Below are 115343 nucleotides of genomic sequence, written 5' to 3'. Positions count from 1 at the left end.
CAACGGCGCAGCCTTGCGCGGCAACTATGAAAAAGCCGATGATCATTATGTCGTAGCACAAGACTGGGCTGCCTATACAGAAGAAGAACACGCACTTTGGCGCAAGCTTTATCAGCGCCAGATGGAACTCTTGCCTGGCCGTGCCTGCGACGAGTTCATAGAAGCACTGCACAAGATGGATGCCTCGAGTGGCATACCAAAATTTGAGCGCACTTCAGAGGAATTGTTTGCCGCTACTGGCTGGCGCATTGTGGCCGTGCCCGGGTTGATTCCTGAACTGACTTTCTTCGAGCACCTGGCCAACCGCCGCTTTCCCATCACGGTATGGTTGCGCAAGCCTGAAGAGTTCAATTACATTGTAGAACCTGACGTTTTCCACGACTATTTCGGCCACGTACCACTGCTGTTCAATCCGGTCTTTGCTGACTATATGCAGTTGTATGGCAAGGGTGGTTTGAAGGCGATGAAACTCGGTGGTCTGGATTTTCTGGCCCGCCTTTACTGGTACACAGTGGAGTTTGGCCTGATCAAGACGGACAAGGGTTTGCGCATCTATGGCGCGGGCATCCTGTCATCAGGCGGTGAAGTCGAATACTGCCTGAAACCGGGTACGCCTTCACGCCATATCCATCTTGACATAGAACGCTGCCTGCAAACCCTGTACAAGATAGACAGCTTCCAGGAAACTTATTTTGTCATCGACAATTTCCAGCAGTTGTTTGATGGCACGGCACCGGATTTCACGCCTTATTATCAGCGTCTGAAACAGTTCGATGCATTGCCAGCCAATACTCTATTGCCGGGTGAAGTTGAATTGCTGCCATAAGCCAGCACAGATATTAAAAACTGAAATGGGAGCATCAGACGATGCTCCCATTTTTATTTTTGCGCCGTGATGATGTTGGAGACGCGCGTCCACACCTGGGTACGGCCATTTTCTGGCTTGTCCTTGTAGGCCGTGACTTCCAGTTCAGTCGGGCTCAGCATGCGCATCTGGCAAGCATAGGTCTGGCCATCGGCGCGGTTAAAAATCTTGCCTGACCAGGCGGCAGCTCCGTTTGGCGTAAAGCCCTCCATTATGGTCTTGCCCAATACCGGCGCCGCGGATGCAGGCGTTGCGGCACTACCCATCGCAGTCATGTTGCTCAAATTCGCCGCATCATTGACCTTGCTGACGTTGCCGCACAAAGCCTCACCACAGTGACTGATTTGTACTTCCAGACTACCACTTTGCGTGAGCCAGGTACCGACGACTGCGCCAGCCTTGCCACTGGCAAGATTGTTGGCCTGAATTTGAGCTTCCACAGGTGCCAGGTAGTAATCAGACAATCCAGCCTGCTGCGCCTGGGCAGACCAGGCACTCATCAATACAGTGGCGAAAGTGCTGATAACGATCATTTGCTTTTTCATGTCAGTTCTCCTTGAGTTGTCGAAGTGATGTCATTCATCACGGCCATGTCATTAGACAGGCGCAAGGTATCTGGCAGATGTCAGGAAATGCCATATTTGCATCTGCATATGTTTCTACAGCACTCAGATACATTGGGATACAAAAGATTTTGTCTCTGCCGCGATTTAAGCTATAAAGCCCTATGAGCGTAGCGAATAGATGAGCACAAAGCCCGACACATGGAAAACACAGAATCCCCGGATCACATCCTCATCGTTGATGATGATGCAGAAATACGCGAACTGACTGCCCTGTATCTGCGCAAGAATGGCAACAAGGTCAGCACGGCTGCTGGCGGCAAGCAAATGCGCGCCCTGCTGGAAGGCAGTGCCATCGACCTCATCGTGCTCGATATCATGATGCCGGGTGAAGATGGTTTGAGCCTGTGCCGTGAATTGCGCTCTGGTCCGCACAAAGTCATTCCGATATTTTTTCTGACAGCACGCGCTGAAGAGACAGACCGCATCGTTGGCCTGGAAATGGGTGCCGATGATTACCTGACCAAACCTTTCGCTGCACGGGAGTTGCTGGCACGCATCAAGGCGGTCTTGCGCCGTACACGCATGCTGCCACCTAAATTGCGCGAACAAAAGCCACCTGCCAGGCTGCAATTTGGTGACTGGCAACTTGATACCCTGGCACGCCATCTGCTCGATAAAGACGGTGTCATGGTCACACTCAGCGGGGCCGAATATCGCTTGCTGCAAGTCTTTGTCGAACACCCGCAGCGCGTGCTGAACCGTGACCAGTTGCTGAACCTGACACAGGGGCGCGATGCCGACCTGTTCGAGCGCTCCATCGATTTGCTGGTCAGCCGCCTGCGCCAGCATTTATGCGATGATGCGCGCGAGCCGCGTTATATCAAAACCGTACGCAGTGAAGGTTATGTATTTTGCGCACAGGTCACAGCACCCGAGGAGGCCTGATGCACATCATAGAAAGCCCGCACTGGCCGCACACCCTGTTTGGCCGCCTGTGCCTGATTTTACTCAGTGCCCTGCTGATGGCCTATGCACTCTCGTTTGCCTCATCACAATGGGACAAGATGCAGGTCAGGAAAAATCATATGGTTTACTCAGTTGGCAAGGATGTCGCCAATGCGATTTCATTTCTTGACCGGCTGCCAGTCAGCGAACGTCAGGCCTGGCTGGACAAACTTGCCCGCAATAACTATGAATATACTTTGCAGGCCGCCCCCGCTGATGCCAAGGACAACATCGACCTGGACATTGCCAACGAGGCGATAGAGGCCATAAAAAATAATCTGGAGCATCCGGCAAAAATCAGGATCAGCGTACGTACTGAAAACGATAAAAAAATCCTGCAGTTGCATCTGGCCCTGAGCGATGGCGCGCCGCTCACCGTGCGCCTGGCTGCAACGCCATACACCATACAATGGAACATGTTCTCGCTACTCTGCGTACAGCTTGCCATCATCATGTTGGCAACCTGGCTGGCCGTCAGGACAGCGACGCGCCCACTGGCCATGCTGGCCGACGCTGCCGATGCGATGGTCAAGCCAGGCGCCAGGCCACAGTTCCCTGCCCGCGCGCCACGAGAAGTATTCCGTGCAGCGACTGCCTTCCAGAATATGCAGGAACGTATAGACACTTACCTGGCCGAACGCATGCAAATCCTGGCCTCCATCACCCACGACCTGCAAACCCCCATTACCCGCCTGCGCCTGCGTACCGAACTCATGGAAGACGATACCCATAGGGACAAAATGCAAGCCGACCTGCACGCCATGCAAAAACTGGTGGAACAGGGTCTGGCCTATGCCAAGGTGCAAAATCAACTGCAAGCCGACCAGGAAGCCAGCAGCAAGATCAATCTCGACGCTTTGGCTGGTAGCCTTGCACAGGACTATTGCGACACCGGCCAGCAAGTCAGCTTGCGTGGCAATAGCAGCCAGATCATACAAACCCGCCCCCTGGCCCTGTCCCGCCTGCTTGGCAACCTCATCGACAATGCCCTGAAGTTTGGCGGCGAAGTAGAACTTATTTTAATTGGCGATACACAGCATGCTGTTATCACGGTGCAGGACAGAGGCCCAGGTATTCCGGAAGACCAATGGGACGCCGTCATGCAACCTTTCGTGCGACTCGAATCTTCCCGCAACCGAGATACTGGTGGCGCAGGCCTTGGACTTGCGATCGTGGCGCAACTGGCGATACAACTGCATGCGGAAGTAAGGTTTGCCAATCGTGAAGGTGGCGGCCTGGCGGTGAGTGTCCGGTTGCCTTTGCAGGTTGGGGTGGAGTAGGACAATCAATGAACCAATGATCAAAAAAATATGGATCGAGGTCGTCGTGACGTTGCTTTTGACTTTTCGCAGTTCCCATGTGTCGACGCCGTTTGTGCAGTACAGAAAATGGATCAAGAAATGAACGTGTTTGAGCGAAGCGAGTTTCGGGCATTTCCCATTTTTTGTACTGCACAAACGGGTACCCCGAAGGGGCGACGACGCCTGGGTCGCCTTTCTTTGAATTCTTTCTTTGGCGACGCAAAGAAAGAATTTCGGCTGCCGGGCCGAGACCCGGCTTGTTTCTACGAAGGGCTATTGTTTTAGGCAAAGTAAGCATCTAACAAGCGACACGGCATACTAAGAACGCCGCTGGATTCCAGCCAAAAGCATGCTGGAATGACGTTAACTATATTAGAGTCAATTTGAAAGTCTAGCAGCTAGGTAAGTATGAGAAAGTCATCAAGCCCATCCGCATTAAATCGCAGACTTCGCTCACACCCTCCAATACTCCCCCTCCGCCCTCTCCATCAATCCATTCATAATAAACTCCCGCCGCAACGTCGCAAAATCAGAATGAAACTGCAACAGGAAACTATTGATATCCGCCTCTACATAACGCCGTTCAAACTGTAATTGCTCCACCAGCCAGCGCAAGATCACCAGCCGCTTTTTACGCTGTTCAGGAATACTCACCAGACGCCCATCCTTGACGAAAGACTTCATCACCCGCTCAGCCTCAACTTCGGTCGATTGCAAATCCAGCATGATCTGGGAGGCATCCCAGTTCGCCTTGAAACGCTCGGTGCGGCTGGCTTGCAGGCGTTGCTGCGCCAAGTTCAGCCAGCTTGCACTACCGTAACCCTGTACCAGATCACGACCGATAGCGTCCCAATATTCAGCAGCAGCGCTAACGCCCAGCGCCTGCAAATAATCACTGGTGACGACGAGGTATTGCTTGCGGTAAGGTAGCAAATAGCCAGCGTCACTCGCCTGCAATTGCGACTGCGCTTCGGCATAGCTGGCATACCAGTGATTGATAAAGACCGACACCTCGGGACCATGCCAAAAGTCCCCCATGTCCTCACCAGGTTTGGCTTCGCCACCGAGGACGATGCGGGCATGTTCCCAGTTCTGAAAACCGGCATCAGCTGCGGCCAGGTTCATGCAATGCTTGAGTTGCCAATTCTCGGGGATTTCCCACTGGCGCTGGCGGCTCAAGATCAGGGCGCGTTTACTGGCTGCAGTATTACGCGTCTCCAGCAGTTTTTGCAATAAACGGGCGCGGGTTTTGATTTCTGTAGTCAATGCGTTCATGCTGCAGCTCCAGACGATATGGGCTGTTGTGTGATGAACAATGAGGGGTAATACGACGATAACATGATGAGCTCCAGTTCGCTTATCGACGACCCGCTGACGTCAAACGAAACATGGCAATTATCACATTAATTTGGATGTGCATTTGCAGGGTGAGAGCCTCTTGTGCGGGTAGGCGCCCCTTAGCACCTGCCGCAATTCTAGGCGCGCATCCGGATTTCGTCAACCATGTCACGAATGCAAGGCCGGCAAACTGGCAAGTGATACGCCTAGAATGACCAACACAGCACCGATGAAACGATTCAATATCACTTGCTGTCTGAGCATGCCTGCACGCAGGCGATGATCTGAAAAGAACAGGGCAACCAAGCTGAACCATATCCAATGTGCGACAGACATGAACAAGCCATAGCCAAATTGCGCCAGCAGGCTGGTATCAACTTGCACGACTTGCGTGTAAGTGCTCAGAACAAATAAAGTGGTTTTGGGATTAAAGGCATTGGTCATGAAACCTGCACGCAAGGCCGCCAGATTATTAATTGACTGCCCCGCCCCGGCTTCTCCACTGACGACAGCGCGGGCATAAAAAGTCTGGTAACCGATATAAATCAAATAAATCGCACCGATGATCTTGATGGCGAAATACAGGCTGGGGGATTTGGCAATCAACAAGCCCACACCCAGCATGGTGTACATCACATGCACTTGCACACCGAGTGCTATGCCACTGGCAGCCAGCAGGCCGGTACGGCGACCGTACAGGTAACTGTTCCTGGTGACCATGGCAAAATCAGCACCGGGGCTGATGACGGCCAGGATGGTGATGATGGCGACGGCAATGAGTTCTGTCATTTCTTCCTCTAAATTAATTATGCATTTGTGATTCTATTTGTGACCCATGATCACGTATGCATTGATTCTGAAGCCACACAAGAATTATGAAAATCGATATATACTCAGAAATATCATTGAGAAAATCTCACAGATGCCAAATCACCTCCCCTCTCTGAATGCGATACGCGTATTTGAAGTCGCCGCACGCCATCTGAGCCTGGTCAGGGCGGCAGAAGAACTGCATGTGACCCATGGCGCGGTCAGCCGCCAGATCAAGCAACTGGAAGAAAACCTGGGCGTGGAATTGTTCGAACGCCGCAACCGCGCCATTTTTTTGACACGCGCAGGCTTGAGCCTGCAAGGCACTTGCACTGACATCATGCGGCAACTGGAAGCAGGTTTGCGTCAGCTCAGGCAGACGGATGATCAGCCACTGGTGGTGTCGTGTGAACCGACGATAGCCATGCGCTGGTTGATACCGCGCCTTGGTAAGTTCAGAGAACTACACCCTGAGCTGGAGATTCATTTATTTGCCGCTGGTGGGCCAGTCGATTTACGGCATGGGCATATAGACCTAGCTTTGCGGCGCAATGATTTTGCCTGGGATGCGAACTATCATGTAGCCACAGTTACCCGTGAACTGATCGCTCCGGTTTGCACACCAGGCTTGCTGAAACAAGGCAAACTAGCACTGAACCAGCAATGTCTGCTGCACACGGCAACCCGGCCCGATGCCTGGCCGCAATGGCAAAAACTCAGCAGGCAAACCGCACACGGCAAAAACCGGGCGACGTATGAACATTTTTATCTGAGCCTGCAGGCAGCTTGCGCTGGCCTGGGTGTCGCGATGGCATCAGCGTATATGGTGGAAGATGAAATCCACAGCGGACAACTCATTGCGCCTCATGCTTTCATGGAAGACGGCACAGACTATGTCTTGCTGTCAGCTCTGCCCTTCGGCGAGGACCAGCGCCGCCTGAGGTTTCTGGAATGGTTGCAGCAAGAACTGGAAGTGACGGCGCAAACCGTCATTCCCGCATGCTTTTAGCGGGAATCCATCGTTGATCAGCTACCCAGGCATTAAGGCCGATGGGGCCGATCAGGCATGGATACCCGCCTGCGCGCATTGCTGTCCGGAATAATTATCTTGACTTGTTCTGAAATCAAGATATAGCCGACGTCCTGGCATTTTTTTCTGTGTCGGAGACTTGATTTTGCATTTGAATATCTTCTGCCAGCGGTCATGCTCAAAGCTCCTTCCCCTTCAAGGGGAAGGCTGGGATGGGGATGGGTTTCTGACGCAAATTCATTTACCGTTATTCGACCGAAACCCATCCCCACCCTATCCCTCCCCTTGAAAGGGAGGGGATCTGCGCGTCAGTTTTTGTCAAGCACATTATTCCGGACAGCAGTGCGCCTGCGCGGGTGTGACGAATTGGGAAGTACGGTAGGCTGCAAGCTTGCGGCGCTTTTTCGTAAGTCCTATGTATCAATAAACGCTGGGTTCACCTGGAGGACGTGTTTTGAAACGCTTGTGCGCCCAGAAATATTCGGCTGGCGCTTTCAAAATCTCTTGCTCAATGAAGGCATTCATGTAGCGCGTAGCCGCGACGATGTCGTCGCCTGGATAGTTTTGCCAAGGCTGGTGGAAAGTCACTTTCCAACCCTTGTAACCAGGCAAAATAGTCGCGATGACAGGAATGACCTTGGCGCCTGTGGTTGCGGCAATTCTTGGCACTGCAGTCAATGTCGCTGCGGGCACGCCAAAGAAAGGTACGAACTCGGCATCCTTGGCACCGAAGTCCATATCCGGCAGCATAAAGAAAGGCAGTTTTTCACGCATGGCGCGGATGATGGGTTTGACGCCTTCCGCCCGTGAAAACAGTTTTACAGGGCGAAAGCGCGAGCGCCCTTTGCGCAGCGCTGCATCAAACACCTTGCTGCGCTGGCGGGTGTAAATGGAACACAGCGATGACTCCAGCATCACTGCCACGCCTGCCACATCAAGACTGACAAAATGCGGACACATCAATATGGTAGGGCTCTCTGCCATTGCCGCCATGGGTACGGCAGGGTGTATCTGTATGAGCCGCTTCAAACGCGCTTCTGATGCCCACCAGAGTATGCCGCGTTCCAGCACGCTGCGGGCATAGACCTGGAAGTGGCGTTTGGCGATGGCCTGCCTCTCGGCTTCGCTCAAATGCGGCAGGCAGAGCGCAAGGTTAGTCAGCGTGATGTGTCTGCGCTTGCGTATCAGCATAAATAATATACTTCCCACACCTTCACCCAGGCGACCAAGCAGCGGCAACGGCAACCAGTGCAATATCCACATCAGGACCAGCACTGCCCTCATGCTGGCTCCCTGTCCGTGCCGGTTTCCGGCCCATCAACGCCATCCGGTTTCTTGTAGCGGTTATAACTCCAGAAGTATTGTGCGGGGGATAGTGCAATCAGTTTTTCCATGCCGCGGTTGATGGCCGTTGCCTGTGCCACCGGGTCTGTACCCAGCTCTTCTTCAAAAGGCACGAAGCGGATCACATAGCCGCGCCCGCCGGGCAGGCGCTCTGCAAAAGTCAGGATAATCGGTGCATCTGTCATGCCATGCAATTTGGCAGACAGGGTCATGGTGTAGGCGCGCTTGCCAAAGAACTTGGCCCAGACGCCCTCTCCTTCCTGCGGCACCTGGTCGGGCAGCAGGCCTATGGCCTCACCTTTTTTGAGGGCCTTGGCCATGATCCTGACACCAGAAAAATTTGCAGGTGCCAGCAAAAGATTGTCACGGGCTCGCGCACCTTCTATCAGCGGTTTTAAAGCAGCCTTGCGTGGCGGGCGGTATAAAACGGTTAGGCGAGTGCGCACAGCAATGCTTTGGGCGACAATTTCAAAACAACCCAGATGTGGTGTCAAAAATATCACCCCCTTCTTGGCATCCAGCGCGGCCTGTACCAGTTCCCAATTCTCTATCGTCGCCGTCTTCAATACCCTGTCAGGCTTGGCGCACCAGATAAAGGGCAGCTCCAGGATATTCTTGCCCGCCTCACGCACGGCAACATGCAAATGCTCAGGAAAACCGGCACGGGTGATATTTTGTTTCAGACGGCGGCGATACGACCCCGACAGCAAATAGACGAACCAACCCAGCGCGGCTCCGGAAAAATGCAAGACCGACAATGGAAAAATGGAAAGGAAACGAAACAAAGTGACAAGCATGATGCTGCTCAATTATCAGTATAATAATAAGGGTATATTCGACAGACTATGCAGAACGAGCGTAAAATATCACATATTGGCTAGCTCTGACCTGCTTTAGGGCAGGATAAACACAGAAGGCAAGCCACCGCCGAGTTAATGACAACTTGCGAGGCGGTTAATAAAATTCGCTAAAGCGTCGCAGGACTCTTCCGACTGCGGCATAATTTTTACGGTCAATTTTTTATAGGAGCCTGCGATGGCTAATGATTTTCTTTTCACCTCTGAATCGGTATCCGAGGGACACCCAGACAAAGTCGCCGACCAGATTTCCGATGCGATTCTGGATGCGATCTTTGAACAGGATCCCCGTTCCCGCGTTGCTGCCGAAACCCTGACCAACACTGGCCTGGTGGTTCTGGCTGGTGAAATCACCACCAATGCTCACGTTGATTACATACAGGTAGCACGCGACACCATCAAGCGTATCGGCTACGACAATACCGATTATGGTATCGATTACAAGGGTTGCGCGGTACTGGTTGCGTACGACAAGCAATCCAATGATATCGCCCAGGGTGTTGATCAGGCATCGGATGATCACCTCAACACCGGTGCTGGTGACCAGGGCCTGATGTTTGGCTATGCCTGCGATGAAACACCAGAACTGATGCCTGCGCCAATTTACTATGCGCACCGTCTGGTAGAACGCCAGGCACAATTGCGCAAGGATGGCCGCCTGCCTTTCCTGCGTCCGGATGCCAAGAGCCAGGTCACCATGCGCTATGTCGATGGCAAACCGCACAGTATCGATACTGTCGTGCTTTCTACCCAGCATCACCCTGACCAAAGCGAAACCTCGACCAAGATGAAGCAGTCTTTCATTGACGCTGTCATTGAAGAAATCATCAAACCAGTCTTGCCTAAAGAATGGTTGCTGGACACTAAATTCCTGATCAACCCGACTGGCCGTTTCGTTATCGGCGGCCCGCAAGGTGATTGTGGCCTGACTGGCCGCAAGATCATCGTTGATACCTACGGCGGTGCCTGCCCTCATGGCGGCGGTGCTTTCTCCGGTAAAGATCCTACCAAGGTAGATCGTTCTGCTGCGTATGCTGCACGTTACGTCGCCAAGAATATCGTCGCTGCCGGCATCGCCCGTCAATGCCAGATACAGGTAGCTTATGCGATTGGCGTAGCACGTCCTATGAACGTGACTGTTTACACTGAAGGCACAGGCGTCATTCCTGATGACCAGATCGCCGCATTGGTGAACGAGCATTTTGACCTGCGTCCAAAAGGCATTATCCAGATGCTGGACTTGCTGCGCCCGATCTATTCCAAGACAGCCGCTTACGGCCACTTTGGTCGTGAAGAGCCAGAATTCACCTGGGAACGTACCGACAAGGCAGCAATTCTGCGTGCCGCTGCCGGGCTGTAATTTGTCTGAGTTGTTTTAAGTAATAGGTAGCACTGGGAGTAGAAGCGAGAATGCCGGTCAGTTTTATCAGAAGTAAGTTCTGCGCATCTCGCTGCAAAAACCTCAGTGCTTTGTTTGCGGTGGCTGGCCTGCTGGTCATGCCATCTGCAAACAGCCTGTCTGCTACTCCTGCTGCATCAGTTCCACCAGCAGCATCTACGCCATCAGCAGCGTCAGCACCATCCACGCAAACCAAACCCCCTGTCAAACCAAAAATCGTCAGCGACTGGTGCACGCCACTGGTAGCACGACTGCCCAAGGTTAGCCTGGCTGACTGCAAGAACAGCAAACTGAGTCCCACTGGTGCCAATTCTCTCAATGGTTTCCCGGTACTATTCCGCGACATCAAGGCAGATGTCAAGCATCCGCAAGCGATACGGGTACTACTGCTGGGTGGCATTCATGGCGATGAACAGACGGCATCTTCCGTTGTATTCAAATGGATGGAGGTCATGCAAAAAAGCCCGCTGGAATTTAACTGGCGCGTGGCACCGGTAGTTAATCCTGATGGCTTGCTGGCCCCCAAGCCACGCCGCGTCAATGCGCGCGGCATAGACCTGAACCGCAACTTCCCCACCCCCAACTGGCAAAAAGAAGCGCCAAGCTACTGGGCCCGCGTCACCCGTAGCGACCCGCGCCGCTATCCAGGCAAAGCACCGATCTCAGAACCGGAAAGCCGCTGGGTATATGAGACGATAGAGAAATACAAGCCCGACGTCATCATCTCCGTCCACGCCCCTTTTGGCGTACTCGACTTTGACGGCCCGACCACACCACCGAACCGCTTCGGCCGCCTGATCTATAACCGTGTTGGCGTCTATCCCGGCTCACTCGGCAATTACAGCGGCCTGCACAAGGACATCCCGGTGGTCACTATCGAGCTGCCAAACGCCACGCAAATGCCGCCAGACGCTGAAGTACAGCGCATCTGGCAAGACATGCAGACGTGGATACGGCAGAACGTGGCAACCCCGTTGAAGACGGCACGTAATCCTTGAATTTGCATCTACATTAACTACATCGTTAATCCTGTGGACTTACTGTGCAGTCTCATCTTCGATTAAGAAAGCCATGGTCCGGTTTTTGTCCAGCATCCATTGCTGCGCCAGACTTTGCACTTTGCTCAGGGATATCTTCTCTGCATTATCCCTGACTGTGAAATACCAGCTCATGTCATTGGCAACCAGGTAAAGCGGCAATGCTACGGCATAACGCTCTGCGTCATTCTTGCGGGACTGAAAACCCTTGAGCCACTCTGCCTTGGCACGATCAAGTTCAGCCTGAGTAAAAGGATGTTCCAGAATGTCTTTTTCCAGACTCAAGAGTCTGGCTTTGGCATCGGGCAGTAAATTACCCGAGCCATATGGCAATAAAGACCTGACAAACAGGATGCTGTCATCCAGATAAGGCGTCACATAAACGCCGATTTTTTCTGTCATCGTGGGATCTGCAGATTTTCTTTCCTGGAACCGCTCTTTGAGTATGCTGGCAATCAAATGAACGGCAACAAAATCTGGATCACCAACAGGCACAACACGATAGGCACTGATCATGCCCGGCGCAGTGCGCCTATAGCTCAGGCTGATTTCTTGCGCGGCAAGCTGGGTAATCTTTTCAAATCGCCTGTGCTGAAGAACAGATTCAGGTTTGGGTATGCTGGCAAAGCGGGCTTGAATTAGCTCCAACATTTCTGCATTGTCAAAATTACCGGCGACAATCAGGCTGGCATTGTCGGGCCGGTAATAGCTTTGCCAGAATATTTTAAGCTTATCCAGATTGGTGTTCGCCAGATCACTTTTATCACCCAGGATATTGCGCCCGCTTGCCTGGCTTGGCCGCATGGCAATCACAGTTTTTCGCAATAAACTTGCATCATGTTTGCTGATCGTGTTGTCTATCTCTTCATAGACTTCCTGCAATGCGGTCTTCAAACTGTCTTCACTATAATTGAACTGGCTCATGCGTTCGGCATCCAGCGCGAGTATCCATTCCAGCTCTTTGCGGCTGCTGATGTTTTTTGTTCTGTAATAGGTATAGTCGCTGGTAGTAATACCCAGACGACTGATGTGTTTTTCTTTTAAATCATCTTCCAGTCTCGGATAGAGCAAAGAACTACGCTGCGCGACAAAATGCTCAAACATATGCGCCAGTCCCGATTGCCCTTCCAGCTCACCTGCACTGCCTGTGCGGTACACCAGATTCACGACATAAAGGTTGGATTTGGCATCAGGCATAAGCAGTATCTGCAAACCATTCTTCAACTGATACTCATGTACGCCCTCAATACTGCGGACAAAGCGCACTTGCGCGTCATTACTTACTGTAGTTACTACTTTTTCTAAGTCTGCGGCAAAGCTGCCTGCCTGCACTTGCCAAAAAAGGCTGAGTAACAATATTCTTGAAAAAATATGAGGAGTCATAAATATGCAGGCGCTTTAAAAATTAATATGATTTTAAAAAATTTTACTTAGGGTTTCCCTTGTCAGTGGCCTGAAAAAATATCGGGAAATTCTCATCAACTGCTTTTGCTTAAAAAATGCCGTCAAGAATGAATTGATTTTAAGCAAACTCTAATAATATCCTTGTGTTACTATTTACTCAACATCAATCCGGTGTTGACGCGTTGTGATGAACTCAAGGACCCGAAGGAACTTATGAAATCCACTCAATTGGTATTGGCATGCCTGCTCTGCGCCACAGCAACTGTCAGCCACGCTGAAATATTGTGTACAACAGCAAAAAATACGCAGGAAGAAGCCCAGTGCATGGCTGCTGAAGTGAACAAGGCAGACCAGAAGCTGCAAACCTATCTGCAAGCTGCCAAAAGCCGGATTGACAAGACTCCTGACGTCAAGCTCAACCTCGATACCGCGCAAAAAGTCTGGGAACAATACCGCGCCGCCCATTGTGGCGATGTCTATACTTATTGGGCACAAGGCAGCGTGCGCTATCGCCAGTCTGCCCAGTGCCAGCTGGACCTGACACAAAGCCGTACCCATGATGTGTGGCAAGCCTACCTGACCTATGCAGACAGCACGCCACCTGTACTGCCCCGTCCCTGAGGCCAAAACCTTAAACAAGCGGGGCTGACAGGTAGGTTTTGGTAATCGGTTGTACAATGCAATGCTGTTTTATCCGGCGTTTCATACATAACCCACGAAGAAACCTTACAGGAGAACACCATGCAGCTTCGCGAAGACTTTAATAGCCTGGTTGGTAGCACTGAAGATAGTACGGCAGTCAACCGCCGCAGTTTCATGCAAACAGCAGTTGGTGTCGGCTTTGCCGCAGCAGTTGCTCCAGTGAGCGCGCAAACCATGATCAAGACTGACCGTGCCGGTCTGACCGATGGCGTGGCAAAACTGACTGTCGCCGGTGCAGAAGTACCTTTGTACTTTGCCAAGCCTGAAGGCAAGAGCAATTTGCCAGTGATATTGGTGATCTCTGAAATTTTTGGTGTGCATGAACATATTGCCGATGTCGCCCGCCGCTTTGCCAAGCAGGGTTATCTGGCAATTGCGCCTGAATTGTTTGTGCGCCAGGGTGATGCAAAAAATGCTGCCAGCGTGGCCGAACTGATCAAGGAAATTATTTCCAAAGTGCCTGATGCGCAAGTCATGGGTGATCTTGATGCTTCAGTTGCATGGGCAGCCAATAATGGTGGCGACACCAAGCGCCTGGGCATCACCGGCTTTTGCTGGGGTGGCCGCATCACCTGGATGTATTCTGCCTACAACCCGAATGTCAAAGCCGGGGTGGCATGGTATGGCAAGCTGGTCGGCGATGCGTCGGCATTGACGCCCAAGCACCCTATCGATATCGCCGCCAACCTGAAAACACCGGTTCTGGGCCTGTATGGTGCCAAGGACCAGGGGATACCGGTAGAGTCTGTCTTCAAGATGGAAGTGGAACTCAAAAAAGGCAATAGCAAATCAGAATTTAAGGTCTATGAAAATTCTGGTCATGCCTTCAATGCTGACTACCGCCCCAGCTATAACGAAGCCGATGCCAAGGATGGCTGGAGCCGCGCGCTCGCCTGGTTCAAGGCCAATGGCGTAGTGTAATCATCTTCTTCTCTGTATCACGAGCAGATCTGGCGCAAGCGATTTGCCAGATCTGTCTCTTTCATCTTATCCCGGGACCACTACCATGCACACTTACGACTATGACTTATTCACGATAGGCGGCGGTTCTGGTGGTGTGCGGGCCAGCCGCTTTGCGGCGCAATATGGTGCCCGGGTTGCCCTGGCAGAATCGGGCCCGCTGGGTGGCACATGCGTGAATGCAGGTTGTATCCCTAAAAAACTGATGTCGTATGCGGCGCATTACCATAATGACTTTGAAGAAGCCGCGGGCTTTGGCTGGAGCCTGGGTGAGCAACGCTTTGACTGGGCTACCCTGATCGCCAATAAGGATAAGGAAATCGCCAGGCTGAATGGCATCTACAGCCAGATATTGACGAATGCAAATGTGGATGTCATCGCCGGTCATGCACAGATAGTGGATGCGCATACGGTGGTGGTGAACGGTAAAAGCTATAGCGCACATCATATCCTGATCGCTACTGGCGGCCATCCCGTCAAACCAGAATTGCCTGGCAGTGAGCTGGGCATCACATCTGATGAATTTTTTCACCTGCCTGCCCTGCCGCGCCATGTCATCGTTAAGGGTGGTGGGTACATCGCAGTGGAACTGGCATCCATCTTGAACGGCCTGGGTTGCAAGGTCACACTGGTACAACGCGGGATGCAAATCTTGCGCAGCATGGATGCTGACCTGGGGCATTTCCTGATTGCTGATATGCGCAAGAAAGGCGTGGATATTGCGCTCGACACCAGCATTGTTTCCATAACAGCACAAGGTGACAGCAAACAGGTAGTGATGAGCGATGGCCGCACGCTGGAAAGTGATTGCATCCTGTTTGCTACAGGCCGCAAGCCTAATGTCAGAGGGCTAGGGCTGGAGAACGCCGGCGTGCTGGTGCGCGAGAATGGCGCCATCAGCGTGGATGAACACTTCGCCACCAATGTCCCGCATATCTATGCCATAGGCGATGTCATCGACCGCGTGGCACTGACCCCGGTAGCACTGGCAGAGGGCATGGTTGTTGCAGCCAACCTGTTCCAGCATGGCCGCAAGCTGATGTCATATGAAAATATTCCCACTGCCGTGTTCAGCCACCCGAATGTCGCCACGCTGGGCATGACTGAAGCCAAGGCACGTGAAAAACATGCGCATGTCAGAATTTTCAAAAGCGAATTCAAGGCACTCAAGCACACGCTGTCGGGTTCCAGCGAACGCTGCCTCATGAAAATGATCGTCGATGCTGATACCGACCGCGTACTCGGCATGCACATGGTAGGGCCGGACGCTGGCGAAATCATCCAGGGCTTTGCCGTCGCCATGCAATGCGGCGTGACCAAGGCACAAGTAGATGCGACCATAGGTGTGCATCCTACGATAGCCGAGGAATTTGTGACGATGAGGACGGCGGTGGTGTAGCTTAAGGAAACTGTTCCGGTAAATAGATAGTGCCGGTGTTTCGTAGTTTTTAATATTTTTCTTGAACTTACTTCTTCTGACACGACTTTGCATAAATTTCATCTCCCGTTTTTCCTCGCCATCATGCTTGGCCTGTTCTCAAACAACTCCCATGCTGCATGCACCGATGACTTACTGGGTGATTTTGCCAGCGAAAAAAATGGCTCTGCCATCATCAGGATAGAGAAAATACAGGGTGAACTTACCTACCGCATGTCAACTGAGAACCTGCAGTGGGACGCCAATGTTCACAAAAGTGCGTTGGTCGCGCAGGACAAATTGTTGCAGTTGCTAAAAGAGCAGAGCCTGCTCAAGACTTCATGCGCGATATGGGTGGACAGCGGTGTGCTGATGAAACTGCCCGTGGGAACAGCCGTGCAAGTCAGTTCACCCACACAAAAATCTTATATAGACAGGGAGGTGACGACAGGCTATGTCTATTACATCATGCAAGGCTTCATGCTGGAAGCAATTGATTTGTACCCGGTTGCCGCCAAAGGTATTTCCCCAGTCACACCTGAACCTTTGAAGAAAAGGCCTGATGGCAAAGAAGTCGCTGATGCTGCGGTAATTTGCCCGGGTAAAAGACGGCCAGACATGAAACAGGTGGCTTTTAATAATTTGCGTGCCAGCACCAAAGACTGGTTCAGGAAACGTTCGCCACAAATGCAGCTGGAATTTATCTGTGGCCAGTTGCTGCATGCAGAAATGCTCAAATTTCCTGGCATGGCAACAAAGGATGAAAAGGAAAGAACTGTCATCCTGGAGAATTTGCGTGAGCTACTGCGGGCAGGCCAGATACCGCGTGATGAAAATGGCGACGCGCAATGGCTGAATGCAGGCATTGCACTTCTGAGAGGAAATCATGACTGGAACATGGTCGTGGCTTTGCAAAAAGAATTTTATGATTTGTTCGATCAAGCTGTCTTCCCGCGTCTGACTGTACCTGCTCCCTATGAAAACGGCTACGCCAATACCGAGTTGCTGAAACTGACACGGTTCATGCCAGCAGCGCAAGCGCTGCGTGTATTAAAAAAATTCAATAAAAAAGGCTTCTTGAGCAGCTCTCGTGAAAGGCCAGAGACAAAACGCTATGCCTTGTCGCCAGTAGCGATGGAATTATTGCAGCAGTATCCTGATCTGGGCACAGTGCCTGCAACTACCCTGGATTTTCTGTTTTCGCAGGCAGGTTCTGACGCAGTCAATGACAGGGAATTGATGCGTAATGCTGTAGCCACTAAAAACGCAGATGCTGTACTTCAGCTACTGAAACATGGCGCAGATCCACTGCACAGCGAAGTTTTATCGCGCGCCTGGGATACACCAGCCTATCCCAGCTTGCTGGCAGCAGCGCTGGCGCAGCATGCGTCCACAAAAGCAAAAAACCTCTTGCCACAGATTGAGGCCGAAGCCGTTCTTAGCCGCATACTTGCCACCCGCGATTATGAAAAGAAAATTGACTGGCAAGAAGTGGATTTTTTAGTCAGTGCCGGTGCAGATATCAATCATATGTTTGGGCAGAACATCCCAGAGAACATCGGTGTATATGCACACATGCGTCCTGAAAGTACGATGCAATTGATAGCGCACGGCTTGCAACTAGACAAAAATCACGCGTACGATGACGGCAAGAACAAGACCTCAGGCGAATTACTGCCTTTGTATTTGCGGTTTGAGGGCTATGAGCCACATCATGAAGACCTGATACGTGCCATGCTCACAAAATACAATAATGTGAATATTGCCTCGGTTTGTACGACCTGTGGCCTAAATTATCCCCTGGACTATGCACTCAAATCCGGGCGGGCAGATCTGGTGAAAACCTTTCTGGAATTTGGTGCCAATCCAAATAATGTGAACAGGGATGGTTCATTAAGTTTTTGGCAGGCGATCATCAAAAACCAGCCTGATATGCTGGACATGATGGCAACTTCAGAATTCAGACTCAATTTGAATGCTGTTGATAAAAATGGCATATCAATACTGGCCTGGGCCAATTGCATCAAGGCCGATGCGGCTGCAGCATGGTTGAGAGAACATGGCGCGCTGGAAATTGGTCGCGAGATTTGCGCCAAAGTTAAATAGCTATATTTTAAATTCGCTACACGATAGCCAACTCTTCACTACCTGTTGGCAGTGCATCGAAAAGCCTCTAGGTACCACTCTTACATCCTCAAAGCGGATGCAAGCTTAACTAGGAATACCACACTGCCAATTGAAATGATCACCGACTTCGGCCAGCGCCGTCAATCACTCCGGCCCTCAGCCCATCAAGATAAGCAGCCAGGTAAGGTGAGTTTCAACGCACCGTCTGTGATGGCCGTCATGGTATAACTAGAACAGTGGCAATGTAAAATCGGTGCGTTAAAACGCGCCCTGCAGGCGGCTTGTTTGTAACATTTATAGTGTTCGCAGCATTCCTGCTTTGCTCAATCAAGGTAGCCCAGCGTCTGTGCCAACGGATCTATTTTTTCCCATTGCTCTTGCCTGAGGAATGCTTTCGCCCGCAACATCAGGGCATCAGCTTCGGCAATCTGGCCTTTGCGCCGGCTCAGTTCAGCCAGCCTGGTCAGCACCAGCGGCAACTTCTTGCCAGACTTTTTTTCCGGCACCAATAAAGATGCGCGCAACAGCGGTTCAGCTTCAGCGTCGCGCCCCAGCTTCAGGTAAATCGCTGCCTGATCATCCAGCAAGGCGGTTGGCTCTCCGAGCGTAGCCCAATATCCTCCAGGCATAGGCTCCTCAGGCATTTGTGAAATGGTCTCAGTGCGCTTCTGCTCCATGCTTTGCAGCAGGGCCAGGGCTTTTTCGTGCTTCCCATCCCGGATGAAGTGGGCAGCAATACGGCGACCTGCCTCATAGGGATTGAGTGGCTCCAGCACCAGCATCAGTGGACTCGCTTCCCAAGGAGCCTGCCCTGAAAAATTGAGTTTCTTCAGCAATTGCTCAAGCAAGATTTCAGCTTCGCTACCACGCTGCATGCCTATCAAGGCGGCGCAGCGCATCAACACAAGCTCGTCGGGCTCGCCATCAGGTTTGCTCAATTTTTCCCAGATGAAGGAATACTGGTCCAGATAGCCCAACGCCTCTGCATACTCATGCTTGCTCAGGGCAAGATTCGCCAGATTGATATTGATCATGGCGCCAAACAAACTGGCGCTCATATCGGCATCTCTTACTGCGAATTTTGTTTGTTTGCTAAACTTTAGTGCAAGCAGGTTAAATTTTTTCGCGTCAGAAAAATCTCTCGCCCAATATGCCAGTTTTGCCAACGTAACATAAGCGACTAGCTGATCGCCAAATTCTCGCTCACTTGCGGGTGGCTTTGCTTTTTGCAGATAGTCGCCAAAACGCTTCCAGCATTTGGATACAGGTACTGGTTCACAAACTGGTGAATCATCGAATTGTGTTTTCTGATTATTCTTTGTATTTTCTGCTGCCTGAGCCCGGTCAAAAGCGAGTAACAACACCAGAGAATATACTATCCATTTTTTCATTGATATGTCTTTGGTGAAGGCAATAGCAGGGCAAAAGTATATAGTTCAAAGAAATATCGCTGGCATTTCGCAGCATTCCTGTTTGAACCGATTACCAGCAATGCTGCAATATTTTTTTTATTTCTGACGATGCGGTACATTTCAGTTGCGCAGGAAAGCTCCCTTTACCTGCACCTGCCATCAATTCGATGGCTTGATCTTCTGATATACCCGTCCAGTGCCCTGATCAAACACCCAAATTTGCTCCAGCTGGAATACCAGCGCATTACCGGCATAAGTTCCTTCTGTCATCCGGGAAGCAGAAGGGCTTCGGACATGCAGGTAGCTCTGTAAGAATTGCGGTACCAGGTGCCCAACATACAGAATCCTTAATCTGCTTTTAGCGAGACGTGCCTCATCTGCCGTTATGTTGAATTCGGGCCTGACTCGCTGCCAAGCGCGGGTATTGGCGATATTCAAAGCGCAAACACGGTACTGGAAAAGATCGACATAAACTTCAATACCAGAGGCACTTCTTGTTCGACCTTTGCTGGCACCTTCGTACATTTGATTAAGCGTCCTGCTACTTAATATCTCAGTTTTCGCGCTACTCAACTGACTGTAGTCTCCAATCTCAAATGAACCACTCATCTGGGCTTTGTCTGCATCATAATTAAATTCCAGCACGTTTCTTGGTACGACAAAAGCCATCGTGTCGGACAAGCGCAATTGACCACGTAAACCGGCATTTGCCATTTGTCCAACCCTGCTCTGGTAATCAGCTGTTGCTTCAAATTCGTCTTTGGTCAAACGGAGTTTTTTGACATCTCCGACGATGTCTCCACATACTTGCCCGGTATAAGCAGGACTCAAAGCTTCAAGCTTGTCATCAAAAGGCATCAGTGCAGGAGAGTTTTCATTTCCAGAAGCCCCGACACCGCTGGTCTGGGCGCAGGCAGATAACATCAGTAATAAGACTGCGGAAAAAATACTCTGTATTGTTTTCATCTTCTGGATTGGTAGTGGTGAGATAGATTGTGAATTGACAACAGCATTCATTATAGCCAAGGAACCATAGGATTCGGCGAATAATGCATATCCCGATGTTGACAAGATAACCAACTTGATTTGCAGAAAACCCCGCAATATGTTTTAATTTGCAACCTGGTTGCAAATTCCCGAGGCTTAAAATTCACTCCACGCTGTTATCCATCCTGTTTGCTACCACGATTGCTGGTGTATTAAGCATCACTGCGGCTGCCATTTTTTCGTTTTCGCTGTTATCCAAAGTTGTAGAACGCATGGTCAGCCTGTCGGTGGGCATCATGTTGTCGACTTCTTTGCTGCATGCCCTGCCTGAGGCTTTTGAGTCTGGGGCGGACACACGTACGCTGTTTGCTTGTTTGCTGGGCGGCTTGCTGGCTTTCTTCTTGCTGGAAAAATTCGCCATCCTGCGCCATTCACATCATCATGAGGGTGACGGTCATCACCATGAGCATGGCCATGATGCGCATGAAGCGGGCAAGGCTGGCTGGATGATACTGGTGGGTGATGGCCTGCATAATTTCACTGATGGTATTCTGATCGCTGCTGCTTTTCTGGCCAACCCAAAACTTGGCCTGGTGACCGGCCTGGCGATTATCGCGCATGAAATCCCGCAAGAGATAGGTGATTTTATCGTTTTGCTGAACGCTGGCTTCAGCCGCATGCGTGCGTATATGTATAACCTGATCTGCAGCATGATGGGTGTGGTTGGCGGAGTGCTTGGCTACTACACGCTGGAAAGCGCGAGCGGCATGATCCCGTATGTGCTGGTGTTTGCGTCTTCCGGGTTTATCTATATCGCAGTCAGTGATCTGATGCCGCAGATGCAGAGACGGGCGACGATTAAAGAAACGATACCGCAGATTATCCTGATATCACTGGGAGTGGTGCTGGTGTTGTTTGTGACTAGTCACAGGTAAGTATTGGAAATATGCGTGCTCTCGTAGGTTGGGCCGGGCCTCGCTAGGCTACGGGGTATCAGCCCAACAATGGGCCTCAATGAACGCATACGTTATTTAAACGCCGAGTGTTGGGCTGGTGAAGCGCAGCCCAACCTACGAATTCATCTACTCAACGCTCCACTGGCCTGGAAACATCCGCACACCATTCACTCCATGACCCCGGATACAGGGCTGCACCATGCAGGCCAGCGACTTCCAGTGCCAGCAGGTTGTGGCAGGCGGTAACACCAGAGCCGCATTGCATGATGGCCCTGCTGGCATCGCCAACAATAGGGCCCCATTCCTGCTGTAACTGCTCTGCCGGTTTGAAGCGGCCATCGGCTTGCAGATTGTCTTTAAAGAAGCGGTTTTTGGCACCAGGGATGTGGCCACCTACCGGGTCTATGGTTTCATTCTCGCCACGGAAACGGTCAGCAGCGCGGGCATCGACCAGGGTTTTGGCTGCGCTGCTGATATTGCCCAATACGTCAATGACACCAACGGTCAGCGCCAGTGCATGCTTGTCTGTGATACTACCGCTGCGTGCAGGTGGCACTTCTGTCGTGACTGGCTGGCCTGCCGCAGTCCAGGCTGGCAAGCCACCATCCAGCACGGCAGCCGCCCTGTGCCCTACCCAGCGCAACATCCACCACAGGCGTGCGGCGAACATGCCACCATGCGCGTCATAGACGATGACCTGACTGTCATCATTGATGCCCAGCGCCTGCAAAGTAGCGATGAAATCCGCTTTCTCAGGCAGGGGATGGCGGCCACGGAAAACACCATCAGCATCGACCTTGGCAGCCGACAGGCGCTGGTCCAGATGGACGAATTGCGCACCGGGGATATGTCCCTGATCATACGCAGCCTGGCCTGCATTGGTATCCATCAAATCATGGCGGCAATCCAGCACGACCCAGTTGGTGTCGGCGATGTGGGATGCCAGCTCTGTTGCATTGATCAATGTGGTGTACATCTTGGTCCCCTGAAAAAAGATGATGATTATTCTGAACTGATGGCATCGCCGGGTATGGATTTGCGATTGGTTTTGGCATTATAGAATGTTGCGATCAGGCCGCTGCATAAAATAACGGCGATACCTACCCAGCTCAACCAGGCCAGGCTGACCTTCCAAATCAGCAGATCCCAGACACTGGAAAACACAATGCCTACATATTGCAGGTTGGCTGTGACCAGGGTATTACCGAGACGATAAGCACGTGTCATGGCCATTTGCGCGCTGGCGGCTGTCACACCTATCGCCAGCAAGAGCATGATGCCCCTGCTGTCCAGATGATGCCAGGTGACGTCACCGGCTGCGGCATACACTGATTTGCCTATCAGGGCACCCAATAATCCAGCCACAGCACAGGTCAGCGAGAAATAAAACACCACGCGGTATTCAGGCTCGCCCAGCAAACCCATTTGCCTGACTTGCATATATGCCCAGGCCGCTAGCATGCCGGACAACAGGGCCAGCATGCCTCCCATGACCTGGTCAGTATGTATGCTGGGCCGCAGCAGCAAAACCACACCAGCAAAGCCCATGAGGATCGCGGCAACCGGCTGCCAGGTTATGCTGCGCTGCTTGCCCCACCAAGCACCAATGAGCAAGATGGCGGCGATCCAGATGGGTGACATGTAATTCAGTGTGACGGCCATTGCCAGCGGCAATTTGCCCAGGGCATAAAACCATAACCACAGTGAGATGACGCCCACACCGCCACGTACCAGGTGGTGGTAGGGCATACCTGTTCTTAAAGTACCACCCTGGAACCTGACCAGCACGGCAATCATCAGCATACCTATGGCACCGCGATAGGCGACGATTTCAGCGGTAGAATAATCAACCGATGCCAGCTTGACGCAGACACCCATGATGGAAAACAGAAAGCTGGCAACCAGCATCCATAAAGACTGCATAAAAACTCAACTCCAAAAGATAAGGGAGGCACGGGCCTCCCTTAAAATTCTACATTACACTGCAATTTTTCTTCGGTACCATTCATGGAAGTGCTGCATGCCATCTTCCATCGGCGATTGATAGGGGCCGACTTCATTGACGCCACGGTCAAACAAAATCTTGCGCCCGGCATCCATGCGCTGGCCTATCTCATCATCCTCGACGCAGGTTTCCATATAGGCTGCACGTTCAGCCGCGATGAATTCGCGCTCAAACAGCACGATTTCTTCAGGATAATAAAACTCAACCACATTACGGGTCTTGCCTGTGGCAGTTGGCCACAGGGTAGAGACCACCAGCACATGCGGATACCATTCAACCATGATGTTCGGGTACAGGGTTAGCCAGATCGCGCCGTACTTGGGTGCTTCGCCATTGCGGAACTTCAGCACCTGTTCCTGCCAGCGCTGGTAAGTGGGCGAACCGGACTTTTGTAAGCCCTTGTGTACGCCCACAGTTTGCACGCTGTAGTCTTCACCGAATTCCCATTTGAGGTCATCGCATGAAACAAAGCTGCCCAGACCAGGATGGAAAGGCTCGACGTGATAATCTTCCAGATAGACTTCGATAAAAGTCTTCCAGTTGTAATCACATTCATGCACTTCAACATGGTCCAGCATATAGTCAGTGAAATCCAGATCCTCGGTGACGCTGAGTTTGGACATGCGTTCCATGACGTTGTAGCCGTTTTGCTCGAACAGCAGGCCATTCCAGTTTTGCAGCGGTGTACGCTGCAAATTCAGGCAAGGCGTGTCGGCAAAATGCGGCGCACCGATGAGTTCACCCTTGAGGTCATACGTCCAGCGATGCAGCGGGCAAACAATATTATTGGTATTGCCGCGCCCATTGAACATCAATGCCTGGCGGTGACGGCAGACATTCGACATCAGTTCTATGCCTTGTGCACTGCGCACCAGCATGCGGCCTTCATTTTCGGCAGCAAGCGTGGCAAAGTCGCCGACATTGGGCACCATGAGTTCATGGCCGACATAACGCGGACCAGAATGGAATAACTCTTTGATTTCGCGCTGCAACAGCGTTTCATCAAAATACACGTAAACCGGAAGTTGCGCGTCAGAACGCGCGAGTGTAGACAAAGAAGCCAGATCGGACATCCCCACCCCCCAAATTAATTTGCACCAACCTAAGAGAGAAAGAATCCACAAAAACCTGTTCCGTAAGGATTTTCAATCCCAACGAAAATTCAAACGATCAAACGACTTGAAGAGGAAATTTTGGACAGAACCGGGGATTATACCCGAACCTGAAAAAAATGGTCTGAAAGGATAATGAAATGATATAAAAAGTTCAGGATTTGCCGGATTTACAGGGTATGGCGCTCTCAAGGCTGGGCTGGCGAACTGCTTTTCCCTCCGGAGCAAACCAGGCAAGCAGGGCGAGCCTGGCTTGTCCACACCACGCTCAGCTTGCCTGCAAGACAGTCTGTAACTGGCGCAAAGACAGGGCCGATTCGTCTTCAATGCGACGGCGCAAGACCAGAAAGTTAAGGATTTTCAGCAAGGGAGTGGGCAAGTCATAATGCAGATATCTTTCAAACAAGGTTCCCGCTGAGGTTTCTGATAATTGATAACTGACTGTCAGGCGGGCACCATTATCGACTGTTGCCTGCCCGGTCCAGCGGCGCTGATCCAGATATTCTGTCACTGTCCAGACCAGATGCCCGGTGCGGCCACCAGCACGTACATCTTCTTCAAAGCGGGTGCCGTTGGTGGCGATGCCGGCATGCTCCATATACAGCTTCAGGGATGAGGGATGCCAGTCCGGCCAGTGCGTGGGCGTGCAGGTGTAGTCAAATACCTGCTGGATCGGGCGCTGTATTTCTATGGCATAGTAAATATGTGTAGTCATGGTGCTCTTTCAGCTGCGGTCCAGCGCAGCACGGGTATAGGCTTCGACATGGTCGAGCAGCTTTTCTGTAGCGGCAACGGCGCCATCTGCATCGCCACTGGCGATGGCGTCGGCCAGGTCAGCATGGGTCATGGCGGTGACATGCAGGATGTCTTCAAACTGTGCCTGTATCTTCCAGAAACGGCGTGTCAGGGCATGCATACGCTGCAAGGCCGAGACCAGGAATTCATTGCCTGCCACCGCGAACACAAGCTGGTTAAAAGCTGCGTCCGTTTCGCTCAGGATAAGTTCATCTGCCTTGCTGGCTGCCTGGCGAAAGCCTTCTGCCAGGCCACGGAACTGTGCGCGCTCACCCTTGCTCGCCTTGCGGGTGGCGATGCGTATCAGGCTGGACTCCATCGCACGGCGCGCTTCTATCAAACGCATCTGGCATTGCAAATCAACTTCACTGACTATCATGCCACGCCTGGGCAAGACCTTGACCAGCCATTCCTGCGCCAGTCTTTGCAAGGCTTCACGCACGGGAGTACGGCCAAGATCAAGATATTCACAGAGTTCACTTTCAGTAATCGCCTGGCCGGGTTTGAGGTCCAGCGAGACGATACGCAATTCCAGCAGGCGATAAGCGCGCGCGGCTTGCGACTCGTTTTTGATAACAGGAAAAAGCTTGCTGAATTCTGTTTTATCCATGGTCTGTTGATGAGCGTAATGGCCGTTGTTTCATAGGGTTTTATTTGGCATCAGAGGACAACACCGCCACGTTCACTGGCTGCAGCGGCGCTTGCACATGCGGCACCGGGGGAGGCATACCCAGCTCCTGATAACGCCTGGCTACTTCCGGCTTCAGGTGTTGCGAAGCATAGCCATTGAAGATGGTGCCCAGCAAACTGCGCTGCAAGTCTGATGTACCCAGCAGCCAGTCAGCAAAAGGAAAAGTCAGGTTCATATTGTAGTCGGTCATCAACGCCTGGGTATGGTGCACCATGTGATTCCTGCGCATGGTATTCACTAGTGGCAGATGCCTGACCACGCTGTTTTCATCGACATGGCAAAGAAAATGCATGGCTTCATACAAAAGATAAAAAGCGATGGCAGTGGCAAATACGATGTAGCCAAGATTGCGTCCCGCCACCAGCGCGCAGACCAGACCCAGCAAAATGCTTTGGATAGCGATCAACACAAAAGCATAGGCCGGGAAAAATACGATGCGGTATTCACGGGTGCTGGCTACCCGCATTTCTTCATGGGTGAAGTAATGATGATGCTCCTTGGTGTGGCGATGCCAGATCAATTGTGACAAGCGGTTCTTGCCACGCTTGTGCAAGCGGTTCTTGTGCACATACCACTCGTTCAGATTGGCAAACAGCAAGGTCGCTGGCACACCCAGCCAGGCCCAACTGGCGGCCTGCACCTGAATGAACGCTGCCACGATGAGGGCAATACCCAGGCCAAATACAAACAGGCCGTGCAAGACGCCATTGTAATAAGGGCTGGTCGCAGCCTGATACTGACTGCGGAACAGGCGCTGCTTTTCATCCATGCTGCCATCTCCGGATAATTTTATTTTGAAGTTCATCTGATATATCACATGTTCATCGTATACCAGTTTTAAAAAATTAAAAGCATTCATGTATGATTTTTTGTTCAGGCTGGTTTAACACACACGGTAGTTGCAGCTGGCGCTCCAGGCTGCGCGCCCGGATCAGGACTACTCTCATTTGGCTACACTCGGAAGCAGATGGCTCAGGCAAAATTGAGGACTGGTTCTGCAATACACACATGAGATGAAGACGCGGCAGACACCGCAAGAGAGAAGTGGCAGCAGAGAGCCTGTTGTGGTGAACCGACAAACTTGCCCGCCAAAAACGCAAGACTGCATTTTAGTGAATTTCATCTAAAACCCCGCAACTGCATGCCTTGCTCAGGGAACTACAGAGTGCATATAAATGATTTAACTATTTATATGGCCGCTTGTGCCGTCACAAATTCCCAACACTCTTCAATTTCCAGGCTGTTTTATGTTGCATAGCAACTTGCTAATCAAGCCTGACGAACCTAGCCTGAGCTTGCCATATCAAGACCTGCTCACAGAAGCAGGCACATAGGCACCGCTGCGTTTCATTTCAACGATAACAATGAAAGAGACAAAATGAAAAAACAAATGGTAAAAAGTGTAGTGATGTTCGTCATGGCCATGATGGTGTTACCAGCACCGTCGTGGGCAGCAGGTTATACGGAGACAAAATATCCCATCGTGCTGGTGCACGGCCTGTTCGGCTTCGATAACATCGGCCCGGTAGATTACTGGTACGGAATCCCCTCGGCCTTGCGCAGTGACGGTGCCAAGGTCTATGTCACCCAGGTTGCGGCTGCCAACAGCACCGAAGTCCGGGGCGAACAATTGCTGACCCAGGTCAAACAAATCCTGGCAGTCACAGGCGCAAGCAAAGTCAACCTGATAGGACATAGCCACGGTGGCCCCACCATACGCTATGTGGCTTCTGTCAGGCCTGACCTGGTGGCGTCAGCTACCTCGGTAGGCGGTGTCAACCGTGGCTCCAAGGTGGCAGACGTCTTGCTTGGTGTAGCACCGGCAGGTTCCTTGTCGAACACCGTACTGGTCTCGATCACGAATGGCCTGGCACAAGTCATCAGCTTCCTGTCAGGCAAACCCACCATGTCGCAAGACTCTCTGGCCGCAGCCAATTCGCTGAGCACGGCTGGTTCACTGAAGTTCAACGCCAAATACCCTGAAGGCGTACCAACGACAGCTTGCGGTGAAGGTGCCTACACGGCACGAGGTGTTGCATATTTTTCCTGGAGTGGTGCCAAGCCCTATACCAATGTGCTCGACATCATAGACCCAGCACTGGCACTGACTTCACTGGCTTTCTCAGGTGAAAAAAATGATGGCCTGGTCGCCAGTTGCTCCACCCATCTGGGCAAGGTAATACGTGATGACTATGCAATGAACCACCTGGACGAAGTGAATCAGACCATAGGCCTGATCAATATCTTTGAAACCAATCCGGTTACCCTGTATCGTCAACATGCGAATCGCCTGAAAAATCAGGGCCTGTAATTTTGCAATACAGCCTCTGAATGCAGTCCCCGCAACAAGATGCAAATTTGAACAAGGAGCGGTAGTCTATGAGAACAGCCAATCTGGCATTTGCTGGCGCGACGGCCCTGGTCGTCGCGGTTTTTTTCGTTTTTACTTCCCTCAAATCAGAGAGCAATAGCGAACCCATCAAGCAGCGCAAGAGCGATCAAAGCTTTGACTTTGTCCGCTCATTTGAAGGCACTACCCGCGATGGCAATATCAGCCAGAGCGACATGAATCAATTACAGGTCAGTGCAGAATTGCGCCTGCTGTTTGATTACTACCTGGCAGCGACTGGTGAGAAAAAACTGCCCGAGATACGCACCGAAATTGAAAAAGTACTGGATCAAAAACTCAGCGGCAATGCAGCTCTGCAAGCCAAGAACCTGCTGGCCCGCTACATCCAGTATAAAGAAGCCCTGGTCAGCGTAGAGGCCAATGCACAAAACATCAGCGCGGGTAAAACCAGCATGGCCTCAGCAGCCAGACAGCGCTGGTCTGCCATGCAGCAAACCCGCCAGCGCTTCTTCAGTGAAAAAGAAAACCAGGCCATGTTTGGCTTTGATGATGCCTACGACATCGATGCCCTGAACCGCCTTGATGTCGCCGAAAACGCCAGCCTCACCACTGAGCAAAAGCAGGCACAACTCAAAGCCCTTGACGACGCCCTGCCCGCTGCCTTGCGCGAAGAAAAAAATGCCCCCTACCAGGTCATACGCCTTGAAGAACAAGCCGCCAATCTGCGCGCGACCGGTGCCAGTGAGGATGACATCTATAAAATGCGCGCCGCCGCCACTTCACCAGAAGCCGCCAGCAGACTAGCAGAAGTCGATAGAGAAGAAAGTATATGGAAAGCCCGCATACAACAATACCTGGAGCAAAAGAATAAACTGAATACCGAAATGGCCTTCCACAGCGCAACCGAAAAACAGGCGGCACTAGACCAGGTACGCAAGCAGTATTTCAATGCGGATGAACAGCGCAGGTTGCCTGCGTATGAGTGACGCTGAATCAGAGAGAAACAAGCATCTCCCTCAAGCATTGAGCGAGATGCTCATTACGTGACGATAGGTAAATATATGACGGCAAAGCCTCTATGGACCCATTCCAATTTTGTATGTCGGTTTTTTCTCATTGGTCACATAAACCGTGACGTCAGAATCAACTGCCTTAAGACTCCCAGCCGGAGCAAAAGACACGCTCCATTCGCCATTGAAATTCTTTTCTGCATCCATTCAGAATAATAAATAAATGAAAGATGGGTGAGTACAAATTTTTTCATATCCAGCCGTCTCTCTTTCGCCAGAAAACTCTTTGCAGATTCAATGACTGCACTCGCTTGCAGAAGTGGAACTCTATTATTCAGAGCCTGCTCACTGACAGGCGGTGCCGCCGTCGCACCATTCAGATGGAACAACTGCACCAACACTATTGCAGACAAAAAAAGATTTCACCGACCAGCCTTTCAAAAAAATAAACAAAAGATCTTTTCATGTCAGACGCTATCAGTCCAACAGCAAGCTCGAGCAACTACACATGCTGATCAACCAGCAAAGGATTCCCATCAGAATCTATCACCATGAAAAAGGCAGGCCCGATCGTTGATTCATCGGCTTCTCTCAGCAATTGCACACCTTGCTTTTCAACTTGCGCTGCAATTCACGCACATCAGTAAAACCGCCCAGCTTGTTCGCATTGCTGTCCTGGCCGCGATTAAAGGTCAGCTTATTCTTTTCAAACACGCCCTGAAACAAGCCTATGACATGCTCGCCATTCTTGAGTATCAACCAGTTTCACGCGCCATCATCAGCACTACCGAATCTATCACGCATCGGCATACGCTCTCAATATTGCATCATCATTTCTGCACGCAGAAATATGCAGCAGTACTGTATGCCTGAGCTCTACTGTAGGATGTGCTACATGGACTTTAGCAAACTCAAAGACTTCTTCCAGTGTGTAATCTTCGAACCAGCAGGAAGGTAAAAAACTATCCTCGGGATAATCTCCGAAATCATATTTCTCCAGTTGACACCAATCCACGACATCATCCCACAGTGCGCATTCCTGCCCCCAGGCAATCATATACAGACATCCCGTATCCACCAGCCAGCGGCTGATCGTCGCACGCCATTCAGGGGTAACATCGTCCTCTATCATGACGATGGCGACATAAGGGGAACATGCTGAAATGTCGGTTGGGTCAGCACCTGGCTTGAGATGCAGATAAATGGGCTCATTTGTCATGGCAGAACTTGCAAGAATAGAGTCTTAACAGGCCGAAGGCAAAAACCAGCGTGGAGAGGCTTTACCTACGTGCAAGCTCAATTTCCCTTTGACAGTATCTGCACAACTCAAATCCGCTTCGAGTACATCCTCATCACGCCAGGAAGGATTAACAAATTGAGCAATCACTGTTACGTATTCATTCTTCTTAGGCGTGCTCAGGATACCAGCGTATCCTTGCCACAATTTTTTTCCGTACAGTTTGTAGACTGCCCAGTCTTCGCCATCTAGGCCATTTTGCTGTTCGATAGCGAGAAATTTCTTCCCGGCTGGTGACATCAATATCGTATGGCCGGCCTTGAAAGTCTTGCCGTCACTATGGCGCAAGATGTCGCCACTAAACAATGAATCTACCTTATGACCTATCAGATGCAGATTTTGCGCTGCATTGTAGCCACAGTAAAACCAGTGTGTACCGCCAATATCCACATGCGGTGGTTTATCGATAAAACGTTTTGTGCCATTTGCATACTTCACTTCCAGCAAATGTTCACTGGGTCTCCGTGCATGTGTTGAATGCTGCTGGATCAGCTTGCTTTCTGCATCACGGGTAAGAAATGCGTCCATGCAGCTCAGTTGCTGATCTGCCGCGTGGGCGTTTGTCGCCCAAACTGTGGCGATTAAGAAGCAGAATAATCTCATTGCGTGAAAATAAAGAAGGTGCCGGCATTTAAGTATCGCCATACATGCAAGAGGCAAGAAAATGCCAGGCCAGTGTTCTTTAAGAGAAATAGTGATGGGACAGTGAGTGTGCCATTTTAATCAAACTTTGACACGACTTGCAGGGGCTTTATTTCAGATGCTTTCGCCTGGACGCTTAGTACTATTTACCACCTATTACTATTTTCCAGCGAAAATCAAACCAGACTCATCTCTTCTTCAGCCTCTTGCTCATCTGGCGTATTTTCCAGAGCTTCGGTCAGGGCGCGATCGACGACACGGTCGAGTTCGAGTATCTTCGCGCGTTTTTCGCGGAAGGTTTGTTCGAGTTCTTCGGCAGTGACCTGGAAGGTTTTTTCCTTGTCACCGGTTGTGAAGATGTACAAGCTGCGCATGGGGCTGACCCAGGCGAGTTTGACCTTGGTGGTGCCACCGGTTTTTTTGGTGAATTCCAGCCAGACGCCACGCTCGAGTTCAGTGACGGTATCAACATGTTCATCTGGTGGCGGTGCAGGTTCGGCTTCTGCCTTGCCTTCTGCTTCTGCGCGTTTTGCTATCCTGCGTTCGGCTGCTTGCTGTGCGACTTCGACAGCGATTTCTATCTGACGCTCTGGCGACAGGTCCAGTGGTGCACGGACGATGGACGCATGGCATTCTGCCAGGTCGGCAAAGAATTGCACACGATCGGCATCTTCCCATTTGATCAGGCTCAGCCATTTGTTCAGGCGGGCCAAAATCGCAGGCAGGCGGTTAAGTAATTCCTGACGCTGTTGCAGGGTGATCTTGGGCTTGACGCTCCAGATCAGGTCATCCATGGTCTTGATGGCGTCTTCAACAGCATAAGGTTTTTCTTCCTTGACGCTATAGGCCAGGGTAAGCACCTTGGTCCAGCGGTCTTCAAGGAAGGTTTCAACAAAGGCGACGACTTCACCAGTACCTACGCGCAAGGACACCTCGTGGGTGGCGGCGATATTGGCCTGTTTGACTTTTTCTTTTTTGAGCGCTGTCTTGATCGGCAGTTGCAATGCCTCTGCCGCTTCTTTCTCTTCTTTCTGGATGAAAGATTCGAGATCGTTGACGACTTCATCAAACAAAGCGACTTCCTGGTCAAACTCTTGCTGCACACGATGAACGTTGCGCTGCATGGTCTGGAACAGCGGATCTTGCTGACCTTTTTTCTGATCCCAGGCCAGGCTGTAACGCGATAGCAAATCAACCAAGCGACGAGCCGGGTGATTTTCCTGGAAGAAGAATTCCTTGTCCATCAAGGCGGCCTTGAGGACAGGTATCTGCAGGACTGAAATCAATTCCTTGATCTGGGTAGGAATTGCCTGATTACGGAACACACTGTCAAATACTTGTGACAGCAAGTCCAGGGTATTTTTTTCTATGCCGGTGTTGGCGATGTTGGCAATTTCCGGCATTTGCTCGCGCATTTGCGAGAGGCGCAATACGTCTTGCGCGCCGGCCATCATCTGCTGCAGCTTGACACTCTTTTGCAGCTCAGCGAGTTTCTGGAACAGCTCGGCACGTGCCACTGTCTGTGATTCACCCGACTGGGCGAAACCGGAATAAGGGGTAGAGCCGCCAGCGCCTTCTGATGCACCACCCATCTGGCCTGCACCACCTTGGTGACCGCCGAAATTACCTGAGTTGCCTGAGCCGCCACCAGCGAAACCACCTGCTGATCCACCGCCTGCACCCATACCACCAGCGCCGCCATGTCCGCCGCCAGCATGGCCACCTGCTTCATTCGCGGCACCAGCCTGGGCATTGCCAGACAAGAGGTTTCTGAGTTTTTGCGAGATATCGCCAGGAACTGCTTCTTTGCGCTTTTCTGAATTACGGCTACGGCGTATGCGGAAGGACTCGTGCAAATCAGGCAAAATGCCTTTGGCGATCAGCGCTTCATTAAGCGAATTTAAAATTGGTTCAAGGTCAAACAATATGTCGGCGCGCAACAGTGGCAACACCAGCTCATGGGTGTTTACCTCTGGATCAAATTCACACCAGGCAGAATAAATCGTGTGCAGGAAGATCTCTGGGCGGAAAGGATTTTGCGCAATGCTCAGTGCATCATGCTCCATCAAGTGGGCAAAACGCATATTCAATGCGGCATACTGCTCGGCACTATCGAGTTCCAGTGTGCGGCCAGCCCTGCTCAGGGCCAGTTTTTTGTCCATCTCTTCGTAAGTGACCAGGGTCAGGGCGACGTCGGCATTGCTGGCGACGATTTTGACACCTTGCAGGAGAGCCTCGATTTCCTTGCGGAAAGCAGCTTCAAATCCAGCCGATGTCAGGTAGAAAAAGGCATAGCCATTTTTTTTGAGCAATTGCCCGGCGTTAAAGCTCAGGTTTGCTTCGCGCGCATCCATGCTTTGCTCAGACAAGGCGAGGAAGGCATTTGCCAGGCGGGCAGAGAATGCATCTAACTGGGATGCCACCAAATGATTCGCCAGCGGAATCAGACCGCGCAAGACGGCATCGCGGGACTGTAGAACAGTACCGGTAGGCTTGGGCAGGTTGGCTGGCGTGGACATGGTGACAAGAGAATCAGGTTATTTTGTTCAAACTGAAATTAGAACAATAAAAGTAAGAAAATTTATCCAAGTAATACTATAGTGCAAATCGCACATTACAATTGCAAAGAATTAAGACAAAGTCATGACACAATTACAGTTTCTTTTGCGGTGTATGCTCTTTGCTCTAAGATAGTTGGAAAACAGCTAATCTGCACAAGAATTAATCAAACTGGATGAACGAACTATATACCGTTAATTTCCACATGGAAATGTTTGAAACGCAATTTCTACAAAATTTAAGCATAGCTTCAGAACAAATTTCAAAACAGCAACAGCTTCGAGCACATCCCTTAAAATTGATTGCCATCATTGCAATAAACAGTAAATTTCTCGGGATTGTTCTAAAATAGCAGGTTGAACTCTGTTTACCTTGCTTTTCACGCCGATTTTTACGTTTGGTTTCACTTTTTTTTGTTAACGGCGCGAAACAAACATTTCTTTATGACAAAAAAACAATCAACTGCAAATCTAGCTGTTCCCGCCCATCTGGAGGGTCTGTCCTTTGAAGATGCGATGGCTGAACTCAATAAGCTCGTCAACAGCATGGAAGCAGGCGAGCTGCCGCTTGAAGCCTCTGTAAGTGCTTACCAACGCGGTTCTGAACTGGTGAAATATTGTGCATCCCAGCTGGAAAAAGTAGAGCAACAAGTTAAGGTTCTGGAAGCTGGCATGCTCAAACCTTTTGCCGACTCTGGCAATCAGGGCGGCAATCAAGGCAATGAGGAATGAGCATGAGTGAACAATTTGGTAACTGGATGCGACAAACCCAGGCAGAGTGCGAAACCAGCCTGAAACAGTTTTTGCCGGACGAAAATACAGTTCCGCAACAATTGCATGCCGCCATGCGTTATGCAACCCTGGATGGCGGCAAACGGGTACGTCCTCTATTAGTATATGCAGCAGGCCAGTTGTTTGATGCGCCTGCCGCCTTGCTGAGCCGGGCTGCTGCTGCAGTAGAAATGATCCATGCGTATTCGCTGGTACACGACGACATGCCCTGCATGGACGACGATGCCCTGCGCCGTGGCAAACCTACAGTGCACGTCAAATATGATGAGGCAACCGCACTGCTGGTCGGCGATGCCTTGCAGGCACAGGCCTTTTTGGTCTTGTCTGAAGGTGAAGGTGATGCCAGCGCCAAACTGGCCATGCTGCAATTGCTGGCACGTGCTGCCGGCTCGGTCGGCATGTGTGGCGGACAGGCGATTGATCTGGCCAGCGTCGGTGTCGCCCTGAACCGTGAACAACTGGAGCAGATGCACAGGCTGAAAACCGGTGCCCTGCTGCGCGCTTCTGTATTATTAGGGGCCATGTGTGGCAAAACCCTAACAGCCAATGAGACCGCAGCGCTGGATGCCTATGCTGCCGCGATAGGCCTGGCTTTCCAGGTGGTAGATGATGTGCTCGATGCAACGGCAGATTCTGCCACTCTGGGCAAGACGGCAGGCAAGGACGCGGCAGATAACAAGCCCACCTTTGTCAGCCTCATGGGCCTGGAAGCTTCACGCGCATTAGCCACGCAACTATGCCATGATGCGCATGCAGCACTGAGCAATTTTGGTGACAAGGCAAGTTTATTGCACAACCTGGCGGATTTGATCGTACAACGCCAGGCCTGATTGCTGGATAAGTAAGGTGCGTCTCGACGCACCGTTATCTGCCTGTGCATTGAGATTTTTGGTCGAAGAGCGGTGCGTCAAGACGCACCCTACGAAAAACGGCAGTAGTTTCAAGCTCATCCCGGCGCAAGCTGGAATCCATCTGCGCAAGATCCATTCACGCAGATGAACCGTGTGAAAAGCAGATTAAGTAGGGTGCGCCGTGCGCACCACAGCAGTAAAAATAGCAAAGCGAACAATAAATTTGGCAGAGAGTTTTGCCAAAGAATAGTAGTCAGACAGAAGTAAGCACGAACAGTAATGCAGCGCAGGTATGCGATAGCAGCTCTGGCAATCGGTCAGGTAAGTAATAGCCGATCATCAGGGGCGTTTAGCCAAGTAATGAAAAAGAACAATGACGACTTTATTAAACACCATTAATTCCCCCGCTGACCTGCGCAGCATGACGCGCAGCCAACTCAAGCCGCTGGCCGATGAATTGCGTCAGTATGTGCTTGACTCCGTTTCCAAGACGGGCGGCCATTTGTCGTCGAACCTGGGCACGGTGGAATTAACCATCGCCCTGCATTACGTCTTCAACACGCCAGAAGACAGGCTGGTATGGGATGTCGGCCATCAGACCTATCCACACAAGATTCTGACAGGCCGTCGTGACCAGATGCATAGCCTGCGTCAGTTGAATGGCATCTCCGGTTTCCCGCGTCGTACTGAAAGTGAATACGATACTTTTGGCACCGCGCACTCATCGACCTCGATTTCTGCCGCGCTGGGCATGGCACTGGCCGCCCGCACCAAGGGTGAAGACCGCCACGCTGTTGCCATCATCGGCGATGGCTCGATGACGGCGGGCATGGCTTTTGAAGCCATGAATAATGCTGGCGTACATGATGACATCAATCTGCTTGTCGTGCTGAATGACAATGACATGTCTATCTCGCCACCTGTGGGTGCACTAAACCGCTACCTGGCGCGCCTGATGTCAGGCAAGTTTTATGCGGCCGCACGCAATGTCGGCAAATCGGTCTTGCCATCACCTGTGCTGGAGCTCGCCAGGCGTTTTGAAGAACATGCGAAGGGCATGATAGTACCGGCCACCATGTTTGAAGAATTCGGTTTCAATTACATAGGCCCTATCGATGGCCATGATCTTGATTCGCTGATACCGACACTGCAAAACATCCGCAACCTCAAAGGCCCGCAGTTCCTGCACGTGGTTACAAAAAAAGGCCAGGGTTATAAACTGGCAGAAGCTGATCCAGTTCTGTACCACGGGCCCGGCAAGTTCAACCCGGCGGAAGGCATCAAGCCTGCAACAGCACCGGCCAAACAAAGCTATACCCAGGTATTTGGCAACTGGTTGTGCGATATGGCGACGGCGGATCAAAAACTCGTCGGCATTACACCCGCCATGCGCGAAGGCTCGGGCATGGTGGAATTTGAAAAACAATTCCCCAAGCGTTATTTCGATGTCGGCATCGCTGAACAGCATTCCGTGACCTTTGCCGCTGGCCTGGCTTGTGAAGGCTTGAAGCCTGTCGTCGCCATCTACTCCACCTTTTTGCAGCGTGCGTATGACCAGTTGATCCATGACGTCGCCCTGCAAAACCTGGACGTGACTTTTGCCCTTGACCGCGCTGGCCTGGTCGGCGCCGATGGTGCAACGCATGCCGGTAATTATGATCTGGCCTATCTGCGCTGCATCCCTAACATGGTGGTCATGGCCGCATCCGATGAAAACGAATGCCGTCAGATGCTGAGCACCGCCTATCAATACCCCGGCCCTGCCGCGGTACGTTACCCGCGCGGTGCTGGCATAGGCGTGCCAACAGGCAAAGACCTCGATACCATCCCCCTGGGCAAAGGCGAAATCAAACGCCAGGGCAAGCGTATTGCGATACTGGCATTTGGCTCTCTCGTGCACCCCGCACTGCAAGCGGCAGAACAACTAGATGCGACACTGGCGAATATGCGCTTCGTCAAACCGCTGGACGTGGAATTGCTCAAATCCCTGGCGGCCAGCCATGATGAACTGGTGACCGTCGAAGAAGGCTGCACCATGGGTGGCGCAGGTTCAGCCGTCGCTGAAGCACTTGCAGAGGCAGGTATCAACAAGCCCCTGCTGATACTGGGCCTGCCAGACCGCTTTGTCGATCACGGCGACCCCGGTTTGCTGCTGGCGCAATGCGGGCTGGATGCTGCGGGCATAGAAAAATCGATACGTGCAAGGTTCGATTAAAAAAGCCTGCAACGCTGATGCTCAATAACAAAAAGACTGCTGGCAAGCAGTCTTTTTCGCTAATGCTGGCATGACACTCACATTCACTACGCCCTGGAGAGCGAAGTAAATCAGGGTGCAGATATTATAGATAGAGCATCCTCAACACTGTAAGGAAATCCATTGAGACTATTGACTGACAAGGCAGGTTTTACTGCCACGCTTGAGTCCATTCATGGCGTAGATTCATTTTCCGGGCTACTGGAAGCAACACCTTTTCTGCTCAGAAAACTGCGTCAGGCGCGAATGCGCCGTACTACTGAGCAGCCAGGCCATCACTTCCCGGGCATGGATGACCTGACACAAGAGTTGCGGGATATGCCATCCGATTATCAGGTCTGGCCCGACAAGGAATATTGGTATGCAAAATTAGTCCGGTCGCCGGAATGGTCAGAAAATCGCAGGCTGTTTGTAGTTTTATACTGGTATCAGGAAGGCGACGATCCACTAAAAAGGCTGGAAGAAATTGTCTCGACAATCAACTTGGAACAATGCATGGCATATGAAGAATACTCTTACGATTAAATGGCCATAGTGCCCATAGTGCCCATAGTGCCCGCAGCATTGGATGTCAAATAATTACCCTCTTTATCCTTATACGCCCATCATCAGTCAAGATACTGTTTGTTTTTTGCCCGCAAAATTGTCTCAATCTCGGTTTTCAATACAGGTTTGGCATTTTCACCTTCAGGTCCGTTATCAGTCGTGATCGTATGCCGGGCCACTACTTGCAGATCATGCCAGCCATTTGTTGTGCCAGGTAGCACCACAATATCGCGTTCGACATTATCGGTAACGACCAGTTTATCGCCATAGGAACATGGTGGCCCATCTATCAGTCTCCAGCCAGCCATGGCCATATTTTTTAATACCGGGCGCAGCTTCTTGCCTTCTTCTATCATCAACATGAGAAAGTCGTCAATTCCACCATCAGCGCATTTGGGGCTATGGCCGATATTCATACGCACGCCAAGCGCCCGCAGGCCAGGTGCCAGATTATAGCGGGCAGTATCCAGACGCAGGCTGCCATCATAGATGCGGGTAATAGCATCCAGTTCAACTTCCTCGCGATACATTTGCAGCAGCTGTTGTTTGTTGGTGTTAATCACGGCCATGACAAATCCTTTGGCATCTTCACGCACCTCCCCTTTCTTGTTGCGTAAATCGTGGAACAGGGCGACAACAGTACGGTCTTCATGCAAAGGATGGGACTTGCAGACCAGGGCGATGAGATCGCCGTTTTCAGCATTTCGACTGAAGGCAAAATTGATATGCAATTTGTCTTCCAGCGTATCCGCAAGCAGGGCAACATTGCAGGTCTGAGGCTCAAGTCTCGCCTCTGCAATATATGCAACATGTGCAGCATCATCGACTGCGGCTTTTTTAACTGCTGGCTGCACAATTGTTTTTACAGCTGCGGCTTTTGGAGATCGGACGAAATAAGTCAGGCTGTCACCACTGACCTCACCCATGTCAGCCGATGTCGCACTGCAATCTGCGCGACGCTTTCTGTCGCTGGCATCACCAGCACAAAAATCGAACGCTTCAGCCCACCACTGTTCGAGATTACCATCACCGTCCAGATCGGACACCTGCGCGAGATTGTTTTGCCCCTGTCCACCACGAAAGCGCACAGGCACGCTAAAAGCTTTCATGCCGTCGGGCCCTGCGATAAAGAATAAATGTGTCGCTTGCTCATCGTTCAGGCTTAATTCCAGCATTCTGTTGGCATGCCTGGGGTGACGCCAGACCGCAGCTTCCTGCACTTTTACCTGACGGTTTTCAAGGTCAGCAGCAAGAATTTGCATGTCACTCAATGCTGCCCCACTCATACCATCCAGCAATTTAGCCAGCCAGCCGGATTGCGCTTGTGCTGCCTGCTTGACGGCACCACCGGTATCTGCAAGTGGCGGTACGCTGCTCTTCTTGTTGAACTGCTGAGCCTTGTCCAGCACCAGTTTACTGTGCGCAAGTTTGAGCGTAACGGTTTGCGGCTCGGATATCCATTTCTCGCATAATTCACGCAACCATACTGCGGGTGCTGGCTGGCTAAAACAGACGGTGCCATTTGATGTCAGCTTCTCCAATATCAACTCACGCAAGGCAGCGGATTCAGTATGGTTCAGGTAATCAATAAAGCGCCCACGCAGTTCAAGCGCAGATTCTGATTTTTCTGCTTTTTCTGACTGCGCTGCAGGCACTTTATCCTGCCTCAACCATTCCCAGTTTGGCGCCACACAGGATGAAGCTGGCTTATCAGCCAGATGCAGCAAAGCATATTCACTGCTCATGCCTGCACCTGCATGAGTCAACCATTGACTGATGAGACTGCAATCATCGCCAACTGGCTTGCCCATACGCTGCAACTCTGCCAGTACCGCATCCCAGAGTTGTGGTGAACGGTCAATGCGCTCTGCCACCACAGCCCAGGGATTAATAGCTTCATTGCGATAACCAATCTCATACAACTGGCTATTGTGTGCCATGGCCGGGATAGCGGCGATGCGCAGCGCCGTCATTTGCTGCAGGGTCGTTGTCAGTGCGTTTACAGGCCAGGCAGATGGCGCAGCCAGGACAGACTGGAGTTTGGCCCGCAGATAGGCTGCACGTCGCAGCACGTCATCAAATTGCGGCAGCCCATCTTCTCCGCGCTTGCCAGCTTTTTGAGTTGGCGAGCTTGCCTGGGATGTCACCGCAGGAGCATCCAGCGCCAGCTCAGCTTCCAGTGTTTGCATGGTCTTCGCCAGCACCGCATCGGCTGGTGCCAGGCTGGCCCACTGGCGCATCACCAGCACGCAATCATCAGGCCCGGTACCGTTGCAACGGCTGGCCGCCAGCAACTGCGTGAATTTTTGTACCAGTACCGGCACCACCTTGTCCGCAACTTTCTTTCTATCTTGCTGCTTCCTGGCGACTTCAGCATCAGTAAAAGCAGCCTGAAAACCAATGCGCTGCTGAATACAATGAGCAAAGTCATATTCTCGAACCGCAGAACTATTCGCTGCGCCTGGCATGAACAACAAATCCTGACCACGGCGGCGCATAAATGGATTGGCAGCAGGCCTGACCCAGGCGGATTGCGGCGTGCACTTCCACAGCGCGATGAAAGCGGCAGGCTCTGCATCCCAATCCTGATATGGGCCGAACAGACTGATCTTGCCAAAGAAACGCGGTTCTTTCATGGCACGTGCCGCCGCGAACTCGTCTGGAAACCATGCCTCCATTTTGCCAAGCACATCGGATGGTTTATTGAAATTCAATAGCTTGCCACGACCGGCAAAAATCAAACCATTTTCACGAATAATCGTGGGTTGCTGACTTAACTGCAGCGAGTTATAGAAGAGGTCGATACGCTCAGGGGTCGCTTCACGTACGACAAATTCAGGAATTTTACTTTCCCTGGTTTTCACCATGGCCTGAATTTCCTTCGCTATTGCGTTGCTACTGGCCTCATCCAGCGAAGCCGCCTGGACGCTACCCGTGAGCAAAAATAAAACCGGGAGAAAAGATAAAACAAAAATCCAGGAACGGGTTTGTATTTGCGTCAGCTGATGCATCATTGTGGGCCAGAGAGAAGTGAATCATTACAATACATCAAGTCTGGTACCCGGTACATCGCTGGTACCCGCTCTTTACAGAATTATGCGCAGGAGCACAAAAGCCAGATTAGCTTAGACTGTGCTTGCTAAAAAATGTGGCACATCTCCACCAGAACTCCCTACCCTGAGAAGAAAACCATGCCCGTCTTTGTTTGGCGCTACAAACGCAGGAAAGATTATTATTTCTGCCTGGTTTTACGGTAAACGCCCCTGAAACTGACGTTCATACCACCACAGACATTATTATCTTTAACGACCAGATAAGGGCCAAGCAAACTCAGTTCCAGTTTGCAGCCATCGTCTTCTGCACTGTCTTTCAACACAGCCTTATTGGCCTGTGGCGTCATCGTTCCGGATATGTCGCCGACATGGACATTGCCACCGCCGCCGTCCCACACGGCATTGCCGTCATAGCCTAGTGATTTTCCTTTTTTCTTGATATTCAGTTCGGCGTACTTATAGTAATTCCACTTGCCCAGCCAGTCTTCTGGCTTCGCCGCAGCAGCTTCTGCATGGCTTATTTTGTTCTGCAAGCTGTCCGCCCTGACCCAGCCCACGGTCTCACGTTTGGCACCGGGATACCAGGCGCATACCCAATCTCCCCTGCGCTGATTGCTGACCAACTCATCACCTGTCAGCACATAAGCCTTGGTCTTGCAGGCATCGCCCTTTTCTGGGCAGGACTTTTCATCCTTGTAGAAATACAGTTTTTGCTCTGCATCTGCCTTAACGCTGACCAATGCCAACTTGCTGTGATCTTCTGTAAAGGTATAAGAGTCGCATTTTGTCTCCTCAGCACTGGCGACAGAAGCAAGTGCCAATAGCAAGAATGGGGTAGTAACTGTGTGAAGTCGCATAATTTAAGTGAGTAAGTTGGCAGTGCCTGGTAAAGAACCTTGATACAAAAACAGAAAATCTTAGTCTTTGCATATAATACAAGAAGCAACATGTAAAAGAAACGCAGCTTAGGGATACAACAATGCGTACGGGCTACCATACATCGCCCAGCATTGCCGCTGATCGCCTGGTATTTGAACTGGGTGCACTACATCAATATAATCATTGCACCGCAGTTTTTACATGTGCAGTGTGTGGATAGAAAGCACGCAAATACTACACTGCCACAATACTCCAGGAATTTTTAAAGGAAACCAGTATGCAGATACACTCCAAACGGCTCTGGTCAGCCATCCTCCTGCTAGGTGCGCTGTCTTGCGGATACGCGCAAGCCGCAGATGCTGGGGGGCAGGTAGTGACGACAGATGACAAGCACGTCAAATTCTGGGCGGCAGGCACGCCAGAAAAAACCGAAGAAACCATGCCCGAGCGCAAGGGTGCACCCTACAAGCGCACCACTTACACGATGGAAGCTGGCGGCAGTACGCTCATGCTGGGTGTGCTGGAGTTTCGCCAGGACGATGGCTCGGCGCCAGGTTATGAAACCGCCTACCTGAACACCATGCTGGACAATATGCGCAGAAGCTTTGTTAACAAGTTTTTGCTGGATAGCGATGGCGGCTGGAAAGATATAGACCTGCCAAATTCAAACCTGAAAGGCAAGCAGGTAAAAGGCAGGCTTGAGAATCAGGATTTTGTTTTGCGCGCCTACGTTGCCCCACATACTATCTACATGCAGCAGGCAGGTCATGCGCCGCAAGACAAAAAGGCCGCAGAAGTGGCTGACAAGTTCTTGCAATCGCTGGAGATCACGCCTTAAGCAGGAGAGCGATGCAGCCTGGGAGTAGCCCCAGGCAAGCATTCAGCTATTCATCCCCCCGTAACTTCAAGGGTGATTGAATAGCCTTCAAAAAAAGCATGGGATTGCCCATGCTTTTTTCTCCTGCTGCAGTTTATTCCTGTTACAGCTTATTCCTGCGTCATGATCTGGCGCAGCGCCCGTTCAAATACTTCTGGCGGCTGGCCGCCTGAAATCAGGTGGCGCTCGTTGATGATAATCGCCGGTACCGAATTGATACCTTGCTGGTGATAGAAAGTCTCAGTCTCACGTACCTCTGCAGCATAAGCGTCAGACGCCAAAATGCGCGCAGCCTCTGCCGTGTCCAGCCCTACTTCACCCGCTACCCGCAGTAATGCCTCGTGCGAAGCCGGGCTTTCACCCTTGCTGAAATATAGTTCAAACAGCGCTACCTTCAAGGCATGTTGATGCCCCTGTGTTTCTGCCCAATGCAGCAGGCGGTGTGCATCAAAGGTATTATAAATACGGCTGCGCGTCGCCATATTGAACTCAAAACCCAGCTCTGCACCACGGGCCCGTATCATTTCGCGGTTCTTGATGGTCTGCTCCTGACTCGCGCCGTATTTCTCTGCCAGATGTTCTGCAATGTCCTGCCCTTCCGGCACCATCGTGGGATTTAATTCAAAGGGCTGGAAGTGCAAATCCACTTTGGCATCATCACCTATTTGATCAATTGCCTTTTCCAGTGATTTGAGACCAATGATGCACCAGGGGCATGACACGTCCGAAACGAAGTCGATTCTGATTTCTTTACTCATGATATTTCTTTCTGCTGTCAGGCTAGTAGGCTGTAACAGCTATCCAATTGATGGTGCGTCAAACCAGGGTCTTATGCACCGATATGCCAAGCTATATATGCACTTTACCAGTCAATTCAAGTGTCTGCTGCCGGAGCTATCGGACGCCGCTGCGCCCACCGCCTACAAATTGATACACATTAGTTTTCCTGGCAAATTAATATATATGCATTAAAAAACAGATAAGCCCACTTTTTTTATGTGCATATGGCTATATCTATAAATCTATGGGCATGACGATTACTTACCCCGGAGCACGAACTTACCGGACCATTACAGGGCCATAAGCGCAACACTGAGTCATCCTTGTAGTCTTCATTAACCGTCTGCATCCCCTCACCCACGCATTAGCCAAGGAAAAGAAATGACAGAAGATGAAATCCGCCGTAACGCCTTTGCAATGCCTTATTCCAACTCAGCCTTTCCACCCGGGCCTTATCGCTTTACCGACAGGGAATACCTGATCATCACCTACCGCACTGACCCTGAGCTGCTGGAAAAAATCATCCCCGCCCCTTTGAAGCTGGCAGAACCTGTCGTCAAGTTTGAGTTTATCAACATGCCAGACTCAACTGGCTTTGGGCATTATTGCGAATCCGGCCAGGTCATCCCGGTGACACTTGATGGTGTGCATGGTGCTTATGTGCACAGCATGTATCTGAATGATCATCCACCAATTGCGGCTGGACGTGAGTTGTGGGGCTTTCCTAAAAAACTCGGTGACCCCGAACTCAGGGTACACAAGGACACCCTGGTTGGCACACTGGATTACAGCGACTTTCGCATTGCCACCGGCACCATGGGTTTCAAGCATACCAAGCTTGATCATGCCGCCATCAAGGCTGGCATGGAACTCCCAACCTTTTTATTGAAAATCATCCCCCATGTCGATGGCACGCCGCGCATCTGCGAACTGGTCCAGTACCAGCTCACTGATGTCACCATCAAAGGTGCATGGGGTGGGCCGGGTGCGCTTGATTTGCATCCGCACGCGCTGGCCCCCATCGCTGGCTTGCCAGTGCTGGAAGTATTATCTGCTGTTCATATCCTTTCTGACCTGACTCTGCCCTACGGCACAGTTGCGTACGATTACCTCGCCACCACCAAGAAATAAGCAAATAAAGGAACTCACATGTTACTCAATAATAAAGTCGCCCTCATCACCGGTGCCGCCAGCGGCATAGGCAAAGAAATCGCCATCGAATACGCCAAACAAGGCGCAAAAATCGTCATCGCCGACATGGCCCTGGAAGCAGCACAAGCCACCGCCAAAGAAATCGAAGCATCCGGTGGTACCGCCATGGCAGTGGCGATGAATGTGACTGACGAAACACAGGTCGATAAAGGCGTCGCTGACGCAGTCGCTGCCTACGGCAACATCGATATCCTGATCAGCAATGCAGGCATACAAATCATCAGCCCGCTGGTTGACCTGAGTCTGGATAACTGGAAAAAAATGCTCGCTATCCATCTGGACGGCGCATTCCTGACCACTCGCGCCTGCATGCGTTCCATGATCGCTGGCGGCAAAGGCGGCAGTGTGATCTACATGGGCTCAGTCCACTCCCACGAAGCATCCCCACTGAAAGCCCCTTACGTCACAGCCAAGCATGGCCTGATCGGTCTGGCAAAAACCGTTGCCAAAGAAGGTGCCAAAAACAATATCCGCGCCAACGTCATCTGCCCCGGCTTTGTCCGTACCCCACTGGTCGATAAACAAATCCCGGAACAGGCAAAAGAACTCGGCATCACCGAAGCAGAAGTCATCAAGAATGTGATGCTGAAAGAAACCGTCGATGGCGAATTCACGACCGTACAAGACGTCGCCCAAACTGCGCTATTCCTCGCGGCCTTTGGCACCAATGCATTGACTGGCCAATCCATCACGGTTAGTCATGGGTGGCATATGCAGTAAGTTGGTTTGTGAAGTAAAACACTAGCACCTCTTACACCCAAAAACCCGCAGCGCTAAGTTGCGGTTTTTTAAAAAATTAATTTTTTCCAAAGCAATTGCGATGGTGTTTAAAGAGGGCAATTTACTAAACAACTATCAAGCCAAATTTGATAGCTTCAAGCGGAATTGAAAATTGATGCGGCCCCAGAATTTCAATATGTCTGATTTTTACTGTTCTACCAAAATCAAAATTGACGGATATAAATTGAGAGTTGGGAGGACATTCCAATGGAGAGAGATCAATGACAACAAAGACATTGTTTGAAGACTGCGTAATTTCAAAATCGCCAAATGCAACTTCCGCAATAGTCACTTCCCTTTGAGTAGTTTTAACGTGCGGCGCGTCATAGGCGACAACTGACGGTATTTGAAGATTTTGTATTATTTTTTTTGCAATTGCTCTAAATCTTATTTCTTCAATTGGTATTTCTGTAATAGCAAGTTTATGGGCTTTAAAGCTAGCGCTGAAACGGCATTTCTTATTAGTCGGAATTTTTGAAATTATTGCATCGGAAGCCATTTCAAATATGCCGTATAAAGTATTTGTGCATTCAAAGCTTTTTAATATGTTGTCAAGGGACGATGTATGTCCCAATACACTTTTTACAACAAAATTAATCTCCACCTCTGCGTACTCTAAGAATGTTAGAAGTACACTGGTATTCCGACCCCACTGTTGAATTTCTCGTTCACTAAGACTCTGCAAGTCTCGAAGTATTATTCCATACTGCTTTGCTTTTTGTTTTGCCCCCAACGTAAAACCAGAATTGGAAACCGCTATAACAGCATCTGCCTGTAAACTTAATCGCCGCCCCATTAGTTCTTCGATCCATTTTACGTCCTGAACTTTTTTATGAATTCTGCATTCAATTAAGGTCAAACTATCAATGCTCTTAACAGTGACATCAATTTGTCTTGTTTGATCTGGATTATCAGGATCAGGAAGTTTATCGTTCCAAGTTACTGTAGATCCACTACCCGCGAGAAGCGTATGAATTCGACATATTTTTTTTTCGAATTTATCAGAGTAGTTCGTCATCTCTTAATTCTGCCCCACGATCGCCGAATCAAACGATAACCATCAAGTTTTTGATTCTTGAGCGAATTTCTAGTCATCTAATCCAAGCCTAGATACTCAACTTATAGTTACCGTAATAAATTTGTGTATCGAAAATTGACCGTCTTTATATTTGCAACTCAATCAAGAAACCCTGAGTAAGTGTAGCGAGCGGCGCTAGTTTGGGTTAAGAAGCGCAGTCGTACTTTAGTACGGCGAGCATCGCAGGCCCAAAATCGCGTCGCGCAGTAGCTTAATCAGGGTTCCGACTAGCGTTGGCGCTCTTTCTCCCACAACACATCCGATCCCCCCGCATACCTATTCAACACCCGCGACAACACAAACAACAAATCCGACAAACGGTTCATATACTGTCTTGGTGCCTCATTGATAGCCTCGGCATTGCCTACGCTGACTATCGCGCGTTCTGCGCGGCGGCAGACGGTGCGGCAGACGTTGGCGATGGCGGCGGCGCGGGAGCCTCCGGGCAGGATGAAGTCTTTTAGCGGTGGCAGGTCTGCATTATATTTTTCCAGCAGCGCATCCAGCCTTTCTACCTGGGCATCGGTGATCATGGTGTAGCCGGGGATGCAGAGTTCGCCGCCCATGTCGAACAGGTCGTGCTGGATGGAAAACAATTCCTGCTTCATCTGCTCTGGCATGTCTTCACACAGCAGGACGCTGATCTGAGAATTGAGTTCGTCCACGTCACCCATGGCGTGCACGCGCAGGGCGTCTTTGGCGACGCGGCTGCCATCACCGAGGCCGGTCGTACCTTTGTCGCCGGTACGTGTTGCGATTTTTGAGAGTCGATTACCCATGGCAAATAAATTAAGTGAAAAATAAATAAGGAAGTGTGAAAGGATACGGCAAAATCTGCCCGAATACACTCTGAATACACCATCCTCTCCGCTGGCAGCGTGCACATCATAGCTGGTATTGGTGCTTGGACACCCGCCATGATTGCCCCGCTTGCCGCGTATCAATATAATCTCGCCATGACACTTACACAATTACTCAGCGCGATACGCGCCTCTTATGTTGCCGTGCTGACTGCTGCCATCAATCAGGATAATGCTCATGTCGAACCTGCTTACCGCAATGCCGATGGTGCACTCGCTCTGGAAGGCAATCCGGCCTTGCCCTGCCGGGCAGACTGGATACCGGTAGAGGGTGAATATGCCGGACAGTCACATACGGTGGATGCCAAAACCCAGCTGGAATTTGAACCCTTTGGCTTTAGCATGTCTGGTACCGAGGTAAGCATCACCCCATTTACCTGGGACTGGCTACCTTTGCAAATCAGTGGCCTTGCGCCTGATGTTGCAGCTACTACCCTGGCAGACTGGTTCATGGCCTGGTTTGATGTTGAGGATAACAATGTCAAAAATGCCGAGGGCCTGTATGGGGTCGTGCATTTCATGTCAGGCATTACACAGGAAGATGAAGCCCTGCAAGTCAGCATAGACCTGGGTTCTGTATCAGAGGCGGCACTGGAAGATTTGCTGTTCAAACTGGCTGATGCCAAAGCGCAGTCCATACAACTGGGCTGAAGCAGTGCAGCAGGGTTTTACTTGCCTTGCAGGCAATATTTGAACGCTGATTGCCGCTGGCAAATAAAATAAGGCAGGAAGTTGGAAAGCTTACGGCAAAATCTGGCCGGACACAGCATAATAGAGGGCACCACTATCTGTACGGACCGCATTATGAACCATCCTGCCATTTTGGCGAGTGTCAGAAAGCCCCTGCCCGCTGGCCTGCTGCATGCCTTGCAAGCCTTGCTGGAAGACCGTTGCAGCATCGCCCTGGCAGTGCGTGAGCATCATGGCCGCGATGAATCTTCGTATGACCCCATGCCGCCAGAGGCGGTGGTATTTGCCCAGAGCACCGAAGAGGTCGCCGAGATCGTCAGACTGTGCCATGCGCATGATGTGCCAGTGATACCCTACGGTGCCGGTTCTTCGCTGGAAGGCCATATCCTGGCCCTGCATGGCGGCGTGACGATAGACTTGTCACAGATGAACAAGATGGTGGCCGTGCATGCCGAGGATTTGACCGCTACCGTGCAGGCTGGCGTGACGCGCAAGCAATTGAATACCGAGATACGCGACACAGGCCTGTTCTTCCCGATAGACCCGGGTGCCGATGCCAGCCTCGGTGGCATGGCAGCCACGCGGGCATCCGGCACGAATGCGGTGCGCTATGGCACCATGCGTGAAAACGTTATGGCGCTGACGGTGGTGACTGCCGATGGCCGCATCATACGCACGGGTTCGCGCGCAAAAAAATCATCTGCCGGTTACGATCTGACGCGGGTGTTTGTTGGCAGTGAAGGCACGCTGGGCATTATCACAGAAGTTACCGTCAAACTTTATCCCTTGCCGGAAGCCATCTCGGCTGCGGTGTGCAGCTTCCCTGATAATGCCGATGCGGTGAATACCGTTATCCAGACCATACAGATGGGCGTGCCAATTGCGCGGGTAGAATTTCTGGATGCGAATGGTGTGCGTGCCATCAATGCACATGACAAGCTGAATTTGCCAGTCAAGCCCTTACTGCTGTTTGAATTTCATGGCACAGAACATGGCGTGAAAGAACAGGCGGAGCTGGTGCAAGAAATTGCAGCAGCCAATGGTGCCGGTGATTTTGAATGGGCCACCAGGCCAGAAGACCGCAGCCGCCTGTGGGCTGCGCGGCATAATGCCTATTTTGCGCTGCTACAATTACGGCCAGGTTCACGTTCTATTTCTACCGATTGCTGTGTGCCGATTTCACGCCTGGCTGAATGTATCAGCGAGACCCAGATCGATTGTGAAAACCATGGCATTACCTATTCCATCATCGGCCATGTTGGTGATGGTAATTTCCATGTACTGATGCTGGTAGATCCGGACAGCACTGATGAAATTGCAGTGGCAGAATCCATCAACCAGCGCATGGTGACGCGGGCGATTGCGATGGATGGTACCTGTACGGGCGAACATGGCGTGGGCATACACAAAATGGGATTTTTGATAGAAGAACATGGAGCAGATGCGATACACATGATGCGTATGCTCAAGCATGCATTTGATCCCAAGAATATTTTAAACCCGGGCAAAATTATTGCGTGGGATGAGGTTGAAGAATAAATCGAGACCGTATTCAATTTGGTAAAAACACTCACCACAGAGACACTGAGTCACAGAGTAAGCACAGAGTAAGCAAAGAGAACAGCAAGCGAAGGATATGCGAAATTCCTCTGTGTCTTTTATTGCGACAACCGGATTTACAGGTGATCTCTTAACGAGTGCTTGAGTACGCTACATAAAACAAATCAGGAAGAGTATGGCAACACGATTACCACCGGTACATGCATTATCTGCTTTTGAGGCTGCGGCGCGGCATAGTTCTTTTGCGATTGCGGCAGAGGAATTGTGCATCACACCTTCTGCACTGTCGCACCGCATACGTCTGCTGGAAGAACATTTGTGCGAGCGCGTTTTTGTACGTGAAGGGCGCAGTGTCACGCTGACTGAGTTTGGTCGCCGTTACCTTGATGTGGTGCGGGTAGCCTTGCGCACCTTGTCTGATTTCCCGCTGCCAAACAAGATCACGCACAGCCAGTTGCGCGTCAAGGTGACGGTACCGCCTACCTTTGCGCGCTATATGTTCATGCCACGCCTGGCTGAATTCATGCACCAGTATCCCGATATAGAAATTGAAGTCTATCTGTTTGTGCCGCTATATGACCTGAGCTTGTCAGAAAGTGATGTAGAGGTGCGTTTTGGCGCCGGTGAATATCCTAATCTGGTCACCAAGAAATTATTTGTCGAACCCAGCTTTGCCGTCGCCAGCCCGGCTTACCTGAAATCTTTGCCGTCGATACAGACGCCGGCAGACCTGCGTCATGCCAGACTCTTGCGGTCTGCGCTGGAACCCTGGCAGCCATGGTTTGAAGTGGCGGGACTGGACTGGCCAGAACCAACGACAGGCTTGCGCATCGATGACCTCGGCCTGTTGCTGGAAGCAGTCAAGCATGGCCATGGCATAGGCCTGACACGCCAGCATTTTGCCCAGGAGATGATCAACCGGGGTGAAGTCGTGCGTGTGTTTGATACGCAACTGGCAACGCCACCGCATGCCTATTACCTGGTGCATGAGGCCCAGGCAAATATACGGCCCGAGGTGCAGTTGTTCATCGACTGGATGCAGGCGACTTATCAGCAGGCTTAGTGACTGGTTTTGCAGGGTGCGCCATGCACACCGTTTGAGACACGGACATGCTACTGCAAACCTATATTTGTTGTAAACAATGGTGCGCGCCACGCACGGCAAACATCTTTCCCCTGGGAGTTGAAATGGCATGCGGCGCATTACCATGCGCCCTACAACACGGCTACGTTTAAAATTAGCCTATGTGCACCGCAAAGCTGTCTGCGCTACACCACCCTGCTGCTCTCCTGACCCGGTTGCTCTATCTGTTTTTGCAGGGCCAGCCATTTGTCCAGCGGCATGGGGCGGGCGAACAAGAAGCCCTGCATGGATGCGCAACCGTTGGCGATCAAAAATTCTGCCTGCTCCTTGGTCTCCACCCCTTCTGCCACCACACGCAAACCCAGGTGGGATGCCATCGACAATATCGATTGCACGATGGCCGTGCCATTCGCATCACCCGGCGTATCGTGAACAAAACTCTTGTCTATCTTGAGTTCATACAAAGGCAGGCGTTTGAGGTAAGCCAGGCTGGAATAGCCGGTACCAAAATCATCGATGGAAAAACGTATGCCCAGCGTCGTCAATTCCAGCATGCGGGCAATGGTGTCTTGCAGGTTATCAATGAGCAGGCCCTCTGTCACTTCAAAGATCAGGCGTGATGGCGACGCGCCAGTGTAGCGCAAGACGCGCCTGACTTTTCCTACAAAATCTGGCTGACGGAATTGCTTGGGGCTGACATTGACAGACAGGGGGATGTCCCAGCCTGCCGCCTGTAATTGCAGCAGGGCCAGGCAGCCCTGTTCAAGCACCCAGTCACCGAGCCGCAAGATCATGCCGGATTCTTCTGCCACGGGGATGAACAGCGCGGGTGACACAAATCCACGCTCAGGGTGTATCCAGCGCATCAGCATTTCACCACCCACTGGCCGACCCAGTCTATCGACCTGGGCCTGGATATACATATACAGCTGCCCACCTGAGATGGCTTCGCCCAGTTCCCTTTCCATGGTCAGCCTTTGCTCGACCTCGGTCTGCATGCCGGTTTCATAAAAAGCGATCTGGTTGCGGCCACTGCTCTTGGCGCGGTACATGGCGGTATCTGCTTCACGCAGCAGGTCGTGCGAATTCTGGTTTTCTCTTGGCAACAGGGTCACGCCTATGCTGCAGGTCGTGCTGTATTGCAGGCCATTGATGTCAAAAAACTGTGAGATCGAATGACGGATTTTCTCAGCCACAGCCTGTGCTGCGTGGGCACCTGCTGCCACATTATTCGAGATGTGGCAAAGCATGACGACGAATTCATCACCGCCTATATGGGCCACCGTATCCACTTCGCGCAGGCTGCTGGAGAGTCTTTGCGCGACCAGGTTCAGCAAGGCATCGCCAACAGCATGGCCGCGCGCATCATTGATGTATTTGAAATGGTCGAGATCGATGAACAGCACGGCACTGACCATGTTGCTGCGTCTGGCGGTGGCCAGCAGTATGCTCATGCGGTCCAGCAAGAGGCGGCGATTCGGCAAGCCTGTCAGCACATCGAAATAGGCCAGCCTGTGTATATGTTCCTGGGCTTTTTTGCGGTCGCTGATATCGCGGCCAGTAGCAACCCAGTGGCTGAACAGACCGTGCTCGTCAGCCAGCGGTACCACGTCAGCCTCCATCCAGAATTCACTGCCATCGTGGGTGTAGCAAATCAGTTCTATATGAACCGATTCATAAGACAGCAATGCCTGGTTGAGTTTATCGACTTCATCTACCTGGGTGCGCGGCCCCTGCAAAAAAACCGGGGACTTGTCGATGACATCCTCACTTTTAAAACCGGTCTGGCGCACGAAGGCATCATTGACGAAGACGATCTTGAGACGGCGCTTTCCGGCGCCATCAATATCGACCTTGATGATCATGACGATGTCATTGAGACGCGCCACGGCAGCAACAATCAGGCGCAATTCTTCGTTCGCTGCTTTTAGTGAAGATTGCCCGTGTTGCAATGAAGCAGCGATGACATGCTGATGTTCAAGAGAACTATCCAGCCTATGCAACAACACGCTGCAAGAAATGGACATAACGGCTGTGATAAAACTGAAATTGATGGTCACCACCACCAGTTGCATGAAGGGGTGGGAATCAAAGCCATAGACATGCAAATTGGAATCAGAGATATAGCCCACCCCCAGCAAGCTCACTGAAGCCAGCACCAGCGCATACATGGACAGCCGCATGTTCAGCAGCAACGAGGTCAGTACCGGGAATGCCAGTAAATAAATCAAGCCAGTCAGGCCGACCTTGATGAGGAACCAGACACCGAGGAGATACAGGAAAAGCAAAAAATTCCAGGCGCGTTGCTGATAACTCAAAAAAGGCAGGCGCCAGATCGTGGCAACCCAGCCCAGGGCAAAAATATCCACCACGACGACTGACCACAGGTTTTCACTGATGGCCAGCACGATGCTGGGTATGGCTGTTGCGCCACCAAGTGCGAGTACAAAAAACAGGATGGCCGACAGAACCTGCTCACGCCACTGATGGGTTTCCCCAAGTGCCGAAGAGCTCACCATGAAATTACTGCGGATGAATTGAAAAACAGTCACAAATCCTGTCCTTCTGCAATCACATCACGAAACGGGCCAGACCAGATTTAGCGGCCAGAAAGGTAATAATATACCAACATTTATCGATTCAAACAGAAATTGCGGCCTTGCTCGCAAAAAGCGACAAATGACTTTACACAAGGCAACAATATGGCTATTTGGCAGGCTGGTTGATCAACAAACTGATCAATCAGTGCCTGTCAATCCCGACTAATCTACGTTTTTGCCCGCAGACGCACACCACAGGGCAAACCATTGTTCACGGCTGAGTTTGATGGCAGTAGCATTGACTGCTTCTTCAATCGCGGCGATACGGCCTGAACCCGTCAGCACCATTGGCCGGGATGGATGTTGCAAAATCCAGGCAAGGGCAATGGTACTGGGGCTGCTATCAAGCTCTGCAGCAATGCGGGCCAGCACAGTGCTGATACTCTGGCCACGTTCGTCCTGCTCATGCAGGGGACGGAACAGGCTGCCACCGCCAAGGGCCGACCAGATCATAGGTGCAATGCGCAGGCGCTGACACAAATCCAGCGTGCCATCGTGCAGGGGCTGCATATGCAGGAGCGATAATTCAACCTGGTTGGTCACCAGCGGGAAGCGGGATGCCAGCAATTCAAATTGACTGTTGGTGAAGTTTGACACGCCAAAATGCCTGACCTTGCCACTGTCTTGCAAATGCTGGAAAGCACCGGCGATTTCATCGGCATCCATGAGGGGGTCTGGCCTGTGTATCAGCAGTAAATCCAGCTGTTCTATTTGCATCGCATGCAATGATTGTTCTGCGGATGCAATGATGTGTGCGGCACTGGTATCGTAATGCTGCATGCCATGGGCAGGGCGATTATCAGACACCAGCTTGATGCCACATTTGCTGACGAACTGGAACTTGTCGCGCAGATGCGGTGCCAGCGCTATCGCCTCACCGAGCAATTGCTCACTTTCGTAATTGCCATAGATATCTGCCTGGTCTATGGTGTTAATGCCAAGCGCCAGTGCCTTCTCAAGAAAAGTCACTCTTTGCTGTGCTGTCATCTGCCAACTGGCGAGCCGCCACAGGCCAAGTACGATGCGGGAAAATTCAGGGCCATTTGGAGCGATAGGGGCAATCTGTAAATGTGGAGTCATGCTATTTGTCATTGTTGTGTCAGTGCCTGGAAAGTAGAGATCAGATCATCACGCGTGGTGTAGCCAGAAGCGAGCATGTGTAGAGCACCTTCATGCACGAGCAAGAGCGCCGGAAAGCCGCGTATTCCCCAGTTTTTTGCCTGCTCAAAATGCTCGCGCGCATCTGACATGGCCATCGGTGACACCAGGGTTTCGGCAAAGCTGGCCACATCAAAACTGCCCTCACCTTCGACCTTGTTCATCGCAGCGACGGCAAGTTCAGACAAGACTGCCGGATCACGCACATCACGCCCTTGCGCATAAAAGCCATGCTGCACCGCATGGAAGACGGCCAGTGCAGACCGCCCGGTATCATCGTCAGTCAGCGTGCGCGCAGTCACCACGGCGCGGCAGGCGGGCTCGGTGTCATACACAAAGCCGGGCTGTGACATGGCAGTGTCACTGAAAGGCAGGCCACTACGCACTGCCACCTGCTGCCAGTGCCCCATGATAGTGTTGCGCGTAGCATCATCCAGCACTTGTTTGTTATAGGCGCGCAAACCGCCCATGATCAGGTCAATTTTGGCATGTGGCACGGTATCAAGAAAAGCCAGCAATTCTGGCCCGAACCCATAGCACCAGGAACACATGGGGTCGGCGACATAAATCAGTTGGGTCATAAAGCAATCTCAAAGTATCAGTATTGATTTGCCATTGTATAGAAACTTGGGACTAGTGGACTGTAACAGTGAAAAGCGAAGTGCCTGCCATGCGCGCGACGACCATGACTGCGTTGCAAATACTCGCGATAGCCCCGCTATCGCTGTGTAATTATGCAAACCCGGCCTTGCCCTGGTTCGCCGGGCACATGTCCTTCACTTCCGCTTTCACCGTTACAGTCCACTAGCTGTCGCCTGCGCTTTTACAGGGTGCGCCGTGCGCACCAGCCTGCCTATATTTGCATGCATGGATTTACACGCGTGACTACGGTGCGCACGGCGCACCCTGCTAAACTACGCGGGGTAGAGGGCACCCAAAATTCGCCCGCCTGCAGCACCCGTCACATCGGGCAAATTCCCTGGCAAGCGCAGGCAAAAGCGCTGTGCCAGCCAGGCGAAGGCCAGGGCCTCTACCTGTTCAGGTGCGACACCGAGCACCGCAGTGCTGCTGACGACAGCAGCACATGATTGCGTTGTCAGCAAAGTCTGCAAGCGCTGCATGAGCTGATGATTGAGAGCGCCACCACCGCAGACATAAACATGGGCGGCATCGGCAGCATGGCGGGCAATATCATTAGCCAGCGTCAGCGCGGTAAACTCACATAAAGTTGCCTGCACATCGACAGGCGATGCAGCCTCGAATCCCTGCAGCTTGCCTTGCAGCCATGCGGGATGAAACAAATCACGCCCCGTGCTTTTGGGTGGTGGCATCTGCAGATAAGCTTCGTCCATCAGGCTTTCCAAGAGGGTTGGTATGACTGCGCCCTGTGCTGCCCAGTCACCATTCGCATCATAGCTTTTACCCTGATGTTGCAGCACCCAGGCATCCATCAATACATTGCCGGGGCCGGTATCAAAACCACGGGTACTGCCATCTGCCGCGAGCACGCTGATATTGCTGATGCCGCCGATATTGGCAACCACGCTGGAAGCACCCGCGCGGCCAAATACGGCACGGTGAAAGGCGGGTACCAGCGGCGCACCCTGGCCACCGGCAGCGACATCACGGCTGCGGAAGTCAGCAATAACATCTATCCCCGTCAACTCTGCCATCAAAGAAGGGTTATTGGTCTGGCGGGTATAGCCTAGCTCTGGCCTGTGCCGGATAGTCTGGCCATGTGCGCCTATGGCATGCACGGTATGTTCCGGCGCACATGCCTGCAGCTTTTTGACGCAAGCGGCATAGGTGCTGGCGAGTGCATTTGCCAGCAGTGCTTCGTGATGCAGTTCATTGTCACTGGCCTGCTGCAGGCGCATGGCTTGCTGGCGCAAGTCTGGGTCAAAGGGGATATAGGCAGTCGCGATAATTTGCATACCGGTGTCAGCATCAGCAGCAGCATCAACTGAATCGGGCAGACGCACCATGACACCATCCACGCCATCGAGGCTGGTGCCTGACATCAGGCCTATGTAGATGTTTGCCGTATTGTTTTGATTGTGCAGCATGCTGATTCCACCCGTATGTTGATCAGCATGAGTATAGAAGAATCAATTGAGTATTACAGCGTCTTGCAGAAAATTCTGTTGGCGACTTCTTCATTTTCCATGCGGAAGACGGTGGCACCTATGTCGGCATAACCAGTACTGGGATAAAAGCGCAGGGCTTTATCGTTGCCGACCCAGGCTGTCAGCCAGAGTTGCTGTACGCCAAGAGAACGTAAATGTTCTTCAGCTTCAGCCAGCAAGCGGCGGCCTATGCCGCGACTAAAGAACCCAGGATGCACATACAGATGGTCGAGCTCGGCCTGGCGTTCAGCCTGCACCTGGTCATTGCGTTTGCCGTTCAGGGTCTGACAATAGCCAACCAGATGGCCATCCATTTCTGCCAGCAGGATGTGGGTATGTTCTTGCGCGAGATAAGCGGCGGTGCGTGCTGCTGTCAGTTCAGACAGCACATAATCGGCAATCGACTTTTTGATGCCATGCTTGACATAGGTATCAAGCCAGACTTGCAATATCAATACAGTCAAGGCAGAGACATCCTCTGTCTCTGCCTTGCGTATGATAACTTCGCCCCCTGCCAAACCAGCCAAACCCGCCAAGGCTTATGAGCGCTTGGCCGCCAGACGCATGACTTCTGCCATGCGTTCAGGATGCAGCAAGTTGAAGCGGTGAATCATGTCGCCAGCAAAACCTTTGAAGCGGCTCATTTCAGCGGCTGCCAGAGGCGCTGCCTCTGTCATGTTGATGCTCATCGGATCACGCGCTTCATTATTGACGCGGAACTCATAATGCAGATGCGGGCCAGTGGACCAGCCGGTAGTGCCGACATAACCAATGACATCACCTTGGCTGACCTTGCTGCCCTTGTGTATGCCGGGAGCAAAACGGCTCATGTGGGCGTAGGCTGTGCTGTAGTTATTCCAGTGCTTGAGCACGACCAAGTTGCCATAACCATTGCTGGGCGCGGCCGAATCAACCACGCCATCAGCCGAGGCGCGGATAGGCGTACCAGTCGCTGCTGCAAAATCAACACCCTTGTGCGCCTTCCATTGACCGGAGATAGGATGCACACGCATGGAGAAGCCGGAAGACACACGGGTAAATTCTATCGGTGACTTCAGGAAGGCTTTTTTGAGGGACTTGCCGTCAAAAGTGTAATAACCCCCCTTGCCGCCAGCTTCTTCAAACCAGGCAGCCTGATACAGCTTGCCAGAATTGCTGAATTCACCTGCGAGTACACGACCAGTGCGGACGCGCTCACCGTTTTGCCAGAAGCTTTCATAGACAATATTGAAATAGTCACCCTTTTGCAGGCGCTGGTAATCAACATTGGTCTCGAACATGGATTTGACCTGTTCAGTGACGCCGTAGGGGATCATGGCATCGTCGGCAGCCGGGTAAAAGGCGGTGCGGATATAAGCCGTTGCCATTTCCACACGTCTTTCGAGCTTGGCAGTGACATCAGAAGATGTCAGTTTGCCATGAGCATCGCGATTGATGACGATGTTTCTGACTGGTTTGTCCGGGCCATCGGAGACAGTTGTTTGCAACCACAGGAGTTCACCTTCTTCATCCGTTTTCACTGCAACGGTTTTGTCAGCCCTGAATTGCAGGATACCGCGTGCAATACTGTCTGATTTGATGAACTGTGCCGCTTCTTCATCATCCACGCCTATGCGCTGCAAGAAAGTGGCTAACTGCTCACTGCTCTTGAAGGTAGCTTCACGGATGAATTGCTGATCAGTCGCTTCAAGTGCAGCGACCTGTTCATCCAGGGAAGGCAGGCTGAGTTCTTCTTTGATGCGCTTGACCGGCAGGTCAGACGCGTCTGGTGCCAAAGGAGCAACACCAGCAGCGCCAAATGCGCAAACAGCAAAGAAGAGTGCGGAAACAGAAACGATGCGCGAAGCGCGTGTGGTGCCAAACAACAGTCTGCCACCAGAGACTAATCGAAGTAATTTATCTGTTGGACGCATGCAATAAGTTAAAATTGACTGTTTTATCGAAAATTCGAGATCGTTGCAGTGAGATGGTCATGCACATAAAATGTGCATGGTATCAGGACAGCAACACTAAGTTCGGGATTATAAAACCAGGGAACTAGCAAGTAAATTGCTGACATCCGGTTTAAGCGATAATCCCTGCAAATTAACCAACACCCAGAATTTGGCAAACGCTGATTATGGATTCAGATTTGAAATTCGACCAGCGGTGTTACAAAAAAATTGATTTCCATTAAAGATGACTTCTGAACATAATTCCAGCTCCTCTGAAAACACTGGCAACGCCAGCAAAATCCTGCCCTTGTCTGATGCGGTGCAGCACGCCCTGGCGGTAACCAAACGCGGCGTTGATGAACTGCTCATCGAATCCGAATTTGCCCAAAAACTGGCACGTAGCGAACAGACCGGCAAACCCCTGCGCATCAAGCTGGGCCTTGACCCGACTGCACCAGATTTGCACCTGGGCCACACCGTCGTGCTCAACAAGATGCGCCAGCTGCAAGATCTGGGCCATACCGTGATCTTTTTGATTGGTGACTTCACCTCCATGATCGGTGACCCGTCCGGCCGCAACGCCACCCGCCCACCACTGACCCGCGAGCAAATCGAAGACAATGCCCAGACTTATTTCAAGCAGGCAGCTTTGGTGCTGGACGCCAGCAAAACCGAAATACGCTACAACTCTGAATGGTCAGATCCACTCGGTGCACGTGGCATGATCCAGTTATCATCCAAATATACCGTCGCCCGCATGATGGAGCGCGATGACTTCACCAAACGCTTCAAGGCAGGCACACCTATTTCCGTGCATGAATTCTTGTACCCACTGATGCAGGGTTATGATTCTGTCGCCCTGAAATCAGACCTGGAACTTGGTGGCACTGACCAGAAATTCAACCTGCTGGTAGGTCGTGAACTGCAAAAAGATTATGGACAAGAGCCGCAATGTATTTTGACCATGCCTTTGCTCGAAGGCCTGGACGGCGTTGAGAAGATGTCGAAGTCCAAGAACAACTACATCGCCATCACTGAACCGGCCAATACCATGTTCGCCAAGATCATGAGTATTTCTGATGTCATGATGTGGCGGTACTATGAGCTGCTGTCGTTCTGCTCGCTGGAGCAGATCGCTGCGTACAAAAAAGCCGTGGCTGAAGGCCAGAACCCGCGCGATATAAAGGTAGCGATTGCGCAGGAAATCGTAACGCGCTTCCATAACAGGCAGGCGGCGGAAGATGCGCTGGCGAATTTTGTCAATGTTACCAAAGGTGGAATACCAGATGATCTGCCAGAAGTCAGCGTCAGCGGTGCGCCAATTGGCATAGGCCAATTGTTAAAGCAAACGAATCTTTGCGCATCATCATCTGAAGCCCTGCGTATGGTGGAGCAAGGCGGCGTGCGTATAGATTCCGTTGTTATCAGTGACAAGGGCTTGAAAGTGGAAGCAGGTACTTTCGTGCTGCAAGTCGGCAAGCGCAAGTTTGCGAAAGTGACTTTGACGGCCTGATGTTTCAATCCTCGTAGGTTGGGCTACGCTTCATCAGCCCAACACTGGACGTTTAAATAACGTATATGTTTGCTTAGGCTAAGTGTTGGGCTGATAAGGCGTAGCCTAGCGAGGCCCGGCCCAACGTACGAGTTCTGCCCAACCTACGAGATTTCGCCCCTTCTCTCCGCCCCCAAGCAACGATACCAATTACCCCCCATGATCGCCCTACTCCAAAGAGTTACAGAAGCCACAGTCGTCGTTGATGGCAACACCATAGGCGCCATCAATACCGGCCTGATGGTCCTGGTCTGCGCCGAGCGCGAAGACACTGAAAAACAGGCCGACGACCTGCTAAAAAAATTACTCTCCTACCGCGTATTCTCTGACGACGCGGGCAAGATGAATCGCAGCGTCACAGATCTACAAGGCGGCTTGCTCTTGGTACCGCAATTCACGCTGGCGGCAGATACCAATTCCGGCACGCGGCCGTCTTTCACACCGGCTGCACCACCAGAACTGGGCAGGCAATTATTCGATTACTTTGTTGCCCAGGCGCGCAGCAAACATGCGCAGGTAGAAACCGGCAGCTTTGGTGCCGACATGAAGGTCTCACTGACCAATGATGGTCCCGTCACCTTCTGGCTAAAAACAAAATAAGAACAAAATAAGAACAAAATAAACAAATGAAACCCACAGAAATTTTATTGATACGCCACGGCGAAACCGCCTGGAATGCCGAACGCCGTTTGCAAGGCCATCTCGATATCCCGCTGAATGCAGAAGGCACGCGCCAGGCAAAGGCACTGGCCTGGGCTTTGCAAAATGAAAAACTGCACGCGATAGTCTCCAGCGATTTGCAGCGCGCCGTGCAAACCGCCGGTGAAATCGCCCGCCTGCAAGGCGTCAGCACCCGTATAGACAAGGGTTTGCGTGAGCGCTGTTTTGGTGGTTTTGAAGGCAAGCTGTATAGCGAGCTGCCCAGCTTGTACCGCAAGGAATATAACGCCTGGCAGGCGCATGAACCAGATGCCCAATTCCCACCCGGTGAAAACGAAGGCGAAACCATACGCCAGTTCCACAAGCGCGTCATGGAACATGTGCTGCACTATGCCAAACAATTCGAGGGCAAGAAAATTGCACTGGTTGCTCACGGTGGCGTACTCGAATGTGCCTACCGTGCCGCCAATGATTTACCGCTGAACGCCCCACGTGAAGTGACCATCTACAACGCCAGCATCAACCGCTTTGAAGTGACGGGTAAAGAAATCAAACTGGTGCAATGGGGTGATATTGCGCATCTGGATGCCGACGGGCTGGATGAAATTAACCAGAGCAAGGTCGAGAAGCATTGATGCCTTTGCGATGCCAATAACCGGCATTATCTGTCAGTTGAAGAACGCCACTGGGCTCCAGCCTGCGCTGGAGAGACCTTAAATTGCGCCACCAGAATAGTATCCTCAACAAATTAGAATTCTTATTTGCGTTAGCGAATGATAATCCTCATACCTCCCAAATCGTCATTCCTGCGCAGGCACACTGCTGTCCGGAATAATGTCCTTGACAAGCAATAACGAGTAAATTCCCTCCCTTTAAGGGGAGGGCTAGGGTGGGGATGGGTTTCGGTAGATTGGCAGCAAATGATTTTACTTCAGAAACCCATCCCCATCCCAACCTTCCCCTTGAAGGGGAAGGAGCTTCAAGCATGATCGCTGGCAAAAATTATCCAATTGCAGAATTAAATCTCCGACTTAGAAAAATCGCCGGAACGCTGTTCGTACTTGACGCTCCGAATGAGTCAATATAATTATTCCAGACAACAGTGTGCGCAGGCAGGAATCCAGCGACTTTCGTGGTGTGCAGTAAAAGCGATTGGCTAATAAAACATCATCAACAGGTATCAACAGCGTTCACGATACTGGTACTTATTTTTACTTCGTTAATTTCTCCAGCTTTCCTTTAGCCTTGGAACCGACATCCAGTTTCACGGCTTGCTGATAGGCTTCTTTCGCTTTGGTCTGCTCATTTGCAGCTAGGTAGTAATCACCCATACCTTCATGGGACAAGGCATTGCGTGGATAATTTTCCACGTTCGCGCTGAGAAAATCATGGGCATTCTTCAATTTTTTCTCACGCAAGAAATGCTGTCCCAACCAATCCATCGTTTCAAGATCGGGCAAAAGCTTATAGCCCATACGCGCGCTGATTTTTTCAAACTGATGTTTCAGTTCACCTGCACCATCTATCTTCGCATCATACAAGCGCACAAAATCAGCCATCTTGTAAAAATCAAACAAGAAATTCAAGCCGTCATACTCGGCCAAAATCGGAATAGAACCATGGCCTTCGTCCGGGTAGTATTTCCACTTCCAGCGCAAACCGCTTTGTGGATGCGCATCCAGTGTATCGACCAGTTTGAGTATGGAACGAATATGCCTGCTTTCCTGATCGCTGCCAGATCTGACCTGATCAATAGACACGCCTTTGGCAAGTGTATTGGCAACCGCCAGATATAGCGATTTGTTAGCCAGGCGGCCATCGCTTAGCGCCTCTTCCATCTGTTTGACCAGTAAGGCATTATCCCACCACACACTGGGATCTATCGCCAGATAGGCGTCGAACAATGCACTGTGATTAATCAGATTATGCATCACCGTCAAGCCACCCAAAGAATGACCAACCAATACCCGATAAGGAGCAGCCGGATACTTTGCGTTGATGTAGGGAATCAGTTCTTTTTCCAGATAAGTAGAAAAAGCTTCGCCACCACCAGAGTTTTCATTGATCTTTTCTGGCTGGGCATACGAACCTGCCTTCGTCGGCGTCAGTTCACGTTGACGGTTATTGTGGGTAACCGCAACCAAGATCATTTGGGGGCAAGAGTGTCCAATGCCCCGGCATTTCTTTTCCATCAAACCCATCATCGAAAGAAAATGATCGTTGCCGTCCAGCAAATACACAACCGGATAGACAGGCTTCTCCGGTCCCCGGACAGCATTCGTCTTGGGAACATATACCCAGATCTTTTTATCTTCGTTCAAGACATTCGAATGTATGGTTTCTATAGTACCGACAACAATATCTTCACTTTTTTCCACTGCATTGGCCAATCCCGCTATAGCCAGCAAGAAAACAAATATTCTGATGTTGATCATAAAAAGCTAAATCTCATGAAGGTAGTCAGGAAAAGTCGCGTGCATTTTTTATCGCATGTGAATCAGATTGCATTACTAACAATGTCGCGTCAAGCAGATACTAATGAAAATAGACGAAGCCAAAAGCACGCTGGAAACCATAGGACGTGAATGTGAAGCGACACGAGGAACACTTCAGACATTTGTGGAAAAGGATGATCAGGATAAGCTGATATGGCACGCGATCAATATTGAAGAAATGCCCGCTTGCCATTACCAGCATTCAGGCATTTAGCCCTGGATGGAATCGACCCGCTTGGCCGCAACACCCACATTGACGCCAGTCACGATGGTCGCAATACTTGCAACGACAGACAAGCCCAGAAAGAATCCAGATACGAACTCTGACGTCAGGCCCAGGACAGAAAAATCACTATTCTTTGAGACAAGGATACACAATAACGTGAACAGACCAGACAAACTGCACATCAGCGACAAGTTTTTGGTTTTCATGATTAAATGATTCTGTGTAATTAATGACAATAGTATATCGCATAAACATGCGTCGTCGCTAAATGCAATACCAGCGCGCCCCAAGGAGTCGCTGAGTAAGCATAGCGAGCGATGTCAGTTTGAGTTGAGAAGAGCTTCGTACTCAATTACGGCGAGCATCGCCGACTCAAAATGGCTTCGCGCAGTAGCTTAATCAGCGGCTCCGCCTACATCTGCCTGAACTGATGCTGATACGCCTGCGACACCGCCAGCCATTCATCCTCTTTCTGCAAACGCAAAGCCAGCCCGCCATCACTTCTCTGCACCGCATCTATCGCACCGACATTGACGATATTGCTGCGGGATATCTGCCAGAATTTATCACCGTCGAGTTGCGCCGCCAGGTCCTTGATGGTGGTGCGGATATAGGCTTCTAGTTTGGTCGTGATGACTTTGGTGTATTTGGAATCTGCGCGAAAGCAGAGCACATCGCTGACATTGATGAAGCGTATCTGGTTGCCAACCGATGCCTGTATCCAGCGCAGTGCTTCTTGCGGCTTTTTTATTTGCAGGGCAGACAGATCCGCCGGTTGTTGTGACAGGCGCTGTCTGAGCCTGTGCACTGCCAGCGCCAACCTTACTAAATCCAGGGGTTTGAGCAGGTAGTCCACCGCCCCCTGGTCAAAGGCATCGACGGCATAATCATTATGGGCGGTCAGGAACACGATATGACAAGGGTGATGGGCCAGGCGGGCCACGTCTATGCCACTCAGGCCAGGCATGCGTACATCCAGAAAGGCGATGTCGGGGCGCAGGTCTGTAATGGCTTGCATGGCCTTGATGCCATCATCAACAGCGGCGATGATGTCCAGTTCTGGCCATAGCTGCGCCAACGCGTCTTGCAACTCCTGGCGCAGGATGGCTTCATCTTCAGCGATCAGGGCTTTGGGTTTGATGATACTCATGCGAGATCACCAGTTCTGGCTGGCAGAGATATGGTGGCGCACACTCCATTTTTTTCGCCCGGCTGCAATTGCAGTTCGGCCTGCTCGCCAAACAAGGCCAGCAATCTTTCCTGTACATTCAGCAAACCCACACCACTGCCCAGTTCATCCTGGAAACCGCGGCCATTGTCGCTGACGGTGACCAGCAATTGCCCGGCTGCATTACTGGCACTGATGTCTATGCGTACCTCGCCCGGCTGCGGCTCTATGCCATGCTTGATAGCGTTCTCCACCAGGCTCATGATGGCCAGTGGCGGGATCAGGCAGGCGCGCACTTCATCGGTGGCCTGCACAGAAAACTGAAAGCGTGCACCCAGGCGTATCTGGAAAATTTGCAGATATGCGGCTGCCCTGTCCAGCTCTTGCCCCAGTGTGGTGGTACTCAGGCGCATGTCGGGCATGGCGGCACGCAGATAGGCAATCAGGTGGTTCAGCATTTGTTCTGCCTGATTTGCATCCTGGTGTATCAGGGCACGGGTATTGGCGAGGGTATTAAACAAAAAATGTGGTTCTATCTGGCCCTGTAGTGCAGCCAGTCTTGCTTCCAACATTTGTCTCTCGACTTTGTGCTTGCTGGCTTCCGCCGCCAGGCTGGCCTGGGTGCGGTGTCTGATTTCCTGGTCTATGGCAGCAGGCAAGACGGTGACAAAAATAAACACCAGGATAATGGCTGGCAACAACCAACTGACATGGCCTGTACTCATCGCTGGCCAGAATACGGCCTCCGCCTTGAGACCTGCAAACAATGCCAGCGCCACGGACAAGGCCAGGATAGCCCAGCGCTGGCTGGCATGTTTGAACCACAGTATTTTTTGCGACAGACATAAACCGGCTTGCGCCAGGGTATAGGCCAGCAGGATAGCCAGGCTATCTGCCAGCCAGGCTGAGCGGTTGGGGCCAAGGCTTGCATAAACCAGTAAACCCAGCACTACCAGCATGGGCAACAATGGCCACGTGTTCAATGTGCCTGCCCCTTCTTTATCACCATGAGTTATCGTCATGTCTGTCCGCATTTTTATTCCGAGAAATTCAGGTTTTTTATCGCTGCGCTTGCCTGACCGATGTTGACATCGTTTGCTATAGGTCTGCGTTCAGGTATGGAATTATTTGCGGGTGCTTCAGCGAAGGACAGGTCTTTCACTAACAATTTTCCTTGTTTTCTGATACCTATCCCTACCTCCAGTTTTTGCGCATTGGCGATCACTGGTGTCTGAACCTTCACCGTCTCCCAAGCGTCTCCTTTGGCTCCGCTGGAGGAGGTGATGCGAACACCGCCTTTGTCATCAGTCGTTCTGATCCAGAGTTCGTAGCGCCCCAGCTCACCCGTGTGTCGGGCTGATGCTGTTAAAAGCATGATTTTGCCACGATATGCACCGGCATCGACCACTTGCGTGATGGCGGCAAAATCATCATCATTGCTTGTCTCTTTTGAGGCGATAAAGAAAGCCGGTTGCTCTTTACTCCCTTGCGACTCATCAAGCCCACTTTCGTAATGAGTAGCGATTGCCCCATTGCCTGTCCAGCCTTTGGGTATGCCGTTCTTGACAGCGCCTGCGTAAGAGAAATTAACGGCAAAGGCAACCAGTGGTGCTGCGATCAGGATTTTCCAGTGTTTCATCATCTTTACTCCATAAGGGTTGTTAATGATGTGCAATATACGGATGAACAAGTTTGGTTTCCTTCGCTTTGCGATTACTGCCCCGTCACCGCCGATAAATGGCGGGAAATTTCTGATGAATGGCGCTGTTATAAAATAGTTTTATGCATGGCTGCCAGAATGACACAAGTGAATTGACCACGGCATGGTAAATAGTGATACTGCCAGCTTTAGCCTGAAATTTTTTCGCGCATATCATCTGCGTGACGTTTTTGCTGATCCGCCTATTTAATTGAAGGAAAGTTGTGGTGCGAGCCTTCTATCAACTCGATTATGACGCACTCCCCCGTGACGTCAAAAAACAATTGGCCAGGTCGGTCAGAAGCCCGGACTATCTGGTGCATGCTGACGCCATGTCGAATCGGTCCTGGTACCTGCGGCATGCTGCCTTGATGGCCGCATGTATTTTCTTTGTTTACCTGGCTGCGGCTTCAAGCTTTGGAGACCCTGTCAATGACCTCGCCTGGGATAATACTGGCCTGATAGTCTTGTATGCAATACTGTTTTTTGGGGTGGTCTATGCTGGCCATGAAATATGGCAGCGCATGCAGCTGAGCGCAAAATTTCGCTTCGCCCCTGGTTGCTACCTGTTTCCACTGGCACTGGTTGATATACGCAGCAATAAAATCGCGGTACATGATCTGGCACAATTGCGCAAACTTGATGCTACCCATCATGAATCGAATGGCCGTTATCAAAGAACGATTTTCTCTTTCAATTTCAATGATGGCACGCGTAAAGACCTGGTCATCAATAACCAGAACCTGGCTGAAGCCACGCTGGGAAAATTCAATATCTATAAAACCAAGGCCAAGGATGCATTTCATAACCGCGATCTGGCAAGTCTGTATGGCTTTGACCCCCTTCTGGATGTACGGAGAAACAAGTGGCGGGAAGCACATGGGGCTGCCAGCCTGGGTAAGCGGTTTATCAATCTCTTGACTCAATTCAAAGTACCGCTACTGGTGCTGGCCATCTTCATTGCTGCCTTGTTTTGGTATGGTAGGAATGCTGCAGCAGACAAGAAAATGTATTTGAATGCCAAGCACTTGCAGACCGAAGCGGCGTATCTGGGTTATCTGGCTCACGGCAAAGTCAAGATTACTGAAATGCAGGCAGAGTTGCCGCGCGTGGTATTCAATGAAGTACAGAAAAAAAATTCCGTGACCATGCTGCGTCAGTTGAAACTGCGCTTCCCGCAATCCGATATCTTGCCTGACGTGGCAGAAGAAATTCATGTGCTGTATGAAAACTCCATGCAAAAATTCCGGCAACAGGCAGTTAATTCAGACGCTGCCTTGATCAGGTCCATGGAAAATTTGCTGAAATTTGCCGAGGAGCATAACGACCCGAATGTGGCGATCAGCTTTACTCGCCCGACGGAAAGTGAGCTGGGTCAGCTCGATGCAATCCTGAAACTCAAGGAAAATAAATTGCGCGGCATGCGCATCATACCAGCGGCGAAATACTTTGCAGACAATAGCGCAGCCGTCAGGGAAACACGGATTATCGTCGGGATACGTAGTGCGTTCAGCTCCATATTCCCGAATGATGTGCTGTCATTCAATGCCAATCCTGCCGCCCCTGACAATGCGCCCAGGTTGCAGATCACTTATCAGATAGAACCTTCTGGCAAGGTGTTTGTGTCTGACAAACAAGATGATGCCTTTGTTGGCATGGTCATGCGCTTCAAGTCCGCGCTCATCGTACCTAATACCAGAGACCGGTGGAAATTCGACCTGGAAGTAGAGCCACCAGATTCATTCAATGTCGAGTACCAGACATCCAGCCGCACACCGGTACAGCACGCACCTGAAGGCCAGGTCTATGCGGTAATGGCAGAGCGGGCCTTCGATAAACTGGCAAACAAGATCAATGCCGCATTCTTCAGGCCAGATAGTACGGCATACATGAAGCAGAATGGTCGATGAATTGCAGTACAGGCAGGTTTTGCACCCCGTCCATACTGCAGGATCAATGCCGTTTCAGCATTGCATAAGAATCAATGCAACTTGATACGCGGATTACGTACCCTGTCTATGGTCTCTGCCCAGGTCGACAGCCATGTATGGAACAAACCATTGACTGCCATCTGGTGTTGTTTATGCAGTGACCAGTACATCCATTTTGCCAGCGTGCCTTCGATGAAAACAGAGCCGCTGGCCAGAGAACCCATGAGACTGCCAACGGTGCTGTAATTACCCAGCGATACCAGCGAGCCATGATCTTTATAGGTAAACTCCAGTGCAGATTTGCCCTGCAGGCGGCGCACCAGCGTTTTTGTCAGGGTACTTGCCTGTTGATGGGCAGACTGGGCGCGTGGTGGTACGTTCGGCAGACCCTCACCTTGTGGACAGGCGCAGCAATCACCAATTGCGAAGATAGCCGGGTCTTGCGTGGTTTGCAAAGTACGGGTAACCACCAATTGATTGATGCGGTTGACTTCCAGCCCATCCAGGTCTTTTAAAAACTCTGGCGCTTTAATGCCTGCTGCCCAGACCACGATGCCACTTGGAATAAATTTGCCGCTGGCCATCTGCACGCCAGCCTTGGAGACATCGACCACTTTTTCATTGGTATGCACTTCTACCGCCATGCTACGCAATTCACGGGCGACAGAATCGGACACGCGCTCAGGCAGCATTTGCAGTAAACGGGTACCGGCATCAACGATGACGATCTTCAAATCTTTTTCAGGATGAAAATTCACCAGGCCGTAGCTGGACAGGATTTTGGTAGTCATGTGCAGCTCTGCTGCCAGCTCTACACCAGTGGCACCTCCACCTATGATGGTGACGGTAAAACGGCCTTCGCCAGAAGTCTGCTGCTGACTTTGCGCCTGCAGACAATAATTGATGAGGCGTTGATGGAAACGCTCTGCCGCAGCAGGGGAATCAAGCATGATGCTGTTTTCGCGTGCGCCGGGCGTACCGAAGTCATTGGTCTGACTGCCCAGCGCTATCACCAGGCTGTCATAGCTTATGGCCTGACGTGGTAATAACTGGACGCCGTTTTCATCGAGCATGGGGGCGATATAAATTTCTTTCTTTTCACGAGAAAGCCCCTCCATACGACCCAGACGGAATTCGAAATGATTTGACCGTGCCAGGGCGAAGTATTCGCGCTCGTCTGCATGACTGTCGAGAGTGCCTGCGGCAACCTGATGCAATAGAGGTTTCCACAAATGGGTACGGCTGGCATCCACCAGCGTAATGACGGCTTTGCCGCGTTTGCCTAATTTCTTGCCCAGGCGCACTGCCAGTTCCAGCCCGCCTGCACCACCGCCAACGATGGTAATTCTATGTACTGCCTCCTTGTTTTGCGTGCCCACGAACAACTCCCTTATTTGAAAAATATATTCCCTTGCTGACTATCTTCTAATGAACAAAAAAACGGATGGCAAGGGAATACATTTTTGTCAGGAGTGAAAATGACAAATATGTAAATATACGCATGGAGTATACACAGAACTGACAAAGCTGAGCGTGGGTTGACGAACAAAGCGGGGGCGAACAGGTATATTGCAGACAAACAGCAGGCACATTTCAAGTGCCAACAGCAGTTTAGAGAGGCAAGTCTAATCTGCTCCGGGATGCACAGTTTTGTTGAAATTTAAACTATCAAAAAGCCAACAAATATAGATAAAAATATTCCTTACGAGTGGTAACGATTTTGCCAAATATTTAGGCAGGATTCAGGTAGAATAGCGCTTCTTCGAATTTCCCCCTTCCCTGATCGTGCAAATCGGCTCTTACGTGCTGCGTAATAATATTTTTGTTGCTCCCATGGCTGGTGTGACTGACAGACCTTTCCGTCAGTTGTGCAAAGAACTGGGTGCGGGTTATGCCGTGTCTGAAATGGCGGCATCCAATCCCAAACTCTGGGAAACAGAAAAATCCACGCGCCGTACCAACCATGAAGGTGAAATGGAACCCAAGGCCGTGCAGATTGCCGGTGCAGACCCACAGATGCTGGCTGAATGTGCCAAACACAATGTTGATAAAGGTGCGCAAATCATCGATATCAACATGGGTTGCCCGGTTAAAAAGGTCTGTAATGCCTGGTGTGGTTCTGCCTTGTTGCAGCATGAAAGCCTGGTTGGGCAGATACTGGATGCGGTGGTCGGCGCAGTCGATGTGCCGGTCACACTCAAGTTCCGTACAGGCTGGGACAGGGCCAATAAAAATGCCCTGAACATTGCCCGCATGGCAGAGGCGGCTGGGATACAGATGCTGACCCTGCATGGACGCACCCGTGCCGATGGCTATAAGGGTGATGCCGAATATGAGACCATTGCTGCCGTCAAGGCTGCAGTCAATATCCCCGTAGTTGCCAATGGCGACATCACGACACCGGAAAAGGCCAAATATGTACTGGAGGCCACCGGTGCTGACGCCATCATGATAGGCCGGGCGGCGCAAGGCCGACCGTGGATCTTTCGCGAGATCGCCCATTTCCTCAATACCGGCGAGCATTTACCTGCCCCCCTGATTTCTGAAGTTCGTGAACTCATGGATGCCCATTTGAAAGCGCACTATGCCTTCTATGGTGACTACCTTGGCGTTCGAACGGCACGCAAACACATAGGCTGGTATGTGCAAGACCTGGTAGGTGGTGAAGATTTCCGGCAACAAATGAACTTACTGACGGATTGTGATGAACAACTTGCCGCCGTCAGCAGTTTTTTTGATCACATGGCTGGGGAGCGGTTACAATACCGCCCCTTTGAAGAAAAACTGGCAGCATAAGACAAAGCACTTTTACAAAAACCAATTTGTCTTGCCGTCCATAAAGCATGGACTACCCGCCGCCTGGCATAACCGAACAGTGATAAAAACAGCATGAGCAAAGATAGCATTCAAGACGCCGTCCACAAAAATCTGGAAAAATATTTCCGTGACCTGGGCGAGCAACCCGCATCCAATATTTACGACATGGTCGTGTTAGCCGTTGAAAAACCTATGCTGGAAATGGTCATGACGCGCGCATCGAGCAACCAGTCACAAGCCGCCGATATGTTGGGCATCAACCGGAATACCTTGCGCAAGAAATTGCAGCAGCACGGTTTGCTTTAATCCATCTGCGAGGCTTGACACCGATTTCCTTACTCACATCAAAAATCATGATCAAACAAGCCCTCATTTCCGTCTCCGACAAGACCGGTGTGCTCGAATTTGCACGTGAATTGTCTGCGCTCGGTGTCAAGCTCTTGTCCACGGGTGGCACGGCCAAACTGCTGGCCGACAACGGCCTGCCTGTCACGGAAGTGGCAGACTACACCGGCTTCCCTGAGATGCTCGATGGCCGAGTCAAGACCCTGCACCCTAAAGTGCATGGTGGCATCCTGGCGCGCCGTGATTTCCCTGAACATGTGGCAGCACTGGAACAGCATGGCATTCCCACCATAGACATGGTGGTGGTCAACCTGTACCCGTTCCAGCAGACCGTAGCCAAGGGTGAATGCTCACTCGAAGATGCGATAGAGAATATCGATATCGGTGGCCCGACCATGTTGCGTTCTTCTGCCAAGAACCACAAGGACGTGACCGTCATTGTTGATCCGTCTGATTATGCCGTTGTACTGGCAGAGATGAAGGCGAATCAAAACGTCGTCAGCTATGACACCAAGTTCACGCTGGCAAAAAAAGTATTTGCTCACACCGCGCAATACGATGGTGCCATCACCAATTACCTGACCAGCCTGGGTGAAGACAAGGCGCACGCGACACGCAGCGCTTATCCACAAACCCTGAACCTGCATTTTGAAAAAGTGCAGGAAATGCGTTACGGTGAAAACCCGCATCAGTCTGCCGCCTTCTATCGCGACCTGAAATCTCTCGAAGGTTCACTGGCCAACTACAAGCAATTGCAAGGCAAGGAACTGTCTTACAACAATATCGCTGATGCTGATGCCGCATGGGAATGCGTGAAGTCTTTTGCTGAATCTGCCTGCGTCATCGTCAAGCATGCCAACCCTTGTGGTGTGGCTTTGGGTGCGACACCGTTTGAAGCTTACAGCAAGGCTTTGCAGACTGACCCGACTTCTGCGTTTGGCGGCATCATCGCCTTCAACCGCGAACTTGATGGCAAGGCTGCTGAAATCGTCGCCAAGCAATTCGTTGAAGTATTGATCGCGCCATCTTTCACTGCCGAAGCGAAACAGATTTTTGCAGCAAAACAAAACGTACGTCTGCTGGAAATTTCTCTGGGCAATGGCTTCAACCTGTATGACATGAAACGTGTTGGTGGTGGCTTGCTGGTGCAGGCGCCTGATGCCAAAAACGTCTTGCAGGAAGAACTGCGTGTCGTCTCAAAATTGCAGCCAACTCCACAGCAAATGGCTGATATGATGTTCGCCTGGCGCGTGGCCAAGTATGTCAAATCAAATGCAATTGTTTTCTGCGGCAATGGCATGACACTGGGTGTAGGCGCTGGTCAGATGAGCCGCATAGACTCCGCCCGCATCGCTTCGATCAAGGCACAGAATGCTGGTTTGACTTTGACTGGTTCTGCTGTCGCGTCTGACGCGTTCTTCCCCTTCCGCGATGGTCTGGATGTCGTCGTCGATGCTGGTGCGACTTGCGTGATCCACCCGGGTGGCTCCATGCGTGATCAGGAAGTGATTGATGCTGCGGATGAACGTGGTGTCGTGATGGTTTATACGGGTACGCGTCATTTCCGTCATTGATGCGGGATAGATGTATTAAATGAGGTATGTGCGGCCCTGATTATTCAGGGCCGTTTTTTATTGCAGGCGCCTTATTACTACCGACATCACCTGAGTACATCAGCTCAACAATACGCATTGTCCATAACTTGTAAGCAAAGACCATATGCGACAATGCCGCCTCACACAAGATGGCTACAAGGCAGCACTATATTGCCGTGCCGAAGAATTCCCACAGGATGCATGACGAATGATTTATCTAAGAAAGACGACATTGTCTACCTTAACTTGCGCCGCTCTGATGGCCCTGAGTTTGTGGCCTGCCAGCTATGTATCGGCCTCAGAGCCTGATCATCCCGCCGCCAACCAACAGAATTACAGTGCGGACTTGATAGAAACTACCAGGCTTGCTGATAAAGGCGAAGCCGCTGCACAGCTCAAGTTGGCGGGCATGTATTTTGAAGGCCGGGGCGTGGCCAAAGACTTGCAACAAGCCGCCCACTGGTACCGCAAAGCAGCCGATCAGGGAAATGACAGGACACAGTACAGCTTGGGCTGGATGTACCAAACTGGTTCTGGCCTGTCCAAAGATATGCAACAAGCGGCCTACTGGTATCTGAAGGCCGCACAGCAAGGCAATGTCAATTCGCAGAATAATCTGGGTTGGCTTTATGAAAAAGGCCAGGGTGTAGTTAAAGACGTGCGACAAGCTGCTCAATGGTATCTGCAGGCTGCACAACAGGGGAATAAAGAAGCGCAAAACAATCTTGGCGTCATCTATCAGGACGGCATGGATGAGATAAAAAAAGATGAACAACAAGCGGTGCACTGGTACCGCAAGGCAGCGGATCAGGGGCTTTCAGTTTCACAGAATAGTATGGGTCGGATGTATTTCGAAGGTCGTGGTATAGCAAAAGATTATCAGCAAGCGGCCCTTTGGTATCGTAAAGCCGCTGATCAGGGAGAGGCCCGGGCACAATCGAGTCTGGGCTGGATGTATCAGACGGGCACTGGAGTAGCCAAAGATGCGCAACAAGCTGCTGGCTGGTATGTGAAGGCTGCGCAGCAAGGAAATGCAGGGGCGCAGAATAATCTGGGTGGACTCTATCAAAGTGGCATGGGCGTAACCAGGGATGAACAAGAAGCAGCAGTCTGGTATCGCAAAGCGGCCGATCAGGGAAGTGCCGCTGCACAGTTGAGCCTGGGTGAAATGTATGCCACAGGCAGCGGTGTACCCAAGGATGAAAAGCAAGCGGTGGTCTTGTACCGCAAAGCCGCCGAGCAGGGAAATGCCAAGGCGCAATTTGGCTTGGGCTGGATGTATCACACCGGTTCTTTTGTGGGCAGAGACGCACAGCAGGCAGTGCACTGGTATCGCCAGGCTGCCTTGCAGGAAATGTCCATGGCACAAACGATGCTGGGCGGCATGTACCTGGCAGGCGTCGGTGTGCCAGAAAATTTACCCCAGGCCGCATTCTGGTTTCGCCAGGCAGCCAACCAGGGGGCCGCAGATGCAGAATACATTCTGGGAATGGCGTATATCACTGGCAAAGGCGTGCCAGAAGACTGGCGGCAAGGGTCGATCTGGCTGCGTCGCGCTGCTGAACAAAATTATTCTAATGCACAGCACGTGCTGGCTTTGCTTTATCTGTCTCGCAAAGAATCACCCGATGACGGGAAACAAGCCCTTTATTGGCTGCGCAAAGCAGCAGAACGCGGCGATGCCAATGCACAACTCGACCTGGGCAGGATCTACGCTAGCGGCAAAATCTTGAATATAGACAGCCGCGCTGCAGCCAGCACCGTTGCCGGTCCACTTGACAAGGACTGGGACAAAACACAGAAAGACCTGGCGGCAACGATTGGTGAAGTGGTAGGTGTAGCCAGAGATGAACAGGCCGCCTATTTCTGGACCAAGCTATCTCTTGCCAACGGCAATCAAGTTGCACGCGACTATTTACCCCCGCTGGTAGCAGTATTGCCCGCTGAGAGCAAAAGCAAAGTCGATGCAGAAGTCAAAGCCTGGAAGCCTGTGAAATAAAACTTGGCGGCTGGAGTGCGTCAGCTGCGGGAGGGGCTGGCCTTCAATACATACCGCAAACACCGTTGCAGACCAACCGGGCCTGCATTATATTTCCTTACTGATGCGCATCAATTACAAATACCAATACTAATCATCAGAAGCAATTACTCACTTACTTAGCGAGCAATAAAACTAGCTCGCTGATACGCTATACTCATCAGCAATAATTCCTGTAGCAGCACAGCACCACATCTAACACACACTCAGAAGCCCTCATGAAAATCCTAGGCATAGACCCCGGCTTGCGTACCACCGGTTTTGGCGTCATCCATAAACAGGGCAGCAAGCTGACGTATATCGCCTCGGGCACGATAAAGACCATTGATGGTACTTTGCCAGAACGTTTGAAGACCATACTGGCTGGTGTTTCAGAAATAGTACGCACTTACCAGCCAGATTGCGCGGCCATAGAAAAAGTTTTCGTCAACGTCAATCCACAATCCACCCTGTTGCTGGGGCAAGCCCGTGGAGCAGCGATTTGTGCGCTGGTGGCGGCGGACCTGTCAGTGGCTGAATATACGGCCTTACAGGTCAAGCAAGGCGTGGTCGGCCATGGCCGTGCCAAGAAAGAACAGGTGCAGGACATGGTGCAGCGCCTGCTTGCTTTGTCTGGCCTGCCTGGAAGCGATGCTGCCGATGCGCTGGGCGTAGCGATTTGTCATGCCCACAGTGGTGATACCCTGGCAACCCTGGGGGCAATTGCACCGGGACTGGCGAAGAAGGGCTTGCGCGTCAAGGGTGGCCGTCTGGTCGGCTGATACGGGGCTGCAAGCTCATTGCAGCTGCACTATGCCCGCGCCAGATCGTATAACTGGCATGCATAAGCTTAATTGCAGTATCGCAATATCAATATAATTTCCCTGCGAGCCTCGTCAAACGCGCAAGAATCGTTTACTATCACTGCTTATTCATACAGTATGAAAGCAGTCCCATGATAGGTCGCATTGCAGGCACTCTGATAGAAAAGAATCCTCCGCAATTGCTGGTCGATTGCCAGGGTGTGGGCTATGAAGTCGATGTGCCTATGAGTACCTTTTATAACCTGCCGCATCTGGGTGAAAAAGTGGTCTTGCTGACGCATCTGGCGATACGCGAAGATGCCCATGTGCTGTTTGGTTTTGGCACGGCAGAAGAACGCAGCACCTTCAAGCAATTGATCAAGATCAGCGGTGTCGGTGCCCGCACTGCCCTCTCTATTTTGTCTGGCATGTCGGTAGCCGATCTGGCCCAGGCAATCACACTGCAAGAAGCAGGGCGCCTGACCCGCGTACCTGGGATAGGCAAAAAAACTGCTGAACGTTTGTTGCTGGAACTCAAAGGTAAGCTCGGTGCTGACCTGGGTAATGCCACTGCCGCACTGGCTGCGGGTGACCATAGCGCCGATATCCTGAATGCCTTGCAGGCACTTGGTTACTCCGACAAGGAAGCCTTGCTGGCGATGAAATCCGTGCCCGCAGGTAGTGGCGTCTCTGATGGCATCAAGCTGGCATTGAAAGCATTGTCCAAAGGCTAAGCGATGACGATACAGACCGACAATCTTTCATCCAACTTCAGCGAGCCACGCATTATCTCGGCCACGCCGAGCTCGCCCAACGAGGAGGCGATAGAACGCGCCCTGCGCCCCAAGCAGCTTGATGAATATGTGGGCCAGGAAAAAATACGTGGCCAGCTGGAGATTTTCATTACAGCAGCCAGGCAGCGTAGTGAAGCGCTTGATCACACCTTGCTGTTTGGCCCGCCGGGCCTGGGTAAAACCACGCTGGCTCACATCATTGCGCGTGAGATGGGTGTCAACCTGCGCCAGACTTCTGGCCCTGTTCTGGAGCGAGCTGGTGATCTGGCTGCCTTGCTGACAAATCTGGAAGCCAATGATGTGCTTTTCATCGATGAGATACATCGCCTGTCGCCTGTCGTAGAAGAGATTTTGTACCCGGCGCTGGAAGACTACCAGATCGACATCATGATAGGCGAGGGCCCGGCAGCCCGCTCGGTGAAGCTGGATTTGCAGCCTTTTACCCTGGTTGGCGCCACTACCCGCGCCGGCATGTTGACCAACCCGCTGCGCGACCGTTTTGGGATTGTCGCCCGACTGGAATTTTATACACCTGAAGAATTGACCAAGATCGTGACCCGCTCCGCATCGTTGCTGGGCGCACCGATACAGGCGGATGGTGCGCGTGAAATTGCCAAGCGGGCACGTGGCACACCGCGTATTGCCAATCGTCTGTTGCGGCGGGTACGTGATTATGCCGAGGTCAAAGGCAATGGTGAAATCACCAAGGCCATTGCCGATGCAGCATTGAAGATGCTGGATGTCGATGCCGTTGGTTTTGATTTGATGGACAGAAAACTGCTGGAAGCCATCCTCTTTAAATTTGGCGGTGGCCCGGTAGGTCTGGATAACGTCGCTGCTGCCATAGGAGAAGAACGCGACACCATAGAAGATGTACTGGAACCCTATCTGATACAGCAGGGTTTTTTGCAACGCACGCCCAGAGGCAGGATAGCAACTCCGTCCGCGTATGAGCATTTTGGCGTGACCATGCCCAGATCGGGCAATAACGGCGACTTATGGGGTGGTAGCTAAACGCTGACCCCTCCCATGGTTTGTGCTCAATCCAACCGAACTTGATGCCATGTCCCTACTAGCCGAACAACATGCTTATGCCGTCCTTGAGGCCAGGGCGCGTACCCAGCATATCAATCCCCTAAGCTGGCAATTTGAGCTGAGCATTAACGATGCTTATGACATTGCCAAAGCGTCTGACACCATCCGTGCCGCCGAAGGCGAAGTTTGCATAGGCCGCAAACTTGGTTTCACTAACCGCAAGCTGTGGAATAAGTATGGTGAGAAAGCTGCCATCTGCGAACCAATCTGGAGCAGCTTGTTTGACAGCACGGTGCGCTATGTTGAAGATAACCATGCCTACCAAAGCCTGACAGGCGCGCTGCAGCCACGCATAGAACCGGAAGTGGTATTCAAGCTCGGCAGGACGCCGGCTGCCGACGCTTGCATAGAAGAACTCGCAGATTGCCTGGAATGGATGGCACATGGCATAGAGATCGTCGTCAGCCCCTACCCTGACTGGAAATTTGAGGCAGCCGATGCGATAGCCGCACTGGGCTTGCATGGCACCCTGCTGATCGGTGAACCGCGCATCTTGTCGAGCGCCAGTCGCCAGCATCTGGCTGAGCTGCTGGCCAATGCCAGTGTCTCGCTGTCATGCGATGGCACACTGCTGAGCGCTGGCTATGGCAGTAATGTGCTGGATAGCCCATTGCATGCGATCTGGCACCTGCATGGCCTGCTGCAAAAGCAGCCACAGTTCCTTCCTTTGCAGGCAGGTGAAATCATCACCACCGGCACCTGGACTGATGCTTACCCGGTACAGGCCGGGCAAACCTGGGGGACTGCTTTCTCTGGCATCCCATTGCCGGGTCTGAGTGTCAGTTTTGCTTAAAACCGCCAAGTATCAGATGTTGCGGCGCCCCTCCGTGTGAAACACTGATTATCTGAAAGAAAAAGGCTGACATGCGGTACATGTCAGCCTTTTTCTTTTGCAGAAGCGCATAAACTTTATTGGCAATTCAGCCTGGCAGCCGCTGCCAGCATTGTGAGAAACACTTCACAAAGAAAACGCGAAAAGAGAAAGCACTCATCAAGAGTGCCTTCTCAATCTTGCCAGACTCTTTTTTAAAACTGACCTAAGTCAGCATTAAATTAGAACTTGTGACGGATACCAACGTTAACCAGACGTACATCAGCGCCGTTAGGAACTGGATGGAAAGTTGCTGAAGAATCAGCGCTACCCAGGTTGATGTTTGCGTCGTTGCTTGCGCGGGAGATCGAAGTGTACAGGTTAGTACGCTTGGACAGGGAGTATGTGTAACCCAGAGCCAATTGTGTACCGTTAGCAGCTTTCAACAGGCTGTTTTGGTTAGTGGAACGGATGTAGCTGGCGATGATATTGCCAGAGCCAACTGGTACTGTCGCACCCAGCAACCATACGCGACGATCCAGAGCAGCTGCGCCTACGCCATCATCTTTGATGGAAGAAAAACCAGCATGTGCTGTCACTACGTCAAAGTTGTATGTACCAGCCAGCAAGTAGCTCTTAGTTGCATTAGTACCAGTAGCATTTTGCGCATTGCTGTATGACAGTTCAGCAAACAGAGGACCAGCAGTGTAAGCACCAGAGAAACCGATGTAACGGCCAGCTGTTGTGTTACCAGCAACTTCACCGAAACCATAAGCAACAGTACCTACGAAACCACCCAGGTTAGTTGTGTTGTAGATAGCGGAGTTGTTGATACGAACGCCACCGTGGTCGAAGTAAGCTGCAGCGCCCAGGCCGGAAGTACCGCTACCTGCTGTACCGCTAGTGATACCAGTGCCGAATGGATCGAAGCTGTCGATTGCAACGAATGCTGGTGTGTATTGACGGCCGAAGTTAACCGCACCGAAATCACCAGACAAACCTACGTAAGCTTGACGACCGAATGCACGACCACCTTGAGCGGAGCTACCTGTATCAGCATTGATACCCATTTCCAATTGGAAATTTGCTTTCAGACCGCCACCCAGATCTTCAGAGCCTTTGAAGCCCAGACGGGAACCGGATTGAATACCACTATCCAGACCCAGAGTAGAGCCAGCAGGATCGCCAGTGTTTTGATGTTGCAAAGCCATATCAACTACACCGTAGATAGTGACGGAAGATTGAGCTTGCGCTGTACCAGCAACAGCAGCCAAAACTGACAGAGCGATGAGTGATTTTTTCATTGATATTTCTCCAAAGGATTTCACATTGATATTGAACTACATTAAGCACAGTTCGCGCAAAACAGAGCCAAAACATTGATTGCACGAAGAGCGCAAATACTTAAGAACCGACAAGACAGCTAAAAAGAAGTTAACGTATTTGACCAAAAATGGTGTCAGGCAGCCAAGCTAAATCGGCTTTTGGAGGGAATATGGGGGTGTTTTGTCTCGAATAAGCAACAAAAATTGCCTTAAAAGCAATAATTTCAATGCCATTTATTTAACATCGATAATGTCGGACAAGCGCTGAAAAATTACATTATTACCAATAAAAATGAAACAAAAACAAAATTGCAAAGGTCGCCTTAGGCGACCTTTGCAAGTAAAACTTTCTATCTACAATCAGAATGCGTGCAATACGCCTACTGCTGTACGTGTTGCAGAACTATTGCCTGCACCAATGATGCCCAGTGCCAAGGAAACATCTTGTGCATTAACAGAACCAGCTTTTGCATATGTCAGGGAAGCGTAAGCAGTTGTACGTTTGCTGAATGCATATTTACCCAGCAAGATGTACTGATCAGCTTTACCATCGATATCGCCAGAGCGTTTGGTATTGTAATAGGCAGTAGTCAATGTTGTCTGATCAGACAAAGTGAAATCTGCGCCCAGGCCTATGACAGCAATCTTGCGGCCATTTGCGCTTGGCAATGCATCAATCTTCACATTGCCTTCAACTTTATTGCTGGAGTAAGTACCACGCAACATCACAGATGGAGTGATCTTGAATTTGGCGCCACCAGCCCAGCCAGACAGATTGGAGACATTGGCATTGTCACGCAGTTTTGCGTAAGACAGGGCTGCACCGTTTGTACCATCTGTGAAGAAGCCGGACAGACCAGCATAGTTGCTCGCAGTATTGTCGCCTGCTTTTTCACCGAAGCCGTACATAAGCGCGCCGCCGAAACCGGACATCAGAGGAGAAACGTATTTGATGGAATTGTTTTGACGCAGAGCAGTACCGCCCTGGTTAGTACCGAAGCCACCAAAGAATGCGCCAGCATTCAAGGCGCTGAACATCACGTTAGGATTGGAACCTGCGTGTGCCAGGCTGATAGGATCAGCCAGACCGACAGAATCCACACCCAGAATATTGTTACGGCCCAGAGTGACTGTACCGAAATCACCAGACAAACCTACCCATGCCAGACGATCAAACAGGGATGTATTGTTACCGGCCTGATTAAATACGTTACCGCCAAAACCGGCACCTGCAGTACCTGTGTCATTGGCCAGTGTGCCTTCCAGATTGAAGTTAGCTTTCAAACCGCCGCCCAGGTCCTCAGAACCTTTGATACCCCAACGGGAGGTCAGTAACTGACCAGCATCCATGGAGAATTTGGAACCACCAGTTGGTGTCTGGTTGGTAGTAGCTACAACGGCTGCGTCGATAATACCGTAGATGACGACTGAAGATTGTGCGGAAGCGGTTGCTGCAAATGCGCTCAAGACTGCGAATGCCAGTATCGATTTTTTCATTGAAAGCGTCTCCAAAATTATTAATTTATGCGGCCACACCTGAAAAGCTTCGGCCATTATTTTACGAATTTAGTCTTGCCAAGACTTCGAAACCTGCTGATTAAGAAGCTAGGTTCCATTGAAACAAATTAAAGGAATTTGGGCAAAGAGAATTTGCGAACGATCGTTTTTAAGCAAATTTTATGTGGTGTTATCGCAACAAGCATCTACTTTCTTATTATTACAATCTTAAGTTTTCTGTAGGTTTCCAGACTTGGTCTGATGGCGCGTATCCTTAATTCTTCCTACAATAGACACTATCCAGTCTGGTATGGCTCATCGCTCCATCATTACATGCTTAAAAACAATATGAATCTTCCAATAACATTTCCCAGTGTCAGCCTTGACCAAATGATCAGCAAGTTTGACCGCGCCTTGCGTGTGGTCAGCGGCCAGGCCATGTCCAGGCGCACCTATCCTGGACATGATATGCCCGATGGCAATTTGTCCGAACAGGAAAAATCCCATAGTGCAGGTTTGATGCGCGTTAATCATGTCGGCGAAATTTGTGCCCAGGCCCTATACGACTCTCAGGGGGCAAATGCGCATACGGAAGATATACGACAGCAGTTCGAGCATTCCGGTGTAGAAGAAGAAGACCACTTGGCCTGGACGGCAAAAAGGTTGCATGAACTGAATTCACATACCAGCTTCCTGAATCCACTGTGGTATGCCGGGGCCTATGCCTGTGGCACACTAGCCGCCAGGTTTGGTGATGCCGTCAGTCTGGGATTTGTTGTTGAAACAGAAAAACAGGTAGAGGCACACCTGGCCAGCCATCTCAAGAAATTACCGGCAGAAGACCAGCGCTCACGCGCAGTAGTAGAACAGATGCGCGTCGATGAAATTGCCCACGGTGCGGCAGCACAGGCTTTGGGGGCCAGCACCCTGCCTGCTCCCGTGCAGGCAGGCATGAAACTCATGGCCAAGGTCATGACGACGACGGCTTACTATATTTAAAGCCTGAAGGTCTTGAAAAGCAAAGGACTGAAGAGGGCCAGCCTATAAACTTGAGCAACTGAAACAACCGGGCAACTGAGCAACGAACACGCAGCCCCTGGACTGCGCGTTCGTCTTTTGCTTATATTTTTTCCAGCTTGGCGATGCTCAAGTCCAGCTCCTTCATGCCAAACTTGCCGAAATTAATTTGTGCTCTGAGGCTGCCACTGCCGCCACCGCCATTCAGATTCACAATGACGCCCTCACCAAATTTGGCATGCTCCACATTCTGGCCTATGCGCCAAGTCATGGCGTCATTACTCTTCTTGAAGGTCTGAGCAATACGATTCGCGGCATCGTCAGGCGCTTCATCCCAGGCGGACTTTTTATTTCCAAACCAGGTCGGCTGTACCCGTGGTGTCAGCCACTTCAATGATTCTTCCGGCAACTCATCAAGGAAGCGGGAACGCATGTTGTAACGGGTCTGGCCATGCAGCATACGGGTTTGTGAAAAACTCAGGTACAGGCGTTTGCGCGCCCGTGTAATCGCCACATACATGAGGCGGCGTTCTTCTTCTACACCACTGTCTTCCTGCGCACTGTTTTCATGCGGGAACAAGCCTTCTTCGAGACCGGTAATAAATACCGCATCAAACTCCAGGCCCTTGGCGGAATGCACCGTCATCAACTGCATGGCATCTTGCCCGGCCTGTGCCTGGTTGTCACCCGCCTCGAGAGAAGCATGCGACAGGAAGGCTGACAGCGGTGACATCACCGTTGGCAAGGCCGCGTCGGCATCGATGATCTGATCACCATTCTCGCTCTGCAGTAAAACAGCCGCACTACTGGCAGGGCCGGCAAAGGCAGGTGCCTCCTTATTAAAGCCTTCTTCTGATACGAAAAGGGTGGCAGCGCTGACGAGCTGCTCCAAGTTTTCTATGCGGTCTGCACCTTCTTTTTCAGTCTGGTAATGCGTCAGCAGACTGCTGACTTCCAGCACAATCTTGACCATCTCGGGCAAGGGCAGGTTCTGGGTTTCAAAACGTGCACCTTCGATCAATTTGACAAAGTTCGCCAGAGAAGAACCAGCCTTGCCAGCCACATAAGGTACTGCCGCATACATGGAAATATTCTGCTGTCTGGCGACATCCTGCAATTGCTCCAGCGAGCGCGCACCTATGCCACGGGTAGGAAAATTTACCACGCGCAAGAAGGCAGAATCATTGTGCGGGTTATCCATCAATTGCAGATAGGCGATCGCATGCTTGATCTCGGCACGCTCGAAAAAGCGCTGGCCGCCATAAACGCGGTAAGGGATATTCGCCGTGAACAGCGCATGTTCTATGACACGTGACTGCGCGTTCGAACGATACAGTATCGCAATCTCGCTACGCAGCGAACCTTCACGTATCAGGTTCTTGGCCTCTTCTATGATCCAGTTGGCTTCTTGTATATCGCTACTTGATTCCATGATGCGCACCGGCTCACCATGACCAGCATCCGTACGCAAATTCTTGCCCAGTCGCTTGCTATTGTGTTCTATGAGTACATTGGCACTATCGAGGATGTGGCCGTGCGAGCGGTAATTCTGCTCCAGCTTGATCAGGTTCTGTACCTGAAATTCACGCTCAAAGGCGGACATATTGCCGACATTGGCACCACGGAAGGCATAGATACTCTGGTCATCATCACCGACGGCAAACACTGCACCACCTTTTTTACCACCCTCGCCCGCCATCAGCTTCAGCCACTTGTATTGCAGGTCATTGGTATCCTGGAACTCATCGACGAGGATATGGCGGAACCTGTCCTGATAATGCTCACGCAGCGGCTGGTTGCGGCTCAGCAATTCATAGGTACGCAACAGGAGTTCAGCAAAATCAACCACACCTTCACGCTGGCATTGCGTGTCATACAGATCATACAAACCAACCAGCTTGCGGTTGAAGTCATCATAGGCATCGACTTGCGCTGCACGCAAACCCTGGTCCTTGGCACCATTGATAAAATACATCAGGGTCTTGGGTGGGAACTTTTCATCATCGATATTGTTCGCCTTCAGCAAACGCTTGATGAAGGATAACTGGTCGCCAGAATCAAGAATCTGGAACGTCGATGGCAAACCAGCATCGCGATGATGGGCGCGCAAGAGGCGGTTACACAGGCCATGGAAAGTACCTATCCACATGCCGCGTGTATTAATCGGCAACATGGCAGACAAACGCGTCAGCATTTCCTTGGCGGCCTTGTTTGTAAAGGTCACGGCCAGTATGCCACCGGGCGAGACCTGACCAGTCTGTATCAGCCAGGCGATGCGGGTAGTCAGCACGCGTGTCTTGCCAGAACCGGCACCAGCCAAAATCAGGGCAGACTGCGCCGGCAAGGTCACGGCAGCCAGTTGTTCGGGATTTAAGTTGTGGAGTAAATTTTGCATAGGCAGATTATACGGGACTATGCCTGCCAGCCTGTTTTCCACTCCCTGAGTCAGGCAAAATCAGGCAAAATTTATTGTCGGCAGGCTTGACAGGCCTGGCTGCACGCGCAGATAATCATTTCAATCGCAATAGAAATTTCATCCACATTTCATTATGCAAACTCAAGTCAAAGATCAAGTACACGCACAAAGCAGCACTGCTTTGTGTATGGTCTTTGCTAAAGCCAAGAAACAGACGCTCATCTGACCGGGGCGTGCTGTCCCGTCAGGTGAGCTGACAGGATGGCAAAAACGGTACTCTCCCCCTTTGCGCTGTATGTCAACTCCCTGCGGGTCTTTAACCGGTCCACAGGAGAACAGGCATGTCCAGCAGCAATAATAGCAATAGCAATTCCAGCAACACTCATATTGAATCCATTCATCACAACAGGCGCGACGATTTTTCTGGCATCTGGGTCGCTCTGATAACGCCATTTTGCAATGGCCCGGACGCGGCAGTGGATTTACCCGCACTGCAGGCGCTGGCAAGCAAGTTGATCAAGGAAGGTGTCACGGGCCTGGTCGTCTGTGGCTCCACCGGCGAAGCAGCCGCACTCAGTGAAGAAGAACAATTGCAAGTGCTGGATGCGGTGTTGGCCGTGGTATCGCCCAATCAAGTCATCATGGGCTTGAGCGGCAATCATATGGGGCAAGTCTTGCACAGGCTGGCAGTCATAGGGCAAAGACAGCTTGCTGGAGTACTGGTCACGCCACCGTATTACATACGGCCATCACAGGCGGGCATCATGCACTACTTCAATGAAATTGCCGGGGCCTCTGCTGTGCCGGTACTGCTGTACAACATCCCTTACCGCACGGGCGTAAATATGGAATTACCCACGCTGCAGCAATTGGCAAAACATCCGAATATCGTCGCCATCAAGGATTGCGGCGGCAATCTGCAAACCACCATGCAACTCATCACCGACGGCGACATACAGGTGCTGACCGGAGAAGACCATGAATTATTTTCTGCTCTATGCCTGGGCGGTGCAGGCGGCATATTGGCGTCTGCCCATCTGCGGCCTGATCTTTTCATGCGCTTGCAAGCATTGGTCTCTACAGGTGAGCTGGCACAGGCCAGGCGTATTTTTTATCGGCTGCTACCGGTCATGCTGGCCCTGTTTGAAGAACCCAATCCGGCTCCGCTGAAGGCTGCGCTGGCAGCATTGGGGCTCATACAGGCTAATCTGCGCGCGCCCATGCTGCCAGCAAGTACCGAAACTACGGACAAACTCTTAAGCAAGATGGCACAACTTGACCTCATTCAATAGCACATTGCCTTGGTAGTGCAAGCAAAGGATAATGCGATATCAATAATTTCTTTCGGAATAATATGCGACGTCTGCCTCCTTTGTTTGCCGTATTCGCTCTGCTGGCAACAAGCTTGATTTTCCATAGCCGGCCTGCTGCTGCCATGACCATGCTGCGGGCAAATGACACTCTGATTTTATATGGCAGGGTGGTGGCGGACGATGCGCAACGCTTTCGCCGTAATCTGTCTGGTGGTGAAGTACACAATGTCGTGCTGAGTGAAAGCCCGGGCGGTGACCTGAATGCAGCTTATGGCATCGCGCAATTGATACGCGGCAGGAAAATCAATACCGCCGTTCAGGGCAATTGCTTTTCTTCTTGTGCCATCATCTTCATGGCTGGCACCGAAAGGCGCATGCTGGATAGCAAAAATCTGGCGAATACAAAACTAGGTTTTCACGGGCCACATAATAAGGAAACCCATGAAGTCAGTACCGAAGCCATACCCAGATTGCGTGAATGGTTGCTCAATGCCACCGATGGCAAATTCCCAGATGCATTGCTGGACCAGGCCATGTATATCAAAAGCGCCGGTGACATGATGTTTTTCCATTATCCGGGTGCAGACAAAAAAACAGGCAATATCCGCTTTTGTACCGCAGGCACGCTAGACCATCCACGCAAATGTGAAACCATTGAAGGTTACGATGTCGTCAGCGTCGGCATCCTGACGACGGCAGAATTATTAAAGGTTGAGGAACTGGACCAACAAGCCGCTGGTGGCAAGGAAAACCCTGTGGCTACTGAAAACCTCAAGCAATAAAGATCACCGGGATATACCGCGAACCTGTCTCTTACTTCCGCCTGATGTAAAAAAACTCAGTCGCATCGTATCTGCATTCATGCGGTATATCCAGGGTAGAAAAATCACCGCGCATACATCTCCATAAAATTTCCTTTTCCCCTTCGTAACGGGGTGCCAGATAAAAAGTCTGTGCTATGAAGGGAGCAACATTCATCGTGACAGCGATCAGGCCATGCCTCTGGTCAATTTCTATACTCTTGACATAGTCTGGTAGCTGGGAATCAAAACCGGCCTGGGCGATATTTTTAGGGAAAGCCTGATGAGCAAGAATATAGTCGCCAACTCCCTGGGAAACGTCTTTTGCAATATTCACCGCGTCAGCAACGGCGTGACGGCCATGCGACACCAGCTCTTTCCTGATTGCTTCATTTTTAGCGTCAAGCTGTTTCCTGGCGACCTCTCTTTGTATGTCAGGATATTTTACAGCGCCGGCTAGCGCAATCGTCAGCGCATACAGGCTGAATGCAACAAGTGTCCAGTTCCGTTGTGCGCTCTTGAAATGCTCCAGACTATCCCAGTAAACGTTTTGCCAGGTCCATAGTCTTGCGTTGCGGCCAATTTTGACAGCGCAAAAGAAACTGATGACAGGGCTAAAAAGAATCAGCAAAACCATCCATCTTTTGCCAATGCTGCTTATGTTATTAAGCCCGACCACGCTAGCGACTATGGGAGCCACGAGAAGAAAAAAACTGATCCAGCGTTTGTGACGGGCTGTCCAAAAAATCGCCAGCAAAAATGCACCCCATGACCAGCCAGCCACACCATCAGGTGCCGGGTAAAAATCCCCTTTACCCGAAGTATTGTCTTTGCCCACCAGCTGTCTGCTGGAGATCATTTGTGGTTCTGGATTTGCTGGAAAGCTGTTCGCGCTCATGGGGACTAGATAATTGGTCGGCTTGGAGACCGAAGTATATCTGAGGTCCCTGCATCTCTTCGAGCAGTTTTTGAGCCAGCCGACAAATGGAATCCTTCACGCAGACAAGATAAGCAGGCAAGCTAAGCAAATGAGCTAAGCAAACAAGCTGGCAAATGCCCGAGCCGCCTGTTGCGGCTGCTCTGCCATATACACACTGCTGATCACCGCCACCATGTCAGCCCCCTGGGCAATCAGGGGCTGACAGTTTTCCAGCGTCATGCCACCGATGACGACATTGGGCACATCAAATTCCCTGACTGCATCTCCAACTATACTGGCGGGTGTGGTCACTGCATATTTCTTGATACGGGAAGGATAGAAACCACCAAAGGCAATATAACTCGCATCACTCTGAATGGCGCTACGAGCCAGTTCCAGGTCGCCATAGCAGGACGCACCCAGTATTTTGCCCGCGCCCAGCTTGGCTCTGGCATCGGCCACTGAGATATCCGTGCCGCCTACATGCAGGCCATCGGCATCAATATCGAGGCAGAGTTGCAGATGGTCATTGATGATGAAGGGCTTGTTAAAGCGGCGGCAGAGTTCCAGCAAGGCCAGTGCCTGTGTCTTGCGCAATGCATCGCTGGCAGTCTTGTGGCGGTATTGCACAATATTTGCACCGCCCAGCAAAGCCTGTTCGGTGACTTCAAGCAGCTTTGCCGTATCGTCCCAGTCGGGGGTAACGATGTACAGGCCACTGAGTTGATGCTTGCTCAAATTATTCATGATTTCTTTCTTGTAGTCGGAACTGGCTGACGTGCCGGAATGAGCTGCCCAGCGGCAATCGCATACGCATGTTGCAAACTCTGCTGGGTATAGCTTTGCGCCTGTAGCAACGCCACAGGCAAGCTGGCGCCAATTGCCAGTTGCCCGGCTATCGCCGATGCCAGGGTGCAGCCACTGCCGTGGAATTCACCAGGCAAACGCGGCCATAACCATTCTTGTGCAGTCTGCCATTGTCCATGCTGGAACCAGATATTCTTAACCTGCGCTTCTGTTGCATGCCCACCTTTCAACAAGACATCCGCCTCACAGGTTTGCATGAGGTTTTCTACCTGTGCCTGCATATCCATACAATGTGGTGACAGGCGTTTCAGTTCAGGCAGATTCGGAGTGATCAGGGTTGCGACTTTCAGTAAAGGCTCAATCGCCCCTACCGGGTTATCGAGAGAAAGACTATCACCATGCCCGCTGCCCAATACAGTATCAACGATGACTTGCAAATCAGGCTCTTGCAGTTTCATCTTCTGGATAAAACTGGCAATCGCCGTCGCATTTTTTTTATGTGCGACGATGCCCAGCTTGACGACCTTGACCGGCATTTTTGCCACCAGGGTCATTGCTTGCTGCAAAATGATTTGCACATCAACGGCATGCACGGCATAGGCATGATCATTGTCTTGCACGGTCAATGCAGTAATCACCGGCAGGGCATGTGCACCCTGCGCAGCGATCGCTTCTATGTCTGCCTGTATGCCAGCACCACCGCTGGGATCATGCCCCGCAAATACCAGCACACAGGGGCGCGTAGTTGTTTTCATCAAACGATCATCAAACGAATATCAGACTATGCGGCCAGCCATAGGAGACGAAGGCGATGCTGCAAACTTGCGTGGCATGCGTCCTGCCAGAAAAGCTTCTCGCCCGGCTTCGACCGCCAGGCCCATGGCGCGCGCCATGCGTACCGGGTCTTTGGCACCTGCGATGGCGGTGTTCATCAACACGCCATCGCAACCGAGCTCCATGGCTATCGCTGCATCCGATGCAGTACCTACGCCGGCATCCACCAGTACCGGTACTTTGGACTGTTCGATAATCAGCGACAGATTCCATGGATTCAATATACCCATGCCTGAACCTATCAATGAAGCCAGCGGCATGATGGCAACGCAGCCTATGTCTTCCAGCATGCGCGCCTGTATAGGATCATCGCTGCAATACACCATGACATCGAAACCATCCTGCACCAAAGTCTTGGCAGCCTTCAGGGTCTCGGGCATATTCGGGAACAGGGTTTTCTCATCGCCCAGTACCTCCAGCTTGCACAGCTTGTGGCCGCCCAATAATTCGCGTCCGAGTTGCAAGGTATACACCGCATCTTCAGCGTTGTAGCAACCGGCTGAGTTTGGCAGTATGGTGTATTTGCTTGGTGGTACTACGTCCAGCAAGCTCGGTGCATTCGGGTCTTGTCCTATGTTCACACGACGGATCGCTACCGTGATGATATCGGCTCCGCTGGCTTCTGTTGCCAGGCGGGTTTGTTCCAGGTCTTTGTATTTACCGCTACCAACCAGCAAGCGGGAGCGGTAGGTTTTTCCGGCTATGCTTAAGCCTTGAGTGTTTTCTGTGTTCATTGCTCCATCTCCCAATTCTAGAATATTGATTAGCTATTGACTCCTTCCCCTTCAAGGGGAAGGCTGGGATGGGGATGGGGTTCGTTAGCAAATGCTGGTGTCGCTGAATCGACCGAAACCCATCCCCACCCTAGCCCTCCCCTTGAAGGGGAGGGAACGTCCTCAGTCTTATTTATGCTTTTCTTGATTCACATGCCGCCAAATTTCTTCCATCACAGCATTAGCCTCACTCAGTACCTGATTATTCCAAAAGCGTAAGACAGTAAACCCTGCCTTCTTCAGCACTTCAGTTCTATGCATGTCATAGGCCTGTGCTTCAGCGTGCTGTCCACCATCAACTTCAATCACCAGACGCTTTTCCAGACACACAAAGTCCAGTACAAAATGCTGATATGGATATTGCCGTCTAAACTTTGCACCTAACTGCTCACTGCGCAAGCCTTGCCATAATTTTTTCTCAGCGTCGGTCATGTTTTTACGCAAGACCTTTGCTGTTTTGATTAAATTTTCGTTGGCGGCGTTTTTCATATTCCGATCAGCTTAGATTTACTATATCCCCTCCCCTTCAAGGGGAGGGTTAGGGTGGGGATGGGGTTCCATCGCAAATAATGTAAGAATTTTACGACCGGAACCCATCCCCATCCCAACCTTCCACCGCACCGCTTGCAAGCGGCTTAGAAATTTGTGGCGCAAAAATCTCCTCTTGAAAGGGAAGGAGTTAAAAAAATCAACCTCCGCCAATCGCCCTCACCACATCAACCTTGTCATCGACTCGCAATTGATGTTCGGCCCATTGCGACTTCGGAATAATCTGCCTGTTCACTGCCACCGCAATCGCCTGCTGTGACAGGTTCAATTCCGCAATCAAGTCACCCAGCAGCGGACTCACCAGTTGCCGCTTCTCTCCATTGAGCTGTATCTCTACCATGGCTATTGTTTCTTGTAGATTTCCGCGCCGGATTTGATGAACTCAACTGCCTTGACTTCCATGCCCTGCTTCAAGGCCTGGATTTCGCTGATACCTTGTGCATTGGCATAGTCTCGCACCTCCTGTGTGATCTTCATCGAGCAGAAATGCGGGCCGCACATGGAGCAGAAATGGGCGACCTTGGCAGAATCCTTGGGCAGGGTTTCATCATGGAATTCACGTGCCTTGTCGGGGTCTAGGCCAATGTTGAACTGGTCTTCCCAGCGGAATTCAAAGCGTGCCTTCGACAAAGCATTGTCACGTATCTGCGCACCGGGATGGCCTTTTGCCAGGTCGGCTGCATGAGCAGCAATCTTGTAAGTGATGATGCCGTCCTTGACATCGACCTTGTTAGGCAAACCCAGATGTTCTTTGGGTGTCACATAACACAGCATGGCAGTGCCATACCAGCCTATCTGGGCTGCACCTATGCCGGAAGTGATATGGTCATAGCCAGGGGCGATATCCGTCGTCAAAGGGCCCAGGGTATAGAAAGGCGCTTCATGGCATTGCTCAAGTTGCAGGTCCATGTTTTCTTTGATGAGGTGCATGGGCACATGGCCAGGGCCTTCTATCATGACTTGCACATCATGCTTCCAGGCGATCTGTGTCAGTTCGCCCAGGGTTTTCAATTCACCTAACTGCGCTTCATCATTGGCATCATAGATAGAGCCTGGACGCAGACCGTCACCAAGGCTGAAGGACACGTCATAGGCTTTCATGATTTCGCAGATATCTTCAAAATGCTCGTACAGGAAGCTTTCTTTGTGATGCGCCAAACACCATTTCGCCATGATGGAACCACCACGCGAGACGATGCCAGTCAAACGCTTGGCGGTCATTGGCACATATTGCAGGCGTACACCTGCGTGGATGGTGAAGTAATCTACGCCTTGCTCAGCTTGCTCAATCAGTGTATCGCGGAAGATTTCCCAGGTCAGGTCTTCTGCCTTGCCATTCACTTTTTCCAGTGCCTGATAGATGGGCACTGTGCCAATAGGTACGGGGGAATTGCGGATGATCCATTCGCGGGTTTCGTGGATGTGCTTGCCGGTGGAAAGGTCCATGACATTGTCGCCACCCCAGCGTATTGCCCAGGTCATTTTTTCGACTTCTTCACCGATGGAAGATGTCACCGCAGAATTGCCGATATTGGCATTGATCTTGACCAGGAAATTACGGCCTATGATCATGGGCTCGATTTCAGGATGATTGATATTTGCCGGGATAATCGCACGGCCACGGGCGATTTCTGAACGCACGAATTCTGGCGTGATTTCTGCAGGGATTGCAGCACCAAAAGACTGACCCGGATGCTGGCGACCCATGACTTCTGCCAGCTTGCTACCCATAGGGCCTGAGGCTTTCAGGTTTTCCAGGTATTCTTTCCTGCGCAGGTTTTCGCGTATGGAAACAAATTCCATTTCTGGCGTGATGATGCCCTGGCGCGCATAGTGCATTTGCGAGACATTTTTGCCTGCCAGTGCGCGGCGCGGCAGGCGTTTGAGGTTGAAGCGTAGCTCTGCCAGCTTGGGATCATGCAGACGGGCGATGCCGTATTCTGATGTAGGACCTGCCAGTTCTTCAGTATCATTGCGCTCGGCTATCCAGGCACCGCGTACGGATGCCAGGCCAGAGCGGATATCGATTTTTACTGCAGGGTCGGTATAGGGACCGGAGGTGTCATACACATAGATAGGCGGATTTTTTTCCGAACCAAACATGGCTGGTGTATCTGACTGACTGATTTCGCGCATGGGTACGCGGATATCGGGTCGGCTGCCCTGTATATAAGTCTTGCGTGAATTCGGCAGTGGCTGTATGGCTGCCTCATCTACCGTGGCGGTAGCGGACAAGAATTGCGGGTTGGCGTTCATTTTGGCTCCTTTGCTTTGTTGGCATGGAGCCAGCAAAGGAGTTTCCAAAATCAAAATGTGCACGCTGAAGGCGCGTGGCAAGAAGTCTTTGGCAGCTTCCCTTCGCTGGCATTATCCAGATCAGGTTCGAGGGTATTTCTCACCCGCCAACAAGATTGATGGCAGGACCCCTAGCATTTTTTCTTCGGGTTCCAGAAACAAATCCAGAACCGCGACGACGGCAGATTATACGACTTTTTTAAACTCAGGTGCTTTATTTGATGGTGCTGGCCAGTTCTTCATCAGATACCGTTGCCGACGCAACAAGATTGCCTTCTGGCAGTTTTACCGGTCCATGCACCTCTATCAACTCGACCATGCCAGCCTTGATCGCAGCCGACAGATCATGATCGAGTACGGGCAAGGCTTCTTCATAGGCGATCAATAATCTGCTGACGCCATAGGCGCGGTTGCGGCCATTGACCTTGCCCAGATATAAGGCCATGTCAGCAATTTGCAGGGCTTTTTCCCAATTGCAGATGACTTCTGGCAAACCGGAAAATGGCAGGCTGATGAAACCGGCAGTCAGGGTGACAGGGACACTGGCACCATCAGCCTGAATATTTTCTTCACCTATGCTGCGCAAGATGCGTTCAACCAGTCCCTTAAGCTGTACAGGGTTCGAGCGTGGCGAATAAATCAGGAATTCTTCACCACCCCAGCGCAACACCATGTCACTGTCACGTACGGTACTGCGCAAACGGCGTGCCACTTCTATCAGTACGGCGTCGCCAGTGGCATGACCAAAGCTGTCATTGATATTCTTGAAGTGGTCGATGTCCATGAGTATCAGGCAATCAGGGTTATCAAGCGCATCTTCACGCCTTTCACCCTCAGGCAAGATGGCCCTGCCCTTCATCATATCGACAAAAGAGCGGCGGTTATACAAACCTGTGAGAGGATCACGCACCGCATGAAATTCGAGTTGCTCATTGACTTCACGCAGTTTTTCATTGGTCTTGCGCACTCGCCGGTACAGGAAGAAAACCACCACCCCCACCATCACCATGATGACTGCAGCCAGCATCAGCACAACTTGCTGCAGTTGCCGGTTTTTGATATCGGCATCCTTGAGCTGGTTTTCACGCGCCAGCAGTTCTATCTGTTTTTGCCTTTGCTGGGCATTGAATTGCTCTTGTAAAGTGGCTACAGCACGCGCCCGGTCAGAGCGGAATAATTCATCGCTGAGTTTTTGTTGCTCGCGCACCGTCGCCAGTGCCTCTTTATACATATCGGCGGCTTCATACATATTGCCGATTTCACTGAGCAGGTTTTCCACATCCGACTTGGAGCCGGTTTCCATGAAAAACTTCTTGGCTTCATTGATGTAGCCTATGCCCTGGGCGAATTTTTTTTGCCCTGCCAGTGCAAACCCGATATTCGCCTTGGCAATAGCGATCGCAAAAGGATCATTCACGGCCTGGGCTTTTTCCAGTGAGAACCTGGCGGCGCGTTCAGCCTCAGTAAATTTGCGTACATGCAGGTAATAATCGGCAATATTGCCGAGTGCTGTGGCGGCTACGGCAGGCATGCCGGCATCGGTGGCTATCTGCAAGACGGTCTTGTAGGCCTCGAGTGCTTCATCATGACGCCCCAGGTCTATCAGGGCCAGGCCACGTGTCATTTGCAGCGAAGAAGTGATTTTGGGCGAGTCTATGCCGGGCAACATTGCCAGGGCCTCATTGGTGGTTTCCAGCGCCTTCTCTGCATTATGCATATTCAGGTAGAGTCTGGCAATGGATTCCATGCGGTACAGTTTGGCCTGTGCGCTGCGGCGTGGTACCTGGTCAGCCAGCTTCAATGCTTCAAGAAAATAGGGCAGGGATTTATCAAAATTGCCTATCGCCAGTTGCACCATGCCAAAGGCGATATTCAAACGCATGAGCACTTCTGCATTTTTTGAATCACGCAGGCTTTGCTGTATATCATTGAGTTTCACCAGCGCCATGGCGAACTTGCCCTGATCCAGCATCTGAAAGGCTTCGCCTATCAGCGCCATATTGATCATGTCATTGTCTTTTTGTGCCCTTGCCAGTTGCAGCAACTCTGCATTGGCAGCATCAGCCTCCTTGATCTTGCCTGCGTCATACAAGATGCCTATCAATGTCTTTAAAACCTCAGCACGCAAGACATAGTCGGCATCTTTGCCGAGGCGGTCTTTGTATTCTTGCAGTTGCTTGAGGGCCGCCGTATTGTCACGGTCAGACAGGGTATGGATGACTTCTATCTCAGAAAAATCAGGCCTGGCCTGGGCATGTGCAGTACTGTTCACGCATAGCAAGGCAATAACCAGCAAACCCGGCATCAGCCTGGTTTGCCATTTAGGTAGTTGAAGCTGCGTCATGCAAGCCCTCATTGTTCTGTCCGTGTCTCTGTTCATTTTTTTCAGGCTGGGGCTATTTCACCCCACTTTTATTTACCTGTCTGGTCCAGGAATACGTTGCCCACTTGCGATAATATTTCATCTTCCAGTTGCTGCGCCGGAATCGGCTTACTCAGATAGAAGCCTTGCAGGATATCGCAGGACTGGGCGCGAAAAAACTCCAGCTGTTCGCGGGTTTCTACCCCTTCGGCTACCACCTCCAGCCGCAGGCTGTGTGCCAGGGCGATGATGCCGGTGACGATGGCTGCATCGTCGGCATCACCCGGAATATCACGCACGAAGGACCGGTCTATCTTGATGATATCCACCGGGAAGCGTTTAAGATAAGACAAAGATGAATAGCCAGTACCAAAGTCATCAATGGTCAGCCTGACACCCAGGCTGCGCAAACGGTCCAGTATCGCCAGGGTATCTTGCGCATGCTCCATCAGCGTGCTTTCGGTAATTTCGAGCTCCAGCATTTTCGCTGGCAAGCTGGTATCGAACAAGACCTGCTCCACGGTATTGGCAAAATCTTTTTGCAGCAACTGGCTGACAGACAGGTTCACCGCAACCCGCAGATGCCCCATGCCCTTGTCCATCCAGTTGCGCATCTGCGCGCAGGCGGTACGCAACACCCATTCGCCGAGTGCAATGATGAGGCCGGTTTCTTCTGCCATAGGGATAAATTCCAATGGCGAGACCATGCCACGGGTAGGATGGAACCAGCGCACGAGTGCCTCGGCACCGATAATTTCGCCGTTGTCCATGCGTGCCTGCGGCTGATAAAACACCGCCAGTTCATTGCGCTCGAGTGCGCGACGCAGGTCGTTTTCCAGACGTACCCGTTCAGAAATCGAATGTTCCATCGCCGCTTCAAAAAACTGGAAGTCGGTATTGGTTTTCTTGGCGCGGTACATGGCTGTATCTGCATGCTTGACCAGGGTGCCTACGTCCATGCCATCGCTGGGATAGACAGAAATACCTATGCTGGCGGTCACAAAAATATCATGGCTATCAATCTGGAAAGGTTTGGCCAGGGTGCGGCAAATATTTTGTGCAGCCGATGCGGCAGCAGCAGGGTCGGCCAGTTCACTGAGTATCACCGTAAACTCATCACCACCCAGGCGTGCCACGCAATCGGCATTGCGCACACTGCGGCGTATGCGCTGGGCCACGGCAATCAGCAGGCGGTCACCGACATCGTGGCCGAGCGTGTCGTTGACGTTCTTGAACCTGTCCAGATCAAGAAAAAGTATTGCCACTGACTCGACATTTTCCTTGGCCATGGCCAGCCTGCGCCCCAGTTGATCGAGGAATTGCGTGCGGTTGGGCAAGCCAGTCAGCACATCGTTGAAAGCCAGGTGACGTATGCGTTTTTCTGCCTGGTTGGCTTCTATGATACGGCGCACGCGTTGCGACAGCACGGCAAAATGGATGGGTTTGGGAATGTAGTCGCAGGCACCGGCAGCAAAGGCTCTTTCTACCGAACTATTGTCTTCGAGAGCAGTAATCATCAACACCGGTATGCTGCGGCCACGCGGCATTTCCTGTATCAGGCTGCAGGCGGTAAAACCGTCCATGACAGGCATGACGGCATCCATGAGAATGACATCAGGACGCATGCGTTTGAGCATCAGCAAGGCTTGTGAACCATCTGCCGCCTCTTCAACCTTGAAGCCATCTCTTTGCAGGGTATGACGCAGCGTGCTGCGGGTACTGCGGTCATCATCGACCACGAGCACTTTGGCAACATGTCGGCCAGGGTTGACTGCTTCATGGCCTTCCAGGAATACCTCATTGCTCAGTTCATACGCCACTGCTTCGTAGGCCTGATGCAGGCTGCTCAGTAGCGGCGGAATTTCTGACAAATGCCTTTCCAGCGCCAGTTGCTCAACTTCCTTGGCAAACTGCAAAAGATTGCAGGCCCCCAGGTTACCACTGCTGCCTTTGATCGAATGTGCCATGGCGCGCACCATTTCAGCATCGTCTTGCTGCAGGCCCTGGTTCAATTGTTCCAGATAGACAGGAGTATCTTCCAGGAACAGGGATACTGTCTGCTGCAAACCTGGCCCCAGGATATCGCGCAACTTGTCAAACACCGCGCGGTCAAGTGGCTGACCATCAAGCGGCTGCAATTGTCCATCTGACGGTAAGGCACGTCCTGCCGCACCGCCACGGGTAAGCCAGCGTTCCAGTTTCTGACGCAACTCGACCAGGGTGATAGGTTTGGCCAGATAATCATCCATGCCTATCGCCAGGCATTTTTCAGCATCGCCGCGTTGGGTATTGGCCGTCATCGCCACGATAGGTGTGCGCCTGCCCAGACCATCTTCATAACTGCGTATCCTGACGGTGGCTTCATAACCATCCATTTCCGGCATGCTGCAATCCATGAGTATCAGGTCATAGCGGTTGCGGCGTGCAGCTTCGACGGCTTCCTTGCCATTCCCGGCAAATTCGCAATGGCAGGCGGACAGTGACAGCATGCCCGCCGCCACCATCTGGTTGGTGCGATTATCTTCAACCACCAGCACGCGCCACTCCACCTGGCCACCCTGTGCAGGGTGACGCGCCACTTCCATGTCCCTGGCTGGCATGGGTACAGGCGGCCTGACCATGCTTGCCGCGGCTGGTGACTGTACCTGTGTTTCAGTCAGCAATAAATGCCGCAAGGCTTGCAGCATTTTTTCTATATGCACGGGCTTGCTCAGGCAGATTTCTGCTGCAGTGGAATTACTATCTCCTGCACAGCCATTCCTGTCCAGTGCCAGCGTGTGGATGCCGCTAAAACGATGATCATTGCGCAGCCGGCGCGCCAGTTCCACGCCATCATCATCCATGCTGGCAACATCCATGATGACCAGGGAATGGGGCGCGCCCTCTTTCACGGCCTGATCCAGCAGGCTCAGGGCCTGCATGCCACTGGCTACTGCATGACATGCCATGCCATGACGGGAAAGTTGTTGCAGCAAAAAGCTGCGCACGATCTCACTGGGATCAACGATGAGTATGCGTTCGCCCTGCAACTCGGTGCTGGCCAGAGCTGGCTTGTCAGTGCTGCTGATGCTGCTGGCACTGCCAGCCCTGCATTGCATGCTGAAGTAAAAATTACTGCCCTGACCCGGCATGCTGCTGACGCCAATTTCGCCATGCAAGAGTGCCACCAGTTGCTTGCAGATAGCCAGGCCCAGACCGGTACCACCATATTTGCGTGTCGTTGAACGGTCTGCCTGGGCGAAGGATTCAAACACATTAGCGACGGCATCTGCCGACATGCCTATGCCAGTATCACTGACTTCAAAACGCAAACTCAACGTGGCAGCAGGGTCTGCCTGATCGTGGTGCTGGCTCAATACTACCCGCACCGCTATTTCACCATGCTCGGTAAACTTGATGGCATTGCCTATCAGGTTCATGAGTATCTGGCGCAAACGCAAGGGATCACTCTTGATGCGCAGCGGGACTTCATCGGCAACCAGATACGCAAGCTCCAGGCCTTTTTGCTGGGCAGACTTGGACAACAATTCCAGCACTTCAGCCACCAGTTTATTGAGGTCAAATTCGATTTCTTCGACCTCGACCTTGCCCGCTTCCATCTTGGAAAAGTCCAGGATGTCATTAATAAGTTCTATCAGGGACTGGGAAGAATTCCAGGCCACATCCACGCATTCGCGCTGGCTACGGGTCAGGCGCATTTCCTTGAGCATATCGAGCATGCCAACCACGCCATTCAAGGGGGTACGCACCTCGTGGCTGACGGTGGCAGCAAATTGTGCCTTCATGACGGCAGCTTGCAAAGCCTGGTCGCGTGATTGCTTGAGCTCAGCCTCGCGCTCTTCCAGCACGGCCATCATCTGGTTGAAGGCATGCGCCATTTCCATGATGTCTTTTGAACCTTGCGGCGTGGCACGCATGCCGGACTCACCCGCTTCTGCCCTGCCCATCAGGGTTGACAACTGGTTCAGCGGACGTATCATCTGCCGTGACATCAGGCGTATCACTGCCAGCAGGATCAGGGCAAATGAGAACGTGATGGCGAGATTGCCGAGCAGCAGCGACGACACCAGTTTATCCAGTGTAGTTTTGCCGACCACCACATGCACATAACCCAACAATTGTGGTTTGCTCTCTTGTACTTCAAAAGGCGAGGCTTCTGCCTCACCTGCAAATACCGGCGCGCTGAAACGCCAGTCCTGCTCACTTTCCTGTTCCAGCCTGGCACTGGACAAAGGCCCGGCCGGTTGCGTCTGCAAAGGTGGTAAAACGATGCCAGGTTTGCTTTGTGAAAGTAGTACCTTGTGATCTGCATTGGCAATTTCTACCTGCAGGACGTCAGGGAAAGCCAGGGTGGTGGTCACCACTTCCCTGGCATTATCGGCAGAGTGATACAACAGGGCCAGGCGGCTTTGACGTGCCAGGTTTTCTGCCACTTGCTGACCCTGCACGACAAAGTAAGCGCGCATGCGATGGCTGGCCTGCCATGAATTTATGATGGAAGAAAACAAGGCCAGCACCAGAATCGCAGCCGTGATGATCACCGTTAGCTGGAGACTGAAACCTGTGCGGCGAAAGTAATTGCTGAAAAACTTCATACTTGAACCAAATTACTTATGGCCATTCACCATCTGGCATCGCTGGTGAACAGCACTCTGTCTCAGAATATTCAAGATCATCTCAGCATCCTCTTGTATGCATGACATGCTTGGCTCTTTCACTTCTCTTCGTTTTTTTATTCTTCACATAGCCGTAGCATGGCAGACAGCCCGCAATGGCAATCAATATCAATACTCAAGGCTCAGGGAAGATAGAGTCAAAACTACGCTGGCTTTGATAATCAATGTTCAAACCTATATGGCTGGCTGTGCGCAAATTCACTGCCACCAGGACCTCACGCAACAAGGACACCCCAGACTTGCGGCCATCTCCGCTCACGGCACTATGGGCTGCCATGGCCAGGCTGTGTCCCAGCTCCAGATTATTTGGATAGAGCGCAAATAAAGCGCCTTTTTTTGCATGCAAAAAACTGCTGGAAAAGAAAGGGATGCCGCGGTTCCATGACTCACGCAAGACCAGCGGCAGGATGCTACCCTCTTCCACCGTGGTTGAATCTTGTGGCAGCCACAAGGCATCGCGCCGGTCTGCACTGGCAAAGGCCACTTCATACTGATGGGCCGCACCGGCAAGGTCTTTGGCTTCATAGGTCACCAGCTCCAGCCCCTGCGGCTTCGCTGCTTCGCGCGCCAGTTTGATCAGCGACTCATTGTTTTTGGGGTCATACACAACGATGACTCTTTTGACGCCTGGCAGCAGGCTTTTGAGGCGGGTAAACAACAAGGCCGGATCGGGCATGAGGCTGACACCCGTCATGCTGCGACTCTCGCTTTCCGGGATGTTCAGCACACCACCAACCACCACGGCAATCTCGCGGTCCAGACTACTGGCCAGCTTGACTCCCTGACGGCCAAGGGCAATGACGACCCTGACACCATTACGTTTCAATTGCGCATTCAAGTCAGCGGTTTCCAGCTTGGCGCTTATCGGCACGCTGATCACCGGCATGCGTGACTTGCTTTCTATGCCTTCGATGATTTTGGCAAAAATACTGCGGTAAGGTTCACCCATGTCAGGGTACAGTACCGCCAGGCTGCCACCAGTACTGACCTCAGGGCGGCGGCCCTGGGTAGCGGCATCAGCGAAGACCAGATGTTCGCCATAGCGGTAACCCAGACGTAAATCCTGGGCCAGTGCGGGCGTATGGGTATGCACTTGTGGCACCTGGTTTTGCAGCATGGCCAGGTCTGGCTTGAGCATGGACAAAGGTATGGGCTGCTGAGCCATGACAGGGGACACGAGCAAAAACAAGGTGCACAGGGCAAGATTGAAAAACTGGCAGGCGTGCTTAAGCAAGCCTGCTTTCGCGCCAGTTTTTTGACTGAGGCGGCAAGCATGGATATCAGAGAAATAGGAACAGCCTTTTTCGAGCATCTAAAGTTTTATTCCTTCTTTTATTTTCAACACAGTTTCGTCCTGCTTTTGCAGCGCTTGCCGCTGCTGCTGTTATTCCTATAGTTATTCCAGCCGTTATTACTGCTGTTTTTTTTACAAACAAACTATCAAGCTGCCACAGCCCATACTGCGAATTAACCATCAACATTAACAGATTTACGCACGCCCCCATATCGAAATTGATGCGCCTGCTTTATTCACCCGACAAGCGGTCAGGCATCCCGACAAAAGATGTCCGGTATTTCTATAATTTATAGCCAAATTGCAATAAGACCGAACGTCCCCCCATGGGAATATCATTTGGCATATTGATAAAAGGCGTACTGTAGGGGCTGGGTTCGCGTACATCGGCATTCAAGAGATTGCGCACTATCAGTGCCCAGTCCCAGCCCGCATATTTTTTATTTGTTCCTATGGTCAGATCCAGCGTGGTGTAGTCCTTCACATTCGGGCGGGTATCACCAGGTTCCCGCTGCCTGTCTGCGACATGGTTGATTTGTGTATTCACTCTCCATCCTGATGCAGGCTGCCAGTCCGCCCTCAGGTAGGCATGAAGGCGCGGTGTCAGGCCTGGGTCTTTTTGCGTCGCATCATCAATCGCTCTCTGGTAAGCCAGATTACCTGCCACGCGAAAATTTTTATTCACATCCCAGCTGGCTTCCAGTTCAAAACCCCGGCCACTCTGCCTGCCACCGTTTTCATTCTGAGAATTATTGCTGACCCTGATGATGTCAGACATCCGATAACGAAACAGATTCAGGCCCAGTTGCACACTTGGGCGCGCCAGTCAGGTCATAGCCCGTCTGGGCATCGCGCTCCACCAGCTCCTTTGACCCTGCAGTGCGGCTATGTTGCAAAGAGGCGGCGACTTCGATATCACCCCATTTCCCACCATGCAAAACCCAGGCATCCCGGCTGTTGAAGGAGCCCAGCCTGCTGCCAAGGCGTGTACCGTTTTGCTCTTTTGCAGTTTTAGTGACGATATTGATGACGCCTGAAAAAGCATCTGCACCATACAGGGCGGAGCCGGGGCCACGGATAATCTCTATTCTCGCGACATTTTCCAGCGGCATGTCAGCGGAGATCAAACCACGGTCGCCAGTGTAGGCATTAATGACGGGCGTGCCATTGATGAGCACCAGTACCTGGGGATTGCTGAGCGTATTGCGCATCCCGCGTATGGTGTAAATAGCCATATTCATGACGGTAGAACGCCCCACATGCAAACCGGGTACAGTTTCCAGTATACCATCGAGGCTGGTGGCACCGGTTACTTCTATATCGGCAGCAGTAATCACCGTTGCCACGGCGGGTGCGCGGCGTAGAGGCAGGGCCGAGCCTGTGGCAACGCTGATGACAGACTTGTCACCGTATTTGTGGCAATAGACCAGGGCCAGGTCTTCTTCCGTATTCGGCTCTTCAGCCCTGGCTGGCTGAGGCTGGACTATCAGCAGCAAGACAAAATGCAGGGCATATGCCGTGTTGTTCAGGCTTTTCATGATGTCCCCAGGGGTTTTCAAGCATCTTAATCCAATCTTTCAGGCAACAACAAGCCAGATGCATGGTGGCAACATGGCATTTGTCGCTTTGCCGCCCACAAGAGACAAGATTTAAAATATTTATTGTCTTTAAAATATTTTATTAAATGCTATCCGCAGGAAAAACCGCCTTATGCACTTTCCTCATTTATAATCAAAGGTTTAGCAATCACCGCAGATCATATTATGGAATTAGCCAAGTCTTTTGAGCCCGCAGAAATCGAACAATCCTGGCGTGGCGAGTGGGAAAAACGTGGATATTTTGCCGCCACCATGGATGAAGGCAAACCCTCGTTCTCGATACAGCTGCCACCGCCAAATGTGACCGGCACCCTGCATATGGGCCACGCCTTCAACCAGACCATCATGGATGGCCTGACGCGCTACTACCGCATGCGCGGTCACAATACGGCCTGGGTGCCGGGTACTGACCATGCCGGTATCGCCACGCAAATCGTGGTGGAACGCCAGCTCGATGCACAAAAGATTTCGCGCCATGATCTGGGCCGTGAAAAATTTCTGGAAAAAGTCTGGGAATGGAAAGAAAAATCCGGCTCCACCATCACCGGCCAAATGCGCCGCATGGGTGCCTCTGCCGACTGGGAGCGTGAATATTTCACGATGGATGCCGAACGCTCGAAAAGCGTAACTGATGTCTTCGTCAAACTGGTAGAACAAGGCCTGATCTATCGCGGCAAACGTCTGGTCAACTGGGACCCGGTCCTGGGCACAGCAGTATCTGATCTGGAAGTGGTGTCGGAAGAAGAAGATGGCTCGATGTGGCATATCCGCTACCCGTTTGCGGATGGCTCTGGCCATCTGACGGTAGCGACCACCCGCCCTGAAACCCTGCTGGGTGACGTGGCCGTGGCGGTTGATCCAACGGATGAGCGCTATGTCCATCTGGTCGGCAAGATGCTCAAACTGCCACTGACAGACCGCGAAATTCCGGTGATTGCCGACAGCTATGTCGATAAGGAATTCGGTACTGGCTGCGTGAAGATCACGCCTGCGCACGACTTGAACGATTACGCCGTTGGCCAGCGTCACAAACTGGAGATGATTTGCATTTTTACTCTGGATGCGAAGATCAATGAAAACGCCCCTGCCGTGTATCAAGGCATGGACCGCTTCGTCGCCCGCAAGCAAATCGTGGCTGACCTGGATGCCCAGGGTTTGCTGGACTCGGTAAAACCACACAAACTGATGGTGCCACGTGGTGACCGTACCAATGTGATCATTGAACCCATGCTGACTGACCAGTGGTTCATGGCCATGAGCAAACCAGCACCGGAAGGTACCTTCTTCCCTGGCAAATCCATCGCTGAAGTGGCGCTGGAAAAAGTCGCTGATGGTGAAATCAAATTCATCCCGGAAAACTGGACAACGACTTACAACCAGTGGCTGACGAATATCCAGGACTGGTGTATCTCTCGCCAACTCTGGTGGGGCCATCAAATCCCGGCCTGGTATGGCGACAACGGTGAAATATTTGTTGCGCATGATGAAGCCGGTGCAAAAGCCAAGGCAGATGCCGCTGGTTACACAGGCGCATTGAAGCGTGATGATGACGTACTCGATACCTGGTTCTCTTCTGCGCTGGTACCTTTCTCTACCATGGGCTGGCCGGAAGAAACACCGGACATCAAACAGTTCCTGCCATCCTCGGTACTGGTCACCGGCTTTGACATTATCTTCTTCTGGGTAGCGCGCATGGTCATGATGACCACGCACTTCACCGGCAAGGTGCCATTCAATACCGTGTATGTACATGGTCTGGTACGTGATTCCAGCGGCCAGAAAATGTCCAAGTCCAAGGGTAATACCCTGGATCCTATTGACCTCATCGACGGCATCACAGTGGATGAACTGGTAGCCAAACGCACTGCTGGCCTAATGAACCCCAAACAGGCAGCCAGCATAGAAAAAGCCACGCGCAAGGAATTTGCCGATGGCATTCCTGCCTATGGTACTGACGCTTTGCGTTTCACCATGGCCAGCTATGCTTCGCTGGGCCGCAATATCAATTTTGACCTGGGTCGTTGTGAAGGCTACCGCAATTTCTGCAATAAGCTGTGGAACGCGACCCGCTTTGTCTTGATGAATACCGAAGACAAGGATTGCGGCTTTGGTGCTGATGTCACGGCAGCAGATCTGGAATACTCACAAGCTGACAAATGGATCATCTCTACCCTGCAACACGCCGAGGCCGAGATAGAAAAAGGTTTTGCCGACTACCGTTTCGACAATATAGCTTCTGCCATCTACAAGTTTGTCTGGGATGAATATTGCGACTGGTATCTGGAAGTTGCAAAAGTACAGGTACAGCAAGGCAATGAAGCGCAACAACGCGCCACCCGCCGCACTTTATTGCGCGTGCTGGAAGTGATCTTGCGCCTGGCTCACCCTGTCATTCCTTTTGTCACTGAAGCCCTTTGGCAAACCGTGGCACCATTGGCAGGCAAGACCCTGAACCCGGCTGGCGACAGTATCATGATCCAGCCTTATCCGCTGTTTGTCGCTGAAAACGTCGATACTGCAGCAGAAGCCTGGATGCAGGCACTCAAAGCCATGACCGACGCTTGCCGTAACCTGCGTGGTGAAATGCAATTGTCCCCGGCCAAGCGCGTGCCACTGTTGTTGCAGGCTGCAAATGCAGAAGACAAGGCCCGCCTGCAGTCTTTTGCGCCTTACCTGGAAGCACTGGCGAAACTGTCTGAGGTATCTGTCGTTGATGCCCTGCCTGAGTCACCGGCACCGGTATCCGTCGTTGGCGAATCGAAGCTGATGCTGAAGGTGGAAATCGACGTGGCAGCAGAACGTGCGCGTATCAGTAAGGAAGTCGCCCGCCTGGAAGGTGAAATTACCAAGCTGGAGACCAAGCTTGGTAACGAAGGCTTTGTCGCCAAGGCACCTGCACAGGTCATCGCGGTTGAGAGAGAACGCCTGGCGAATTTCAAGGCCACTCTGCAAAAACTGCTGGAACAGTTAGATAAGCTGCCACCAGCCTAAGATGTTGCAATACCGTGGGTTAAAGTAGGTACTCTAAAAATATTGTACGTGGTGAAAATTTTGCCACGTACAATCAAATCACATAAATCAGAGACCTCAGTTTTTCTTTTGGAGACAGCATGAAAAAAACAGTTCCACTTGTGTTATCCGTACTATCCGCAATCATCGCATTCGCAGGTATGCCCCTGCTGGCACAGGCTGAAGAAAGCCCGGTCGGCCTGTGGAAAAGCATAGATGACAAATCAGGCAAACCCAAGGCACTTATACGTATCACCGAAACTGCCGGTGAATTGCAGGGCAAGATAGAAAAACTGTTTTTGGAAGCTGATGCTCCCGAAAAGAACCCAAAATGCGACAAATGTGAAGGCGCAAATAAAGACCAGCCCATCGTCGGCATGACCATCTTGTCTGGCCTCAAAAAAGACGGTGACGAATATACTGGCGGCAAAATCCTCGACCCAGGTAATGGCAAGCTGTACAGCAGCAAGCTCAGTGTCGTTGAAAACAACAAGAAACTGAATGTGCGCGGCTACATAGGCGCACCGATGTTTGGCCGTACCCAGACCTGGTTGCGCGAACAATAAATCCGCAACGCCAGATAAGGTACCAACATTACAACAACGGGAGCTCAGGCTCCCGTTGTTGTTTCTCATTCATGATTCCAGCATGGTTTGGTCTGCGCACTATGGTCTGATACTGTGGTTGCACCTTGTTGCACGCCAGCGACTTGCCAGAAATAGCAATAAGGCAGATGATAGGCTACTGAATCCCTTTTTGATGAAGGCGGTATCATGAAAAAAGCATGCTCATCCTGGTTTGCTGTCGCTCTGCTGATACTGCTACCCTTATTGCCAGGCTTGTCATCGGCACAAGGAAAATTACTCAAAATCGCCACTGGCGAACTCCCACCCTATGCGACTGAAAGCAGGCCAGACAAAGGCATAGCCCTGAGCATAGTGCGGCGTGCTTTTGAACTCGAAGGCTATCAGGTGGAATTTACTTTCTTGCCGTGGTCACGCGCCCTGGCCGAGAGCCGCGCAGGTAAATGGGATGGCACGGCTTACTGGGGTCATAAGCCTGAGCATGATGCGAGTTTTTTCCTGAGTGACAATGTCATCACAGAGCAATGGGTATTTGTCTATCGCAATGCCATCGATTTTAAATGGAAACAACTCGACGATCTCAAGCCATATCGTATCGCCATGATACAAGACTACACCTACACACCAGAGATCTGGGCCATGGCGAACAAGGGGGACCTGAAGATGGAAAAACTGCCAAATGATACGGCAGCCCTGAAGCTCTTGCTGTTGAAGCGGGTAGATATCGCCCCTATGGAGAGAAACGTCACCTGTGATTTATTGGCAAAAAACTTTTCCCCAGCCGACGCGGCACAGTTGTCTGCGCACCCAAAACTGATGACGGAGAGTTTTACGACTCACCTGATGATGTCGCGTGGCCTGCCGACTAGTGTGGGCAGGGTTGCAGCATTTAATAATGGTCTGAAAAAGCTGCGGGCTTCTGGCGAATATCAAAAACTGTCTGCCCAGGTGAATTGCCCGCAAGGCTGGTCTGATGTGGCCAAGTCCAGCCACTGAATTTCGTTTTCACCATTTCGCTTTCACTACTCCACCTTTACTACTCCATATCATCAGCATGACCGGGAGCACACAAGGGCAGTTGCATGATAAAGCTGGCACCTTTTCCTGGCTCGCTTTCTACCCGTATGCTACCGCCCAGTACATCGCACACCAGGTTATAGACGATATTCAAACCCAGGCCACTGCCGCCCTGCCCCAGCTTGGTCGTGAAGAAGGGATCAAAGATACGCCCGAGGTTGATGTCAGCAATACCAACGCCGTTGTCATTGACGCTTAATTCCACTTTGGCTGGCTCTGTATCCAGCAAATGCGCCCTGATATCGATGATGCCATTTTCACGACCATCAAAACCATGAAGGATGGCATTATTGATGAGATTGCTGATAATCTGTCCGAGTAAACCTGGGTAGGCATCCATACGTATTCCAGGCGAAATATCGATACGGACTTCATGCACATGATGCCTGATACTGGCCCCCATGGTCAGCATGGTTTCCCTGACGACTTCATCAAGAAAAAACACCCGGCGCTGAGCGCTGGTTCTATCTACCGCCACGCGCTTGAAACTGCCGATCAGGTCAGCCGCGCTATGCAAATTGCGCAAGAGTATATCGCTGGCCTGCAGGTTATTTTCGACATAATTTTGCAGGGCTGCACGGGTGACACCCTGTGCCATTTTCTTGTTGAATTCGCGGCTCAGGTCATGAATGGTACTGGCCACCGTCACAGAATTACCTATAGGTGTATTGAGTTCATGAGCCACGCCTGCGACCAGCGAACCGAGCGCGGCCATCCTGTCGCTGCGTTGGATTTCGGCGTGTGCGCTGTTCAAATCATTGAGGGCCGTGCGCAGCTCCTGGTTCGATGCGTGCAACTCCCTGGTGCGGTCGGTGACCCTTTGCTCCAGCGTGGCATTGTGGCTGGCCTGCTCGCTCATGAGTTCACCCAGGCGCAGGCGCATGGAATCTACCCCCAGCGCCAGGCTGCCCAGTTCATCGGGCCGGGCGGCACTGACGACTTCTTCCAAATGACCTTCACCGAGACGATCTACATCGCGCTGCAATTGCTGCAGCGGGCGCATCATGCGTTTTTGGAACAGCAGCCACAACAAGAAAAAAGAAATCAGCAATTGCACCAAAATGGCAGCACCGCCCTTGAGAAATTTTTTGAGAAATTCCTGTTCCATCCAGTAACTGCTCATTTCTATCGTGACACGGCCTATGACCGTGCCATCTTTGCGGATATTGCGGGTTTCACTGATCAAGCCCTGTTTTTGTTGTGTGGCCTGCTCAGCATGGACAAAACGGCCCAGGGCGGCATCTTCGACAATAATGCGCACGACATCAGGATTGAGCATGACGGAGTTGACAAAACTCTGGGCGCTGGTCGCATCGACTTGCCACAATGGCACGGGCATGGTTTGTTCCAGCATGCTGGCATATTGCTTCAGGGGACCACGCACGCGCACTTCATATTCGCGTTCATAGCTGTCCCTGGCCAGCACGGTGCCAAGCAGGACGGCGGGGATCAGGATACCAAGGCCTATACCCAGCACAATGGCCTTACGCAAGGACATGGTCGCTGCACGCCAGCCTGTATGCTGGTCTGGTAATACTGGATGAGGTGAGTGCTTGCCCAACATAGTTGCAGCCAGTCCCGGTGTTAGCCTGATGCCAGATGGCGGAATTTGTCCAGACCATAGATCCAGACCTGATAAATTTGCAAAGCAGCAGCCGGAATCCCAAGGCCATACACCTGCAGGTATACAGCATTGCACAAATATTCTACCCGAAATTGATGACGAGCCTGCAATCAGCAATGTAGGCGGCACCACATCAAGGCCAGCATTCTGTCTTTCTCTGCCTGACTTGATGCAGGTCATGGATGATGGTCTGAATAAGCTTAGTATGGAGGCAAGGAAAATCCCTTCCTCAATCATTAAGGAGTATCCATGCAAGTAGATCACCACCCTCTTTCCACTGAATTTCCAGAATTCAAACAAGCGATTCACGAACTGAAAGCCAACGACAAGCATTTCGCCAAACTGTTTGCTGAATATGATGAGACTGACAAGGCCATCAACCGTGCAGAGAACGGTGCAGAGCATCTGGGTGATGCTGCGCTGGAAGACTTGAAGAAAGCACGCCTGAGCCTGAAAGATCAATTGTTCAAGATCATACAGGCTGGTGCTGCGGCCTGATAGTAACCGGCGGCCTCTTGAACGCCGGGTTCAGTTCCGGCGTTTTGCCCTAAAAACTTGCTGGTCTTGGTAAAAAGATGCATCCTGCTGCGGCCACCAGCCTGGTATACCTAGTACAGGTAAAGGCGTGTAATCTGCAGTCGTCAACACTTGGCTTGCGAGTTGCGCTGCCACTACTCCATCGATACGTGCACGTCTGGCGCTGGCATCGAGCTTGAAATAAGCTGGCTCCACCATGACGACCCAGGTATGTGCTGTAATCGCCTTATAGGGATTGACCAGCTTTTCCATCAAGGCATGTCCAAAGCACCAGACTTCGGCGCAGCCACCGAATTTATCTGCCTGTCTGACAAAGGCGTCCTGCCACGCATGCGCGCGCAAAGCGGCAATCAGGTCTGCTCCTTCGGGTGTATCTGCAAGAACCAGCAGCGCAGCATTCTCATCAAAGATAGTTGCTGCGTCACGCGCGGGGCCGCGTGACTTGCCTATGCCCAGTGCAGCAATTTGCGCGGCCTGCAAGGCATTCAATTGGCGCTTGATGGCAGGGAAAGTCAGCCACACCAGCGCATTGAAAAAATCATGCAGGTTCTCGCGCGTGGGTACCAGGCCAGTGGCACTGATATGCGCTTCATAGGCCGCCCCCTCTGGCAATTCTTCCTGTGTGATAAAGCGCAAGGGCAATTCGAGGTGATTGCTTAAACCTGCCTCCAGAGCGAGATGATTGAGTTGCGAGCGCCAGTCTTCGGCCGCCAGCAAGCTGTCAGCCGATTCGCGCACGGCAGCAAACCAGGCTTGCGGCCAGTCTATCTCATCAAAAAAACGTGTCATGAATTGCCAACCAGATTTATGCAGTACGCATTTTCCAGTGCAGGGTTTCACCACTGTTCAGCGGCACGATGCTGGTATCGGCAAATGGCAATTCTGCCGGCATTTGCCAGTCTTCGCGCACCAGGGTAATGCTGCCGCTATTGCGTGGCAATTGATAAAAGTCAGGACCGTTGAAACTCGCGAACGCTTCCAGTTGATCAAGTGCACCGGCCTGCTCAAAAGCCTGGGTATACAACTCCATCGCATGCAAAGCGGTGTAGCAACCGGCACAACCGCAGGCATGCTCTTTCAAACCTTTGGCATGCGGTGCAGAATCAGTACCCAGGAAGAAACGCTTGCTGCCCGAGATAGCCGCCTTGACCAGCGCCTGGCGATGGGTTTCACGCTTGAGCACTGGCAGGCAGTAATAATGCGGGCGTATGCCGCCTTTAAAAATCTCATTGCGGTTATACAGCAGGTGATGGGCAGTAATCGTCGCCGCAATCGGACCACCAGATTCTGCCACATAGGCTGCAGCATCACTGGTCGTGATATGTTCAAACACCACTTTCAATTCCGGCATGTCCTTGCGCAGCGGTTGCATGACGCGGTCGATGAACACGGCTTCGCGGTCAAACAAATCGATCTCGGCATCTGTCACTTCACCATGCACCAGGAAGGGCATGCCGACTTCCTGCATGGTTTCCAGAGTCTTGTAGCAATTTTTGAGGTCAGTCACGCCAGCATCAGAATTGGTGGTGGCACCTGCTGGATACAATTTCACGGCATGCACAAAACCACTGTCCTTGGCACGGCGTATCTCATCTGGTGGCGTGTTATTGGTCAGGTACAGGGTCATCAGCGGCTCGAAATTCATGCCTGCTGGCAAGGCCGCAAGTATGCGTTCACGATAAGCGGCCGCCTGCTCTGTCGTCGTGACGGGCGGCTTCAGGTTAGGCATGATGATGGCGCGGGCAAACTGCGCTGCCGTATGCGGCAACACACTGGCCAGGGCTGCGCCATCGCGCACATGCAAATGCCAGTCATCCGGGCGGGTAATCGTGATTTCTTGTGGGGAAGTGCTGGAAGTAGAGGCAGTCATGGTAGCTCGCAGTGACGGAATACCGGCATTTTACCTTTTCCCTCTGCCTTAAGCACCTTTGCCAGCACAGATCAGGTGCATTTCACCAGCAGTAATGGCTGAAAAATAGTGAAGCAGCAATAATCTTCCAACACTGCATTTCCCTAATGACATGCAATCACGGGATCAAGTCTGCCACCAAAACGCTGCAATGCCATGATCCGCATGATCAACGCCTGCTCCGGCAATATATCCAAAGCATTTTGCGGTGAAGTCCCCTGGGTCATCAACAAGGCCTTGTCCTGCGTGTGTGCAAGACCCAACACGTGCCCTAGTTCATGCCCCAAAGGTTTGCCCATCAGGAAATAGGGATTCGCGTGTCTGTCTGGGCGATTCATCAGCACATCATTAAATACTGCCTTACCCGCTGGCAAATTGCCAAATGCATCAGCGACCTTGCCAGCCGGGGCAGGCATAGCCGCAGCAAAAATGATACTCAGTTGATTGCGGTTTTCAGTCCAGGCGGGCAATTCACCTATTGGACGGAATCTGAAATTGAAAGTGATGCGCGCCTGCTGATAATAGCGATTGACGAGTTCCATATAAGGCTGCAATTGCTCAGGCTTGCTCCAGATGGCAGAGTCCTTGAAAAACACATCCACATCAACTGCAATGATTTTCGTGCTTTCAGCTTCGCTACAAATTGCCGTATTCATTGCGCAGGCAGCTTGCTGATCAGGAAAAATTTTTAATTCGCGCGGTAAGTCTGCGGCACGCAAATGTGACCAGTCCAGTGTCTGCCCTTGATATTCATCAGGCAGTAATTTGCTGCAGTTTTTTGTAGTAGCGACGGTTGCGACGTTTGTGGACAGATTCTGTTCCTTACCAAACACTGCTGAGACGAACAGCAGCAAACTTGTGAACGCGCCAACGCAGATAGCAAGCCGTGCTGAATTAAACGAATGAGGAAATGTATACATAGAATTTGCCAGATGTCTTTGAGTTGATTGTGATGTCTCACATGCAAAGACGCAGCAATTTTATTGTATCTGTGAATGCTGACTACAGTTACAAACAAGCCCGGCACTTTGCAGTGCCGGGCTTGTTTGTTTTTTAGTTTGCGACAGGGGGATCACCCCCCCTGCTTTGCTGCGAACCTGATTAAGCGATGAAGTCGCCAGCGACGATGGAACCTGCGCCAGTGATTTTAACGATAAAGTCAGTGGCATCAACTGCACCAACAGTGCCACCGATGTTTTGGAAGGCATAAGTACCAGCTGCTGTACCTGCAGCTACAGTAATGATGTAAGCCTGGGTATTCGCTGCCAGAGCCGCGCCAGCACCAGTTGCTGCTGTAGCAATTGCTGCTGCCAGAGTTGCTACGTCAGCGTTAGCGATGTTCAGTGCGTTCAATGTTGTTGCTGCTGTGCCAGTTTTGAACACGTCAGCGCCAGTAACTTTGAAATTTGCCACTGTATCGATAGAACCGATGTTGGAACGTGTGCCTGCAGAAGTTGCATCGATAGTTTCAACACCAGTCGCAGTTGTAGACAGATTGATAGTATCAACACCTGTACCGCCTGTAATGGTGGTTGCACCAGTGCCAGTACCCAGAACATTCAGGGTCTGACCACCAGTTCCAAGGATGACGTTATTGATTGCAGTAGAAGCAGACTTGGTGAAGTTCAAAGTCACACCAGCACCGTTTTCATTAGTCACAGTCCATGCGGCGTTAGTACCACCAGTCACATTCACGGTTTCAACACCGGTTACCTTTGCAGACATATCCAGCGCAGCAGTCACAGCACCTACGTTCAGGATGTCACCGGCGCCAACACCGCCGTTAATACCATTGGCAGCAACAGTTGCCGTGATAATGGCGTCGCCCACTGTGAACGTATCGACACCAGTGCCACCAGTGACAGAAATCAAGCCAGCCGCGCCAGTGAAGGTATTTGCGCCATTCGCAAGTACATAATTTTCTACAGTCGCGTTACCAGCGATAGTACCTGCTGTAGAGAATGTGAAGGCATTTGTACCTGTCGCCGTGATACTGGTGAAAGCACTGTATTGAGCTGCAGACAAAGTAATACCAGCATTGCTGGCAACCACCAGGCTTTCGAAGCCAGAGATATTCGCACCAGCAATATTGGATGACGCGACCAGACTCAAGATATCGGATGTACCTGCACCTGCAGTGAAAGTCCCACTGTAAGTCTTGCCTTCCATGGTCAAGGTATTGTTACCGGCACCCAGATTGACATTACCCGCCAGCATGGAGCTGCCGGAGTTTGCCAGATAGACGCGGTCATTGCCTGTGCCGCCGTTGACAGTGGTAACACCTGCAGTAGCAACGTTGAAGTACACGTCTGTCGATGTATTGTCTGTAGCAACAGTTTTGATGTTGGTAATAGTATTGCCGCCACCGATAACGATACTGCCGCCACCAGTGAAGGTGATCATGTCTGTATCACCGGCATTACCGTTAACAGTTGTACCAACCAGCGCTGCCGCATTACCTGTGAAATTATCATTCACGTTTGCTGTACTGTTAAATACACCACCTGCAGTCAGGGCAATCGGCGCCAGAGCTATGCCACCGCCATTGACTGGATTAGTACCTATGACACCAGCAATCGCAGTAGCGCCACCGGATGTACCGATTGCATTCGATGTCGTCGTGTTGTTCACGCCACCACCAGTTGCGTTGGAAGAAGACGTTACGTCGAATACCATACTGCCGCCTGTGACCGTAATAAAGGACAGGTCGATGTTATTAATACCACCAATATCGTCAACGATAGTCAGTTGATGAGGTACGTTACCTGAGAATGTCAGTACCGGACCGGACAGGTTCAATGCGGCACGCGCTGCGATTAATGCAGCATATTGGCTGGCTGTGATGACGACTGCTGAATTGGCTGTGATGTTTTCAATACCAGACAATTGCGCGCCAGCCAGGTTGATCGCACCGTAAGTAACCAGTGTATCGTTACCTGTACCCAGGTTGATCGTGTCTGTAACAACGCGGGCAACTGCAGTCGCTGTGGACTGTGCATTCAGGTTCACACCGTTTTCTGTCACGTTGT

At 51.5% G+C, this 115343-nt stretch carries 100 protein-coding genes and 1 riboswitch (1 of these 101 running past the window's edge); of the genes, 44 read left to right on the top strand and 56 right to left on the bottom strand.

The genetic code is table 11. From position 1 onward, the window contains the following. On the top strand, positions 1 to 826 hold the 3' portion of the coding sequence (gene phhA, locus ACO0LN_RS06480; RefSeq protein ID WP_422972070.1) for a phenylalanine 4-monooxygenase. It extends 80 nt beyond the left edge of the window; 826 of the gene's 906 nt are visible here — the last part of the coding sequence; its start codon lies off the left edge, out of view; it ends in the stop codon at positions 824 to 826. 53 nt (positions 827 to 879) lie between these two features. Here the strand turns inward: phhA and ACO0LN_RS06475 are convergent, their stop codons facing one another. Continuing rightward, positions 880 to 1410: a DUF2147 domain-containing protein gene (locus tag ACO0LN_RS06475; protein ID WP_422972068.1), complete on the bottom strand. Its 531-nt coding sequence runs from the start codon at positions 1408 to 1410 to the stop codon at positions 880 to 882. A 219-nt stretch (positions 1411 to 1629) separates the two neighbouring features. On the opposite strand from ACO0LN_RS06475, the gene ACO0LN_RS06470 reads away from it, so the two are divergent. Then, on the top strand, positions 1630 to 2376 hold the full coding sequence (locus ACO0LN_RS06470; RefSeq protein WP_422972066.1) for a response regulator: 747 nt from the start codon (positions 1630 to 1632) through the stop codon (positions 2374 to 2376). Continuing rightward, entirely contained in the window at positions 2376 to 3716 is a 1341-nt protein-coding gene (locus ACO0LN_RS06465) for a sensor histidine kinase (protein WP_422972064.1), read from the top strand. Before ACO0LN_RS06470 ends, ACO0LN_RS06465 begins: the two co-directional genes overlap by 1 nt. A 474-nt stretch (positions 3717 to 4190) precedes the next feature. Here the strand turns inward: ACO0LN_RS06465 and ACO0LN_RS06460 are convergent, their stop codons facing one another. Together ACO0LN_RS06460 and ACO0LN_RS06455 are read right to left on the bottom strand one after the other, a co-directional pair. Next, a complete protein-coding gene (locus ACO0LN_RS06460; protein WP_422972062.1) occupies positions 4191 to 5012 on the bottom strand; it encodes a DUF2087 domain-containing protein in 822 nt (273 codons plus the stop codon). Positions 5013 to 5243: 231 nt separating this feature from the next. After that, positions 5244 to 5864, bottom strand: coding sequence for a LysE family translocator (locus ACO0LN_RS06455; protein ID WP_422972060.1), 621 nt, complete (start codon positions 5862 to 5864; stop codon positions 5244 to 5246). Positions 5865 to 5997: 133 nt separating this feature from the next. On the opposite strand from ACO0LN_RS06455, the gene ACO0LN_RS06450 reads away from it, so the two are divergent. Beyond that, a complete protein-coding gene (locus ACO0LN_RS06450; protein WP_422972058.1) occupies positions 5998 to 6894 on the top strand; it encodes a LysR substrate-binding domain-containing protein in 897 nt (298 codons plus the stop codon). A 441-nt stretch (positions 6895 to 7335) separates the two neighbouring features. Here the strand turns inward: ACO0LN_RS06450 and ACO0LN_RS06445 are convergent, their stop codons facing one another. Next, positions 7336 to 8199: a lipid A biosynthesis acyltransferase gene (locus ACO0LN_RS06445; protein WP_422972056.1), complete on the bottom strand. Its 864-nt coding sequence runs from the start codon at positions 8197 to 8199 to the stop codon at positions 7336 to 7338. Beyond that, complete coding sequence (locus ACO0LN_RS06440; protein ID WP_422972054.1) at positions 8196 to 9056, bottom strand: lysophospholipid acyltransferase family protein; 861 nt, start codon at positions 9054 to 9056, stop codon at positions 8196 to 8198. Before ACO0LN_RS06440 ends, ACO0LN_RS06445 begins: the two co-directional genes overlap by 4 nt. A 238-nt stretch (positions 9057 to 9294) precedes the next feature. On the opposite strand from ACO0LN_RS06440, the gene metK reads away from it, so the two are divergent. Then, the gene (gene metK, locus ACO0LN_RS06435; protein ID WP_422950739.1) at positions 9295 to 10476 is read left to right on the top strand and encodes a methionine adenosyltransferase; all 1182 of its coding nucleotides are present in this window, start codon (positions 9295 to 9297) and stop codon (positions 10474 to 10476) included. A gap of 137 nt (positions 10477 to 10613) precedes the next feature. Further along, a complete protein-coding gene (locus ACO0LN_RS06430; protein WP_422972052.1) occupies positions 10614 to 11513 on the top strand; it encodes a M14 family zinc carboxypeptidase in 900 nt (299 codons plus the stop codon). A gap of 39 nt (positions 11514 to 11552) precedes the next feature. On the opposite strand, the gene ACO0LN_RS06425 is transcribed toward ACO0LN_RS06430, so the two are convergent. Then, positions 11553 to 12908, bottom strand: coding sequence for a M16 family metallopeptidase (locus ACO0LN_RS06425; protein WP_422972050.1), 1356 nt, complete (start codon positions 12906 to 12908; stop codon positions 11553 to 11555). A gap of 261 nt (positions 12909 to 13169) precedes the next feature. Between ACO0LN_RS06425 and ACO0LN_RS06420 the strand changes: the two genes are divergently transcribed. The 4 genes from ACO0LN_RS06420 (at position 13170) to ACO0LN_RS06405 (ending at position 18141) form a co-directional block, all read left to right on the top strand. Beyond that, on the top strand, positions 13170 to 13577 hold the full coding sequence (locus ACO0LN_RS06420; RefSeq protein WP_422972048.1) for a lysozyme inhibitor LprI family protein: 408 nt from the start codon (positions 13170 to 13172) through the stop codon (positions 13575 to 13577). 120 nt (positions 13578 to 13697) lie between these two features. Then, positions 13698 to 14579 carry a dienelactone hydrolase family protein gene (locus tag ACO0LN_RS06415; protein ID WP_422972046.1) on the top strand — a complete coding sequence of 294 codons (882 nt, stop codon included), beginning with the start codon at positions 13698 to 13700 and terminating at the stop codon, positions 14577 to 14579. An 85-nt stretch (positions 14580 to 14664) separates the two neighbouring features. After that, complete coding sequence (gene gor / locus ACO0LN_RS06410) at positions 14665 to 16017, top strand: glutathione-disulfide reductase (RefSeq protein ID WP_422972044.1); 1353 nt, start codon at positions 14665 to 14667, stop codon at positions 16015 to 16017. 87 nt (positions 16018 to 16104) lie between these two features. Then, positions 16105 to 18141 carry a hypothetical protein gene (locus ACO0LN_RS06405; RefSeq protein ID WP_422972042.1) on the top strand — a complete coding sequence of 679 codons (2037 nt, stop codon included), beginning with the start codon at positions 16105 to 16107 and terminating at the stop codon, positions 18139 to 18141. A gap of 344 nt (positions 18142 to 18485) precedes the next feature. Here ACO0LN_RS06405 and ACO0LN_RS06400 read toward each other — a convergent pair whose 3' ends face one another. Then, on the bottom strand, positions 18486 to 19553 hold the full coding sequence (locus tag ACO0LN_RS06400; protein ID WP_422972040.1) for a hypothetical protein: 1068 nt from the start codon (positions 19551 to 19553) through the stop codon (positions 18486 to 18488). 180 nt (positions 19554 to 19733) lie between these two features. Next, on the bottom strand, positions 19734 to 20591 hold the full coding sequence (locus ACO0LN_RS06395) for a hypothetical protein (protein ID WP_422972038.1): 858 nt from the start codon (positions 20589 to 20591) through the stop codon (positions 19734 to 19736). A 155-nt stretch (positions 20592 to 20746) separates the two neighbouring features. Here ACO0LN_RS06395 and ACO0LN_RS06390 point away from each other — a divergent pair, with 155 nt between their 5' ends. Beyond that, the gene (locus tag ACO0LN_RS06390; protein ID WP_232064246.1) at positions 20747 to 21496 is read left to right on the top strand and encodes a ZIP family metal transporter; all 750 of its coding nucleotides are present in this window, start codon (positions 20747 to 20749) and stop codon (positions 21494 to 21496) included. A 151-nt stretch (positions 21497 to 21647) separates the two neighbouring features. On the opposite strand, the gene ACO0LN_RS06385 is transcribed toward ACO0LN_RS06390, so the two are convergent. The 6 genes from ACO0LN_RS06385 to ACO0LN_RS06360 all read right to left on the bottom strand — a co-directional run bounded on the left by ACO0LN_RS06385 (position 21648) and on the right by ACO0LN_RS06360 (position 26925). Then, complete coding sequence (locus ACO0LN_RS06385) at positions 21648 to 22493, bottom strand: sulfurtransferase (RefSeq protein ID WP_422972036.1); 846 nt, start codon at positions 22491 to 22493, stop codon at positions 21648 to 21650. A 26-nt stretch (positions 22494 to 22519) separates the two neighbouring features. Continuing rightward, positions 22520 to 23440, bottom strand: a complete 921-nt coding sequence (locus tag ACO0LN_RS06380; protein ID WP_422972034.1) for a DMT family transporter — start codon at positions 23438 to 23440, stop codon at positions 22520 to 22522. Between the two features lie 54 nt (positions 23441 to 23494). Continuing rightward, the gene (locus ACO0LN_RS06375) at positions 23495 to 24595 is read right to left on the bottom strand and encodes an aromatic ring-hydroxylating oxygenase subunit alpha (RefSeq protein WP_422972032.1); all 1101 of its coding nucleotides are present in this window, start codon (positions 24593 to 24595) and stop codon (positions 23495 to 23497) included. Between the two features lie 307 nt (positions 24596 to 24902). Next, entirely contained in the window at positions 24903 to 25349 is a 447-nt protein-coding gene (locus tag ACO0LN_RS06370; RefSeq protein WP_422972030.1) for an SRPBCC family protein, read from the bottom strand. 9 nt (positions 25350 to 25358) lie between these two features. Continuing rightward, positions 25359 to 26039 carry a GntR family transcriptional regulator gene (locus ACO0LN_RS06365; RefSeq protein ID WP_422972028.1) on the bottom strand — a complete coding sequence of 227 codons (681 nt, stop codon included), beginning with the start codon at positions 26037 to 26039 and terminating at the stop codon, positions 25359 to 25361. Positions 26040 to 26079: 40 nt separating this feature from the next. After that, positions 26080 to 26925, bottom strand: coding sequence for a fatty acid hydroxylase family protein (locus ACO0LN_RS06360; protein ID WP_422972026.1), 846 nt, complete (start codon positions 26923 to 26925; stop codon positions 26080 to 26082). Between the two features lie 573 nt (positions 26926 to 27498). On the opposite strand from ACO0LN_RS06360, the gene ACO0LN_RS06355 reads away from it, so the two are divergent. Together ACO0LN_RS06355 and ACO0LN_RS06350 are read left to right on the top strand one after the other, a co-directional pair. After that, complete coding sequence (locus ACO0LN_RS06355; protein ID WP_422972024.1) at positions 27499 to 28431, top strand: lipase family alpha/beta hydrolase; 933 nt, start codon at positions 27499 to 27501, stop codon at positions 28429 to 28431. A 68-nt stretch (positions 28432 to 28499) separates the two neighbouring features. After that, complete coding sequence (locus tag ACO0LN_RS06350; protein ID WP_422972022.1) at positions 28500 to 29456, top strand: lipase secretion chaperone; 957 nt, start codon at positions 28500 to 28502, stop codon at positions 29454 to 29456. Between the two features lie 134 nt (positions 29457 to 29590). Here the strand turns inward: ACO0LN_RS06350 and ACO0LN_RS06345 are convergent, their stop codons facing one another. The 5 genes from ACO0LN_RS06345 to ACO0LN_RS06325 form a co-directional block, all read right to left on the bottom strand. Then, complete coding sequence (locus ACO0LN_RS06345; protein WP_422972020.1) at positions 29591 to 29893, bottom strand: hypothetical protein; 303 nt, start codon at positions 29891 to 29893, stop codon at positions 29591 to 29593. A gap of 178 nt (positions 29894 to 30071) precedes the next feature. Beyond that, the gene (locus tag ACO0LN_RS06340) at positions 30072 to 30239 is read right to left on the bottom strand and encodes a hypothetical protein (protein ID WP_422972018.1); all 168 of its coding nucleotides are present in this window, start codon (positions 30237 to 30239) and stop codon (positions 30072 to 30074) included. 37 nt (positions 30240 to 30276) lie between these two features. Beyond that, entirely contained in the window at positions 30277 to 30699 is a 423-nt protein-coding gene (locus ACO0LN_RS06335) for a DUF7684 family protein (protein ID WP_422972016.1), read from the bottom strand. A gap of 24 nt (positions 30700 to 30723) precedes the next feature. Then, positions 30724 to 31305, bottom strand: a complete 582-nt coding sequence (locus ACO0LN_RS06330) for a hypothetical protein (RefSeq protein WP_422972014.1) — start codon at positions 31303 to 31305, stop codon at positions 30724 to 30726. A 290-nt stretch (positions 31306 to 31595) separates the two neighbouring features. Next, complete coding sequence (locus ACO0LN_RS06325; RefSeq protein ID WP_422972012.1) at positions 31596 to 33938, bottom strand: DUF1631 family protein; 2343 nt, start codon at positions 33936 to 33938, stop codon at positions 31596 to 31598. 483 nt (positions 33939 to 34421) lie between these two features. On the opposite strand from ACO0LN_RS06325, the gene ACO0LN_RS06320 reads away from it, so the two are divergent. The 4 genes from ACO0LN_RS06320 (at position 34422) to ACO0LN_RS06305 (ending at position 38399) form a co-directional block, all read left to right on the top strand. Further along, on the top strand, positions 34422 to 34709 hold the full coding sequence (locus ACO0LN_RS06320; protein ID WP_162060761.1) for an exodeoxyribonuclease VII small subunit: 288 nt from the start codon (positions 34422 to 34424) through the stop codon (positions 34707 to 34709). Beyond that, positions 34706 to 35599, top strand: a complete 894-nt coding sequence (locus ACO0LN_RS06315) for a polyprenyl synthetase family protein (RefSeq protein WP_422972010.1) — start codon at positions 34706 to 34708, stop codon at positions 35597 to 35599. Before ACO0LN_RS06320 ends, ACO0LN_RS06315 begins: the two co-directional genes overlap by 4 nt. Positions 35600 to 35993: 394 nt before the next feature. Beyond that, a complete protein-coding gene (dxs, locus tag ACO0LN_RS06310) occupies positions 35994 to 37835 on the top strand; it encodes a 1-deoxy-D-xylulose-5-phosphate synthase (RefSeq protein WP_422972008.1) in 1842 nt (613 codons plus the stop codon). A gap of 162 nt (positions 37836 to 37997) precedes the next feature. Further along, positions 37998 to 38399: a hypothetical protein gene (locus tag ACO0LN_RS06305; RefSeq protein WP_422972006.1), complete on the top strand. Its 402-nt coding sequence runs from the start codon at positions 37998 to 38000 to the stop codon at positions 38397 to 38399. Between the two features lie 83 nt (positions 38400 to 38482). On the opposite strand, the gene ACO0LN_RS06300 is transcribed toward ACO0LN_RS06305, so the two are convergent. Both ACO0LN_RS06300 and ACO0LN_RS06295 read right to left on the bottom strand, forming a co-directional pair. Beyond that, entirely contained in the window at positions 38483 to 41434 is a 2952-nt protein-coding gene (locus tag ACO0LN_RS06300) for a hypothetical protein (protein ID WP_422972004.1), read from the bottom strand. 218 nt (positions 41435 to 41652) lie between these two features. After that, positions 41653 to 42330 (bottom strand): hypothetical protein, encoded by a 678-nt coding sequence (locus ACO0LN_RS06295; RefSeq protein ID WP_422972002.1) that lies wholly within the window; start codon positions 42328 to 42330, stop codon positions 41653 to 41655. A 299-nt stretch (positions 42331 to 42629) separates the two neighbouring features. Here ACO0LN_RS06295 and ACO0LN_RS06290 point away from each other — a divergent pair, with 299 nt between their 5' ends. Next, the gene (locus ACO0LN_RS06290) at positions 42630 to 43190 is read left to right on the top strand and encodes a hypothetical protein (protein WP_422972000.1); all 561 of its coding nucleotides are present in this window, start codon (positions 42630 to 42632) and stop codon (positions 43188 to 43190) included. 149 nt (positions 43191 to 43339) lie between these two features. On the opposite strand, the gene ACO0LN_RS06285 is transcribed toward ACO0LN_RS06290, so the two are convergent. After that, entirely contained in the window at positions 43340 to 43987 is a 648-nt protein-coding gene (locus ACO0LN_RS06285; RefSeq protein ID WP_422971998.1) for a DsbA family oxidoreductase, read from the bottom strand. 403 nt (positions 43988 to 44390) lie between these two features. On the opposite strand from ACO0LN_RS06285, the gene ACO0LN_RS06280 reads away from it, so the two are divergent. Together ACO0LN_RS06280 and ACO0LN_RS06275 are read left to right on the top strand one after the other, a co-directional pair. Beyond that, a complete protein-coding gene (locus tag ACO0LN_RS06280; RefSeq protein ID WP_422971996.1) occupies positions 44391 to 45140 on the top strand; it encodes an acetoacetate decarboxylase in 750 nt (249 codons plus the stop codon). A gap of 18 nt (positions 45141 to 45158) precedes the next feature. Further along, positions 45159 to 45941 (top strand): 3-hydroxybutyrate dehydrogenase, encoded by a 783-nt coding sequence (locus ACO0LN_RS06275; RefSeq protein WP_422971994.1) that lies wholly within the window; start codon positions 45159 to 45161, stop codon positions 45939 to 45941. A 124-nt stretch (positions 45942 to 46065) separates the two neighbouring features. On the opposite strand, the gene ACO0LN_RS06270 is transcribed toward ACO0LN_RS06275, so the two are convergent. Together ACO0LN_RS06270 and ACO0LN_RS06265 are read right to left on the bottom strand one after the other, a co-directional pair. Beyond that, positions 46066 to 47019, bottom strand: a complete 954-nt coding sequence (locus ACO0LN_RS06270; RefSeq protein ID WP_422971992.1) for a restriction endonuclease — start codon at positions 47017 to 47019, stop codon at positions 46066 to 46068. Between the two features lie 287 nt (positions 47020 to 47306). Next, on the bottom strand, positions 47307 to 47858 hold the full coding sequence (locus ACO0LN_RS06265) for a cob(I)yrinic acid a,c-diamide adenosyltransferase (protein ID WP_422950709.1): 552 nt from the start codon (positions 47856 to 47858) through the stop codon (positions 47307 to 47309). 177 nt (positions 47859 to 48035) lie between these two features. On the opposite strand from ACO0LN_RS06265, the gene ACO0LN_RS06260 reads away from it, so the two are divergent. From ACO0LN_RS06260 to ACO0LN_RS06250, 3 genes are all read left to right on the top strand, one after another. Beyond that, the gene (locus ACO0LN_RS06260) at positions 48036 to 48590 is read left to right on the top strand and encodes a hypothetical protein (protein WP_422971990.1); all 555 of its coding nucleotides are present in this window, start codon (positions 48036 to 48038) and stop codon (positions 48588 to 48590) included. A 153-nt stretch (positions 48591 to 48743) separates the two neighbouring features. Next, positions 48744 to 50168, top strand: coding sequence for an FAD-binding oxidoreductase (locus ACO0LN_RS06255; protein WP_422971988.1), 1425 nt, complete (start codon positions 48744 to 48746; stop codon positions 50166 to 50168). A gap of 196 nt (positions 50169 to 50364) precedes the next feature. Then, positions 50365 to 51252, top strand: coding sequence for a LysR substrate-binding domain-containing protein (locus ACO0LN_RS06250; RefSeq protein ID WP_422971986.1), 888 nt, complete (start codon positions 50365 to 50367; stop codon positions 51250 to 51252). Between the two features lie 206 nt (positions 51253 to 51458). Here the strand turns inward: ACO0LN_RS06250 and ACO0LN_RS06245 are convergent, their stop codons facing one another. The 3 genes from ACO0LN_RS06245 to ACO0LN_RS06235 form a co-directional block, all read right to left on the bottom strand. Then, complete coding sequence (locus ACO0LN_RS06245) at positions 51459 to 53792, bottom strand: putative bifunctional diguanylate cyclase/phosphodiesterase (protein WP_422971984.1); 2334 nt, start codon at positions 53790 to 53792, stop codon at positions 51459 to 51461. Between the two features lie 243 nt (positions 53793 to 54035). Further along, positions 54036 to 54953 carry an aldo/keto reductase gene (locus tag ACO0LN_RS06240; protein WP_422971982.1) on the bottom strand — a complete coding sequence of 306 codons (918 nt, stop codon included), beginning with the start codon at positions 54951 to 54953 and terminating at the stop codon, positions 54036 to 54038. Between the two features lie 8 nt (positions 54954 to 54961). After that, positions 54962 to 55612: a DsbA family protein gene (locus tag ACO0LN_RS06235; RefSeq protein ID WP_422971980.1), complete on the bottom strand. Its 651-nt coding sequence runs from the start codon at positions 55610 to 55612 to the stop codon at positions 54962 to 54964. 68 nt (positions 55613 to 55680) lie between these two features. Here ACO0LN_RS06235 and ACO0LN_RS06230 point away from each other — a divergent pair, with 68 nt between their 5' ends. Next, positions 55681 to 55839 carry a hypothetical protein gene (locus ACO0LN_RS06230; RefSeq protein ID WP_422971978.1) on the top strand — a complete coding sequence of 53 codons (159 nt, stop codon included), beginning with the start codon at positions 55681 to 55683 and terminating at the stop codon, positions 55837 to 55839. 106 nt (positions 55840 to 55945) lie between these two features. Here the strand turns inward: ACO0LN_RS06230 and ACO0LN_RS06225 are convergent, their stop codons facing one another. From ACO0LN_RS06225 to ACO0LN_RS06215, 3 genes are read right to left on the bottom strand one after another with little or no spacing between them, the layout of a single operon-like run. Next, positions 55946 to 57097, bottom strand: coding sequence for an anhydro-N-acetylmuramic acid kinase (locus ACO0LN_RS06225; RefSeq protein WP_422971976.1), 1152 nt, complete (start codon positions 57095 to 57097; stop codon positions 55946 to 55948). Positions 57098 to 57150: 53 nt separating this feature from the next. Then, positions 57151 to 57684: a GNAT family N-acetyltransferase gene (locus ACO0LN_RS06220; protein WP_422971974.1), complete on the bottom strand. Its 534-nt coding sequence runs from the start codon at positions 57682 to 57684 to the stop codon at positions 57151 to 57153. A gap of 12 nt (positions 57685 to 57696) precedes the next feature. Further along, the gene (locus ACO0LN_RS06215; protein ID WP_422971972.1) at positions 57697 to 59070 is read right to left on the bottom strand and encodes a peptidoglycan DD-metalloendopeptidase family protein; all 1374 of its coding nucleotides are present in this window, start codon (positions 59068 to 59070) and stop codon (positions 57697 to 57699) included. A gap of 265 nt (positions 59071 to 59335) precedes the next feature. Between ACO0LN_RS06215 and tyrS the strand changes: the two genes are divergently transcribed. The 3 genes from tyrS (at position 59336) to ACO0LN_RS06200 (ending at position 61938) form a co-directional block, all read left to right on the top strand. Beyond that, the gene (tyrS, locus tag ACO0LN_RS06210; RefSeq protein WP_422971970.1) at positions 59336 to 60604 is read left to right on the top strand and encodes a tyrosine--tRNA ligase; all 1269 of its coding nucleotides are present in this window, start codon (positions 59336 to 59338) and stop codon (positions 60602 to 60604) included. A 198-nt stretch (positions 60605 to 60802) separates the two neighbouring features. Continuing rightward, on the top strand, positions 60803 to 61243 hold the full coding sequence (gene dtd, locus ACO0LN_RS06205; protein ID WP_422971968.1) for a D-aminoacyl-tRNA deacylase: 441 nt from the start codon (positions 60803 to 60805) through the stop codon (positions 61241 to 61243). 26 nt (positions 61244 to 61269) lie between these two features. Beyond that, entirely contained in the window at positions 61270 to 61938 is a 669-nt protein-coding gene (locus ACO0LN_RS06200) for a histidine phosphatase family protein (RefSeq protein WP_422971966.1), read from the top strand. A 576-nt stretch (positions 61939 to 62514) separates the two neighbouring features. Here the strand turns inward: ACO0LN_RS06200 and ACO0LN_RS06195 are convergent. Continuing rightward, positions 62515 to 63738 carry an alpha/beta hydrolase-fold protein gene (locus tag ACO0LN_RS06195; RefSeq protein ID WP_422971964.1) on the bottom strand — a complete coding sequence of 408 codons (1224 nt, stop codon included), beginning with the start codon at positions 63736 to 63738 and terminating at the stop codon, positions 62515 to 62517. Between the two features lie 103 nt (positions 63739 to 63841). Here ACO0LN_RS06195 and ACO0LN_RS06190 point away from each other — a divergent pair, with 103 nt between their 5' ends. Next, positions 63842 to 64012 (top strand): hypothetical protein, encoded by a 171-nt coding sequence (locus tag ACO0LN_RS06190; protein WP_422971962.1) that lies wholly within the window; start codon positions 63842 to 63844, stop codon positions 64010 to 64012. Here ACO0LN_RS06190 and ACO0LN_RS06185 read toward each other — a convergent pair. The 4 genes from ACO0LN_RS06185 to ACO0LN_RS06170 all read right to left on the bottom strand — a co-directional run bounded on the left by ACO0LN_RS06185 (position 64009) and on the right by ACO0LN_RS06170 (position 66831). Further along, positions 64009 to 64230 (bottom strand): hypothetical protein, encoded by a 222-nt coding sequence (locus tag ACO0LN_RS06185; RefSeq protein WP_422971960.1) that lies wholly within the window; start codon positions 64228 to 64230, stop codon positions 64009 to 64011. The two genes, ACO0LN_RS06190 and ACO0LN_RS06185, sit on opposite strands and share 4 nt — an antisense overlap. A gap of 206 nt (positions 64231 to 64436) precedes the next feature. Next, a complete protein-coding gene (locus ACO0LN_RS06180) occupies positions 64437 to 65174 on the bottom strand; it encodes a LytR/AlgR family response regulator transcription factor (protein WP_422971958.1) in 738 nt (245 codons plus the stop codon). Beyond that, a complete protein-coding gene (locus ACO0LN_RS06175; RefSeq protein WP_422971956.1) occupies positions 65171 to 66214 on the bottom strand; it encodes a sensor histidine kinase in 1044 nt (347 codons plus the stop codon). The genes ACO0LN_RS06180 and ACO0LN_RS06175 overlap by 4 nt, the downstream gene beginning before the upstream one ends. A gap of 14 nt (positions 66215 to 66228) precedes the next feature. Continuing rightward, positions 66229 to 66831 carry a hypothetical protein gene (locus ACO0LN_RS06170; protein WP_422971954.1) on the bottom strand — a complete coding sequence of 201 codons (603 nt, stop codon included), beginning with the start codon at positions 66829 to 66831 and terminating at the stop codon, positions 66229 to 66231. Positions 66832 to 67118: 287 nt separating this feature from the next. Here ACO0LN_RS06170 and ACO0LN_RS06165 point away from each other — a divergent pair, with 287 nt between their 5' ends. Beyond that, on the top strand, positions 67119 to 68801 hold the full coding sequence (locus ACO0LN_RS06165) for a hypothetical protein (RefSeq protein ID WP_422971952.1): 1683 nt from the start codon (positions 67119 to 67121) through the stop codon (positions 68799 to 68801). 71 nt (positions 68802 to 68872) lie between these two features. On the opposite strand, the gene ACO0LN_RS06160 is transcribed toward ACO0LN_RS06165, so the two are convergent. Further along, a complete protein-coding gene (locus tag ACO0LN_RS06160) occupies positions 68873 to 70201 on the bottom strand; it encodes an NAD(P)/FAD-dependent oxidoreductase (RefSeq protein WP_422971950.1) in 1329 nt (442 codons plus the stop codon). A 406-nt stretch (positions 70202 to 70607) separates the two neighbouring features. On the opposite strand from ACO0LN_RS06160, the gene dusB reads away from it, so the two are divergent. The 8 genes from dusB (at position 70608) to ACO0LN_RS06120 (ending at position 79081) form a co-directional block, all read left to right on the top strand. Continuing rightward, on the top strand, positions 70608 to 71618 hold the full coding sequence (gene dusB, locus ACO0LN_RS06155) for a tRNA dihydrouridine synthase DusB (protein ID WP_162060788.1): 1011 nt from the start codon (positions 70608 to 70610) through the stop codon (positions 71616 to 71618). Positions 71619 to 71711: 93 nt separating this feature from the next. Beyond that, positions 71712 to 71945: a helix-turn-helix domain-containing protein gene (locus ACO0LN_RS06150; RefSeq protein ID WP_110258221.1), complete on the top strand. Its 234-nt coding sequence runs from the start codon at positions 71712 to 71714 to the stop codon at positions 71943 to 71945. Positions 71946 to 71992: 47 nt separating this feature from the next. Beyond that, positions 71993 to 73558, top strand: coding sequence for a bifunctional phosphoribosylaminoimidazolecarboxamide formyltransferase/IMP cyclohydrolase (gene purH / locus ACO0LN_RS06145; RefSeq protein WP_422971947.1), 1566 nt, complete (start codon positions 71993 to 71995; stop codon positions 73556 to 73558). Positions 73559 to 73811: 253 nt separating this feature from the next. Beyond that, positions 73812 to 75578 carry a tetratricopeptide repeat protein gene (locus ACO0LN_RS06140; protein ID WP_422971945.1) on the top strand — a complete coding sequence of 589 codons (1767 nt, stop codon included), beginning with the start codon at positions 73812 to 73814 and terminating at the stop codon, positions 75576 to 75578. Between the two features lie 257 nt (positions 75579 to 75835). Then, a complete protein-coding gene (gene ruvC / locus ACO0LN_RS06135) occupies positions 75836 to 76378 on the top strand; it encodes a crossover junction endodeoxyribonuclease RuvC (RefSeq protein WP_422971943.1) in 543 nt (180 codons plus the stop codon). A gap of 173 nt (positions 76379 to 76551) precedes the next feature. Continuing rightward, positions 76552 to 77133, top strand: coding sequence for a Holliday junction branch migration protein RuvA (gene ruvA, locus ACO0LN_RS06130; protein ID WP_422950682.1), 582 nt, complete (start codon positions 76552 to 76554; stop codon positions 77131 to 77133). Between the two features lie 3 nt (positions 77134 to 77136). Then, positions 77137 to 78207 (top strand): Holliday junction branch migration DNA helicase RuvB, encoded by a 1071-nt coding sequence (ruvB, locus tag ACO0LN_RS06125; RefSeq protein ID WP_422971941.1) that lies wholly within the window; start codon positions 77137 to 77139, stop codon positions 78205 to 78207. 49 nt (positions 78208 to 78256) lie between these two features. Further along, positions 78257 to 79081 carry a 2-keto-4-pentenoate hydratase gene (locus ACO0LN_RS06120; RefSeq protein ID WP_422971940.1) on the top strand — a complete coding sequence of 275 codons (825 nt, stop codon included), beginning with the start codon at positions 78257 to 78259 and terminating at the stop codon, positions 79079 to 79081. 260 nt (positions 79082 to 79341) lie between these two features. Here the strand turns inward: ACO0LN_RS06120 and ACO0LN_RS06115 are convergent, their stop codons facing one another. Together ACO0LN_RS06115 and ACO0LN_RS06110 are read right to left on the bottom strand one after the other, a co-directional pair. After that, positions 79342 to 80403, bottom strand: a complete 1062-nt coding sequence (locus tag ACO0LN_RS06115; protein WP_422971938.1) for a porin — start codon at positions 80401 to 80403, stop codon at positions 79342 to 79344. Positions 80404 to 80784: 381 nt separating this feature from the next. Further along, positions 80785 to 81921, bottom strand: coding sequence for a porin (locus tag ACO0LN_RS06110; protein ID WP_422950678.1), 1137 nt, complete (start codon positions 81919 to 81921; stop codon positions 80785 to 80787). Between the two features lie 348 nt (positions 81922 to 82269). Between ACO0LN_RS06110 and coq7 the strand changes: the two genes are divergently transcribed. After that, positions 82270 to 82920: a 2-polyprenyl-3-methyl-6-methoxy-1,4-benzoquinone monooxygenase gene (coq7, locus tag ACO0LN_RS06105; protein ID WP_422971936.1), complete on the top strand. Its 651-nt coding sequence runs from the start codon at positions 82270 to 82272 to the stop codon at positions 82918 to 82920. 121 nt (positions 82921 to 83041) lie between these two features. Here coq7 and ACO0LN_RS06100 read toward each other — a convergent pair whose 3' ends face one another. Continuing rightward, positions 83042 to 85333: a UvrD-helicase domain-containing protein gene (locus ACO0LN_RS06100; RefSeq protein ID WP_422971934.1), complete on the bottom strand. Its 2292-nt coding sequence runs from the start codon at positions 85331 to 85333 to the stop codon at positions 83042 to 83044. A 362-nt stretch (positions 85334 to 85695) separates the two neighbouring features. Between ACO0LN_RS06100 and dapA the strand changes: the two genes are divergently transcribed. Both dapA and ACO0LN_RS06090 read left to right on the top strand, forming a co-directional pair. Then, entirely contained in the window at positions 85696 to 86646 is a 951-nt protein-coding gene (dapA, locus tag ACO0LN_RS06095) for a 4-hydroxy-tetrahydrodipicolinate synthase (RefSeq protein WP_422971932.1), read from the top strand. Between the two features lie 62 nt (positions 86647 to 86708). Continuing rightward, positions 86709 to 87449 carry a hypothetical protein gene (locus ACO0LN_RS06090; protein ID WP_422971931.1) on the top strand — a complete coding sequence of 247 codons (741 nt, stop codon included), beginning with the start codon at positions 86709 to 86711 and terminating at the stop codon, positions 87447 to 87449. A gap of 31 nt (positions 87450 to 87480) precedes the next feature. Here ACO0LN_RS06090 and ACO0LN_RS06085 read toward each other — a convergent pair whose 3' ends face one another. The 12 genes from ACO0LN_RS06085 to ACO0LN_RS06030 all read right to left on the bottom strand — a co-directional run bounded on the left by ACO0LN_RS06085 (position 87481) and on the right by ACO0LN_RS06030 (position 103514). Next, complete coding sequence (locus tag ACO0LN_RS06085) at positions 87481 to 88365, bottom strand: DUF2628 domain-containing protein (RefSeq protein ID WP_422971929.1); 885 nt, start codon at positions 88363 to 88365, stop codon at positions 87481 to 87483. 135 nt (positions 88366 to 88500) lie between these two features. After that, positions 88501 to 89133, bottom strand: a complete 633-nt coding sequence (thiE, locus tag ACO0LN_RS06080; RefSeq protein ID WP_422971928.1) for a thiamine phosphate synthase — start codon at positions 89131 to 89133, stop codon at positions 88501 to 88503. Further along, entirely contained in the window at positions 89130 to 89948 is an 819-nt protein-coding gene (thiD, locus tag ACO0LN_RS06075) for a bifunctional hydroxymethylpyrimidine kinase/phosphomethylpyrimidine kinase (RefSeq protein ID WP_422971926.1), read from the bottom strand. The genes thiE and thiD overlap by 4 nt, the downstream gene beginning before the upstream one ends. Positions 89949 to 89969: 21 nt before the next feature. After that, on the bottom strand, positions 89970 to 90761 hold the full coding sequence (locus ACO0LN_RS06070) for a thiazole synthase (protein ID WP_162060804.1): 792 nt from the start codon (positions 90759 to 90761) through the stop codon (positions 89970 to 89972). Between the two features lie 168 nt (positions 90762 to 90929). After that, entirely contained in the window at positions 90930 to 91289 is a 360-nt protein-coding gene (locus tag ACO0LN_RS06065; RefSeq protein ID WP_422971924.1) for an endonuclease domain-containing protein, read from the bottom strand. 199 nt (positions 91290 to 91488) lie between these two features. After that, positions 91489 to 91689: a sulfur carrier protein ThiS gene (gene thiS, locus ACO0LN_RS06060; protein ID WP_422971922.1), complete on the bottom strand. Its 201-nt coding sequence runs from the start codon at positions 91687 to 91689 to the stop codon at positions 91489 to 91491. Positions 91690 to 91691: 2 nt separating this feature from the next. Further along, the gene (thiC, locus tag ACO0LN_RS06055) at positions 91692 to 93605 is read right to left on the bottom strand and encodes a phosphomethylpyrimidine synthase ThiC (protein ID WP_422971920.1); all 1914 of its coding nucleotides are present in this window, start codon (positions 93603 to 93605) and stop codon (positions 91692 to 91694) included. 80 nt (positions 93606 to 93685) lie between these two features. Then, a riboswitch (TPP riboswitch) is annotated at positions 93686 to 93787 on the bottom strand. Positions 93788 to 93858: 71 nt separating this feature from the next. Continuing rightward, the gene (locus ACO0LN_RS06050) at positions 93859 to 95988 is read right to left on the bottom strand and encodes a tetratricopeptide repeat-containing diguanylate cyclase (RefSeq protein ID WP_422971918.1); all 2130 of its coding nucleotides are present in this window, start codon (positions 95986 to 95988) and stop codon (positions 93859 to 93861) included. Between the two features lie 68 nt (positions 95989 to 96056). Further along, entirely contained in the window at positions 96057 to 100601 is a 4545-nt protein-coding gene (locus tag ACO0LN_RS06045) for an EAL domain-containing protein (RefSeq protein WP_422971916.1), read from the bottom strand. 196 nt (positions 100602 to 100797) lie between these two features. Continuing rightward, positions 100798 to 101994: an ABC transporter substrate binding protein gene (locus tag ACO0LN_RS06040; protein WP_422971914.1), complete on the bottom strand. Its 1197-nt coding sequence runs from the start codon at positions 101992 to 101994 to the stop codon at positions 100798 to 100800. 265 nt (positions 101995 to 102259) lie between these two features. Continuing rightward, a complete protein-coding gene (locus tag ACO0LN_RS06035) occupies positions 102260 to 102754 on the bottom strand; it encodes a TonB-dependent receptor domain-containing protein (protein ID WP_422971912.1) in 495 nt (164 codons plus the stop codon). Continuing rightward, positions 102747 to 103514, bottom strand: coding sequence for a TonB-dependent receptor plug domain-containing protein (locus tag ACO0LN_RS06030; protein ID WP_422971910.1), 768 nt, complete (start codon positions 103512 to 103514; stop codon positions 102747 to 102749). Before ACO0LN_RS06030 ends, ACO0LN_RS06035 begins: the two co-directional genes overlap by 8 nt. A 225-nt stretch (positions 103515 to 103739) precedes the next feature. Between ACO0LN_RS06030 and ACO0LN_RS06025 the strand changes: the two genes are divergently transcribed. From ACO0LN_RS06025 to ACO0LN_RS06015, 3 genes are all read left to right on the top strand, one after another. Further along, positions 103740 to 106565 (top strand): valine--tRNA ligase, encoded by a 2826-nt coding sequence (locus ACO0LN_RS06025; RefSeq protein WP_422971908.1) that lies wholly within the window; start codon positions 103740 to 103742, stop codon positions 106563 to 106565. 119 nt (positions 106566 to 106684) lie between these two features. Then, entirely contained in the window at positions 106685 to 107149 is a 465-nt protein-coding gene (locus tag ACO0LN_RS06020) for a DUF2147 domain-containing protein (RefSeq protein WP_422971906.1), read from the top strand. Between the two features lie 207 nt (positions 107150 to 107356). Beyond that, positions 107357 to 108163 carry a substrate-binding periplasmic protein gene (locus tag ACO0LN_RS06015; RefSeq protein WP_422971904.1) on the top strand — a complete coding sequence of 269 codons (807 nt, stop codon included), beginning with the start codon at positions 107357 to 107359 and terminating at the stop codon, positions 108161 to 108163. 40 nt (positions 108164 to 108203) lie between these two features. Here ACO0LN_RS06015 and ACO0LN_RS06010 read toward each other — a convergent pair whose 3' ends face one another. After that, entirely contained in the window at positions 108204 to 109808 is a 1605-nt protein-coding gene (locus ACO0LN_RS06010) for a sensor histidine kinase (protein WP_422971902.1), read from the bottom strand. 309 nt (positions 109809 to 110117) lie between these two features. Here ACO0LN_RS06010 and ACO0LN_RS06005 point away from each other — a divergent pair, with 309 nt between their 5' ends. Then, complete coding sequence (locus ACO0LN_RS06005) at positions 110118 to 110366, top strand: YdcH family protein (protein WP_422971900.1); 249 nt, start codon at positions 110118 to 110120, stop codon at positions 110364 to 110366. A gap of 30 nt (positions 110367 to 110396) precedes the next feature. Here ACO0LN_RS06005 and ACO0LN_RS06000 read toward each other — a convergent pair whose 3' ends face one another. The 4 genes from ACO0LN_RS06000 to ACO0LN_RS05985 form a co-directional block, all read right to left on the bottom strand. After that, on the bottom strand, positions 110397 to 111194 hold the full coding sequence (locus tag ACO0LN_RS06000) for a DUF3025 domain-containing protein (protein ID WP_422971898.1): 798 nt from the start codon (positions 111192 to 111194) through the stop codon (positions 110397 to 110399). A 16-nt stretch (positions 111195 to 111210) separates the two neighbouring features. Beyond that, on the bottom strand, positions 111211 to 112275 hold the full coding sequence (gene pyrC, locus ACO0LN_RS05995; RefSeq protein ID WP_162043366.1) for a dihydroorotase: 1065 nt from the start codon (positions 112273 to 112275) through the stop codon (positions 111211 to 111213). A gap of 143 nt (positions 112276 to 112418) precedes the next feature. After that, complete coding sequence (locus ACO0LN_RS05990) at positions 112419 to 113234, bottom strand: hypothetical protein (RefSeq protein ID WP_422971896.1); 816 nt, start codon at positions 113232 to 113234, stop codon at positions 112419 to 112421. 181 nt (positions 113235 to 113415) lie between these two features. After that, the coding region (locus ACO0LN_RS05985) for a beta strand repeat-containing protein (RefSeq protein ID WP_422971894.1) at positions 113416 to 115343 on the bottom strand (1928 nt) is incomplete at its 5' end.

It is taken from the genome of Undibacterium sp. TC9W (genome assembly GCF_049339865.1).
In the GTDB taxonomy this organism is placed as follows: Bacteria; Pseudomonadota; Gammaproteobacteria; order Burkholderiales; family Burkholderiaceae_D; genus Undibacterium.
This window is presented reverse-complemented; position numbering and strand designations above follow the sequence as displayed.

Excerpts from the sequence above, each read along its gene's own strand:
- ACO0LN_RS06475 (WP_422972068.1), bottom strand. The coding sequence starts at position 1,410 with ATGAAAAAGCAAATGATCGTTATCAGCACTTTCGCCACTGTATTGATG.
- ACO0LN_RS06470 (WP_422972066.1), top strand. The coding sequence starts at position 1,630 with ATGGAAAACACAGAATCCCCGGATCACATCCTCATCGTTGATGATGAT.
- ACO0LN_RS06465 (WP_422972064.1), top strand. The coding sequence starts at position 2,376 with ATGCACATCATAGAAAGCCCGCACTGGCCGCACACCCTGTTTGGCCGC.
- ACO0LN_RS06460 (WP_422972062.1), bottom strand. The coding sequence starts at position 5,012 with ATGAACGCATTGACTACAGAAATCAAAACCCGCGCCCGTTTATTGCAA.
- ACO0LN_RS06455 (WP_422972060.1), bottom strand. The coding sequence starts at position 5,864 with ATGACAGAACTCATTGCCGTCGCCATCATCACCATCCTGGCCGTCATC.
- ACO0LN_RS06450 (WP_422972058.1), top strand. The coding sequence starts at position 5,998 with ATGCCAAATCACCTCCCCTCTCTGAATGCGATACGCGTATTTGAAGTC.
- ACO0LN_RS06445 (WP_422972056.1), bottom strand. The coding sequence starts at position 8,199 with ATGAGGGCAGTGCTGGTCCTGATGTGGATATTGCACTGGTTGCCGTTG.
- ACO0LN_RS06440 (WP_422972054.1), bottom strand. The coding sequence starts at position 9,056 with ATGCTTGTCACTTTGTTTCGTTTCCTTTCCATTTTTCCATTGTCGGTC.
- metK (WP_422950739.1), top strand. The coding sequence starts at position 9,295 with ATGGCTAATGATTTTCTTTTCACCTCTGAATCGGTATCCGAGGGACAC.
- ACO0LN_RS06430 (WP_422972052.1), top strand. The coding sequence starts at position 10,614 with ATGCCATCTGCAAACAGCCTGTCTGCTACTCCTGCTGCATCAGTTCCA.
- ACO0LN_RS06420 (WP_422972048.1), top strand. The coding sequence starts at position 13,170 with ATGAAATCCACTCAATTGGTATTGGCATGCCTGCTCTGCGCCACAGCA.
- ACO0LN_RS06415 (WP_422972046.1), top strand. The coding sequence starts at position 13,698 with ATGCAGCTTCGCGAAGACTTTAATAGCCTGGTTGGTAGCACTGAAGAT.
- gor (WP_422972044.1), top strand. The coding sequence starts at position 14,665 with ATGCACACTTACGACTATGACTTATTCACGATAGGCGGCGGTTCTGGT.
- ACO0LN_RS06400 (WP_422972040.1), bottom strand. The coding sequence starts at position 19,553 with ATGAAAAAATGGATAGTATATTCTCTGGTGTTGTTACTCGCTTTTGAC.
- ACO0LN_RS06395 (WP_422972038.1), bottom strand. The coding sequence starts at position 20,591 with ATGAATGCTGTTGTCAATTCACAATCTATCTCACCACTACCAATCCAG.
- ACO0LN_RS06385 (WP_422972036.1), bottom strand. The coding sequence starts at position 22,493 with ATGTACACCACATTGATCAATGCAACAGAGCTGGCATCCCACATCGCC.
- ACO0LN_RS06380 (WP_422972034.1), bottom strand. The coding sequence starts at position 23,440 with ATGCAGTCTTTATGGATGCTGGTTGCCAGCTTTCTGTTTTCCATCATG.
- ACO0LN_RS06375 (WP_422972032.1), bottom strand. The coding sequence starts at position 24,595 with ATGTCCGATCTGGCTTCTTTGTCTACACTCGCGCGTTCTGACGCGCAA.
- ACO0LN_RS06370 (WP_422972030.1), bottom strand. The coding sequence starts at position 25,349 with ATGACTACACATATTTACTATGCCATAGAAATACAGCGCCCGATCCAG.
- ACO0LN_RS06365 (WP_422972028.1), bottom strand. The coding sequence starts at position 26,039 with ATGGATAAAACAGAATTCAGCAAGCTTTTTCCTGTTATCAAAAACGAG.
- ACO0LN_RS06360 (WP_422972026.1), bottom strand. The coding sequence starts at position 26,925 with ATGAACTTCAAAATAAAATTATCCGGAGATGGCAGCATGGATGAAAAG.
- ACO0LN_RS06355 (WP_422972024.1), top strand. The coding sequence starts at position 27,499 with ATGAAAAAACAAATGGTAAAAAGTGTAGTGATGTTCGTCATGGCCATG.
- ACO0LN_RS06350 (WP_422972022.1), top strand. The coding sequence starts at position 28,500 with ATGAGAACAGCCAATCTGGCATTTGCTGGCGCGACGGCCCTGGTCGTC.
- ACO0LN_RS06335 (WP_422972016.1), bottom strand. The coding sequence starts at position 30,699 with ATGACAAATGAGCCCATTTATCTGCATCTCAAGCCAGGTGCTGACCCA.
- ACO0LN_RS06330 (WP_422972014.1), bottom strand. The coding sequence starts at position 31,305 with ATGGACGCATTTCTTACCCGTGATGCAGAAAGCAAGCTGATCCAGCAG.
- ACO0LN_RS06325 (WP_422972012.1), bottom strand. The coding sequence starts at position 33,938 with ATGTCCACGCCAGCCAACCTGCCCAAGCCTACCGGTACTGTTCTACAG.
- ACO0LN_RS06320 (WP_162060761.1), top strand. The coding sequence starts at position 34,422 with ATGACAAAAAAACAATCAACTGCAAATCTAGCTGTTCCCGCCCATCTG.
- ACO0LN_RS06315 (WP_422972010.1), top strand. The coding sequence starts at position 34,706 with ATGAGCATGAGTGAACAATTTGGTAACTGGATGCGACAAACCCAGGCA.
- dxs (WP_422972008.1), top strand. The coding sequence starts at position 35,994 with ATGACGACTTTATTAAACACCATTAATTCCCCCGCTGACCTGCGCAGC.
- ACO0LN_RS06300 (WP_422972004.1), bottom strand. The coding sequence starts at position 41,434 with ATGATGCATCAGCTGACGCAAATACAAACCCGTTCCTGGATTTTTGTT.
- ACO0LN_RS06295 (WP_422972002.1), bottom strand. The coding sequence starts at position 42,330 with ATGCGACTTCACACAGTTACTACCCCATTCTTGCTATTGGCACTTGCT.
- ACO0LN_RS06290 (WP_422972000.1), top strand. The coding sequence starts at position 42,630 with ATGCAGATACACTCCAAACGGCTCTGGTCAGCCATCCTCCTGCTAGGT.
- ACO0LN_RS06285 (WP_422971998.1), bottom strand. The coding sequence starts at position 43,987 with ATGAGTAAAGAAATCAGAATCGACTTCGTTTCGGACGTGTCATGCCCC.
- ACO0LN_RS06280 (WP_422971996.1), top strand. The coding sequence starts at position 44,391 with ATGACAGAAGATGAAATCCGCCGTAACGCCTTTGCAATGCCTTATTCC.
- ACO0LN_RS06275 (WP_422971994.1), top strand. The coding sequence starts at position 45,159 with ATGTTACTCAATAATAAAGTCGCCCTCATCACCGGTGCCGCCAGCGGC.
- ACO0LN_RS06270 (WP_422971992.1), bottom strand. The coding sequence starts at position 47,019 with ATGACGAACTACTCTGATAAATTCGAAAAAAAAATATGTCGAATTCAT.
- ACO0LN_RS06265 (WP_422950709.1), bottom strand. The coding sequence starts at position 47,858 with ATGGGTAATCGACTCTCAAAAATCGCAACACGTACCGGCGACAAAGGT.
- ACO0LN_RS06260 (WP_422971990.1), top strand. The coding sequence starts at position 48,036 with ATGACACTTACACAATTACTCAGCGCGATACGCGCCTCTTATGTTGCC.
- ACO0LN_RS06255 (WP_422971988.1), top strand. The coding sequence starts at position 48,744 with ATGAACCATCCTGCCATTTTGGCGAGTGTCAGAAAGCCCCTGCCCGCT.
- ACO0LN_RS06250 (WP_422971986.1), top strand. The coding sequence starts at position 50,365 with ATGGCAACACGATTACCACCGGTACATGCATTATCTGCTTTTGAGGCT.
- ACO0LN_RS06245 (WP_422971984.1), bottom strand. The coding sequence starts at position 53,792 with ATGGTGAGCTCTTCGGCACTTGGGGAAACCCATCAGTGGCGTGAGCAG.
- ACO0LN_RS06240 (WP_422971982.1), bottom strand. The coding sequence starts at position 54,953 with ATGACTCCACATTTACAGATTGCCCCTATCGCTCCAAATGGCCCTGAA.
- ACO0LN_RS06235 (WP_422971980.1), bottom strand. The coding sequence starts at position 55,612 with ATGACCCAACTGATTTATGTCGCCGACCCCATGTGTTCCTGGTGCTAT.
- ACO0LN_RS06225 (WP_422971976.1), bottom strand. The coding sequence starts at position 57,097 with ATGCTGCACAATCAAAACAATACGGCAAACATCTACATAGGCCTGATG.
- ACO0LN_RS06215 (WP_422971972.1), bottom strand. The coding sequence starts at position 59,070 with ATGCGTCCAACAGATAAATTACTTCGATTAGTCTCTGGTGGCAGACTG.
- tyrS (WP_422971970.1), top strand. The coding sequence starts at position 59,336 with ATGACTTCTGAACATAATTCCAGCTCCTCTGAAAACACTGGCAACGCC.
- dtd (WP_422971968.1), top strand. The coding sequence starts at position 60,803 with ATGATCGCCCTACTCCAAAGAGTTACAGAAGCCACAGTCGTCGTTGAT.
- ACO0LN_RS06200 (WP_422971966.1), top strand. The coding sequence starts at position 61,270 with ATGAAACCCACAGAAATTTTATTGATACGCCACGGCGAAACCGCCTGG.
- ACO0LN_RS06195 (WP_422971964.1), bottom strand. The coding sequence starts at position 63,738 with ATGATCAACATCAGAATATTTGTTTTCTTGCTGGCTATAGCGGGATTG.
- ACO0LN_RS06190 (WP_422971962.1), top strand. The coding sequence starts at position 63,842 with ATGAAAATAGACGAAGCCAAAAGCACGCTGGAAACCATAGGACGTGAA.
- ACO0LN_RS06185 (WP_422971960.1), bottom strand. The coding sequence starts at position 64,230 with ATGAAAACCAAAAACTTGTCGCTGATGTGCAGTTTGTCTGGTCTGTTC.
- ACO0LN_RS06180 (WP_422971958.1), bottom strand. The coding sequence starts at position 65,174 with ATGAGTATCATCAAACCCAAAGCCCTGATCGCTGAAGATGAAGCCATC.
- ACO0LN_RS06175 (WP_422971956.1), bottom strand. The coding sequence starts at position 66,214 with ATGACGATAACTCATGGTGATAAAGAAGGGGCAGGCACATTGAACACG.
- ACO0LN_RS06170 (WP_422971954.1), bottom strand. The coding sequence starts at position 66,831 with ATGAAACACTGGAAAATCCTGATCGCAGCACCACTGGTTGCCTTTGCC.
- ACO0LN_RS06150 (WP_110258221.1), top strand. The coding sequence starts at position 71,712 with ATGAGCAAAGATAGCATTCAAGACGCCGTCCACAAAAATCTGGAAAAA.
- purH (WP_422971947.1), top strand. The coding sequence starts at position 71,993 with ATGATCAAACAAGCCCTCATTTCCGTCTCCGACAAGACCGGTGTGCTC.
- ruvC (WP_422971943.1), top strand. The coding sequence starts at position 75,836 with ATGAAAATCCTAGGCATAGACCCCGGCTTGCGTACCACCGGTTTTGGC.
- ruvA (WP_422950682.1), top strand. The coding sequence starts at position 76,552 with ATGATAGGTCGCATTGCAGGCACTCTGATAGAAAAGAATCCTCCGCAA.
- ruvB (WP_422971941.1), top strand. The coding sequence starts at position 77,137 with ATGACGATACAGACCGACAATCTTTCATCCAACTTCAGCGAGCCACGC.
- ACO0LN_RS06120 (WP_422971940.1), top strand. The coding sequence starts at position 78,257 with ATGTCCCTACTAGCCGAACAACATGCTTATGCCGTCCTTGAGGCCAGG.
- ACO0LN_RS06115 (WP_422971938.1), bottom strand. The coding sequence starts at position 80,403 with ATGAAAAAATCACTCATCGCTCTGTCAGTTTTGGCTGCTGTTGCTGGT.
- ACO0LN_RS06110 (WP_422950678.1), bottom strand. The coding sequence starts at position 81,921 with ATGAAAAAATCGATACTGGCATTCGCAGTCTTGAGCGCATTTGCAGCA.
- coq7 (WP_422971936.1), top strand. The coding sequence starts at position 82,270 with ATGAATCTTCCAATAACATTTCCCAGTGTCAGCCTTGACCAAATGATC.
- ACO0LN_RS06100 (WP_422971934.1), bottom strand. The coding sequence starts at position 85,333 with ATGCAAAATTTACTCCACAACTTAAATCCCGAACAACTGGCTGCCGTG.
- dapA (WP_422971932.1), top strand. The coding sequence starts at position 85,696 with ATGTCCAGCAGCAATAATAGCAATAGCAATTCCAGCAACACTCATATT.
- ACO0LN_RS06090 (WP_422971931.1), top strand. The coding sequence starts at position 86,709 with ATGCGACGTCTGCCTCCTTTGTTTGCCGTATTCGCTCTGCTGGCAACA.
- ACO0LN_RS06085 (WP_422971929.1), bottom strand. The coding sequence starts at position 88,365 with ATGAGCGCGAACAGCTTTCCAGCAAATCCAGAACCACAAATGATCTCC.
- thiE (WP_422971928.1), bottom strand. The coding sequence starts at position 89,133 with ATGAATAATTTGAGCAAGCATCAACTCAGTGGCCTGTACATCGTTACC.
- thiD (WP_422971926.1), bottom strand. The coding sequence starts at position 89,948 with ATGAAAACAACTACGCGCCCCTGTGTGCTGGTATTTGCGGGGCATGAT.
- ACO0LN_RS06070 (WP_162060804.1), bottom strand. The coding sequence starts at position 90,761 with ATGAACACAGAAAACACTCAAGGCTTAAGCATAGCCGGAAAAACCTAC.
- ACO0LN_RS06065 (WP_422971924.1), bottom strand. The coding sequence starts at position 91,289 with ATGAAAAACGCCGCCAACGAAAATTTAATCAAAACAGCAAAGGTCTTG.
- thiS (WP_422971922.1), bottom strand. The coding sequence starts at position 91,689 with ATGGTAGAGATACAGCTCAATGGAGAGAAGCGGCAACTGGTGAGTCCG.
- thiC (WP_422971920.1), bottom strand. The coding sequence starts at position 93,605 with ATGAACGCCAACCCGCAATTCTTGTCCGCTACCGCCACGGTAGATGAG.
- ACO0LN_RS06050 (WP_422971918.1), bottom strand. The coding sequence starts at position 95,988 with ATGACGCAGCTTCAACTACCTAAATGGCAAACCAGGCTGATGCCGGGT.
- ACO0LN_RS06045 (WP_422971916.1), bottom strand. The coding sequence starts at position 100,601 with ATGAAGTTTTTCAGCAATTACTTTCGCCGCACAGGTTTCAGTCTCCAG.
- ACO0LN_RS06040 (WP_422971914.1), bottom strand. The coding sequence starts at position 101,994 with ATGCTCGAAAAAGGCTGTTCCTATTTCTCTGATATCCATGCTTGCCGC.
- ACO0LN_RS06035 (WP_422971912.1), bottom strand. The coding sequence starts at position 102,754 with ATGTCTGACATCATCAGGGTCAGCAATAATTCTCAGAATGAAAACGGT.
- ACO0LN_RS06030 (WP_422971910.1), bottom strand. The coding sequence starts at position 103,514 with ATGAAAAGCCTGAACAACACGGCATATGCCCTGCATTTTGTCTTGCTG.
- ACO0LN_RS06025 (WP_422971908.1), top strand. The coding sequence starts at position 103,740 with ATGGAATTAGCCAAGTCTTTTGAGCCCGCAGAAATCGAACAATCCTGG.
- ACO0LN_RS06020 (WP_422971906.1), top strand. The coding sequence starts at position 106,685 with ATGAAAAAAACAGTTCCACTTGTGTTATCCGTACTATCCGCAATCATC.
- ACO0LN_RS06015 (WP_422971904.1), top strand. The coding sequence starts at position 107,357 with ATGAAAAAAGCATGCTCATCCTGGTTTGCTGTCGCTCTGCTGATACTG.
- ACO0LN_RS06010 (WP_422971902.1), bottom strand. The coding sequence starts at position 109,808 with ATGTTGGGCAAGCACTCACCTCATCCAGTATTACCAGACCAGCATACA.
- ACO0LN_RS06005 (WP_422971900.1), top strand. The coding sequence starts at position 110,118 with ATGCAAGTAGATCACCACCCTCTTTCCACTGAATTTCCAGAATTCAAA.
- ACO0LN_RS06000 (WP_422971898.1), bottom strand. The coding sequence starts at position 111,194 with ATGACACGTTTTTTTGATGAGATAGACTGGCCGCAAGCCTGGTTTGCT.
- pyrC (WP_162043366.1), bottom strand. The coding sequence starts at position 112,275 with ATGACTGCCTCTACTTCCAGCACTTCCCCACAAGAAATCACGATTACC.
- ACO0LN_RS05990 (WP_422971896.1), bottom strand. The coding sequence starts at position 113,234 with ATGTATACATTTCCTCATTCGTTTAATTCAGCACGGCTTGCTATCTGC.